Source organism: Metabacillus sp. 84 (assembly GCF_050107715.1).
GTDB lineage: Bacteria > Bacillota > Bacilli > Bacillales > Bacillaceae > Metabacillus_B.
In genome coordinates this window covers 1-114,037 of the sequence record NZ_JBNILN010000001.1, presented here as the reverse complement: position 1 = coordinate 114,037, position 114,037 = coordinate 1, and the positions used below count along the sequence as shown (strand labels likewise).

At 43.8% G+C, this 114,037-nt stretch carries 114 protein-coding genes, 1 tRNA gene, 3 pseudogenes and 2 riboswitches (1 of these 120 cut by a window edge); of the genes and pseudogenes, 80 read left to right on the top strand and 38 right to left on the bottom strand.

Annotated features, from left to right (window positions below; all coding sequences use genetic code 11):
* Window positions 1–1,929 carry the 5' portion of a Na+/H+ antiporter subunit A gene (locus tag ACQCV8_RS00590; RefSeq protein WP_426842601.1) on the bottom strand. The gene continues 477 nt to the left of window position 1, outside the view, so 1,929 of the gene's 2,406 nt are visible here — the first part of the coding sequence; its start codon is at window positions 1,927–1,929; its stop codon lies off the left edge, out of view.
* A gap of 206 nt (window positions 1,930–2,135) precedes the next feature.
* Here ACQCV8_RS00590 and ACQCV8_RS00585 point away from each other — a divergent pair, with 206 nt between their 5' ends.
* Together ACQCV8_RS00585 and ACQCV8_RS00580 are read left to right on the top strand one after the other, a co-directional pair.
* On the top strand, window positions 2,136–2,378 hold the full coding sequence (locus ACQCV8_RS00585) for a hypothetical protein (protein ID WP_426842600.1): 243 nt from the start codon (window positions 2,136–2,138) through the stop codon (window positions 2,376–2,378).
* Window positions 2,379–2,448: 70 nt separating this feature from the next.
* Window positions 2,449–3,006 carry a DUF5366 family protein gene (locus tag ACQCV8_RS00580; protein WP_426842599.1) on the top strand — a complete coding sequence of 186 codons (558 nt, stop codon included), beginning with the start codon at window positions 2,449–2,451 and terminating at the stop codon, window positions 3,004–3,006.
* 52 nt (window positions 3,007–3,058) lie between these two features.
* On the opposite strand, the gene ACQCV8_RS00575 is transcribed toward ACQCV8_RS00580, so the two are convergent.
* Window positions 3,059–3,472: a thiol-disulfide oxidoreductase DCC family protein gene (locus ACQCV8_RS00575; protein WP_426842598.1), complete on the bottom strand. Its 414-nt coding sequence runs from the start codon at window positions 3,470–3,472 to the stop codon at window positions 3,059–3,061.
* Window positions 3,453–5,303 carry a transglycosylase domain-containing protein gene (locus ACQCV8_RS00570; protein ID WP_426842597.1) on the bottom strand — a complete coding sequence of 617 codons (1,851 nt, stop codon included), beginning with the start codon at window positions 5,301–5,303 and terminating at the stop codon, window positions 3,453–3,455. Before ACQCV8_RS00570 ends, ACQCV8_RS00575 begins: the two co-directional genes overlap by 20 nt.
* Before the next feature lie 203 nt (window positions 5,304–5,506).
* Here ACQCV8_RS00570 and kapD point away from each other — a divergent pair, with 203 nt between their 5' ends.
* Window positions 5,507–6,127, top strand: a complete 621-nt coding sequence (gene kapD / locus ACQCV8_RS00565; RefSeq protein WP_426842596.1) for a 3'-5' exonuclease KapD — start codon at window positions 5,507–5,509, stop codon at window positions 6,125–6,127.
* Between the two features lie 103 nt (window positions 6,128–6,230).
* Here the strand turns inward: kapD and ACQCV8_RS00560 are convergent, their stop codons facing one another.
* On the bottom strand, window positions 6,231–6,608 hold the full coding sequence (locus tag ACQCV8_RS00560; RefSeq protein ID WP_426842595.1) for a kinase-associated lipoprotein B: 378 nt from the start codon (window positions 6,606–6,608) through the stop codon (window positions 6,231–6,233).
* A gap of 137 nt (window positions 6,609–6,745) precedes the next feature.
* Between ACQCV8_RS00560 and ACQCV8_RS00555 the strand changes: the two genes are divergently transcribed.
* Window positions 6,746–6,940 (top strand): hypothetical protein, encoded by a 195-nt coding sequence (locus ACQCV8_RS00555; RefSeq protein WP_426842594.1) that lies wholly within the window; start codon window positions 6,746–6,748, stop codon window positions 6,938–6,940.
* A gap of 138 nt (window positions 6,941–7,078) precedes the next feature.
* Entirely contained in the window at window positions 7,079–7,648 is a 570-nt protein-coding gene (locus tag ACQCV8_RS00550; RefSeq protein ID WP_426842593.1) for a superoxide dismutase family protein, read from the top strand.
* Between the two features lie 127 nt (window positions 7,649–7,775).
* On the opposite strand, the gene ACQCV8_RS00545 is transcribed toward ACQCV8_RS00550, so the two are convergent.
* Together ACQCV8_RS00545 and ACQCV8_RS00540 are read right to left on the bottom strand one after the other, a co-directional pair.
* Entirely contained in the window at window positions 7,776–9,077 is a 1,302-nt protein-coding gene (locus tag ACQCV8_RS00545; RefSeq protein ID WP_426842592.1) for an ATP-binding protein, read from the bottom strand.
* A 1,486-nt stretch (window positions 9,078–10,563) separates the two neighbouring features.
* Window positions 10,564–11,733: a MalY/PatB family protein gene (locus ACQCV8_RS00540; protein WP_426842591.1), complete on the bottom strand. Its 1,170-nt coding sequence runs from the start codon at window positions 11,731–11,733 to the stop codon at window positions 10,564–10,566.
* Window positions 11,734–11,814: 81 nt separating this feature from the next.
* On the opposite strand from ACQCV8_RS00540, the gene ACQCV8_RS00535 reads away from it, so the two are divergent.
* Window positions 11,815–12,069 (top strand): DUF1871 family protein, encoded by a 255-nt coding sequence (locus tag ACQCV8_RS00535; protein WP_426842590.1) that lies wholly within the window; start codon window positions 11,815–11,817, stop codon window positions 12,067–12,069.
* Window positions 12,070–12,118: 49 nt separating this feature from the next.
* Here ACQCV8_RS00535 and ACQCV8_RS00530 read toward each other — a convergent pair whose 3' ends face one another.
* The gene (locus ACQCV8_RS00530) at window positions 12,119–12,946 is read right to left on the bottom strand and encodes an alpha/beta fold hydrolase (RefSeq protein ID WP_426842589.1); all 828 of its coding nucleotides are present in this window, start codon (window positions 12,944–12,946) and stop codon (window positions 12,119–12,121) included.
* Between the two features lie 272 nt (window positions 12,947–13,218).
* Between ACQCV8_RS00530 and ACQCV8_RS00525 the strand changes: the two genes are divergently transcribed.
* Both ACQCV8_RS00525 and ACQCV8_RS00520 read left to right on the top strand, forming a co-directional pair.
* Window positions 13,219–13,719, top strand: coding sequence for an Lrp/AsnC family transcriptional regulator (locus tag ACQCV8_RS00525; protein WP_426842588.1), 501 nt, complete (start codon window positions 13,219–13,221; stop codon window positions 13,717–13,719).
* Window positions 13,719–14,921, top strand: coding sequence for an aminotransferase (locus tag ACQCV8_RS00520; RefSeq protein WP_426842587.1), 1,203 nt, complete (start codon window positions 13,719–13,721; stop codon window positions 14,919–14,921). The genes ACQCV8_RS00525 and ACQCV8_RS00520 overlap by 1 nt, the downstream gene beginning before the upstream one ends.
* A 203-nt stretch (window positions 14,922–15,124) precedes the next feature.
* Here ACQCV8_RS00520 and ACQCV8_RS00515 read toward each other — a convergent pair whose 3' ends face one another.
* A complete protein-coding gene (locus ACQCV8_RS00515) occupies window positions 15,125–15,487 on the bottom strand; it encodes a helix-turn-helix domain-containing protein (RefSeq protein WP_426842586.1) in 363 nt (120 codons plus the stop codon).
* A 150-nt stretch (window positions 15,488–15,637) separates the two neighbouring features.
* Between ACQCV8_RS00515 and ACQCV8_RS00510 the strand changes: the two genes are divergently transcribed.
* From ACQCV8_RS00510 to yugI, 3 genes are all read left to right on the top strand, one after another.
* On the top strand, window positions 15,638–16,195 hold the full coding sequence (locus tag ACQCV8_RS00510; RefSeq protein ID WP_426842585.1) for an RNA polymerase sigma factor: 558 nt from the start codon (window positions 15,638–15,640) through the stop codon (window positions 16,193–16,195).
* On the top strand, window positions 16,188–17,837 hold the full coding sequence (locus ACQCV8_RS00505; protein ID WP_426842584.1) for a hypothetical protein: 1,650 nt from the start codon (window positions 16,188–16,190) through the stop codon (window positions 17,835–17,837). The genes ACQCV8_RS00510 and ACQCV8_RS00505 overlap by 8 nt, the downstream gene beginning before the upstream one ends.
* 122 nt (window positions 17,838–17,959) lie before the next feature.
* Window positions 17,960–18,355 (top strand): S1 domain-containing post-transcriptional regulator GSP13, encoded by a 396-nt coding sequence (gene yugI, locus ACQCV8_RS00500; RefSeq protein WP_426843334.1) that lies wholly within the window; start codon window positions 17,960–17,962, stop codon window positions 18,353–18,355.
* Between the two features lie 106 nt (window positions 18,356–18,461).
* Here yugI and ACQCV8_RS00495 read toward each other — a convergent pair.
* The 5 genes and pseudogenes from ACQCV8_RS00495 to ACQCV8_RS00475 form a co-directional block, all read right to left on the bottom strand.
* Window positions 18,462–18,752 (bottom strand): annotated as a pseudogene (locus ACQCV8_RS00495) (transposase); the annotation flags it as partial.
* A 430-nt stretch (window positions 18,753–19,182) separates the two neighbouring features.
* A complete protein-coding gene (locus ACQCV8_RS00490; protein WP_426842583.1) occupies window positions 19,183–19,536 on the bottom strand; it encodes a DUF3221 domain-containing protein in 354 nt (117 codons plus the stop codon).
* An 8-nt stretch (window positions 19,537–19,544) separates the two neighbouring features.
* The gene (locus tag ACQCV8_RS00485) at window positions 19,545–19,919 is read right to left on the bottom strand and encodes a hypothetical protein (protein ID WP_426842582.1); all 375 of its coding nucleotides are present in this window, start codon (window positions 19,917–19,919) and stop codon (window positions 19,545–19,547) included.
* A gap of 120 nt (window positions 19,920–20,039) precedes the next feature.
* Window positions 20,040–21,449, bottom strand: a complete 1,410-nt coding sequence (locus ACQCV8_RS00480; protein WP_426842581.1) for an MDR family MFS transporter — start codon at window positions 21,447–21,449, stop codon at window positions 20,040–20,042.
* A 157-nt stretch (window positions 21,450–21,606) separates the two neighbouring features.
* Window positions 21,607–21,840: a DUF378 domain-containing protein gene (locus ACQCV8_RS00475; protein WP_426842580.1), complete on the bottom strand. Its 234-nt coding sequence runs from the start codon at window positions 21,838–21,840 to the stop codon at window positions 21,607–21,609.
* Window positions 21,841–22,032: 192 nt separating this feature from the next.
* On the opposite strand from ACQCV8_RS00475, the gene ACQCV8_RS00470 reads away from it, so the two are divergent.
* Window positions 22,033–23,196: an iron-containing alcohol dehydrogenase gene (locus ACQCV8_RS00470; protein WP_426842579.1), complete on the top strand. Its 1,164-nt coding sequence runs from the start codon at window positions 22,033–22,035 to the stop codon at window positions 23,194–23,196.
* 112 nt (window positions 23,197–23,308) lie between these two features.
* Here ACQCV8_RS00470 and ACQCV8_RS00465 read toward each other — a convergent pair whose 3' ends face one another.
* Window positions 23,309–23,815, bottom strand: coding sequence for an N-acetyltransferase family protein (locus ACQCV8_RS00465; RefSeq protein ID WP_426842578.1), 507 nt, complete (start codon window positions 23,813–23,815; stop codon window positions 23,309–23,311).
* 188 nt (window positions 23,816–24,003) lie between these two features.
* Between ACQCV8_RS00465 and ACQCV8_RS00460 the strand changes: the two genes are divergently transcribed.
* Both ACQCV8_RS00460 and ACQCV8_RS00455 read left to right on the top strand, forming a co-directional pair.
* Complete coding sequence (locus ACQCV8_RS00460; RefSeq protein WP_426842577.1) at window positions 24,004–25,353, top strand: glucose-6-phosphate isomerase; 1,350 nt, start codon at window positions 24,004–24,006, stop codon at window positions 25,351–25,353.
* A 158-nt stretch (window positions 25,354–25,511) separates the two neighbouring features.
* Complete coding sequence (locus ACQCV8_RS00455; protein WP_426842576.1) at window positions 25,512–25,916, top strand: YugN-like family protein; 405 nt, start codon at window positions 25,512–25,514, stop codon at window positions 25,914–25,916.
* 566 nt (window positions 25,917–26,482) lie between these two features.
* Here ACQCV8_RS00455 and ACQCV8_RS00450 read toward each other — a convergent pair.
* Both ACQCV8_RS00450 and ACQCV8_RS00445 read right to left on the bottom strand, forming a co-directional pair.
* Entirely contained in the window at window positions 26,483–27,469 is a 987-nt protein-coding gene (locus ACQCV8_RS00450; protein ID WP_426842575.1) for a potassium channel family protein, read from the bottom strand.
* Window positions 27,466–27,723, bottom strand: coding sequence for a protein mistic (locus ACQCV8_RS00445; RefSeq protein WP_426842574.1), 258 nt, complete (start codon window positions 27,721–27,723; stop codon window positions 27,466–27,468). Before ACQCV8_RS00445 ends, ACQCV8_RS00450 begins: the two co-directional genes overlap by 4 nt.
* Window positions 27,724–27,862: 139 nt before the next feature.
* Between ACQCV8_RS00445 and ACQCV8_RS00440 the strand changes: the two genes are divergently transcribed.
* From ACQCV8_RS00440 to ACQCV8_RS00400, 9 genes are all read left to right on the top strand, one after another.
* The gene (locus tag ACQCV8_RS00440; protein ID WP_426842573.1) at window positions 27,863–28,549 is read left to right on the top strand and encodes a zinc metallopeptidase; all 687 of its coding nucleotides are present in this window, start codon (window positions 27,863–27,865) and stop codon (window positions 28,547–28,549) included.
* 17 nt (window positions 28,550–28,566) lie between these two features.
* Window positions 28,567–29,895 (top strand): hemolysin family protein, encoded by a 1,329-nt coding sequence (locus ACQCV8_RS00435; RefSeq protein WP_426842572.1) that lies wholly within the window; start codon window positions 28,567–28,569, stop codon window positions 29,893–29,895.
* 92 nt (window positions 29,896–29,987) lie between these two features.
* Window positions 29,988–31,223: a dicarboxylate/amino acid:cation symporter gene (locus tag ACQCV8_RS00430; protein WP_426842571.1), complete on the top strand. Its 1,236-nt coding sequence runs from the start codon at window positions 29,988–29,990 to the stop codon at window positions 31,221–31,223.
* Between the two features lie 233 nt (window positions 31,224–31,456).
* Window positions 31,457–33,124: a glycoside hydrolase family 13 protein gene (locus ACQCV8_RS00425; protein WP_426842570.1), complete on the top strand. Its 1,668-nt coding sequence runs from the start codon at window positions 31,457–31,459 to the stop codon at window positions 33,122–33,124.
* Between the two features lie 175 nt (window positions 33,125–33,299).
* Window positions 33,300–34,922, top strand: a complete 1,623-nt coding sequence (locus tag ACQCV8_RS00420) for a response regulator (RefSeq protein WP_426842569.1) — start codon at window positions 33,300–33,302, stop codon at window positions 34,920–34,922.
* A gap of 74 nt (window positions 34,923–34,996) precedes the next feature.
* Window positions 34,997–35,371 (top strand): response regulator transcription factor, encoded by a 375-nt coding sequence (locus tag ACQCV8_RS00415; RefSeq protein WP_426842568.1) that lies wholly within the window; start codon window positions 34,997–34,999, stop codon window positions 35,369–35,371.
* Entirely contained in the window at window positions 35,361–38,240 is a 2,880-nt protein-coding gene (locus tag ACQCV8_RS00410; protein ID WP_426842567.1) for an ATP-binding protein, read from the top strand. The genes ACQCV8_RS00415 and ACQCV8_RS00410 overlap by 11 nt, the downstream gene beginning before the upstream one ends.
* 194 nt (window positions 38,241–38,434) lie before the next feature.
* Window positions 38,435–38,836, top strand: a complete 402-nt coding sequence (locus ACQCV8_RS00405) for a secondary thiamine-phosphate synthase enzyme YjbQ (protein WP_426842566.1) — start codon at window positions 38,435–38,437, stop codon at window positions 38,834–38,836.
* A gap of 66 nt (window positions 38,837–38,902) precedes the next feature.
* Window positions 38,903–39,157: a hypothetical protein gene (locus ACQCV8_RS00400; RefSeq protein WP_426842565.1), complete on the top strand. Its 255-nt coding sequence runs from the start codon at window positions 38,903–38,905 to the stop codon at window positions 39,155–39,157.
* A gap of 2 nt (window positions 39,158–39,159) precedes the next feature.
* On the opposite strand, the gene ACQCV8_RS00395 is transcribed toward ACQCV8_RS00400, so the two are convergent.
* Entirely contained in the window at window positions 39,160–39,975 is an 816-nt protein-coding gene (locus ACQCV8_RS00395; RefSeq protein WP_426842564.1) for a protein-glutamine gamma-glutamyltransferase, read from the bottom strand.
* 212 nt (window positions 39,976–40,187) lie between these two features.
* Between ACQCV8_RS00395 and ACQCV8_RS00390 the strand changes: the two genes are divergently transcribed.
* The gene (locus ACQCV8_RS00390; protein ID WP_426843333.1) at window positions 40,188–41,579 is read left to right on the top strand and encodes an L-cystine transporter; all 1,392 of its coding nucleotides are present in this window, start codon (window positions 40,188–40,190) and stop codon (window positions 41,577–41,579) included.
* Between the two features lie 199 nt (window positions 41,580–41,778).
* Window positions 41,779–42,120, top strand: coding sequence for a DUF3243 domain-containing protein (locus ACQCV8_RS00385; protein WP_426842563.1), 342 nt, complete (start codon window positions 41,779–41,781; stop codon window positions 42,118–42,120).
* A gap of 1,018 nt (window positions 42,121–43,138) precedes the next feature.
* On the opposite strand, the gene ACQCV8_RS00380 is transcribed toward ACQCV8_RS00385, so the two are convergent.
* Complete coding sequence (locus tag ACQCV8_RS00380; RefSeq protein ID WP_426842562.1) at window positions 43,139–43,798, bottom strand: type 1 glutamine amidotransferase domain-containing protein; 660 nt, start codon at window positions 43,796–43,798, stop codon at window positions 43,139–43,141.
* A 138-nt stretch (window positions 43,799–43,936) separates the two neighbouring features.
* Here ACQCV8_RS00380 and ACQCV8_RS00375 point away from each other — a divergent pair, with 138 nt between their 5' ends.
* Both ACQCV8_RS00375 and sspJ read left to right on the top strand, forming a co-directional pair.
* Window positions 43,937–44,686: an alpha/beta hydrolase gene (locus ACQCV8_RS00375; protein WP_426842561.1), complete on the top strand. Its 750-nt coding sequence runs from the start codon at window positions 43,937–43,939 to the stop codon at window positions 44,684–44,686.
* 321 nt (window positions 44,687–45,007) lie between these two features.
* Complete coding sequence (gene sspJ, locus ACQCV8_RS00370) at window positions 45,008–45,166, top strand: small acid-soluble spore protein SspJ (protein WP_426842560.1); 159 nt, start codon at window positions 45,008–45,010, stop codon at window positions 45,164–45,166.
* A gap of 43 nt (window positions 45,167–45,209) precedes the next feature.
* Here the strand turns inward: sspJ and ACQCV8_RS00365 are convergent, their stop codons facing one another.
* The 3 genes from ACQCV8_RS00365 to ACQCV8_RS00355 form a co-directional block, all read right to left on the bottom strand.
* Window positions 45,210–45,497: a DUF3817 domain-containing protein gene (locus tag ACQCV8_RS00365; RefSeq protein WP_426842559.1), complete on the bottom strand. Its 288-nt coding sequence runs from the start codon at window positions 45,495–45,497 to the stop codon at window positions 45,210–45,212.
* A gap of 435 nt (window positions 45,498–45,932) precedes the next feature.
* On the bottom strand, window positions 45,933–46,481 hold the full coding sequence (locus ACQCV8_RS00360) for a DUF3231 family protein (protein ID WP_426842558.1): 549 nt from the start codon (window positions 46,479–46,481) through the stop codon (window positions 45,933–45,935).
* 14 nt (window positions 46,482–46,495) lie between these two features.
* A complete protein-coding gene (locus ACQCV8_RS00355) occupies window positions 46,496–47,686 on the bottom strand; it encodes a glycosyl hydrolase family 18 protein (protein ID WP_426842557.1) in 1,191 nt (396 codons plus the stop codon).
* Window positions 47,687–47,920: 234 nt separating this feature from the next.
* Here ACQCV8_RS00355 and gnd point away from each other — a divergent pair, with 234 nt between their 5' ends.
* From gnd to ACQCV8_RS00285, 14 genes and pseudogenes are all read left to right on the top strand, one after another.
* On the top strand, window positions 47,921–48,823 hold the full coding sequence (gene gnd, locus ACQCV8_RS00350; protein ID WP_426842556.1) for a phosphogluconate dehydrogenase (NAD(+)-dependent, decarboxylating): 903 nt from the start codon (window positions 47,921–47,923) through the stop codon (window positions 48,821–48,823).
* Between the two features lie 207 nt (window positions 48,824–49,030).
* Window positions 49,031–49,321 (top strand): hypothetical protein, encoded by a 291-nt coding sequence (locus tag ACQCV8_RS00345; RefSeq protein WP_426842555.1) that lies wholly within the window; start codon window positions 49,031–49,033, stop codon window positions 49,319–49,321.
* Between the two features lie 296 nt (window positions 49,322–49,617).
* Window positions 49,618–49,950, top strand: a pseudogene (locus tag ACQCV8_RS00340) (CHY zinc finger protein).
* A gap of 49 nt (window positions 49,951–49,999) precedes the next feature.
* Window positions 50,000–50,108, top strand: a riboswitch (TPP riboswitch).
* A gap of 155 nt (window positions 50,109–50,263) precedes the next feature.
* Window positions 50,264–50,860, top strand: a complete 597-nt coding sequence (locus tag ACQCV8_RS00335) for a thiamine phosphate synthase (protein WP_426842554.1) — start codon at window positions 50,264–50,266, stop codon at window positions 50,858–50,860.
* A 14-nt stretch (window positions 50,861–50,874) separates the two neighbouring features.
* The gene (gene thiO / locus ACQCV8_RS00330; protein WP_426842553.1) at window positions 50,875–51,960 is read left to right on the top strand and encodes a glycine oxidase ThiO; all 1,086 of its coding nucleotides are present in this window, start codon (window positions 50,875–50,877) and stop codon (window positions 51,958–51,960) included.
* Between the two features lie 4 nt (window positions 51,961–51,964).
* Window positions 51,965–52,168, top strand: coding sequence for a sulfur carrier protein ThiS (gene thiS, locus ACQCV8_RS00325; protein WP_426842552.1), 204 nt, complete (start codon window positions 51,965–51,967; stop codon window positions 52,166–52,168).
* 1 nt (window position 52,169) lies between these two features.
* Window positions 52,170–52,940, top strand: coding sequence for a thiazole synthase (locus ACQCV8_RS00320; protein WP_426842551.1), 771 nt, complete (start codon window positions 52,170–52,172; stop codon window positions 52,938–52,940).
* Complete coding sequence (locus ACQCV8_RS00315; protein WP_426842550.1) at window positions 52,933–53,952, top strand: ThiF family adenylyltransferase; 1,020 nt, start codon at window positions 52,933–52,935, stop codon at window positions 53,950–53,952. The genes ACQCV8_RS00320 and ACQCV8_RS00315 overlap by 8 nt, the downstream gene beginning before the upstream one ends.
* A gap of 347 nt (window positions 53,953–54,299) precedes the next feature.
* Window positions 54,300–55,265, top strand: coding sequence for an ABC transporter ATP-binding protein (locus tag ACQCV8_RS00310; RefSeq protein ID WP_426842549.1), 966 nt, complete (start codon window positions 54,300–54,302; stop codon window positions 55,263–55,265).
* Window positions 55,262–56,782: an osmoprotectant update ABC transporter permease/substrate-binding subunit OpuFB gene (gene opuFB, locus ACQCV8_RS00305; RefSeq protein ID WP_426842548.1), complete on the top strand. Its 1,521-nt coding sequence runs from the start codon at window positions 55,262–55,264 to the stop codon at window positions 56,780–56,782. Before ACQCV8_RS00310 ends, opuFB begins: the two co-directional genes overlap by 4 nt.
* Window positions 56,783–57,000: 218 nt before the next feature.
* Window positions 57,001–57,518, top strand: a pseudogene (locus ACQCV8_RS00300) (alpha-amylase domain-containing protein); the annotation flags it as partial.
* 264 nt (window positions 57,519–57,782) lie between these two features.
* A complete protein-coding gene (locus ACQCV8_RS00295) occupies window positions 57,783–58,259 on the top strand; it encodes a hypothetical protein (RefSeq protein WP_426842547.1) in 477 nt (158 codons plus the stop codon).
* Between the two features lie 87 nt (window positions 58,260–58,346).
* Window positions 58,347–59,516 (top strand): AI-2E family transporter, encoded by a 1,170-nt coding sequence (locus ACQCV8_RS00290; protein ID WP_426842546.1) that lies wholly within the window; start codon window positions 58,347–58,349, stop codon window positions 59,514–59,516.
* Window positions 59,509–60,093, top strand: a complete 585-nt coding sequence (locus ACQCV8_RS00285) for a nucleotidyltransferase family protein (RefSeq protein WP_426842545.1) — start codon at window positions 59,509–59,511, stop codon at window positions 60,091–60,093. The genes ACQCV8_RS00290 and ACQCV8_RS00285 overlap by 8 nt, the downstream gene beginning before the upstream one ends.
* Window positions 60,094–60,187: 94 nt before the next feature.
* Here the strand turns inward: ACQCV8_RS00285 and ACQCV8_RS00280 are convergent, their stop codons facing one another.
* From ACQCV8_RS00280 to ACQCV8_RS00270, 3 genes are all read right to left on the bottom strand, one after another.
* Window positions 60,188–61,018, bottom strand: a complete 831-nt coding sequence (locus tag ACQCV8_RS00280; RefSeq protein WP_426842544.1) for an undecaprenyl-diphosphate phosphatase — start codon at window positions 61,016–61,018, stop codon at window positions 60,188–60,190.
* Between the two features lie 402 nt (window positions 61,019–61,420).
* Window positions 61,421–61,951 carry a DUF420 domain-containing protein gene (locus tag ACQCV8_RS00275; RefSeq protein WP_426842543.1) on the bottom strand — a complete coding sequence of 177 codons (531 nt, stop codon included), beginning with the start codon at window positions 61,949–61,951 and terminating at the stop codon, window positions 61,421–61,423.
* Window positions 61,952–62,596: 645 nt separating this feature from the next.
* On the bottom strand, window positions 62,597–63,574 hold the full coding sequence (locus tag ACQCV8_RS00270; protein WP_426842542.1) for a zinc-binding dehydrogenase: 978 nt from the start codon (window positions 63,572–63,574) through the stop codon (window positions 62,597–62,599).
* A 129-nt stretch (window positions 63,575–63,703) separates the two neighbouring features.
* Here ACQCV8_RS00270 and ACQCV8_RS00265 point away from each other — a divergent pair, with 129 nt between their 5' ends.
* The 14 genes from ACQCV8_RS00265 (at window position 63,704) to gvpU (ending at window position 71,370) form a co-directional block, all read left to right on the top strand.
* Window positions 63,704–64,075, top strand: a complete 372-nt coding sequence (locus ACQCV8_RS00265; protein ID WP_426842541.1) for a winged helix-turn-helix transcriptional regulator — start codon at window positions 63,704–63,706, stop codon at window positions 64,073–64,075.
* Window positions 64,042–64,929, top strand: a complete 888-nt coding sequence (locus ACQCV8_RS00260; RefSeq protein ID WP_426842540.1) for a LysR family transcriptional regulator — start codon at window positions 64,042–64,044, stop codon at window positions 64,927–64,929. Before ACQCV8_RS00265 ends, ACQCV8_RS00260 begins: the two co-directional genes overlap by 34 nt.
* 311 nt (window positions 64,930–65,240) lie before the next feature.
* The gene (gvpQ, locus tag ACQCV8_RS00255) at window positions 65,241–65,819 is read left to right on the top strand and encodes a gas vesicle protein GvpQ (RefSeq protein WP_426842539.1); all 579 of its coding nucleotides are present in this window, start codon (window positions 65,241–65,243) and stop codon (window positions 65,817–65,819) included.
* A 22-nt stretch (window positions 65,820–65,841) separates the two neighbouring features.
* Complete coding sequence (gene gvpA / locus ACQCV8_RS00250) at window positions 65,842–66,105, top strand: gas vesicle structural protein GvpA (RefSeq protein ID WP_426842538.1); 264 nt, start codon at window positions 65,842–65,844, stop codon at window positions 66,103–66,105.
* Between the two features lie 75 nt (window positions 66,106–66,180).
* The gene (gene gvpO, locus ACQCV8_RS00245; protein ID WP_426842537.1) at window positions 66,181–66,447 is read left to right on the top strand and encodes a gas vesicle protein GvpO; all 267 of its coding nucleotides are present in this window, start codon (window positions 66,181–66,183) and stop codon (window positions 66,445–66,447) included.
* Between the two features lie 27 nt (window positions 66,448–66,474).
* Window positions 66,475–67,389: a gas vesicle protein GvpN gene (gvpN, locus tag ACQCV8_RS00240; protein WP_426842536.1), complete on the top strand. Its 915-nt coding sequence runs from the start codon at window positions 66,475–66,477 to the stop codon at window positions 67,387–67,389.
* 11 nt (window positions 67,390–67,400) lie between these two features.
* Window positions 67,401–68,165, top strand: a complete 765-nt coding sequence (locus ACQCV8_RS00235; protein WP_426842535.1) for a GvpL/GvpF family gas vesicle protein — start codon at window positions 67,401–67,403, stop codon at window positions 68,163–68,165.
* Window positions 68,162–68,419, top strand: a complete 258-nt coding sequence (locus ACQCV8_RS00230) for a gas vesicle protein GvpG (protein WP_426842534.1) — start codon at window positions 68,162–68,164, stop codon at window positions 68,417–68,419. Before ACQCV8_RS00235 ends, ACQCV8_RS00230 begins: the two co-directional genes overlap by 4 nt.
* 9 nt (window positions 68,420–68,428) lie before the next feature.
* Window positions 68,429–69,271 (top strand): GvpL/GvpF family gas vesicle protein, encoded by an 843-nt coding sequence (locus ACQCV8_RS00225; RefSeq protein ID WP_426842533.1) that lies wholly within the window; start codon window positions 68,429–68,431, stop codon window positions 69,269–69,271.
* Window positions 69,249–69,509, top strand: a complete 261-nt coding sequence (locus ACQCV8_RS00220) for a gas vesicle protein (RefSeq protein ID WP_426842532.1) — start codon at window positions 69,249–69,251, stop codon at window positions 69,507–69,509. The genes ACQCV8_RS00225 and ACQCV8_RS00220 overlap by 23 nt, the downstream gene beginning before the upstream one ends.
* Window positions 69,484–69,792, top strand: a complete 309-nt coding sequence (locus tag ACQCV8_RS00215) for a gas vesicle protein K (protein ID WP_426842531.1) — start codon at window positions 69,484–69,486, stop codon at window positions 69,790–69,792. The genes ACQCV8_RS00220 and ACQCV8_RS00215 overlap by 26 nt, the downstream gene beginning before the upstream one ends.
* A 41-nt stretch (window positions 69,793–69,833) precedes the next feature.
* A complete protein-coding gene (gvpJ, locus tag ACQCV8_RS00210) occupies window positions 69,834–70,142 on the top strand; it encodes a gas vesicle protein GvpJ (protein WP_426843332.1) in 309 nt (102 codons plus the stop codon).
* A 37-nt stretch (window positions 70,143–70,179) separates the two neighbouring features.
* Window positions 70,180–70,962 (top strand): YtxH domain-containing protein, encoded by a 783-nt coding sequence (locus ACQCV8_RS00205; protein WP_426842530.1) that lies wholly within the window; start codon window positions 70,180–70,182, stop codon window positions 70,960–70,962.
* A gap of 27 nt (window positions 70,963–70,989) precedes the next feature.
* Window positions 70,990–71,370 (top strand): gas vesicle accessory protein GvpU, encoded by a 381-nt coding sequence (gene gvpU / locus ACQCV8_RS00200; RefSeq protein WP_426842529.1) that lies wholly within the window; start codon window positions 70,990–70,992, stop codon window positions 71,368–71,370.
* A gap of 59 nt (window positions 71,371–71,429) precedes the next feature.
* Here gvpU and ACQCV8_RS00195 read toward each other — a convergent pair whose 3' ends face one another.
* From ACQCV8_RS00195 to ACQCV8_RS00185, 3 genes are all read right to left on the bottom strand, one after another.
* The gene (locus ACQCV8_RS00195; RefSeq protein ID WP_426842528.1) at window positions 71,430–71,792 is read right to left on the bottom strand and encodes a P-II family nitrogen regulator; all 363 of its coding nucleotides are present in this window, start codon (window positions 71,790–71,792) and stop codon (window positions 71,430–71,432) included.
* 20 nt (window positions 71,793–71,812) lie between these two features.
* The gene (locus ACQCV8_RS00190) at window positions 71,813–73,039 is read right to left on the bottom strand and encodes an ammonium transporter (RefSeq protein ID WP_426842527.1); all 1,227 of its coding nucleotides are present in this window, start codon (window positions 73,037–73,039) and stop codon (window positions 71,813–71,815) included.
* A 213-nt stretch (window positions 73,040–73,252) separates the two neighbouring features.
* On the bottom strand, window positions 73,253–74,620 hold the full coding sequence (locus tag ACQCV8_RS00185) for a L,D-transpeptidase family protein (protein ID WP_426842526.1): 1,368 nt from the start codon (window positions 74,618–74,620) through the stop codon (window positions 73,253–73,255).
* A 544-nt stretch (window positions 74,621–75,164) separates the two neighbouring features.
* On the opposite strand from ACQCV8_RS00185, the gene ACQCV8_RS00180 reads away from it, so the two are divergent.
* Window positions 75,165–77,819, top strand: a complete 2,655-nt coding sequence (locus ACQCV8_RS00180) for an ATP-binding protein (RefSeq protein ID WP_426842525.1) — start codon at window positions 75,165–75,167, stop codon at window positions 77,817–77,819.
* Window positions 77,820–77,834: 15 nt separating this feature from the next.
* Window positions 77,835–78,692 (top strand): CheR family methyltransferase, encoded by an 858-nt coding sequence (locus tag ACQCV8_RS00175; protein WP_426842524.1) that lies wholly within the window; start codon window positions 77,835–77,837, stop codon window positions 78,690–78,692.
* 75 nt (window positions 78,693–78,767) lie between these two features.
* Here ACQCV8_RS00175 and ACQCV8_RS00170 read toward each other — a convergent pair whose 3' ends face one another.
* Window positions 78,768–79,967 carry a PP2C family protein-serine/threonine phosphatase gene (locus ACQCV8_RS00170; protein WP_426842523.1) on the bottom strand — a complete coding sequence of 400 codons (1,200 nt, stop codon included), beginning with the start codon at window positions 79,965–79,967 and terminating at the stop codon, window positions 78,768–78,770.
* A 157-nt stretch (window positions 79,968–80,124) separates the two neighbouring features.
* On the opposite strand from ACQCV8_RS00170, the gene ACQCV8_RS00165 reads away from it, so the two are divergent.
* Both ACQCV8_RS00165 and ACQCV8_RS00160 read left to right on the top strand, forming a co-directional pair.
* Entirely contained in the window at window positions 80,125–81,000 is an 876-nt protein-coding gene (locus ACQCV8_RS00165) for an SMP-30/gluconolactonase/LRE family protein (RefSeq protein WP_426842522.1), read from the top strand.
* Window positions 81,001–81,160: 160 nt separating this feature from the next.
* A complete protein-coding gene (locus ACQCV8_RS00160; RefSeq protein WP_426842521.1) occupies window positions 81,161–81,922 on the top strand; it encodes a sugar phosphate isomerase/epimerase family protein in 762 nt (253 codons plus the stop codon).
* A 1,132-nt stretch (window positions 81,923–83,054) separates the two neighbouring features.
* Here the strand turns inward: ACQCV8_RS00160 and ACQCV8_RS00155 are convergent.
* A complete protein-coding gene (locus ACQCV8_RS00155; RefSeq protein ID WP_426842520.1) occupies window positions 83,055–83,477 on the bottom strand; it encodes a DUF1801 domain-containing protein in 423 nt (140 codons plus the stop codon).
* A 620-nt stretch (window positions 83,478–84,097) separates the two neighbouring features.
* On the opposite strand from ACQCV8_RS00155, the gene ACQCV8_RS00150 reads away from it, so the two are divergent.
* Genes ACQCV8_RS00150 through ACQCV8_RS00135 form a run of 4 tightly spaced genes read left to right on the top strand, consistent with a single transcriptional unit; the run spans window position 84,098 to window position 87,163 of the window.
* On the top strand, window positions 84,098–84,475 hold the full coding sequence (locus ACQCV8_RS00150; protein ID WP_426842519.1) for a GntR family transcriptional regulator: 378 nt from the start codon (window positions 84,098–84,100) through the stop codon (window positions 84,473–84,475).
* 2 nt (window positions 84,476–84,477) lie between these two features.
* A complete protein-coding gene (locus ACQCV8_RS00145) occupies window positions 84,478–85,164 on the top strand; it encodes an ATP-binding cassette domain-containing protein (protein ID WP_426842518.1) in 687 nt (228 codons plus the stop codon).
* Window positions 85,164–85,991: a hypothetical protein gene (locus ACQCV8_RS00140; protein ID WP_426842517.1), complete on the top strand. Its 828-nt coding sequence runs from the start codon at window positions 85,164–85,166 to the stop codon at window positions 85,989–85,991. The genes ACQCV8_RS00145 and ACQCV8_RS00140 overlap by 1 nt, the downstream gene beginning before the upstream one ends.
* 14 nt (window positions 85,992–86,005) lie before the next feature.
* On the top strand, window positions 86,006–87,163 hold the full coding sequence (locus tag ACQCV8_RS00135; protein ID WP_426842516.1) for a hypothetical protein: 1,158 nt from the start codon (window positions 86,006–86,008) through the stop codon (window positions 87,161–87,163).
* 97 nt (window positions 87,164–87,260) lie between these two features.
* Here ACQCV8_RS00135 and ACQCV8_RS00130 read toward each other — a convergent pair whose 3' ends face one another.
* Window positions 87,261–88,097, bottom strand: a complete 837-nt coding sequence (locus ACQCV8_RS00130; RefSeq protein WP_426842515.1) for an STAS domain-containing protein — start codon at window positions 88,095–88,097, stop codon at window positions 87,261–87,263.
* A gap of 443 nt (window positions 88,098–88,540) precedes the next feature.
* On the opposite strand from ACQCV8_RS00130, the gene ACQCV8_RS00125 reads away from it, so the two are divergent.
* The 7 genes from ACQCV8_RS00125 (at window position 88,541) to ACQCV8_RS00095 (ending at window position 96,404) form a co-directional block, all read left to right on the top strand.
* Window positions 88,541–89,308 (top strand): SDR family NAD(P)-dependent oxidoreductase, encoded by a 768-nt coding sequence (locus ACQCV8_RS00125; RefSeq protein ID WP_426842514.1) that lies wholly within the window; start codon window positions 88,541–88,543, stop codon window positions 89,306–89,308.
* Window positions 89,309–89,376: 68 nt separating this feature from the next.
* Window positions 89,377–90,861 (top strand): methyl-accepting chemotaxis protein, encoded by a 1,485-nt coding sequence (locus ACQCV8_RS00120; RefSeq protein WP_426842513.1) that lies wholly within the window; start codon window positions 89,377–89,379, stop codon window positions 90,859–90,861.
* 94 nt (window positions 90,862–90,955) lie between these two features.
* Window positions 90,956–91,447 (top strand): STAS domain-containing protein, encoded by a 492-nt coding sequence (locus ACQCV8_RS00115; protein ID WP_426842512.1) that lies wholly within the window; start codon window positions 90,956–90,958, stop codon window positions 91,445–91,447.
* An 80-nt stretch (window positions 91,448–91,527) separates the two neighbouring features.
* Complete coding sequence (locus ACQCV8_RS00110) at window positions 91,528–92,340, top strand: uroporphyrinogen-III synthase (RefSeq protein WP_426842511.1); 813 nt, start codon at window positions 91,528–91,530, stop codon at window positions 92,338–92,340.
* A gap of 244 nt (window positions 92,341–92,584) precedes the next feature.
* Window positions 92,585–95,566 carry a formate dehydrogenase subunit alpha gene (fdhF, locus tag ACQCV8_RS00105; RefSeq protein WP_426842510.1) on the top strand — a complete coding sequence of 994 codons (2,982 nt, stop codon included), beginning with the start codon at window positions 92,585–92,587 and terminating at the stop codon, window positions 95,564–95,566.
* Window positions 95,559–96,092 carry a DUF1641 domain-containing protein gene (locus ACQCV8_RS00100; RefSeq protein ID WP_426842509.1) on the top strand — a complete coding sequence of 178 codons (534 nt, stop codon included), beginning with the start codon at window positions 95,559–95,561 and terminating at the stop codon, window positions 96,090–96,092. Before fdhF ends, ACQCV8_RS00100 begins: the two co-directional genes overlap by 8 nt.
* A 135-nt stretch (window positions 96,093–96,227) precedes the next feature.
* Window positions 96,228–96,404 carry a hypothetical protein gene (locus ACQCV8_RS00095; RefSeq protein WP_426842508.1) on the top strand — a complete coding sequence of 59 codons (177 nt, stop codon included), beginning with the start codon at window positions 96,228–96,230 and terminating at the stop codon, window positions 96,402–96,404.
* A 125-nt stretch (window positions 96,405–96,529) separates the two neighbouring features.
* Here ACQCV8_RS00095 and ACQCV8_RS00090 read toward each other — a convergent pair whose 3' ends face one another.
* The gene (locus ACQCV8_RS00090) at window positions 96,530–98,581 is read right to left on the bottom strand and encodes a molybdopterin-dependent oxidoreductase (RefSeq protein ID WP_426842507.1); all 2,052 of its coding nucleotides are present in this window, start codon (window positions 98,579–98,581) and stop codon (window positions 96,530–96,532) included.
* A 156-nt stretch (window positions 98,582–98,737) separates the two neighbouring features.
* Between ACQCV8_RS00090 and ACQCV8_RS00085 the strand changes: the two genes are divergently transcribed.
* Window positions 98,738–99,595 carry a DUF3298 and DUF4163 domain-containing protein gene (locus ACQCV8_RS00085; protein WP_426842506.1) on the top strand — a complete coding sequence of 286 codons (858 nt, stop codon included), beginning with the start codon at window positions 98,738–98,740 and terminating at the stop codon, window positions 99,593–99,595.
* A gap of 62 nt (window positions 99,596–99,657) precedes the next feature.
* A complete protein-coding gene (locus ACQCV8_RS00080) occupies window positions 99,658–100,053 on the top strand; it encodes a VOC family protein (protein WP_426842505.1) in 396 nt (131 codons plus the stop codon).
* 312 nt (window positions 100,054–100,365) lie between these two features.
* Here the strand turns inward: ACQCV8_RS00080 and ACQCV8_RS00075 are convergent, their stop codons facing one another.
* Together ACQCV8_RS00075 and ACQCV8_RS00070 are read right to left on the bottom strand one after the other, a co-directional pair.
* Window positions 100,366–102,759, bottom strand: coding sequence for a penicillin acylase family protein (locus ACQCV8_RS00075; protein ID WP_426842504.1), 2,394 nt, complete (start codon window positions 102,757–102,759; stop codon window positions 100,366–100,368).
* A 237-nt stretch (window positions 102,760–102,996) separates the two neighbouring features.
* Window positions 102,997–103,923, bottom strand: a complete 927-nt coding sequence (locus ACQCV8_RS00070) for an NAD(P)/FAD-dependent oxidoreductase (RefSeq protein ID WP_426842503.1) — start codon at window positions 103,921–103,923, stop codon at window positions 102,997–102,999.
* Between the two features lie 234 nt (window positions 103,924–104,157).
* Between ACQCV8_RS00070 and ACQCV8_RS00065 the strand changes: the two genes are divergently transcribed.
* Window positions 104,158–104,571, top strand: a complete 414-nt coding sequence (locus ACQCV8_RS00065; protein WP_426842502.1) for a hypothetical protein — start codon at window positions 104,158–104,160, stop codon at window positions 104,569–104,571.
* A gap of 317 nt (window positions 104,572–104,888) precedes the next feature.
* Window positions 104,889–105,569: a hypothetical protein gene (locus ACQCV8_RS00060; RefSeq protein WP_426842501.1), complete on the top strand. Its 681-nt coding sequence runs from the start codon at window positions 104,889–104,891 to the stop codon at window positions 105,567–105,569.
* Window positions 105,570–105,676: 107 nt separating this feature from the next.
* Here the strand turns inward: ACQCV8_RS00060 and ACQCV8_RS00055 are convergent.
* Window positions 105,677–105,749, bottom strand: a tRNA-Ala gene (locus ACQCV8_RS00055).
* 263 nt (window positions 105,750–106,012) lie between these two features.
* Between ACQCV8_RS00055 and ACQCV8_RS00050 the strand changes: the two genes are divergently transcribed.
* Window positions 106,013–106,354, top strand: coding sequence for a hypothetical protein (locus ACQCV8_RS00050; protein WP_426842500.1), 342 nt, complete (start codon window positions 106,013–106,015; stop codon window positions 106,352–106,354).
* Between the two features lie 38 nt (window positions 106,355–106,392).
* On the opposite strand, the gene ACQCV8_RS00045 is transcribed toward ACQCV8_RS00050, so the two are convergent.
* Both ACQCV8_RS00045 and ACQCV8_RS00040 read right to left on the bottom strand, forming a co-directional pair.
* Entirely contained in the window at window positions 106,393–106,887 is a 495-nt protein-coding gene (locus ACQCV8_RS00045) for a DinB family protein (protein ID WP_426842499.1), read from the bottom strand.
* A gap of 70 nt (window positions 106,888–106,957) precedes the next feature.
* A complete protein-coding gene (locus tag ACQCV8_RS00040) occupies window positions 106,958–108,577 on the bottom strand; it encodes an AMP-binding protein (RefSeq protein ID WP_426842498.1) in 1,620 nt (539 codons plus the stop codon).
* Window positions 108,578–108,698: 121 nt separating this feature from the next.
* Here ACQCV8_RS00040 and ACQCV8_RS00035 point away from each other — a divergent pair, with 121 nt between their 5' ends.
* Entirely contained in the window at window positions 108,699–109,631 is a 933-nt protein-coding gene (locus tag ACQCV8_RS00035) for a DMT family transporter (RefSeq protein WP_426842497.1), read from the top strand.
* Between the two features lie 28 nt (window positions 109,632–109,659).
* Window positions 109,660–110,193, top strand: a complete 534-nt coding sequence (locus ACQCV8_RS00030) for an N-acetyltransferase family protein (RefSeq protein WP_426842496.1) — start codon at window positions 109,660–109,662, stop codon at window positions 110,191–110,193.
* Window positions 110,194–110,261: 68 nt separating this feature from the next.
* Here ACQCV8_RS00030 and ACQCV8_RS00025 read toward each other — a convergent pair whose 3' ends face one another.
* Window positions 110,262–110,453 (bottom strand): hypothetical protein, encoded by a 192-nt coding sequence (locus tag ACQCV8_RS00025; protein ID WP_426842495.1) that lies wholly within the window; start codon window positions 110,451–110,453, stop codon window positions 110,262–110,264.
* Window positions 110,454–110,612: 159 nt separating this feature from the next.
* Between ACQCV8_RS00025 and ACQCV8_RS00020 the strand changes: the two genes are divergently transcribed.
* Complete coding sequence (locus ACQCV8_RS00020) at window positions 110,613–111,794, top strand: processed acidic surface protein (protein ID WP_426842494.1); 1,182 nt, start codon at window positions 110,613–110,615, stop codon at window positions 111,792–111,794.
* 11 nt (window positions 111,795–111,805) lie between these two features.
* The gene (locus ACQCV8_RS00015; protein WP_426842493.1) at window positions 111,806–112,435 is read left to right on the top strand and encodes a class D sortase; all 630 of its coding nucleotides are present in this window, start codon (window positions 111,806–111,808) and stop codon (window positions 112,433–112,435) included.
* Here the strand turns inward: ACQCV8_RS00015 and thiT are convergent.
* Window positions 112,430–113,017 (bottom strand): energy-coupled thiamine transporter ThiT, encoded by a 588-nt coding sequence (gene thiT / locus ACQCV8_RS00010; protein ID WP_426842492.1) that lies wholly within the window; start codon window positions 113,015–113,017, stop codon window positions 112,430–112,432. The genes ACQCV8_RS00015 and thiT overlap by 6 nt on opposite strands.
* Window positions 113,018–113,116: 99 nt before the next feature.
* Window positions 113,117–113,217, bottom strand: a riboswitch (TPP riboswitch).
* A gap of 219 nt (window positions 113,218–113,436) precedes the next feature.
* Between thiT and ACQCV8_RS00005 the strand changes: the two genes are divergently transcribed.
* On the top strand, window positions 113,437–113,748 hold the full coding sequence (locus tag ACQCV8_RS00005) for an MGMT family protein (RefSeq protein ID WP_426842491.1): 312 nt from the start codon (window positions 113,437–113,439) through the stop codon (window positions 113,746–113,748).
* The last annotated feature ends 289 nt before the right edge of the window (window positions 113,749–114,037 follow it).

Genomic DNA, 114,037 nt, shown 5'->3' with positions numbered 1-114,037 from the left:
ACCGGCGATCAGCAAGACGGCGAGTACCAGCTCATAGACCCCAACCGGGGCATTGGCGGCAGATTGAAAAGAGAAAGCTGAGTTGGCGTACATGGCCCATCCTGTCATGAGAATGATAAAGACGAAGATGTACCCGAGATAGTCTCTTAAAAACCCGGTCATATATAGCTCCTGAACCTTTAGTGAGCCTTTGTCCAGACCGTTTATTGACTTGTCGTATGCCCGGTTAAGGGTGAGCTTTTCAGGAAACAGTCCGAATATCTTTTTCCATTTTGGAAGTGTCAGGTATAGGACAGCACCAATGGCGATAACCCCAATGGTCATAAACAGCTCTGGCTTAAAGCCGTGCCAATGGGAAATGTGAACATGGAATTTTTCTCCATCTTCAAGCAGCATTGGAGCTATAGAAGCTGCTGCCGGTTCAATGATGCTATAAGACAGCACATTCGGGAATATCCCGAACAATACAACAAGCGATGCCAGAATAACAGGGGAGACCAGCATGCCAAGTGGAGCTTCATGCGGTTTTTTCTCAAGCTTTTCAGGATTGTGCCTGCCCGTAAACGGCTTGAATACAATAATCATGCTGTAAATGAACGTAAAGACGCTTGCGACCCAAGCCAATACAGGGAATAAGACTGCCCAAGTTTCTGCTTGAAACAAATCAAACTTCAGCAAATTAATCATCGCTGTGAAAAACATTTCCTTGCTCAGGAAGCCATTGAAAGGCGGGAGTCCGGCCATGGAAAAGGCTCCGATTGCAGAGATCGTAAAGGTAATCGGCATAAAACTCATCAGACCGCCCAGCCGGCGGATATCCCTTGTTCCCGTCTCATGATCAATGATTCCTGCAGCCATAAACAGACTGCCTTTAAATGTAGCATGATTAATGAGATGAAAAATCGCTGCAATAATTGAAGCGGTAAAAAGATTGTCATCCAAGGATTCAAAATGCAGGGATGCAGAACCCGCACCGAGAAGCGTCATGATTAATCCGAGCTGGCTGACTGTTGAAAAAGCCAGAATCGCCTTTAAATCGGTTTGTTTAACTGCATTAAATGAGGCCCATGTCAGGGTAATCAAACCAACTCCTGAAACGAGCCAGAACCATTCCGGGGCCATCCCGAATACCGGTGTGAATCGTGCGGTTAAATAAAGCCCTGCTTTAACCATGGTTGCGGAATGGAGGTAAGCACTGACAGGAGTCGGTGCTTCCATTGCATCCGGCAGCCAGATGTAAAATGGAAACTGAGCCGATTTCGTAAATGCGCCAAGCAAAATAAGCAGCATGGCCGGAAGAAAGTATGAATGCTCCATAATGACTGGAGCCTGGGTCACCATTTCCCTGATGCTGAATGTATTGCTGATGAGATAGAGGAGAATAAAGCCCCCGAGCATACTCAGACCGCCAAAGACGGTAATCATCATGGATTTCATCGCCCCGTAACGGGATTTTTCACGCTTATGCCAATATCCAATCAGCAGGAACGAGGAAAGACTGGTCAGTTCCCAGAAGGTATACATGACAATCATGTTATCCGAGAGGACAATTCCGAGCATCGCTCCCATAAAAAGGAGAAGATACACATAGAATTGGTTAAGCTGTTCTTTTTCCCTGGAAAGATAATAAATGGAGTAAAGAACCACAAGAGAGCCGATACCGGTAATTAAAAGAGCGAATAAAAGTCCGAGTCCGTCCACATAAGCTGTAAATTGTATGCCTAGTGAAGGAATCCAGTCAGCAGTGGAATACGTATTATCGCCGCTGCTTACAGGGGGTATGTACTGAAAAAAATAAACAAACAATGCCAGCGGAAGGATGAGGACAAACCATCCAGTGTGAATATGTTTGTTGAACCACTTATAGATAAATGGCACGAAAAGAGCCGCGATAAATGGCAGAAGTATGGCTAAGTGCAAAAAAGACATGTTTTGCCTCCAATCTAATGGTAAACCTTCCGTTTGGCATTTGCGGTATTCCATCCTCCGCATACATGAATAGTATGAGCTTTTTGGGAAAATTTATCATTTAATTTCAAGTTCATATGAACTTATAAAATCATCATATCAAATAATAAAGGTGTTGTATAACGAGAAGTTTTTTTTGGCATCATAATGAAGAAGGAGGGGATTGCATGCTTAAAATAAAAGCTGCAGCCGCATTCGCTATTTTCTTCGCTCTGTTTCTAACCATGCTTGCCATTCAGCTTCGGCTTATAGAGGATTACAGCAACCCGCTGGTAATCAAACCAGTGAGGCAGATCAGTGAAATGGAAGTTGCCGGATCCGAGGAAACCTGGCACATACGCGAACCGGTCATTTTTAAAACCTTTGAACCGAGGGAATATGTAAAAATCATTTCAAGGCCTCAGAAATAAAAATGTTTGCTTTACAAATTTTTCCCCTCTAAGCATAATGAAGAAGAATGCTTACGGAAGGGAAGTTCTCATGAGAAACACTTATTTTACCAGCTATTTTCCTTTAATCTCTTTGCTGCTCTTCAGCACATCCCTATCCATCTCAACCGTCATGGATGTAACAGCCCTCCTGAAAAACCTGGGCATCTACACCAGCATGCTGGATTTCTTTTCGGAAAGCGAGATGAAAATTGCATTATTCGCGTTATTTGCCCTGCTGTACTTTATGGTTTTTTCGGCTCTTAAGCTGATTGCCAATACGGTAACTGAGTTATCCTTTCTTTTTTTCTCCCAGGATGCTGAAGGGGTTACGCTGAACAAAATCAGGGCAGGCTCTGCTTTTTACCTTGCCGGGGGTGCTGTTTCCCTTTTTCTTGTACAGGCTATATGGGTGATTGCAGCTGTTTTTCTGGTTTCTACCCTTTGCTACTTTATCTTTATCATCTACCAGGCAAGCTCTATGGTTACTTCCTGGTCCCTGATCGGGATGGTGCTGTTTAATTTATTGTTCTGGTTTGTATTTACCCTTGGACTATTTTATTTATTCCTCCGTCTATACAATGGGTTTGTTAACAGCTTGCCCATATAAAAAGGCTATCCGCCGCACAATCTGTTTACAGATTAGCGTGGATAGCCTTTTTTTAATCGAGAAATCGTTCTTTAAGCGATGGGCTGGGAATCATACAGCTTTCTTTCCGGCCGAACCATCTGTACCGGTTTCTGGCGATCAGGGTGTAAATAGCGTCTCTGACCGGTCTCGGTACAGCAGTAAATAGTCGGAGGAGCCTCCACGGAAGCGGGAGATAGCCGGCAGTTTTCAGCGCTGCCTTCGACTTCAAGTAAAGCTGACCGCCCTCAGCCAGAATAAAAGAGTCGAAGTGATCCTTGTCCAAGCCATGCTGAGATAAAAGCATTTGACCGGTATGGGACTGGAGGGAGGCGAATTTTAGTACGGCAGCTTTATCCCGTTTAATAAGAAAGATAACAGCCCCTTCACAAAGGTTGCACACCCCGTCAAACAGAACAATAGGATGCTTATTTTCGATTGGCGCCAACGGATTCACCGCCCATAATCATTTTCCAGTATTCAAGCAAGGTCCCTTTTTCATAAACGTTTTCGATTGACCCATTCTGATCTTTTCCGAACCAGACGGCTGCGGTATGGCGATTTGTTAAGCCTGAAAACCAAAGATCGTTGTAATTGTTTGTCGTTCCCGTTTTCCCGCCAAGGTAGGCTGATTCAAATGCTGCTTTTTTTCCGGTTCCTTGATCAATCACAGATTCCAGCAGGCCCAGCAGGATGGAATTCGTTCCGGAACTCCATGCCCGAACGGGGGTATCCTTCCATTCAAATAGGACCGAGCCGTCCTGAGCGAGAATCCTCTTAATGGCCCTGCTTGGCTGATACATTCCGTCATTCCCGAATGCAGTATAGGCGCCTGCAAGCTCCAGAGGGGAAACCTCTAATGTTCCTCCGCCAAGAGCGGCTGAATAGTCATGAACGGGGGCAGCTTTTTTGAATTTGAAGGGTTTCAGGTAATGATACGCTTTTTCATATCCTACTGTTTTAAACATTCGCAATGCCGGAGTGTTGTAGGATTGGCTGAATGCCTTCTCAAGTGTAACCATTCCATATTCTTTTTTCGTATAATTTTCCGGACAGTTATTTTTAGATATGCAAAAGCGGTCTGCACTGATCTTGCTGGCTGGATCAGCCTTCGTCTCTTCTATATAAGGAACATAGTCAATAAGAGGTTTAATAGCCGAACCGGGCTGTCTGGTAGCTTGAAAAGCACGGTTGTAATCATGCTGCTTGTAACGGTATCCTCCGCTGATTGCTTCTATATGATGGTTCTCATGATCGAGAATAACGGCAGCGGATTCATGTGATCCGTCGAAAAATTTTTCATTTGCTTTATAAATGCGATCCTGCAAAAAAGGATCCAGATGCGTTTCGATGACAATTCCTGAGCGGAGCCAATCCTCTTTGGCCTGTTGGATTTGATCAGGATCTGTCAGCTTTTCTTTCTGCGCAACTGCCTCTGATAATTCATTTTCCACATAGCCTGTATAATCGGGATAAGGTTCTTTGTTCTCACGAATGGATAGCGTAATCCTTCTGTTCTTCTCTTCTGTTAGCTGCTGTTCGCTCAGTATTCCGCTCTCCTTCAGCATTTGAAGCAGGCGTTCCTGTCTTTTCTTTGTCTTTTTTGGATTAGTCAGCGGATCATAGAGGGTAGGATTATTCGGTATGGAAGCCAGATACGCCATTTCAGCTGTTGTTAAGGCCTGCAGCGGTTTGCTGAAATAAAAGTCTGCCGCCGCACCGACTCCGTACACCCCGTTTTGAAAATAAATTGTATTCAAATAGCTTTCAAGTATTTTATCCTTGGACCATTTTCTTTCGAGCTGAATCGAGAGCAGCAGTTCGCTGAGCTTACGGTTATACGTTCGTTCATGATTCAGATACAGGTTTCTGGCAAGCTGCTGGGTTATTGTACTCCCGCCTTGATCAAGAGACTGATTTTTAACGTTCACAAGAAGGGCTCTGGCTGTTCCTTCAAAATCAAACCCTGCATGTTCATAAAAGCGCTGATCTTCTGATTTCAGAAACAGCTCTTTCATTTGAGAGGGGATATCCGAGCTTTGAACGAAAAGGCGCTTTTGCCCGTCGGTTGCCAGTTCGGAAACAACACTGCCTTCAGCATCTTTTATATAGCTTGCCGCAATAGCCGGTACTTCTTCAATGGGAAGCTTCTCATCAAGGGTTTCGGGGATCGATTTAAGCTTTTCGACAGCTTGTCCGGAGCCGAGCAGGAGGAACAAAAACAAAGGAATCAGACAAAGGATGAAACTCCATCCAAACCATTTTCTCAAATCTGTCACACTCTTTCTGTTGAAATCCTATTCTTTCTATATCCTAGCATTGATTCCCAAATCAGAGAAGCAAATTTTCAGTACGCGGGCTCTTCGAAAATGTGATAAAAAAATGTGTGCTTTTCCAATGAAAATTTTTCTAAAAATACAGTTAAATTCAAGTGGGCGGTGATATAATGGTAATAAAATGATAAAGAGAAAGGAGGGGGACTATGGAATCTGCAAAACCCTTGCTGTTTATTGATTTTGAATTCAGCATGCCGGATGGAAATTCAGGCTATAAAGGATTTTACGCAGAAATTATCGAAGCGGGACTTGTTTTTTTCAAAAATGGAAAAACCGATAAGGAATTCTCGCAATTTGTCACACCTGTTAAGGGAAAAAGGCTGACAGAACGCTGCAAAAATTTTCTTGGAATCACACAGGCACAGGTTGATCAGGGCATCTCATTCCATGAATTGATCCGTGTTCTAAGCGAGCTTGATACGCCCAAAAAAGTCGTTACCTGGGGCAATATGGACATGAAGGTGCTGCGGATGAACTGTGAAAAAAATCAATGCCCTTTTCCATTTCATCGGGATGAATTTCTGGATTTATCCATGGAATACAAAAAGTTCTTCGGAGACAGAAATCAGACAGGGCTATGGAAAGCGGTAGAGGAATATGGAAAGAAAGGGACGGGGCAGCATCACCGGGCTCTTGATGACGCACTGACAACCATGAAGATTTACAAATTAATTGAAAAGGACAAGGAATACCTGGAAAAACCAAGTCCGACTACGATCGGGGACCGGGTGGACTTTTCAAAGCTCCTTAACAAATTCGCAACATAAAGCCAAATCACCCACCCATGTGATTTGGCTTTTGTTTTTGAAGATTATTTGCGGGAAAGTTTCAGCCGCAGGAAGCTTTGTCCAGAACCAGCCCAGTTATTTGTTAAAGTTTATACTCATTTTCGAGCTGGGCAAGCTGATCCAGTGATTTTTTTGCCCAAAGTGTTTCTTCTTCTGATAGTGAGGCTTTCTGCTGCTCAAGGGCCTTCTTGAGAGAATCCTTATATTCAGGGAATTCGCCGTCGAAAGACTTTAGCATGCTGGCCGGTATGTTGGTCTGCTCATTGAAGCTCAATGCTCTTCTTTCATGAAACAGAGGGACTTCCGCCTGTTTAGGCATATGAAGGTCCCCCTGCTGCGGATGCTTCAATACAGCTTTTACCTGGACAAGCACATGCATAGGCCGCAAGCCTGTGACGACTCCTGCATACTTTCCGGTCTTATAAATGCCGGTTACATGATCTCCAACGTTCCATTCCATATCCACATGCTCCTATCCCTTACGTTTCATCCATTCTACCATACTTTTAAAAGTGCAAAAAAAAAGGAGTTGGTACGAACAGACATAACCATGTATAGTGGAGAAAAGAAGATATATTGGGAGGTGTGTCCGCTTACATGGCAGAAATGGTCCTTTCGTTATTTCTCTATTTTCCAGAAGACAAATCAGAGTACATCCCGGCAGCTTTTCACATGGCGATTTTCCTGCTGCTGGCCATTATGGCTTTCCGCTTTATTGTGAAGCAGTCCAGAAAAGAAGAGCGGGAAGTGCACGAAAAATATAAGCATCTGGATAAGAAGGATATACACTAAACGCTGGTGCCACCCGGCGTTTTTTGTTTTAACCAAAACGGAATGACTGTGCTCCATGGCAGTCTTACTCCGTATATTTTCCCCCGAACGGAGAACACTATACAAAAGTGTCCAATCGGTTAGGGAGGGGAAGTTCAGTTGAGAAGAATCATATCGGCTTCAGCAGCGGCTTTACTGCTTTTAGGAGGATGCTCGAAGGATACGCTTACGAGCATGGGGGTCGAGATGTTTAACCAGGACGGCGATTCGCTCGGAACGGTTAAGCTATCGGAGCAGCCGGAAGGGGTTAAATTTGAAATTAATCTGGAAGGTCTGCAAACGGGGGAACACGGCATCCATATCCATCAGAAACCAGAATGCGAGGGGCCTGACTTTATTACTGCAGGAGAGCATTATAACCCTGACAATAAAAAGCATGGGCTCATGAATTCGGAAGGAGCCCACCTCGGAGACCTCCCCAATATTTCAGCAGACAGTGACGGGAAAGTACAGGCTGAACTGTTGGGCCCAAAGCTTACGTTGAAAAAGGGGGCTAAAAACTCACTTCTATTCAAAGGCGGGACCTCTCTGATCATCACGGAAGCAAAAGATGACGGAATGACCCAGCCTGCCGGAGAATCCGGAGCCCGAATTGCTTGCGGGAAAATTACAGAAAGTGAAGCAGAGCGTCCGGACAAAAGAGAAATCGATATTGAAGCAAAGCCCTGAAGAAGCGGTCAGTGCTTTTAAGGCTGGATTTCTTACATTTTCAGAAACTGCGAAGGCATGCCGGCGTTCCTTTTAAGGCTGCATTTCTTATACATGAAGTTATGGGTGCCCAGAATACAAGGCCCGGTCAGGATGGCTTGCTCTGCTGTTCAGGCAGACAAATAGGCAAGGAAACGGTAGCAGACGTGCCGGCACCGGGTTCACTTTGGTAACGAAGCGTTCCTTCATGCTGTTCCACAATTGAAAAAGTTACCGTCAATCCGAGTCCTGTCCCTCTCTCTTTCAGAGTAAAGTATGGCTCGCCAAGTCTTGCTAGCTGCTCGGAGGTCATTCCCACTCCATTATCCTTTATTTTGATTCTGATAAATTCATGGGAGGCATAAGCGGTTATTTTAACTTCCCCATCACTTTCTGCCACAGCTTCTATCGCGTTTTTGAGTAGATTCAGAAAGACCTGCTTGAGTCGTGAGGCATCACCGTATACATAAAGATTTGGCGCAATGCTGTTTTTAAAATGAACGTTTTTAAAATTGGCATAGGAGGTCATAATCTTTACAACCTCACTCAGCAGAAGGCTCAGAGAAACTTCATTTTTTTCATAATACTGCTGTTTGGCGAGGTTTAAATAATCGGTTATGATGTCCTGAGCCCGGTCCAGCTCTGAGAGGATCAGGGTAATATACTCATCCTTCTGAGTCCCGGTGCTTCTCCGGTCTGTACCGATTAGCTGGATAAACCCCCGGACAACAGTAAGCGGATTGCGTACCTCATGGGCAACACTTGCTGCCAGCTCACTCACAATGGCAAGTTTTTCAGATTTAATAACCCTGGCCCTTAAAAAGGCATTTTCTTTTGTTGAATTCACGCAGTAAATGGTAAGCAAAAGCACAATCGTAAATAAAACAAAGCCAACTAACATCTCAATAAGGCTTTCGGTTAGCTTAAAGTTAATCATTCCTGAAAAATAAAGAACGGAGCTTGCTCCATAAGTTAAGGCAAGCTTCAGGATACTGAAAAGAAGCCCAAACCCAAGCTTTGACTGTATTTTAATAGTACTCCACTTAGAGTAGAGAATAATGGGCAGAATTAAAAACAGGGGGGTGATGATTACAGTCATCCATACAATGTCGCCTCCGGAGTATAGACGGTACAGAAAGCCGGTGGCTGCCGCACATATACCTGTCAGCGGTCCTCCGTACAGCGTTGCAGCAAGATAGGGAATATAATGGAGCCCGTAAGGCATCCCATCAGCCACGGTAATCGGGAAGGTCATACAAAGAATGGCCGAGAGGCTGCAAAGAATGTAGATAAGTATTTGATTAGGCTTAGGGATATTCGGCGTCGGCCTATTTAGCCAGATTGCCTGATAGAGATAGATGGGGAACAGGATAAACGTTACTTGCAAAATTAAATCCTTTATATTCTCCATAAACGTCTCCTATGCAATTGATAGGTTGATTATACCATTAATAGTAAAAAAATGTTTACAATGTTTTTATTAATTCAGTATATTCGATAATTCGAGGAGGCAGCTCAGAACAGAAAAAAACGCGGGCTGGAATCCTTCATCATATAGATGAAGCGCAGAAATCTGCGGATAGACTTTAGAGAATGGGTACAAGGAATGGTGCATAGACGGTCCTTTCGTACCGGAACTGGAGGTTCAACGCCACAGGGACAATAAATTTGGAATACGGACCATATAATAAACTCCTTACCGGAACTGAGCCGAAATTCGGACCGGCTCACCCCGTAGTGCAGCTTTCAGACTCAAAAACCGGCGGACCGGATAAAATGCCTATGCATGGTGTAACGGATTTTGTCGAAAAGTAATTATATTGGGAGTACGGACAATAAAATGGAGAGTACGGACAATAAAACGAAAGTACGGACAATAAATCTGGAATACGGACAATAAAATAAATTCTGTACCGAAACTGAGCCGAAATTCGGACCGGCTCACCCCGTGGTGCAGCTTTCAGACTAAAAAACCGGCAAATCGGATAAAATGCTTCTGCACGTTGTAGCGGATTATGTCGAAAAGTAATTATATTGGAGGTACGGACAATAAAATGGAGAGTACGGACAATAAATCTGGAATACGGACAATAAAGCAAAACTACGGACAATAAATTTGGAATACGGACAATAAAGCAAAAGTACGGACAATAAATCTGGAATACAGACAATAAAACAAATTCTGTACCGGAACTGGACCAAGATCTGTGAGGTTCAACCGCAGTTTACAGACTAAAAAACCGGAAGACCAAATGCTTCTGCACGTTGTAGCGGATTATGTCGAAAAGTAATTATATTGGAAATACGGACAATAAAATGGAGAGTACGGACAATAAAACGAAAGTACGGACAATAAAACAAAAGTACGGACAATAAATCTTGAATACGGACAATAAAACATTCCCGTCCCCCCAACGGACACCAAAATCCGGACCGATTCAACGCCTAACTGCGATTTTCAGCCTAAAAAAGGCAGTCCAGTGTACAATGTGCCTGTCCAACTTAGCTGATTTTGCCAAAAAGCCGGTAGATAATCCATGCTAGAACCAAAAAGGACCATAAATAAAAATGCCAACCAGCATCCTGATTATTCTTGACCGCCGCCAAACAGAAAAAGGCGCCTATTAGGAATCAGCAGCGCCGACGCTTGTTCATCTGCTGAAAACCGAGAAAAAGATCAAAACCGAACACATACACATTTAGGCGCGTCCCAAATCGCCCACCACCCCACAGTGGAAAGTGCTGGACCATCCATGATCAGCTTTTCCTGAAAACGTTTAGTCATTAAAAAACCCCCAGAGTTCGAGCCTCCGGGGTTATGCCTGGACCAGAAAACCATGCCTTCCGAAGAAGGGCTTGATCCTTACCACACATATGGCTGCATCCACAGCGGTTTGCTATTCAGCAAACGCGGCTTTCACTCTTGAAAGGCCATCTTTAAGTGTTTCGAATGGGCAGCCTGCATTCAGTCTTACAAAGCCCTTCCCGCCCGGGCCATATTTAGAACCTTCTTCAAGAGCTATTTTTCCTTTATGAAGCAGCAGCCTCTTGATCTCTTTATCGTCCAGGCCAAGCTCTCTGCAATCGATCCAGAGCAGGTAGGAGGCATCAGGTTTAATCGCTTTTACCCCCTTTACTTCGCTGTTCAAATAATTGATGGCATACTCCATGTTTTTTTCCAGATAGAGTGTCAGTTCATTCAGCCAATGGCTTCCATGACGATACGCGGCTTCCATTGCGGAAATACCGAAGGCGTTTAGTGTAAAAAAACCTTGTTTATGTAGCGTTTCATCCATTTTCCTGCGCAATGATTCGTTTTCGATTACCATGACTGAGGCTTGGAGACCTGCCAGATTAAAGGTCTTGCTCGGTGCGAGACAGGTAATTGTAAGGCTCGCTGCTTCTTCGCTGATGGAAGCGAAAGGGACATGCTGGTTTCCAAATAGCATAAGGTCTGAATGAATTTCATCTGAAACCATCAGAACGTCATGCCCGACACACAAATCTGCTATTTTAGCCAGTTCATCTGCTTTCCATGAACGACCTCCAGGATTATGCGGATTGCACAGCAGCATCAATTTCACTTCAGGATCGGCCATTTTCTTCTCTAAATCATCAAAGTCAATGCTGTAGAGCCCTTCATTGAGCAGGAGCTCACTGTTTACCACGGTTCTGTCATTTCTTTTGACCATATCAAAGAACGGGGTATAGACGGGTGACTGCAGCAAAACCTTTTCGCCGGGCTTTGTATAGGTTTGGATAGCCAGACTTAGGGCGGTTACAATGCCGGGGCTGAACAAAATGGATTCAGAGGCGATGGTCCAGCTGTTTCTTTCCTCAAGCCAGCTGATGATTGCATGTTTCGTGCTGTCGCCAATCGAGGAATAACCGAATACTCCATGGTCCACTCTGTCTTTTAAAGCTTCAAGCACCGGCTCTGGTGCTTTAAAATCCATATCCGCCACCCACATAGGGAGCACATCGGATGTTCCAAATATTTCTTTTGTTAAATCCCATTTAACGGAATTGGTTTTCCGGCGCTGAATGACTTCATCGAACAAATTCATGAGCTCACCTCTTATATCTTTTCTTTCATCGTATATGTGTTAAAATAAATTTGCAAAAATAAGGTGCGGGTGATGATAAAAATGGAGACACAGCAAGCCAATGAATGGATGATGGACGTTTTATATAAATGGGATCCGCTCGGCTACGGAGAAGGATTTTATGAGACTGAAGCCGTGGACGTTGTTCAGGCCGTTCATGAACTGGACAGCGATGAGAAGCTTGCCCGGAAAATTCAGGCTATTTATGAGCATTCCTTTGAAAAGTGGATAGCGATGGACGAATGCTTAAAAAAATCCAAAGAACTGCTTCATATAAAAAGTCAGTCCGGCTGCTGAAGCTTCCCAAAATACGAAGGCGGCCGTATCGTACGGCCGCCTCACCTGGTTAAGCATGTGAAAAGTTCATAATTCTGTCCATTACGTGAAAAGGCCTTTCTTCAGGAACAAGGTGTCCGGTTTGCGCGAGTTCAAACAGGGAGGCATTCGGCAAATCCCTGCTCATTCTTCTGCCAACCTCTACCGGTACGATCTTATCCTCCTGCCCCCATATTAAAAGGCTCGGCACTTCAATTTTCATTAAGTCCTCTTTAGAAAGGTCCCCTTCCCGATCCCGGATCATACGGGCAAGGGCCATGAAAATCCGGTCATCCACAAAAGGCTGCATGTAGCCATCCATCATCTCCTGATCAATCAGGGAATGATCATAAACGACGTTGCAGAGATTTTTAAATACTCCCTGGCTTGAGAGCCAATGCTTGATGCATAAATAAAAGTATGGAACATAGGATCCGCAGATCATATAATGCTTCATTCGCTTCATATAGCCTGAGCTGCAGAGCAGCACCACTTTTTTGAACATTTCAGGTTTTTCTTTCACGGCATAGAGGGACACCTGTCCGCCCATTGAATGTCCTACGAGAACGGCGTTTTTTACTTGAAGCTTTTCAAGCAGCTCAATAACAATTTTGGCCATATTCCGGTAGGAGTGAACAAATCGAATGGATTTTTCCGTCTTGCCAAAGGGAGGAAGGTCGATGGCAATGATGCGGAATTCCTCCATCAGGAGCGGGATCATCCTTCTGAAACTAAAGGTAGAGGATAAAAATCCATGAAGTAAAACCATCGTTGGTTTTCCGAGATTTTTCTCGTACAGCTCATAATGAATATTGATGCCCTGAAGGCTCATTGTAGAATGACAAAAGGTTTGGTTCATGTTCAACACTCCAGCAATGATAGTTAGTGGCAGTTATTCGTTTCATTCGGCAAAACCTGTCCGAAAAAGAAAAATTTTGCCTCTTCATTTAATGTTAAGCTCAGGCACGGAATGCTGGCGCCTTCTGCTTTTGTTCTTATTGTGTCCCGACGATGCCTGTCCACTCATGTAAAAAATACCCCGTATGGGCGTAATGAAAACAGAATTTTCAGTCATCATAATGGTTTATTCATGTTATAATGTTCTGAAGATTTTATACTGGGGGGATATACATGAAACTGAGTAAAATGGAAACTGAGGTATTGGAGATACTTGAAGAAAACAGCAGGCTCCCGGTTGACTCCATCTCAAAAATGGCAGGACTTTCGATGGAAGAAACCGAGCAGATTATAAATAAATTGGAAAGAGAAAAAATCATTATTGACTACGCTGCAACCGTCGACTGGAGGAAAGTGGACGGTCATGAAGGTGTAACAGCCATGATTGATGTCAAAGTGGCTCCAAAGCGGGGAGTCGGCTTTGATGAAATCGCCGAAAGGGTATACAGGTTTAAAGAGGTTCGGTCGGTTTACCTTATGTCCGGGGCATATGACCTTAGCGTTGTCATTGAAGGGCGGTCGATGTCCGAGGTTGCCCGATTTGTGTCTGAGAAGCTTTCTGCTCTTGATTCGGTTCTCTCTACAACCACGCATTTTATTTTAAAAAAATACAAGCACGATGGAAGAATTTTTGATACAGGCGAAGAGGATAAACGGATGGTGGTTACTCCGTAATGGATAGTTCCCGTTTTTTATCAGCAGCTGTATCTGACCTAAAGCCCTCGGGCATTCGTAAATTCTTTGATCTCGCAGCAAGTATGGAGGGCGTTATTTCACTGGGGGTCGGAGAACCGGATTTTGTAACGTCCTGGAGTGTTAGGGAGGCGTGCATTCTTTCCCTTGAAAATGGCCATACCTCCTATTCCGCAAACGCCGGCTTACTGGAATTACGGGAAGAGATCAGCCATTACCTTGAGCGGAAATTTCATGTCAGCTTTGATGCGGAACAGGAAATTTTGGTTACGGTTGGAGCAAGTCAGGCATTGGATCTGGCACTGAGAGCGGTACTTAATCCGGGAGATGAAGTCATTATCCCAGAACCTTGTTTTGTCGCTTATGGCCCGCTTGTAAAGCTGGCTGGAGGAGTTCCGGTATATGTTTCCGCCAATTCCAACAATGGCTTTAAAACCATGTCTCATCAGATAGAAAAATCGATTACCTCCAAAACAAAAGCCGTTCTTTTATGCTCGCCAAACAATCCGACAGGTGCGATGCTTAGCAGGAAGGACTTGGAGAAACTGTCAACCATCCTGACAAAGCATGATCTTCTGGCCATTTCGGATGAAATCTATGCTGAGCTTGCATACGATGAAGAATTTACAAGTCTTGCTTCCCTTGAAGGATTAAAGGAAAGAACCATCACCATTTCCGGATTTTCTAAAGGATTTGCGATGACGGGCTGGAGATTGGGCTATGCTGCAGCCTCCGCTCCGTTGCTGCAGGCCATGCTGAAAATCCATCAATATTCGATGATGTGTGCACCAACTATGTCCCAGTATGCGGCCATTGAAGCTCTCAAAAACGGGGAAGAAGATGTGCAGCGAATGAAGACGGATTATCGAAGAAGGCGAAATTATTTTGTCAGGTCTTTAAATGAAGCGGGATATCCTTGCCAAACTCCCGGAGGAGCGTTTTATGCCTTTCCGTCAATTGAGTATTCCGGCCTTTCCTCGGCAGAATTCGCAGAGCAGCTGCTGCTCGAAGAAAAAGTAGCTGTCGTTCCGGGAGACGTATTCGGTCCATCTGGTGAAGGGTTCATCCGCTGTTCCTACGCCTCATCGCTTTCTCAGCTTGAAGAAGCTTTAAAGAGAATGTCGGCATTTATGAAAAGAAGACAGGGCTCAGTCTCAAAGTGGAAAACATTGCAGGACTTTTAATTCGGGGATATTTCCGGCATGGAGTCCCGGGGTTTGAACAACTCCGGGTGCTTCTGACCGTTATGTATAACCCCTCAAATAGAGGAATATAAAAGCAAAAAAAAGGACAAAGCGATTTCGCTTTGTCAAAAATAAAAGGGGGGAATACTAGAAAGCCTTTGATGGTTTTAGTATTCCCCCCTCCTTATACGTATAAACCTTTTTTATTCACTTTTTTTATTTTTTTTTTCGAAAAGCATTTGCATGACTTTCAAAAAGTCTTCTTCGGAGATTTCGTTTATTTTTCTGAGTACAAGCTTTGCCTTTTTAACCCCGGCTTTTTTGATGAGGAGATCCAGCTCCTGGTCATAACCGGGGGCTGCCGGGGAACTGTGTTCAAGCAGCTCAGATGCCGGAACATCTAAAACTGTAGAGAGTTTTAAGATACTTGCGGTATCGGGAATGATTTCCCCCGTTTCGTACTTTTCTATGGAGGCTTTCCCAAGTCTCGCTTTAGCAGCGAGTTCCTGCTGGGTCATCCCTCTTATTTCACGATAATACTTAATGGTTTCTCCGGTTTTTTTCATTTTTAATCCCCCATTTATCAGTGTGTTTTCTTACTTCTATCTTACCTCTTAATATCCTTTATTTTCCTTATTGAAATTGAATTTTCTGTGAGCATTACTTGAAACTTTTGTGCGGAAAGGTCCGTTATACAGGCGAAAGGGGGGGACTTCATGGAGGAGGAAGAACTGGTAGCTAAGGCTAAACAGGGCAATAGGGCAGCATTTCAGCAGCTGGTGGAAGTAAACCGGCCGGTTGTGGAACGGTTTGCCTACCAGCTCGGAAACCGGCGGGACGATATTGATGATATTACCCAGGAGGTTTTCATCAGGGTATACCGGTTTCTTGATCAATTTTCAAGAGCGAAGTTTTCAACTTGGCTTTATAAGATAACCTTAAATGTAACGAGAGATGCGGCGAGAAAGAAGGCGTCCGCTGTTAAAAAAATCTTTAAGCTGCAAAATGAACAAACTAACGAATATCCGGCAGTAGAAGCTGCTATTTTAAAAAATGAAACCGACCGGGCATTGCATCTATGCCTTCAGAAGCTTGATGAGAAATATAAGGTGCCCATTATTCTTTTTTACTTTCATGAAAAAAAATACGAGGAAATTGCTGAAATTCTTTCATTAAGTCTTTCTGCTGTGAAGACAAGAATTTTAAGAGGAAAAGGAATGCTGAAAAAAGCACTGGAAGACGTGGAGAAGAAAGAAGGTGAAACACATGGATGAAAAAGCTTTTGAAGAAAGGCTCAGCAAGCTCAGCGTGGCATATAAAGAACTGCCGGCCCAAACAGCTGCAGAGGATATCACCCGGAACGTTTTTCAGGCAGAAGGGAAAAAACAGCGGTTTCGTTTCTTCAGCCTGCCTGTTGCGGCGAGCTTTGCCGGGGTCATGCTCATAGGAGGCCTGTTATCCTTTCAAATCCTGACGAATGAAGCCGGACCATCTCCAGGCGGAACTAACCCGGGAATGACGGCTCAGAGCCCTCCATCAAAAGAAGAGGTTAAAAAGCAAACCGAAGAAGCCAGGACTGACTATAATGAGCGTTTAAAGCCTCTTAAAAATAAACTGGGCACAGAAGATGCAGACTTGTATCCTTTTGTGCAAGAAGTCAGCCTGGATATTGAGGAATTTGCAGCAAAACCATTTAAAAGCGAGAAGGAGCTTGCAAATCAGAGTAGCCGATTGATGAATAAAATCACCTCTCATGTCTCAAGCTTTGAAGATCAAATGGCAGCCTTAGAGAAAAAAGCCAAGAATGGTGAAGAAATACCAGACGAAGAACTGCTCCTCCTTCTCTCCAAACAGGATCAGCTCCAGGAAAGGTACATGGAGAAATGGGATGAAATTCGGGACAGCATAAAGTTTAATTCTGAAAGCTTTGAACGTGATATTCAATCATTGAATGACAAAACCTATAAAGGGTATGAAGCGGAAACAGAAGAAATAAGGAACCAAGGATTCCGCTTTGTCCATGAAGGGGAGGGGCAGGTCGGCATTGTGCCGGACTACCTGCTTATTGAGGAAAAACTCGGAGAAAGCTTGTCCTCCCAGGGGTCGGAGTGGCTCAGCTTATTTATAAATAAGCGATACGTATTTGATGGAGAAGTGAAGGATTTCGGGGCGCTTGGCAAAAGATTGATTGAGCTTGAAGAGTTTGTTTTAACCTATCCAAACTTTGGAAAAATCGAAAAGGTGAAAGAGGAATATTCGTTTCTTTTGAAAATGTATATTGCCAGCGGCTTTTATACTCAAGGCGGTGAAGGAGAACTGAACGAACAGTTCGAAGAGAGCATGACGAAAATAAAGGAAGAGAACCCGACATCAGCTACACATAAAGCCATTTTAGAGTATCATGCCCTTTTTGAAACTGGTGAGCTTGCAAAGGGCCAGGGGGAAGAAGGAATTCAGCCGGAAATACCGCCCTTCTTAGAGGAGCACAAGCCGAAGGGCACAATGCCATTCTCCATCTTTCCATTAACGGATGAGTTAAAAGGAATGTACGAAAAACTGAAGGACACGAAGGATATCCGTTCACTAGGAACGGTCCCTGCCTATAAAGGGATGTTCATGAACGAACCAAAAGCATTCCTGAGAATATATTTATATGCGATGCAGGAGAAAGATTACGAAACGGCTTATCTCCTGACAGATCAGCAGCTCTCAATCGGTGAGTTTAAACAAAAAGCAGAACAGTCCTCAGACGATTACTTGGATTTGTCAAATAAGGTCCGGAATGTAAAAGAAGACTATCAAGATTCCCAAGACCCATCCGTAATAATAGAGCTTTACTCTGAACGCGAGAACGTGTCCTCATTTACAGTCCAAAATGACGGCACCCCTTTAAGCAGCAGGGTTTTAGTGAAGTAAAAGGATTAGACTGCAGAGACATCTGCAGTCTTTTATTTATTTTTGAAAAATAACACAAGTTATGATATAATCTTTACTTGCGTATGTAGACCGAAATATAAATTTTTTAGGAGTGTTTAATGATGACAGCCACTTATGAAGTTGGAAACGTATATACAGGGAAAATTACAGGCATTCAGCCATACGGAGCGTTTGTAGCGCTTGATGGCGATACTCAGGGCCTTGTTCATATTTCTGAAGTGACACACAGCTTTGTTAAAGATATTAACGAGCATTTGAAAACCGGTGAAGAAGTTCAGGTTAAAGTCCTTTCTATTGATGAAAAAGCAGGGAAGATGAGCCTTTCTATCCGCGCAACTCAAGAGGCTCCTGAGCGTCCGGAACCAAAAAAGCAGCCTAGAAAGAAACAAGCAGCTGCTGCATCAGCATCATCGTCTTATTCTTCCGGTGATTCTGCTCAAGGCTTCAATACGCTAAAAGAAAAGCTTGAAGAATGGATTGAACAATCTAAAAAGTAATAAGCAAAAAAGGCATCCGTGATCCGGGGCTATTGACAAAAGGGAAAGGAGCGCAGTCTCCTTTCCCTTTTGTCTTCTTTTTGCTTTTTTAGGGTGTGTTTTTTCTCTATTTCCTCTCCTTTGGAACTAATCTTTTTACCATTCTTTTTAGATTTATTGCCATCGCTGAAAAGAGGCATTGTTCAAGAATTTTTTTCATGCCCCTTTTATACGTCTTATATAGATTGTGTTTTGTTTTCAGCGTACCAAAGGTTCCCTCACACCAAATTCCTCTTAGTTTTTGGACCCTCTTGTACTCACATGTTTTGGTTCTCTCGGCATTCGCTTCCAGCCATTCATGCGCAATTGGATGGCAGATTGTTCGTTTACTGGCTGTCTGTCCGAAACACTGATCTCGTAAGGGGGCACCCCTTGCAGTCTTTTACTTTGGCGGCATAGGTTTTGACAAAGTTTCCATTTTTACTTCTACCCAAATGCGGAAAAGGGAGGAGTTTTGATTGAAACATAAATAGTGATCCTGGGCATTTAAAAGCTGTATTGGATTCCGTTGAACTGATATAACCATTGATCCCTAAAGTTGAAAGCCCGTGATGAATCTGCGTGGTTTTAGTATCGTAAAATTGAATTTTTCTTTCGTCACATTTAACCGTTCAACAATCGTTGACGTTTCCTGCCGTTGGATGAATATCAATGATTATGCCATTGGCTGCACCAATGGTGGTATGCGCTAAATAGTGGGGGCCATGGGGTTTTCCGGGGCGAATTAATACACCGGGCATCCTGTTCCCTCGTAACAACCGAAGCCGTTTCTTTTTTTGCCCCTTTGTCTAATAGATTTGATACTTCAATACGTTGGTTTTTGGGGGGGTGGATTCTCGGATAAAATCATACCAGATCTTTATCTTATCTCCCGATTGAACCCCTTTGCTCCCATTATTGATACCAATTACTTTCGGGAACACTTTTCTTACTTTTTCTAAATCGTAACCCTCCAAATTAACTTCTTTTGCATCTTCAATTAACCAGGTGCCCTCCTTTCCTTTATAAGCAACCCCTGCCAGTGTCCGATCGTCACTAGGATTTTGAAGTTTTTTAGAAATGTCTTGTGAATCATTGCTATTGCATCCAAATAGCAGAAAAAATAATGATGAGATTATAAAAAAATATTTCAGTCTTCTCACCCGCTTTTTTAAAGATTTTCATTTAAAACTGTCAGCGTAATTATATCTTGAGTAAATGGTATTATAAACCTCAATTTACTTATTTTAGAATATACCATAAAGAAACACCAGACCGGGTGTTGGTTACCTATTTTTTTGCAGTAATTGATTGTGACTGTTTGGTTCTCTTCTACATAGTCGATGCTCTTTTTTTCATAAAGGGGTTCAGCCGCATCCTTATTCATCGTTGCGACATACGCTCTGATCTCTTTCAGGTGTTCGATACCGCTAGTACGCTCAATCGCGAGGCGGACGTTTTTTTCGTTACCGGTCTTCCCGTAACCGACGATGTTTTCCTTTTGCTGTGACTGGCAGCCGGACAATAACGCGCTGATGGGCAGCACAAACGCTGCAGCTGTTCTTTTTTTCTCATTGGGTTCGTCCTCGTTCCATGCCGTAGACCGTTCGGAGCGCCGACCCGGACAAAAACACGTACGCCCTATCCGAATGCTTTTTAAATTGAACTAATCGGCGTGATCCTTTCTTTCCTCTTTAATAAAAAGGGCAAAGATGACTCCGGCTGCACATATACACCCTGTAACGAGAAACGAGACATTGACACCGTGGATCATTTTTTCCGGACCCTGCCCGGGTGCATTCATTTGTGCAGCGGCAATGACAGTAAAAAGGATTGCTGTTCCAATTGATCCCGCAATTTGCCGCATCGTATTATTCATCGCCGTACCATGCGAGATTAAATGTTTTGGCAGCTGGTTCAAACCTGCTGTCGTTACAGGCATCATGACCATTCCTACACCTAAAAGCCTCACAGCATTGACCGATGTTAAATAGAGGAAAGAGGTGGAAACGGACAGGCTGCTCATCATAAACGTCGTGATGGTGGCAATGACGAGCCCTGGAACCGCAAGCTTTTTTGCCCCGATCCGGTCATACAGTTTCCCGGAAACAGGGGAAAGAGCTCCCATCAAGATTGCGCCAGGCAAGAGCATAAGACCGGACTTAAGAGCGGAGTAGCCGAGCATATTCTGCATGAAGATCGGAAGAATGGTTGCGCTTGAAATCATGACGAGAAACACAATAGAAGCTATCCCGGTGGTGATGGTAAAGATCCGGTTCTGAAATACTTTAAATTCCAGGATAGGCTCTTTCAGCTTTGATTGTCTCGTAATAAAGACAACCAGCGCAATCACTCCGATTATAAGAGTAATGAGGACAGCAGGATTAGACCATCCTGTATTGCCTGCACTGCTGAATCCGAATAGCAGCCCGCCAAAACCAAGAGTAGATAACACAATGGAAGGGAAATCCAACTGCGGATAGGTCTGTTTTGTTACGTTCTTGATGATAAAGAATGCAATGATGATATCAACTATAGCAATTGGAAGCACGACATAGAAAAGGGTTCTCCAGGAGTATTCATCCACAAGCCATCCGGACAGCACTGGTCCGATTGCCGGTGCAAAAGCGATGACAAGTCCAAAGAAACCCATTGCCTGACCGCGTTTTTCAACCGGGAAAATAACAAACAGAACCGTTTGAATAAGCGGAATGATAATTCCTGCCCCTGCCCCCTGTAAAATCCGGCCCATAATCAGCATCGTAAATCCCCCGGAAACAGCACATATCAGCGTACCTGCCGCAAATAGACCCATTGCACTTAAATACAAGGCTCTAGTTGTAAACTTTCCAGTTAAAAATGCTGTTATCGGGATCATTATCCCATTTACTAAAAGGAACACGGTTTGCAGCCACTGGGCAGTAACTGAAGATAAACTCAGTTCTTCCATAATGTGCGGCAAGGCAGTCGCAAGCAGGGTCTGATTCAAAATCGCTATAAATGCGCCTGACATCAGGACGGCCACAATAGGTATTACGTTTTTCCTCTGCTGTTGGTTTGCATCGTTTTTCTGCATCTTCCAGCCCTCGTATCATTTCGTCATAATACTTTATAACCTGCTCTGTGCTTTCTAAAACAGTGGAAGGTGCTAAAGGACTGGGGAAGCATGTTAATGTCCTGCCAATAATAAAAAGAGGGCACCCGTTTGAGTGCCCTGCTTCCGGAAAATGCTGTTATCTTGTCTCGGGTTTTGGCTCTGTGCGCCCGAGTTCTGCAGCCGGCTTGAATAGAAGGCCGATGTTAATTAATCCCGCAATTCCAACTAAGCCATAGATGATGCGGGATAGAGCTGCACTCTGTCCGCCGAAGATGGCTGCTACGAGATCAAATTGAAAAAATCCGATCAATCCCCAGTTAACAGCTCCAATAATGGTAAGTACAAGTGCTGCGCGCTGAATTCCACTCATATTTTATTCCCTCCTGATGTTTAATGGATTCAATGTTAATGTGCGGAAAGGGCTGAAAAATATACATCCGGAAATTAGTAAAAAGCCCTATAGAAAGAAGCAATATAGCAGATACTACCGAGGCGCATTTCTTTACAAGTGAATGGTCCGAGGTCCATAATACAGGTGTAAATTTGAGGAGGCGATTTTAACATGGAAAACTTTACATATTACAATCCGACTAAGCTTATTTTTGGAAAAGGCCAGCTCGGCCAATTGAAAACCGAGCTGCCTCAATACGGGAAAAAAGTATTGCTTGTATATGGAGGAGGAAGCATTAAACGAAGCGGGCTGTATGATCAGGTTCTGTCTGTCCTGAATGAAATAGGTGCTGAGGTTTCCGAGCTTGCAGGAGTAGAGCCAAACCCACGTCTGACTACTGTCAGAAAGGGAGTGGACATCTGTAAGAGTGAAGGGGTCGAGGTTATTCTTGCAGTTGGTGGAGGAAGTGTCATTGACTGTACAAAAGCCATTGCCGCCGGAGCGAAATATGATGGAGATGCCTGGGACATTGTCACGAAGAAACATACTCCGGAGGATGCTCTTCCATTCGGTACTGTATTGACATTAGCAGCAACCGGTTCAGAAATGAACGCCGGTTCGGTCATTACAAACTGGGAAACCCAAGAGAAATATGGATGGGGCAGCCCCCTTACATTCCCTAAATTCTCGATTCTTGACCCGGTTAATACTTTCACTGTTCCGAAGGATCATACAGTATATGGCATAGTGGACATGATGTCCCACGTGTTTGAGCAGTATTTCAACCGTGCTTCCAACACGCCGCTTCAAGACCGTATGTGCGAGGCCGTATTGAAAACGGTGATGGAAGCTGCTCCAAATTTGCTTGAAGATCTGGAAAACTACGAGCTTCGTGAAACGATCCTTTATAACGGCACGATTGCTCTGAACGGAACCCTTCAAATGGGGGCTCCCGGAGACTGGGCATCCCATAACATAGAGCATGCCGTATCAGCTGTTTATGATATTCCTCATGCAGGCGGGCTGGCGATCATCTTCCCTAACTGGATGAAGCATAACCTCCATGTAGACACAGCGCGCTTTAAACAGCTTGCTGTCCGCGTATTCGACGTGGATCCGGAAGGTAAGACGGATGAAGAAACGGCTCTAGAAGGAATCAGCAGACTTCAGGAGTTCTGGAGCAGTCTCGGAGCGCCTTCCCGTTTGGCTGACTACAATATCAATGAGGAAAACATTGATTTAATGGCCGATAAAGCGATGATCAACGGTGAATTCGGCCGTTTCAATCCGCTTCAAAAGAAAGACGTAGTCGACATCCTGCAAGCTTCCCTGTAAGAGAGTCATCAGGCTGCACTATTGAACGAAGACCCAAGACCGCTCCCATGAGGATCTTTCTTGGGTCTTTTCTTATAATAGGGCAGAGGAGCCAAAAATGGATCGGCAGGCTTTAAAGGAATAGAGCCATTGTAATCATATCCGCGTATTCACCCGTTTCATACCGAATTTCTTTTTGCATTCTGCCTTCTTCAATAAATCCGAGTTTTTCATACAATTGTATAGCTATATCATTATTTGAGAAAACCTCAAGTGTGATTTTTTCAAGACCCCGTTCATTTTTGCACCAGTCAATCATTCTCCGCATCAGCTCTTTGCCGATCCCGCTTCCCTGATGATTTTTAGTTACTGATATGCCAAAGGAGCAGACATGGTTCCTGCGGTTTCGTTTTTGCCGGTTAACATTAAGCATTCCAACCAGGCTTCGTCCGGAAAAGGCAAGCAGAATCATACCCCCATCCTGATACGTTTGTTTGATCCAATATTCTTCATCTTCTATGGAAGGTTCATATTCAGAAGCCTCGCTGATCATATAGGGGGTTTCACCAAGGATTTTTTTTATGTAACGTGTCATTTTATAGGCGTCCGCTTGTGTGGCTAATCGTATTGTCGTTTTCATGGGTCCCTCCGATAAAACTGGAAATCAGGAAAATTTTCCATCTTACTATCTAATGTAACAGCTTTTTAGAATGAGTCAAAAGGAAAATTTATATATGGCATCGCTTTCAACTAAGGGCATGCTTGATTTAAAGAACTAGTTTGGGTAAAGTGAAAGAGGCAAATAATTTAGTATCGGAGGATGAAACCATGACACATGTTCGTTTTGATTATTCCAAAGCGCTGTCCTTTTTCAATGAGCATGAAGTTACATACCTGCGCGATTTCGTGAAAGTAGCGCATCATTCCATACACGAAAAAACAGGTGCAGGCAGCGATTACTTAGGCTGGGTCGATCTTCCTGTCAATTATGATAAAGAAGAGTTCGGACGCATTCAAAAAAGCGCCGCTAAAATTAAAGAGGATTCGGATGTTCTTATCGTTATCGGTATCGGAGGATCTTACCTTGGTGCCCGTGCAGCTATTGAGATGCTGAACCATTCGTTCTATAATGCACTATCCAAAGAAGACCGAAAAACACCACAGGTTATTTTTGCAGGAAACAACATCAGCTCTTCTTATATGAGGGATTTGATGGATCTGCTGAAAGGCAAAGATTTCTCGATCAATGTCATTTCCAAATCTGGGACGACAACCGAGCCTGCACTGGCATTCCGTATTTTCCGTAAGCTCCTGGAAGAAAAATACGGAAAAGAAGAGGCGCGTACACGCATCTATGCAACCACTGATAAAGCTCGCGGAGCTCTCAAAACGCTTGCTGACGAAGAAGGGTACGAAAGCTTCGTTATACCTGATGATGTGGGCGGCCGTTATTCTGTACTAACAGCGGTAGGCCTTCTTCCAATCGCGGTTGCAGGAAACGACATTGAGTCGATGATGAAAGGTGCAGCAGATGCAATGAACGATTTCTCAAGCTCAGAGCTTGAAGAAAATGCTGCATACCAATATGCCGCTGTCAGAAATGTTTTGTATTCAAAAGGCAAAACCATTGAAATGCTCATCAACTATGAGCCGGGTCTCCAATACTTCTCTGAATGGTGGAAGCAGCTATTCGGCGAAAGTGAAGGAAAAGACCAAAAAGGCATTTTCCCTTCTTCTGCTAACTTCTCAACCGATTTGCATTCTCTTGGACAATATGTCCAAGAAGGGCGCAGAGATCTCTTTGAGACGGTTTTGAACGTGGAACAATCCAGGCACGAGCTTCTTATTGAAGAAGAGGATAACGATTTGGACGGCTTAAATTATCTTGCCGGAAAAAATGTGGATTTTGTTAATAAAAAAGCATTTGAAGGAACCATGCTTGCCCACACTGACGGCGATGTACCCAACCTGATTGTAAACGTGCCGGCAATGGATGCGTACACTTTCGGTTACCTTGCTTATTTCTTTGAAATTGCCTGTGCGATGAGCGGGTACCTGCTCGGTGTGAATCCGTTTGACCAGCCGGGAGTCGAAGCCTATAAAGTCAACATGTTTGCTCTTTTAGGCAAGCCGGGATTCGAAGAAAAGAAAGCAGAGCTTGAAAAGCGTTTGAAATAATTCAGGGAAAAAAAGCTGATTCTTGCGGGAATCAGCTTTTTTTATTGGAACCGAAAGGATCAGCGGGCGAAGCGGTAGTTACAGCCGCAATATGCTGACCCGCCAGCTGCATGAAACCCCGTTAAAAGGAGAACCTAATCCTAAAAAGAGGTGATCCGATGATTGAAATCCCTTCAGCTCTCGAAGGGGAGCAGTATAGTCTCTTTGATCTGGAAACGGAGCTTAAACCGCTTGGGTATTCGATTGGCGGAGGCTGGGATTATGAAAAAGGCTCGTTTGATTATAAAATTGACGATGAAGTCGGTTATCAGTTTTTAAGGCTCCCTTTTACAGCAGCAGCCGGTGCACTGGATTCGAAAAATACTTCAGTAAAGCTTGGGCGTCCATACCTTTTATCTCATAAATATCAGATTGGGCTGGATGACCACGCAAGAGTCGGGAACTTCCAGGCATCATTTAACCAGTTTTCTGAGCCGCAGGATAAAGACGCATCCTTTCCGAAAGAATATGTGGATTTAGGGAAGTCGCTTGTAAAAGAGCTGGAAAGTATCCTATTGCCATAGCAGAAGGCTGCCGAAAAGATCCGGCAGCCTTTTTTTCTTAGTACACGTTGTCAGACAACGGGGGCTAATTCATGCGATGTCAGACATTCTTGTCAGACATCGGGAGCTTTTCCCCGCGATGTCAGACATTCTTGTCAGACACGGGGGCTAATTCATGCGATGTCAGACATTCTTGTCAGACAACGGGAGCTTTTCCCCGCGATGTCAGACATTCTTGTCAGACAACGGGGGCTAATTCATGCGATGTCAGACATTCTTGTCAGACAACGGGGGCTAGTTCATGCGATGTCAGACATTCTTGTCAGACAACGGGCGGAATTCACGCGATGTCAGACATTCTTGTCAGACACGGGCGCTAGTTCATGCGATGTCAGACATTCTTGTCAGACAACAGAAGCATTCCCCGCGATGTCAGACATTCTTGTCAGACAACGGGCGCTAATTTATGCGATGTCAGACATTCTTGTCAGACACGGGGGCTAATTCATGCGATGTCAGACATTCTTGTCAGACAACGGGGGCTAGTTCATGCGATGTCAGACATTCTTGCCAGACAACGCACGCTTTCAGCAAACAAATAAAATCGCCTGGTCCCCGGTAATCAATTTAAATCCAAGGTCCGGGTTATATACTAGCCGCTCACCTCTTTTTACGCCCAATAAAATGCTTCTATGTCCCAGGAAATACTGACTTGCTTCTTTAAAGGTCTGCTGAAGGAGTTCAGGCGGGATATCCTTAACCTCGATGTGCTTTCCTTCAGCGGGGTTCACTATTTCGGTGCTCTCTTTAATGGAATGATGGTGAAGTACACCGTTGACCATAATATGGCTTGAAAGCTCGTAGGCCTTTACAATTTCGTCGGCTCCTGCTCTCTCTGCATTGAGGGCTTGATGAGCCGTTTGTAACTCTGCAATCGTGTACGTTTCCGGTGCCAGTCCTTTAACGGCCAGGATAACAAGAATCGTCTGCATATCGGCTTCCGTTTCATTTTTATGCTGATCTGATGTGATGACGATACTTTTCGCAGAAGATATGTTTGCTTTCTTGAGGGTCTGATCCTGAATAGGAGGGCCTTTTATAAAATGGATTATGTCCAGTGGGGATTCTTCTAATGTTTGATCAATCAGGACGATTTCCTGTGATGGATCTGCCTTTTTCATAGAACGGATGATTTCGCTTGCCTTGGCATTCCAGCCGACAATGATGACATGGCCATTTTTTTTATACATTAGTCTCCCCCTTTTGAATGCATGCTGCAGTTCCACGGCAGCAGCTGCAAAGGTAGCAAAAAAAGCTGTAGCAAAGGCCGCTCCGAGCAGAATGATGAGCATCCCCGCTGCCTTGCCTGCGATTGTTTTAGGTACGAGGTCACCAAATCCGACGGTTGAAATCGTCACGACCGTCCACCATAAGCCGTCGAAAAGATGAGGGAAAGTTTGGGGTTCAATCACCGTCATTATGTACCCGAATATAAAAATCAGCAGGAAAACAAAAAGCGAGATTCTCAGATATACCGGCAATTTTTGCCATACTGAGATGAACACGTGCTTCATTTTTGTCCAGCCTTCTTTTCATGTTGAGGAAATGAAAGAAATTCCTTAATCAGCAAATTGATTTTGCTTTCGATCTGCTGCTCCCCGTACAGCTCAATAGCTCTTTTAATGGCTTGTTCCGTTTCCTGTGAATATGTGATCAGCGGCTTATCTTCCTCTGAATGGTTGTACGTTTGAATAAATATATCCAAAGCTTCGTTCATTTGATCGATTGCGTCACTAAGCTGCTGTCTTTCTTTTCCGGATATTTTCATGGGGTTCACCTTCCCGCGGAGCCTTTACCGGATAGTATGCACTTCTTCCGTCCGCTTCTTTCTGGATAGAAGAGAAAAAAATGCAAAAACTAGCAGCAGGACACCCAAATGGAATGAACATGATAAGCAGGAGGTCATTATGCTTTTTCATCCGCTCGACTTTTTGATTTTTGCCGCTTTTGGTGCAGCAATGTGGGCTCAATATAGAGTGAAGAGTACCTTTACCAAGTATTCAGAAGTCCCGGTTTCATCGGGTTTGAATGGGATGGAAGCGGCGCGGAAATTTTTAGACAGGGAAGATTTACATCAGATAAAGATTGAGCAGGCACGGGGGGTATTGACAGATCATTATGATCCTGTTCACAAGGTCATCCGTTTATCGGAGCCTGTTTACGGCAGACGGTCTATTTCTGCTGCAGCGGTTGCCTGCCATGAAGCAGGGCATGCCTTGCAGCATAAGGAAGCCTACCGGTTTCTTATGATCCGCCATAAAATGTTTCCTATGGTCAGCTTTGCCTCAGGAACAGCTCCTTTTCTCCTGCTTGCCGGTTTTTTTCTGCAGAGCTTTAACTTGATGGGGCTTGGCATTATATTATTCAGTGCCGCGGTCGCCTTCCAGCTGATTACACTTCCGGTTGAATTTAATGCAAGCAGCAGAGCCAGGGACTTCATGGTTGTGGAAGGAATCGTGGCCAGTTCAGAGGAAAAGCAGGCGAGCCGTGTACTGAATGCGGCTGCGCTGACCTATGTTGCGGCTGCGTTGATTTCGCTTTTGCAGCTTCTGAAATTTATCCTTGTATTTTCTCAGGGAAGCAGCCGGGAATAAGGGATAGGAGGGAAAAAATGATTGCGCTTAATCTTTTATTAGTTTTTCTGCTAATTGCAGCCACTGCTTTTTTTGTTGCGACTGAGTTTGCAGTGGTCAAGGTTAGAAAATCAAGGATCGATCAGCTGATCGCAGAAGGCAGCAAAAAGGCTGTATATGCTGAAAAGGCATTAACCAATCTTGATGAAGCCCTATCAGCCTGCCAGCTGGGCATTACAATTACGGCTCTCGGATTGGGGTGGCTTGGAGAGCCTACGGTTGAAAAGCTTCTCCATCCGCTTTTTGACAGGCTTGCCGTACAGGAACCCGTTTCATCTATTTTATCCTTTGCCGTTGCCTTTGCCGTTGTCACGTTTCTTCATGTAGTCATAGGGGAGCTCGCGCCTAAGACCATTGCCATTCAGAAAGCTGAAGCTGTTACCCTGCTGTTTGCACGGCCTCTTTTGATCTTTTACAAAATAATGTTTCCATTTATAAAAACGCTGAATGGCTCCGCAAGGCTCATTGTCCGGTTCTTCGGTTTTGAACAAGCCTCAGAGCATGAAGTCGCCCATAGTGAAGAAGAGCTGAGGATTATTTTGTCAGAGAGCTTTGAAAAAGGGGAAATCAACCAATCAGAATTTAAGTACGTTAACAAAATCTTTGAATTTGATAACCGGCTGGCGAGGGAAATAATGGTGCCCCGCACCGAAATGGTAACAGTGGAGCAGGGGGCAAGTGTCAGGGAAAACATGGAAATCATGAGAAACGAGCGGTTCACGAGATACCCTGTCCAGGCAGAGGATAAAGATAATATCGTTGGCATCATTAATATTAAAGAAGCTTTTCATGCCCTTTATGTAAGCAAAGAAGTTAGGATGGAGGACATGATCCGCCCCGTAATCAAAGTGATTGAAACCATACCGATTCAGGATTTGCTGATCCGGATGCAAAAGGACCGCATTCATTTGGCCATTCTTGTGGATGAGTATGGAGGAACGGCCGGTCTAGTTACGGTAGAAGATATTGTAGAGGAAATTGTAGGAGACATCAGAGATGAGTTTGATGCGGAGGAGCAGCCTTATATCCGTAAAGTGGAGGCAGGGCATTACATTGCAGATGGGAAAATTTTGCTTGAAGAAATGAATGATCTGCTTGGAACAGAATTGGAGGAAGAAGAGGTAGATACGCTCGGAGGCTGGATTTTGACGAGAAAAATTGACGTTCAGCAGGGAGATTCCATCTCTCAGGACTCCTTAACTTTCCTGGTCATGGAGATGGATGGTCATCATATTAAGCTAATTGAAATAAAGCAATCGCCAAATCCGGATGCAGCACTCTTTACAGAGAAAACAGAGGATTGCTGATTGGCAAAAATCCGATTGTATTTTGTCTGAATTTCTGATAGCATTATCCTGTTATTTTGCACGTATCAGAGACAGCAGATGGAGGTACAGCTATGAAAGCCTATCGCTTTCCAATCATCCTATTATCTTCCATACTCATTGGAGGATTGATCGGGTTTATTTTTGAAGAAAAAGCAGCCGTTCTTAAACCGTTCGGAGATGTTTTTTTAAATGCCATGTTTACGGTTGTTGTCCCGCTTGTGTTTTTTACCATTGCCTCTTCCATCGCCAAAATGGGCGGAACAAAGCGCCTTGGCAAAATCATGGGGAGCATGCTTGGGGTGTTTTTGTTCACAGGGTTGATCGCGGCTCTTTATATGCTTCTTATTGTACAGATCATCCCGCCTGCAGAAGGGGTGAACATGAAGCTCGAAAAACCGGAGGCAGTGGAGGAAGTCAGCCTTGCTGATCAAATCGTAAGTACGTTCACCGTCCCGGATTTCGCTGACTTGTTTTCAAGAAGCAACATGCTTTCTTTGATTGTTTTTTCCGTATTGCTTGGAATTGCCGTTTCAGCCATAGGGGAAAAAGGGAAGCCTTTTTCTGCTTTTCTCGCTTCTGGATCGGAAGTGATGATGAAAATTGTATCCTACATTATGTATTACGCTCCAATCGGTTTAGGCGCATATTTTGCAGCGCTCGTTGGTGAATACGGCCCCATGCTGCTGGGGACGTATTTCAAGTCAGGAATTTTATATTATGTTTCTGCCTTTGTTTACTTTTTCGCTGCGTTCACACTTTATGCGTTTATGGCAGGGAAAAAGAAAGGTGTCAAGGTATTCTGGGGCAATATGCTTTCCCCGACCGTTACGTCCCTTGCTACCTGCTCGAGCGCGGCTTCCATTCCGGTCAATCTGGAAGCATCGAGGAAAATGGGGGTAGCCCCGGATATCAGCGAAACGACCATTCCGCTTGGTGCCGCCCTTCATAAAGACGGATCTGTTTTAGGCGGGGTTCTTAAAATCGTATTTCTCTTCGGGATTTTTGGAAAAGAGTTTTCCGGATTCGGAACGATGGCGAGTGTCGTTCTTGTAGCCATTCTGGTAGGCACGGTAATGGGAGCCATTCCGAGCGGAGGCATGATCGGTGAAATGCTCATCCTGACTCTTTACGGATTTCCTCCTGAAGCGCTTCCAATTGTGGCGGCGATATCAACAATCATTGATCCGCCTGCAACCATGCTTAATGTGACGGGTGACAATGCAGCCGGCATGATGGTCTCCAGGCTGGTGGAAGGAAAGGACTGGCTTAAGAAGCAAGCCGGGGAGATGATGTCTAAATCCGCTTAATCAAGATTGGGAGGAAAGGAGTCATGGAAAGGCTCTAATGCGATAACCAGTTCTATATTCAGAAAAAAGCCCGGGAGACAGCCGGGCTTTTTTTACTGGTGGAAAAGAAAATTATGTTCAATCTTTAACATTTTTAGAGTATAATATGGGTTAGAAATTTATCTTTATCTTTTAAAAAATGTAAGCGAATACTTTATAGGGCCTTCGCCCTTGCGATAAAAGGAGTGGCACATATGAAACGTATCTGGTGGAAAGAAGCGGTAGCGTATCAGATTTATCCGCGCAGCTTCATGGATTCAAACGGAGATGGAATCGGCGATATTAGAGGAGTCATCTCTAAGCTGGATTATTTAAAGGATCTTGGAATCGATGTCATATGGATCTGTCCGATATTTAAATCTCCAAATGCAGATAACGGATACGATATTAGCGATTATCAGGATATTATGGAAGACTTCGGATCAATGGAGGATTTCGATTTGCTGCTGGAGGAAGTGCATGCGAGGGGCATGAAGCTGATTATGGATCTGGTTGTTAACCACTCCAGCGATGAGCACCCATGGTTTATCGAATCCCGTTCATCTAAAGATAACCCGAAGCGGGACTGGTATATTTGGAGAGATGGCAAGGACGGAAAAGAGCCGAATAACTGGGAGAGCATCTTCAGCGGATCCGCGTGGGAATTAGATGAAGCCAGCGGTCAATATTATTTGCATGTCTTTGCTGCCAAGCAGCCGGATTTAAACTGGAAGAACAAAGAGATGCGCCAGGCTGTCTATGAAATGATCAACTGGTGGCTCGATAAGGGAATCGACGGCTTCCGCGTAGATGCCATTTCTCATATCAATAAAAAAGAAAACTTTCCTGACCTTCCGAATCCACACGGCTTGGATTATGTTTCATCCTTCGATTATCACATGAATGTTGAGGGAATTATGGAGTATTTAACAGAGCTGAAAGCGCAAACGTTTGCGCGTTACGATATTATGACGGTTGGAGAAGCAAATGGTGTGAAGCTTGAACAGGCAGAGGAGTGGGTTGGAGATGAGAATGGGATCTTCAACATGATTTTTCAGTTTGAGCATCTTAGTCTTTGGGATAATGGCACCGAAGGGCATGTTGATTTAGTTGAGCTGAAAAAGACGCTCACAAAGTGGCAAAAGGGCCTTCAGAATAATGGATGGAATGCATTATTCCTTGAAAATCACGATCAGCCCCGATCTGTTTCAACCTGGGGGAATGACCGCGAATATTTAACGGAAAGCGCGAAGGCTCTTGCTGCCATGTATTTCTTTATGCAGGGAACGCCTTTCATTTATCAGGGACAGGAGCTTGGGATGACAAATGTCCGCTTCCCGTCCATTGACGATTATGATGATGTGGCGATGAAAAATCTATACCGGTTTGAAACAGAGAAAGGACGTCCCCATCAGGAAATCATGGAAATTATCTGGCTCAAGGGCCGTGATAATTCAAGGACGCCGATGCAATGGAACAATGAGAAGAATGCAGGCTTCACAACCGGTACTCCATGGTTTGGTGTGAATGAAAACTATGAAACCATTAATGTCGAGAAGCAGATGGCGGACCCTGATTCCGTCTACCACTTCTTCAAAAGCCTGATTAAAATCCGGAAAGAGAACGATCTGTTTATTTACGGAGATTATGATTTGATTTTGCCGGAAGACAAACAAATCTATGCCTACACTAGAACACTTGGCAGCCAAAAAGGTCTGGTCATCAGCAATATCAGCTCAAAGCCTGCGTACTATCAGTACAGCAAGCTTCCATTGTCCAGTGAATCCTTATTAATTTCCAACTATGAATGCGGCCAGCACAAGCACACAACTTCTGAAACACTGAAACCTTATGAAACCCGCGTCTATCTTTTTGGGGAATGAAATGGTATATTTGACCTAGTTTAGTGCCGTTTTACTAGATTTAGGTCAATACGGCTCATTGAGCAAACAGTCTGCTGTTTGCTTTGTGGGCCTTTTTTTATTCAACATTTTGCTCACGACTCTTAATGGAAAAATCGATAAGATGAAGAGGATCTAAAAAGTAGGGGAAATGATAATGGAAAAATATAAAGCAAAATTGCTCGAGAATATCCGGACACAGCTTAAATTATGGAATACAGGAAAAGATGAGATAAAACCTCTGGAACTGTATAAATTTTTGCATTCACTGGCTGGCACAGCTCCGACCATTGGCTTGCAAAAAATCGGCGATGCAGCCACAGGGCTAACGAAAAAATTGGAGGACAAGGGGAAAGAAAGCTGGACCGCTTCTGAGGTCAAGTCCTTCCTTTTTCCTCTGCTATCCATTGCGTATGATGAAGATTATGCAGATGTCACCGAAAATACCCATTCCCAAAAGCCCTTCGCAGAAGAAAAAGATTTGATTATGCTGATCGATGACGATCCTGCTCTGCTTATGTATTTAAAAGATGAGCTGGAGAAGGAAATGTTTACTGTGATGGCTTTTACGGAACCAAATAAAGCACTGAAAGCATTTTTTGACCTCGATCCGTCCTGCGTGATTATCGATGTTCATATGCAGGAGAGCAGCGGGCTGGAAATTTTAGAGGAATTCAAGCGCTATACGAACTTTCGTTTTATTCCGGCCGTCATGATCAGTGTAGATCATTCTAAAGAAACGAGAATGAAAAGCTATGAATTGGACGCAGATGATTTCATCCTAAAGCCATTTGATATGGATGAATTTATTTTGAGAGTGCGGAGGCTGGTGAATAAGAAAAATAATATGAAAGAGCTTATCATGCTGGACGAGCTGACGAGAGTCTATACGAGAAAGCATTTGGCTCCTTCCTTTAAGCGGATGACCGATCAAATGAATCGTGAAGGCCAGCCTTTCACCGCCGCGTTGATCGATTTGGATCATTTTAAATCCGTGAACGATACTTACGGTCATTTGACTGGAGACAAAGTTCTTATAGGGTTTGCTGAAATGGTGAAACAGAATCTTCGGAGCGGGGATTTGCCTTTCCGCTATGGAGGAGAGGAGTTCCTTGTCCTATTCCCAAGAACAGATGTAGAAACGGCAGACCAAGTGCTTCAGCGCATATTAAAACAATTTATGGAACAGTCTTTTAAAACGGAAAAGGAATCCTTTAATGTGTCTTTTTCTGCAGGAATCGCTTCTGCAAGCAGTTCTGAAGGCTTGGAAAAAGTTATCGCAGCAGCAGATCTTGCATTGTATCAGTCAAAAAGCGCCGGAAGGGCAAGGATTACCCGTTCAGCGGCCGCCTTGGCTGAGCTTCCTGCCAAGAGACACCTCCGGTTCGCGATTGTAGATGATGATCCTATCATTCGAACGATTTTAACGGATCTGTTTAAAAAAAGCCGCTTAAATCGTAAGTTTCAGCTTGACATTGATACGTTTGCAGATGGATTGGACTTTCTTGATTCGCAATGGCATAAAAAACAAAGGGATTCCTCATCCATAGTCATTCTGGACGGAATAATGCCCGGCATGGACGGGGTCGAAGTCCTTAAGGAAATAAAAAACCTGAACAATCATGATCGGTTTACAGTCGTTATGCTGACAAACCGGACCAGTGAAGAGGACGTAGCGCAAGCATTGAAATATGGAGCCGATGATTATTTAACCAAGCCTTTTAAACTGGCAGAGCTGGAATTGAGAATCCGCCATCTTATTAAAAAGGTAAGCAGCTGAGCCTGACAGTTAATAAACGGCTCCATCCAGCCGATAAATAGAGGGAGAATGAGAGCGTTTTAGGAGGAATCAAAGTGGCTCGTATTTTACTTGCAGAAGATGAAGAGGTTTTAAGGATGCTTGTTTGCGATACCCTTGAAGATGATGGATATGAACTGGATGAAGCATGCGATGGGGAAGAAGCGCTGAATAAGATCAGCAGCACGGATTACGACCTCGTGTTAATTGATTATATGATGCCGGTTTTTACGGGTCTTGAGGTGATTGCCAAGGTAAGGGCAAATCCAGATAATAATCACGTTAAAATCATGATGCTCAGCGCGAAAAGCCAGTATTCCGATCAGGAGGCAGCTTTGGCAGCGGGAGCAGATTATTTTATGGCCAAGCCGTTCAGTCCGATTCAGCTCTCAGAAAAAGTTGAGGAGATACTTGAGCAGAATGGCATCTAATATGAAGAACAGCATTACAAGAAAATTTAGTGCCCTGACGATTTCGATTGTCATCATTTTTGCCGCAGCATTCGCGGTTTTCCTTATGATTCAAAACAATGCATCCAGTTCATTCAGCGCAAAGAACAAAGCTTTGAACGTAAGAGAGAACATGGCTATTGAACTGGATTACGGATTTAATCTGGCAATCTCAGAATTTCGGGCATACTTTGCATTTGGCAATTTTGGAGAAGAGGCCTCTTACAAAAACAATGCATTAAAGCAGCAGGATCAAATCAATTCAAAGCTGAAAGAATTTGAAAAGCTCGCAACGGAGAAGGAGGACCTCGAATTTTATGAAGCCGCCCGATCCTTTTATGATTACTATTTTAATGAAACTGCTCCAAAGGCCATTTCTTTATATGAATCGGGAGATACCAGTGCAGTTGCCGGTCTTGCAGCAGGCGGAGGAACGGAGAGTGTAAGGGGATTTCAGAGCAGTATGAAAAATTACCGCCTAAATCTTGACCGAAAACTCGAAGAGAATGAAAAGAGCTATACCGACGGAATGAGAGCAAGACAAACAGGCTTTTCAATCCTGCTCGTCATTTTGCTCGGAGGCATGTCGGCGTTGATCCGTTCGCTTACCCGAAAAATCAGCAGGCCGCTTGTTGAGCTGACAGATGCAGCAAGCAGCATAGCTTCCGGGAAGGAAGTGCTCTTTGAGAACCGGACAAGCCGGAATGATGAGCTGGGGATCCTTCATCAGGCATTTGAGAGGATGAGCTACAGCATCCATGAAAAAGAACAGGATTTAAGCGCTCAAAACGAGGAGCTAATCGCACAGCAGGATGAACTGCAAGCCCAGCAGGCAGAGCTTGAGGAAGTACTCGAGCAAATGAAGGACAGGGAAAATCAGCTCAAATTAAGAAATGAGCTAATCAATGGCATTTCAAACACATTGGATAAGAGGGATCTGTTAAAAAGCATTATATCCTCACTCGCTCCTATTGTGGGGGCAGACAAGGCATTAATCGTCCTGACAAGCCATCATAAAGAGCATGCCTCCATCGGCGTTTCAGATGAAGAGGCCAATCAATTCCTTCGAAATCTACAATCTGGATTTATTCAAAGCCTGGAGGAAAGCCGCCAGCCGTTATCCATAAAAAGAGAGATGCTTCAGTCGGAAAAAGGCTTCCACCATCAGGCAGCCATGTGCTATGACCTGTTCCTTCCTGTTTTTTCTTCACAGGAACAGCTGGATGCTATTCTTCTTTTCACAAGATACAGCGGAGATTTCACAGCAGAAGAAACAAAAAACTATATGGCTTTGGCAAAAAACATTTCGATTTCCCTTGAAAAGATTAAACTGTATGAACAGACTGAGGAAGAACGGCAGCTTAACCGCGATATTATGAACACGGTGCATGAGGGCATTCAGCTTGTGGATACGAGAGGAACAATCCGGTTGATGAACGAAACGATGCACGAAATCATCCGCGGGTGGGAGAACCAGCCTGCAGAAAATTCTTCGTTTACCGAATGGATGGCTATGTTTGAGCCTCATATTGAAAAGGAAGCCGACTTCAGGGAGTTTTTTCAGCAGGCTGTCTTTACGGAAGCAAACGTACTTAATCAGGAACCTTTTCTCTATCAGCTTCATGGAAAAAGCGGGGTAAAGGTTATCAAGGTGTATATGGAGCCCCTTTACCGGATGGACCATCGAGTGGGAACGGTGATTGTTCACCGTGATATTACCCGCGAATATGAAGTGGACAAAATGAAATCCGAGTTTGTCAGTACCGTCAGCCATGAGCTTAGAACACCGCTTGCAAGTGTTCTTGGATTCACCGAGCTGATGCTTCATAAAGAGCTGAAGCCCGAAAGGCAAAAAAAATATTTAACAACGATTTTCCAGGAAGCAAAAAGGCTGACCTCCCTTATAAACGATTTTCTGGACGTCCAGCGCATGGAAGTGGGCAAGCAGTCCTATGAAAAGAAATATGACGATCTTTATCCGCTCCTGCAGCAGATCGTGGAGCTGCAGCAAATTCAGTCTCCGAAGCACACTTTCACCATCGAAAGACTGACGGAGCAGACTCTCGTACTTGGGGATAAAGACAAGCTCTCTCAAGTATTCGGAAACCTGATCAGCAATGCAGTTAAATATTCTCCTAATGGCGGTGCTGTAGAAATCCTGTTGTTTGAGGAGGAAAAGCATTTAAACGTCTCTGTTCGGGATAAAGGCCTCGGAATCCCTCAGGAAGCAATGGAGAAGCTGTTCAATAAATTTTACAGAGTCGATAACACAGACCGCAGAAGAATCGGCGGGACAGGACTTGGCCTCGCGATTGTAAAAGAAATCGTCAAGGCTCATGAGGGGACGGTAAAGGTCAGCTCTGAACTGGGGCAAGGCAGCGTCTTTTCAGTGAAACTTCCCCTTGTTATACAGGCCGGTTCCGATCATGAAGAGATAACAGCAAAACGCACAGGTACGCATGTGATGATTATTGAGGATGACATGAATTTAGCCCATTTGCTTAAAGCAGAGCTTGAGGAAAGCCATTTTCGTGTAGTAATATCCACAAACGGGAAAGAAGCCCTTAAACAGATGGCTGAGGTTCAGCCCGAAGCGGTTGTCCTTGATATCATGCTGGACGATCCTGCCTATACGGGATGGGACCTGCTCAAAGAAATGAAATCACGCGAAAAATTAAAGCAGATCCCAATTTTTATTTCCTCCGCTCTAGAGGAAAAAGAAAAAGGCTTTGAGCTTGGAGCCAATGACTACCTGATCAAGCCGTACCAGCCGAGCCTCCTCTCCAAGCTTATCCTGCAAACCCTGTGGCAGCGGGATTTAAACGGCCAGATTTTGGTGCCGGCTGAATAACAGTCAGCCGCGGCCATGCTATCCTATCTGTAACTGATCAGGGACCCCTAAAAGCTGCAGGGGTCCTTATTTTTATCTAAATGGCACTGATAAGTTTAGCCGCTTCAAATCGGTGCTATGTAATTAAAAAGCTATTAAAAGCTTTAGGTTCACATTAAGGAGCAAGCAGTTCTTATGTAAAGGAGGAGACACACATGATTAAGCATTCTATTCAAACGGACGGACAGGATGAGCTAAAGGACATCACGGAGCTTGTTCAGGAGGAGGTAACGAAATCTGGAGCACAATCGGGCTTTGTATTTGTATACTGCCCGCATACGACAGCTGGAATTACAATCAATGAAAATGCAGATCCGGACGTAAAAAGGGACATGATCGAAAGGTGGAAGAACGTGTATCCGTGGGAAACCGAATCAGACCGTCATATGGAAGGCAATACGGCAGCTCATATGAAAGCAAGTACGGTTGGAGCTTCCGAGCAAATCATGATTGAAAATGGCCGGCTTGTTCTGGGAAGATGGCAGGGAATCTATTTTTGCGAGTTTGATGGACCGCGCAGCCGTGAACTGATGATTAAAATAACACCGGACCGATAAACATTTCCAGCACATTCACACTTGAATCCATAGTATGGTGTTTTACACTGAAGAGGGTGATGTTTTTTGGAAATTGTGGACTATTCATATAAAAAAAGAGGAAATGTAGAATTTGTTTTTTCTCCGTTTCCGCATTCAAGAGTCCTTCTCTCGCCGATTAAAAATTATTTTTTTGTCCGCTATGTAAAATGGGATGATCGGGATCCCATTGTGGAACGGGCAGATTTAGAGTACATGGAATGGCTCGTAAATAAGCATTTCGGGCTCGAAGCCTGGTACAGGAGACGAAGAGCATTTAAGCTTCCTGCGGAACCGGAATAAGGCTACAATCCGGCAGTTGAGCTGCCGATTCTGCTGACGATTGTGCGGTTTTGGTAATAAACAGGCAGGCCGCTGTTTGCCGGACTGAAAAAGTACAAGTATTTGAAGTCCGGCCTTGTGGTTTGGGATAGAAGATAGGCGGAACGTGTCGAACCGGGATATCGGTATTGATTAAGGCTTTTAATAACACCGTCTGCATCCTTGATTCCCATTCCATGACCGAAATATTGTTTATCCCCCATCATAATTGTATTTTCTCCCCGCCACTGAGGAAACTGGTCATCAAAATCCGGATTATTAAAATAGAGGCAATCCCCTGGTATGAAGTCATTTCCTCTGGCCGTCCGAATGTTTAAATCCTCGTCATGACGCCAATCCCGCAAAGTAATGCTTCTAAAAATCCTGTCAAAGGCCCTCGCTCCTATGCTGTCCAGTGCCGCTTTGTAAAAGAGAATGACTATGGCGGTGGCACATTCAAAGGCGTAAAGCCTTCCATTAGTAAATATGTCCTGAATTCCCGCTGACGCAGGAATCCCTTGCCGCTGTATAAAGGCTCCCCTTTCCGTTAAAATCCAAAAGGCCGGATTGCAATACGAGGTTTCAAACGTTGCAAACTGGGCTCCTCCGTAGGCAAGAGATTTTGCCGCTTCGATTATGAGGTTCCTCATGTCCAGTTCAAATTTAAACTGTTCTCTGCTTACAAACACATATCTTTCCTTATATTTGTCCATATTCATAATCATTTCTTTTTGCGCACTGTTTTTAGCCTCTTTTTTCAAATCGCTGTAAGACTGTTCTTTGTTCTGAATAATAATCAAGAGATTTCCCCCCTGCAGGCAGATATCCCAGTTTATGCAGGTTGTGCTGAAATTGCATCATGTACGGGTACGCTGAATATTATTTAAACTTTCTGCATGACAAAAATAAGAAATTCGTATAAGATAATGAAGACTGATTATAATACCAACTTAACTGATGGGAATTATGTAGTTATAGATCAGGTTTGTTTGACCTGAAGAAAGAGGAGGAAATCAATGTGGGTCTTATTATTCTAAATATTTCATTACTGCTGCTGTTAATAGCAGGGCTTTTTTACATGCAAAAAAAGCATATTTCTTTTTCAAAAAGAGTCTTTAGCGCACTTGGAGTCGGGATTGTGTTCGGATATGCCCTGCAGTTTGCATACGGCGCTGAATCCGCCGTTCTCGTTTCATCAATCGACTGGTTTGGAATAGTTGGAGACGGATATGTAAAACTGCTGCAAATGATTGTTATGCCGCTTGTGTTTATTTCAATCGTGGCTGCATTTACACGGCTGAAACTGTCCTCTAATATCGGTAAAATCAGCGGACTGATTTTAGCTGTGCTACTTGGCACGACCGCTATTTCTGCTGCAGTTGGAATCGCTTCTGCAAGCGGTTTTGGCTTAGAGGCGATTCAAATTGAACAAGGGCAGGCAGAAACTGAAAGAGCAGTGCAGCTTGAAGAGAAGTTTACAGAAATTGAAGGACAGACATTTCCGCAAAAGGTTGTCGAGCTTCTTCCTGGTAACCCGTTTATGGATTTGACGGGAGAGCGTCCAACTTCAACGATTGCTGTCGTAATTTTTGCCGCGTTTATCGGGATGGCGTTCCTTGGAGTGAAAAGAAAGCAGCCGGAACAGGCAGAGATGTTTGCTAAGATTATCGATTCACTTTACGCAATCGTAATGCGGATTGTCACTCTGATCCTGCGGCTAACCCCATATGGAGTATTGGCCATCATGACGTCAACTGTAGCGTTGAGTAACTTCGACTCCATCTTAAAACTGGGTAAATTCGTTCTTGCTTCTTATGCAGCCCTTGCTGTTATGTTTATCATCCATCTGATCATTATTACGATTTCAGGACTCAACCCTATCCTGTATATTAAAAAAATCATTCCGGTCCTTACCTTTGCATTTACATCGAGATCGAGTGCAGGAACCCTGCCGCTTAATGTGAATACACAAACGAAAAAACTGGGCGTCCCGGAAGGCATTGCAAATTTTGCCGGTTCATTTGGTCTTACTATTGGCCAAAATGGATGCGCAGGAATATACCCTGCCATGCTGGCTGTCATGATTGCGCCGACACAGGGGATCAATCCTCTGGATCCAACCTTCATTCTTACATTGATTGCTGTTGTTGTCATCAGTTCATTTGGTGTGGCAGGTGTTGGAGGAGGAGCGACGTTTGCTGCCATCCTGGTTCTTTCTACAATGAACCTTCCAGTTGCTCTTGCCGGACTTTTAATCTCGGTCGAGCCGCTGATTGATATGGGAAGAACCGCATTGAATGTCAGCGGGAGCATGACCGCAGGTATCGTCACGAGCCGCGTTACAAAGGATTTGGATACAGACACATACAATGACGTTCATGCAAAAGGATCAGAAGTTTACTGATTCATAGAACTGCAGACGGAGATGACCGATCAGGATTACAATTCCTATCGGTCATCTTTTTTTGCGGAAACGGAAAGCAGCAGTGGATATTAAGCAGGATACGCTAAGGCACCCGGGCCGTCAAAGTGTTTAAATAGGTGTTTCAACCGTCTATCTAAGGGAAATGATATATAGCATATCAAAGGAGGAATGATTCATTATGTCTGAAAAAAATCATATGATTGATCGAACAGGGGAAGTAAATCCAGGTGAAATCGAAGATGTCGTCAGCCGGATCGGAGAAGATAAGCAGGAAGAAATTTTAAAGAGCTTTGAAGGCTTTAAAACATACTTGCGTGAAAAGGTCGAGGTAGGGAAGAAAATCGGTCTTAGCGAAGAACAGCTGGCCAAAACAACAGAACGGGTCGCAGGATATCTGGCAGAACACGTGCAACCGAAAAACAGAGAAGAATATCTTCTTAAAGAACTATGGAAATCCGGAGACAAAGACCAGCAGCATGCACTGGCCCACATGCTTTTGACTATGGTGGAAGAAGAATAGAGTATTCCAGCTGACCGTAAAAATGAGTACGGTCAGCCGTTTTTTTTGAGGAGACAATTCTGCTGAAAGCGTGTGGATGGTGACCTCCCCACAGGAAATGGGGGGTTTTTACACCTGGAGCAAGCTGCTGCGGAAAATGAAGGCGGATTACAGGTTTTCCTGCATCAGATGTGACGGCAGGCTCATTCCAGGGAGAAATTAGGTAGATAACGGGGTCTTGTTTCGCCTCTTTTTATATTTTTGAGCAGCACCGGGCCGCAGATATTCCCTAATTTTTGCTTTTATTGTCCGAACTTGGATTTTACTGTCCGTACTCAAAATTTATTGTCCGTATTTGGAGTATATTGTCTCAACTTTCATTTTATTGTCCGTACTTTCAATATAAAGACTTTTCGACAAAATGCGATAGATTCCGCTTCTGTCAGGCCGGTCAGCTCATATGCTGACCTGGATCTGCCTTCTTTAACGTACGGATGACCTCCCCTTCACAAAAAAACTGAAGACCGAATGTTCGGCTCTCAGTTAACAGGTGGATGATCAGGGATTCAGTGCTTCTAGAAAAGCTTGAGAGGTTCTTATCGAATAGTTGCATTTTTATCATTGCTTCAGATGAGTGCGCAGACTCACTCCAAGGAGAGCTATGTTCCCATATTCCGCCTCTGTTTATGTATATAAGCAGCACCGGGCCGCAGATATTCCGTAATTTTTGCTTTTATTGTCCGAACTTGGATTTTATTGTCCGAACTCAAAATTTATTGTCCGTACTTTGGTTTTATTGTCTCAACTTTCATTTTATTGTCCGTACTTTCAATATAAAGACTTTTCGACAAAATCCGACAGACTCCGTTCATGTTAGGCCGGTCAGCTCAAATGGTAACCTGGATCTGCCTTCTTTACGATAAAATTCACCAAAACCCGCTTCTGTCCGAACACACTGAATAGTCAGGACCCATGCTAATCCCGCCATCATAAAAAAACTGAGAGCCGAACGTTCGGCTCTCAGTCAAGATATAAAGAATCAAGTATTCAGTGCTTCTACAAAAGCTTTGGCTGCTGATTTGCTGCTTTGAGGATTTTGGCCGGTTACGAATCGTGTATCTGTGACAACATGATCGGAATAGGCTGCAGCCCCTTCAAACTGGGCACCCTGCTCCCTCAGTTTCGACTCAAGTAGGAACGGCATAAGTGAATCTAAACCGGTCTGCTGTTCTTCCTCGTTTGTAAACCCCGTCAGGCTGACACCGTCTACCAGGAATTTTCCATTGGAAAGCTTAGTTCCGACAAATCCAGCCGGGCCATGGCATACTGCACCAATCACTTTATTGTTTTCAGCAAAGTGTGCAAGGGCTTTTTGAAGGGAAGGATCATCGGGAAGATCAAACATCGTCCCATGTCCGCCAGGCAGGAAGATTCCATTAAAGTCCTGCGGGTTTAGTGCAGAGAGTACTTCCGTATTTTGCAGCATCGAGATGGCTTCCTCCCACTCATCCGGAGGAGTTTCCTGAACACTGTTCGGGTCGATCGGAATTCTTCCCCCATTTGGACTTGCGGCGCTAACCTGGAATCCGCTGTTTACAAATTCAATATATGGCTCTGCAAATTCACCGAGCCATAGGCCTGTTTCATGTTCTTCATCAATTTTGCTTGAGTTTGTTAAAACCATTAATATCTTTTTCATCTCAAAATCCCTCCTAGGGTTTTGGTTACATAGTATATTTAACCTCAAAGCTCTCTTTTTAACCGTACTTTTTGCATTTCAATTCCTGAATGCCTGAAACTTGGTTAGAATAAGAAGAAAAAGCCGGAAATGAGATGCATGATGAAAAAATATGCAAAGGTTTTCCTTATCCTATTGCTGTCTGCTGGTGTAATGCTGGCAGCAGGATTTTATATCTGGTCGAGATTTACCTACACCCCTTCAGATGAACTGTTGAAAGCAGTAGATGAGAACCGGATTCAAGAGCAAAATCAAATCTTGTTCGCTGACCCTTTCGATTCAAAACCTTCTGCTGGAGTGATTCTATACCCGGGAGCAAAAGTAGAGCCTGAAGCTTACGCGTACATAGCTCAGGAGCTTGCTGATAGAGGCATAGCCGCTGCTGTCCCAGAAATGCCTTTTCATTTTTCCATTTTCGGAACCGGAAAAGCAGATGATGTTCGAAGGGCCCGTCCGAACGTGCAAAATTGGTATGTTGGCGGACATTCTCTTGGGGGAGTGGCAGCAGCAAATTACGCTAAAGAAAACGAAGAAAGTGTAAAAGGGGTATTTTTCCTTGCCTCCTACCCTGCCGAGTCTGCCAATTTAAAAAAGACCGGGCTTGACGTCTTGTCCATTTACGGAACGAATGATGGTCTTACCTCCCCGCAGGACATTGAAAACTCAAAAGCATATACTCCTAAGGATGCAATTTTTAAGGAAATCAGGGGAGGGAACCATGCTCAATTTGGTCTTTATGGACCGCAAAAAGGGGATATGGAAGCGAATATACCAGCTATTGAACAGCAGAATCAAATTGTCCGGTATTTAGAGGAATGGATCAGTAAAGACAGCATCGGGGAGAAATAGAACTGGTTATGAGGGGCCCTCTGAAATAATTGACAGAGTGCCTGACAGGATGGGCAGGGTTCAATGCACACCCTGGTGAGACGAATGGTAAATCACACCCCGGGCTCTCGAAGCTCTTAAAACGAAACAGAGAGGAATCCATTTCCAGCTAAGCCATTCTTATAAACCCGATCCTTTCCTTGCAATATGGTTGAACCTTTGATTAAGGCTCCTCCCTTATACTTCTTCCTGCCGAAAATTGCCTTTCCCGCGCTGCCCTGTATAATTACAGCCTCATTTCCTCATATTAATAAAGATTCAACAGACAGGGAGGTGAGCGATATGGGTTTATTCGGCAAAGAGAACAAATCAGAAAAACAAGCACACCAAAGCCACAATGACAGCCAGGCTCTTCAGTCTGCTCTTTCAGATGCAGAACAGGCATTGCAGGGAGATCCGTTGAAAGAGGCGGTTGAAAAGAAAAAGAATAACCATCGCTAAAGGATGGCGTAAAAAAGAACGGGCTTCCACAGACCCGTTCTTCTTATTTTTCAGGAAGTTTTTTGTTCAAGAAGAACGTTCCAAAAGGGATGATGGAAGCAATCAGTGCTCCTCCAATTTTGATAAGTCCCCACCGGTGGCTCCATGCGGCATTGGCAACAGCCAGTATGAATAAAACGAAAAACAGTCCGTGGAGGGATCCAACGATGGTAACAGCCATAGCGATATCAGCCATATACTTTAGAGGCATGGCGATCGCTAACAGGATGATAAAGGATAATCCTTCTATTGTACCGATTACACGAAGTCTTTTAATAGGGGTGGATATCATTTGACAGGCTCCTTTCATTATCAGCTAGCTACATTATATACAATCATGAGGACAAATTATGTTCAATTTGTCCATTTGTCACAATACGTACACAGAAAACACTGTCGTTAAAACTCAGTTGAATTATCGTAATTGTTTGAATAAACTAATCTTATCCCAATGATCAATCCTCAAAGGTTCCGGTATGGTTAGTATTGTTTTATAAAAACTTTTAAGACTGACCGGTCAGCCGAAGGTCCTGAATGCACACCCCGTTCAGGACCTTTTTTTTATTTTGTGAGTCTTTTCGCCCAATTGATTGATGGTGCTTTAGAGAAGGTATATGGAGTAACCTCTGCTACGCTGCTGCTCACGTATATGTTATTAAACCAAAAGCAGCCGGGAGAAGTCAGCGATAGAAAAAAACTGGAAGGCGTAAGCTTTCCAGTTTATCAGCTATTTAGGCAGGCCGGGAGGTTCAAAATAGGGAGGAACTCTGAGCCACCCTTTTTGAATCATCATCGACTTTAAAGCGGCATCGTATTTAATAACCGCCATTAAATGCGCAGCAAAAATCATTGCCGCATCCGTCCGGATCGATTGTGCGAGAGAGGTGGCCATAAATGAGACGTAAGCTGCAGTTTTGACACTGATAAAATTAGCCATTTCACTGTCTGTAAACCGGACACCTGCAGGAACAGCTGAAGTCTCCGAATTTGGTTTATCCTCCTGTCCTGCCTGAGGAAGGGGGACCCCTTCCTTCTTCAAAAACTCCTTAATCTGCTCCAAGCCGTTCAGCGTATCCTTCTTAGCAGTCTCGATGGAATGGATGAGCTGTTTATCCGTCGTAATATTCAGGAAAACGCCATAAAAGGATTTTGCCTCTTCGTACATCGTATAAAGGGTCCACAAAGTCATAACCTCGCCAACGTGCAAAGGTGGTTTTGGCTCTCCATCCAATTCAGGTTTAAGAATACTGCTGATAAATTCAAAGATTCCTGCCATATGTTTATATCCCCTTATTTAGGTGTCTTAATAGTAAATAACTCGGTTAGTAATTCCCAATTCTCGGGGAAGGGTTCTCCGAGCACCCAATAAGCAACTCCTCGGAGTTTATAGTCGTGGACCAGCTTGAATTTTGCCCGTGCACTTTGCTCATTTTCAAACCATACTACATGTTTTTTTCCGTCATCGCCTTTGTAATGAAAATAAGGAGATTGGCTTTTGTTATCAAACTGAACCTGCGCGCCCTTCGCTACAGCCAGATCCGCTGCTTCCTGAGGAGCTACCCGCTTTGCATAGGGATTTCCTTTTTTATAAGGCAAAACCCAGTCATAGCCGTAAAGAGGAGCGCCCATTACAATTTTTTCCTTCGGTATTTCGGTCAAAGCATAATCGATGACTTTTTTCACTTGATGAATGGGAGATACCGCCATTGGAGGGCCGCCTGACCATCCCCATTCATACGTCATTAATATCACAAAATCCGCAAGCTCCCCGTGCCGTTTATAGTCATGGGCTCCGTGCCACGGACCTGCCTGATCATCGCTAGTTTTAGGAGCGAGTGCAGTAGAAACAAGATAGCCCTCTTTTTGCACACGGGGAATGATCGTTTCAAGAAAACCGTTATAAAGCTCCCTGTCCTTTTCACGAATGTGTTCAAAATCAATATTCAATGCTTTGTATCCTTTAGCTTTCATCGTGGCAATAAGGCTGGACATTAATTTTTCAGAGGCCTTTTTATTTGTGAAAATCTTATGGGCGATATCCGGTGAAAAGTTTCCGTCCATGAAATTTGTCAGGACGAGCATCGGAACAGTTTTAGAATTTTTAACGGCAGTAAGCGGCTTTTTATCGTTTAAGGGGATTAAGCTGCCGTCTTCCTTTACGCGATAGCTGAAAAAGGCGGTATATGATAGAAGATTTCCTGTATTTCGAACTTCTTGCGCCGCAGCATTTGCATCGACCGGTTCCAGAAACCCGATGGTCTCAATTTGCCGTTTCTTAAATTCCGTTTCAGACTGGTTGATGTCTTTTGTTTTTTTGTTGGCTGTACTGATTTGATCCACACGCGGCTTTTCATTCACTTCATTTCCTGAACGCATCATTTTATTTTGAGCTTGATTGTTATCGCCGGCATTTTCGCCATTGCCCGTGCACCCGGATAAAACCATAATCAGTGCAAGAAGGAAAAAGGCTATCTTTTTCATTCGAATCCCTCCAGTTTTCTTTGTGGTGAAAGCTTTAAAACGCTCCGGACCAACCCTTTGCTTCATCTGAAGATCCTTTTTATTAGATTGTCTTTCACATGTTTATTTATACATTTTTGGGAAAGAGCATTAGATTTCTTTTCCATAAGTTTCCCGTTCATAATTGAGGAAAAATGGTATAGTAGTAAAGGAGCTTTACATATTAGTGGTTTACAGATTGAAGGAGGCAGCATCATGAAAATTGGTTTAATCGGACTTGGAAAAATGGGCTATAATCTCGCTCTAAATATGAAGGAACACGGGTATGGAGTTGTTGCGAACGACGTTAGCTCAGAAGCGCTTCAAAGTATCCGGGCCGAAGGGGTAGAAACGGCGGACAGCATTCAAATGCTTGCAGAAAAACTTCCATCTCCTAGAATTATCTGGATGATGGTTCCGGCAGGCGAGATTACAGAACAGGTTTTGGCTGAGGTATCCGGTTACTTAGGGGACGGAGATATTGTAATCGATGGCGGAAACTCAAATTACAAAGATACAATCAGACGGGGGACGGAACTGAAGGAAAAAGGTGTCTATTTCGTGGATTGTGGAACGAGCGGCGGAACCGAAGGAGCCAGAAACGGAATTTGTACGATGATTGGCGCCGAAACGAAAGCGTTTGCTCAAGTGGAAGGTCTGTTCCGCGACCTTTCTGTTGAAAACGGCTATCTTCATGCGGGCAAGCCGGGGAGCGGCCATTTCCTTAAAATGGTGCACAACGGCGTGGAATACGGCATGATGCAATCAATAGCGGAAGGCTTTGAAATTCTTGATAAAAGTGATTTTGATTATGACTATAAAGAAGTTTCCCGAGTTTGGAACAACGGATCTGTCATTCGTTCATGGCTGATGGAACTCATGGAAAATGCATTTTCAAAAGATCCAGAGCTTTCGGGTATCAGGGGCGTCATGAATTCTTCAGGCGAAGGGAAATGGACTGTGGAAGCCGCACTCGACTTTCAGGCCTCTGCACCGGTGATAGCCATGTCCCTCTTCATGAGATACCGCTCTCAGGAGAACGATACATTCCACGGTAAAGTCGTATCTGCTTTAAGGAATGAATTTGGAGGACATGCCGTAGTAAAAGCGGAAGAATAAAAAAGAAGCTGGCCCTAATCCGGGTCAGCTTTTTTTGACCGCCGATCTGCTGATGGCAGCTTTAGGACTGTCTGCAGCCATGAATGGTACAGGCAGACTCTTAAAAAATACGTGAATTATACTAAAACCGGATGTTTAACTAAATGGAAGCGGGGTACTTTAATTACTAATTACCATATAAAAAATGCCTTGAAAGGAGAATCACCCATGAATAAACGCAATGGATTAATCATTTCAGGAGTTGCCCTATCAACAGCAGGAGTTGCAGCTACCGTCTATCTTAAGGATAAATCTAGACGTGCGAAGCTTTCTTACGGAGTGAAGCAAGCTCAAGGCAAGGTTGTGTCTATGTTCTCAAAGGATAAAAATAAAGAAGATGAAAAATTTCCGGTTGATAAAGCGGGAAACCCGGATCCTCAGGATGTAGAAGACAACAAAATGGTTTCTGAAGGTGCGCAATACAGTGTGCAGTATTACAATGACTCTAAACAGCAGTAGTTCGAACCGTCTTATAAGAACTGCTTGCAGTAGATAGCGGGAAGCCCCCGATAAGCTCTAGAGCTTATCGGGGGTTTTCTGTGCGGGGAAATTTACGCTATAAAGAGTCGGTGGGGAAGCTGCTCAGGTGAGACCGCCCTGTCATGAAAAGAGGAGGAGTTTACACCGTCCGCACCGCTGCTCCCCTTATCCTTGGAGTGAAGGCAGCCACGGGAAACTCATTTTAAAAAGGAGATTACCGGACTGCCCCTTGCTGTATGGTAAAATACATGTCAAGGAGCGGAGGGATCACAGGAATGCAGGATGAACATGTTCAGGTTAAAGGTTCAATAATAGACGGGGAGACTCGCTGCACGCATTACAATAGCGAGCTCGATGTTATAGCCATCAAGTTTTACTGCTGCAAGGAGTATTACCCTTGCCACTTGTGCCATTCAGAGCATGCGGACCATTCACCGGAAGTTTGGCCTGCAGAAAAGTTTGATTAGCACGCGGTATTGTGCGGAAAATGCGGATTGGAGCTGACGGTGGACGAATACATGAATTGCGGCTCACACTGCCCATCCTGCAAAGCAGGATTTAATCCGGGCTGCAGTCTTCATGCACATTTGTATTTCGGCACGGTTTGATATTTTTCCCTGTAATGGTATAATAATAGAATATTACCAATATTAAATGAAAGTTTGCTAGGGGAGCCGGTGAGCCGGCTGAGAGAAAAACGCAGAAGTTTTTGACCCTTATACCTGATCTAGTTCGTACTAGCGGAGGGAAGCGGCTCTGTACATATTGCTGTATGTTTCAGTCCATTTCCCTGCGCGGAATGGGCTTTTCTTATTTTACGGGACGAGCGAGCTTTACGTCTGAGAGAAGCGGTGTGCGTGAACCCTTAAGCTGATCTGGCGAAGCAAGCCGCAGTTTGTATTGGGAGAAGGAGGGGAGCACATGGAATTTCATGCAGTAACGAATGGAAGGATGCCTTTTCCGGCTATTGCTCAATTCATGAAGGAAGCGGGTTCCGTCATCGATTTTCTTCATATAAGGGAGAAGGAAAAAACGGAAATGGAAATCTATGAAGGAACAGCGGAGCTTATCCGGAATGGTGTGCCCTCTGAAAAATTAATAGTAAACGGCCGCCCGGATATCGCCGCGGCTGCAGGGGTAAGAAGAGTGCAGCTCGGATACAGGAATCTGTCCCCTTCCATTGTAAAGAGAACATTTCCTTCTATACATGCCGGACGGTCTGTTCATTCTCTTGATGAAGCCTTAGAGGCGCAAAATGAAGGAGCGGACTCGGTTTTGTTTGGGCATTTGTTTCCTACAGACAGCAAGAAAGGCCTGCCTCCTCAAGGAATCGGGAAAGCGAGGGAGCTTTCAGAGCTCCTCAGCATAGACGTTCTGGTTATTGGAGGGATTGAGCCTGCCCACCTTCCATTGCTGTCCGATGCAAAGGTGAAAGGGTTTTTGGTGATGTCTGGAATCTGGGACCGTGATGATCCAGTTCAGGCCGCCTGCGAATACAGAGAGGCGAACAACCTTTGAAAGGAGGCGCTGGCATGAAACATTATGATGTATGCATCATCGGCGGAGGGGTGATTGGCTGTTCCATTGCTTATGAGCTATCCAAAAAAGGCCTTTTACCCTTGATTTTGGAAAAGGGGAAAGCTGGGCAGGAAAGTTCGCGGGCAGCCGCAGGACTGCTTGGTGTTCAAGCTGAGTGGGATGAATATGATCCTCTATTTGATATGGCGCGGCAGAGCAGAGCGATGTTTCCTGAGCTGGCCGAGGAATTAAGATCAGCAACAGGTATTGATATTGGCTATGAGGAAAAGGGAATCTGCAAGGTTGCGGAAACGGAGCAGGAACTCGACCAGCTTAAAAAAACAGCCATTTGGCAAACGGAAACAGGGGAGCCATGTGAGCTGCTGTCAAAAGAAGAAATGAAAAAGAGGGAGCCGCTTCTATCTGATTCTGTCGAAGGCGGTGTCTATTACCCTAAGGACGGCCATGTGATCGCGCCTTCGCTTGCGAAAGCATTTGAACAGGGTGCTTTGCAGAATGGCACGGATATCTATGAACATACACAAGCTGATGAGATTCTGATTGAAAACGGGAGGGTCGCGGGTGTAAAAGCTAATGGACGCACTTTTCATGCTGAACAGGTTGTGATTGCTGCAGGCGCGTGGAGTGCTCCATTTCTTACCCTCTTTCCTTCATTAGAAGGAACATATCCGGTAAAGGGAGAAATGATCAGTGTTTTAAGCAAGAAAAAGCTTCTTCAGACCCCTTTGTATAAAAATGGATTTTATATTGTTCCCAAACGGGGCGGGCGTTATTTAATTGGAGCGACTGTCTTGGAAAGGGATTACTCAAAGGAAGTATCTGCATCCGGCATCCTGCATCTCCTGAAGACAGCGGAAAGGCTGCTGCCGGCGATTGTCCATGCGAGCTTTGAACAGGCATGGAGCGGACTGCGGCCACAAAGTGCGAAAGGGGCTCCCTGCATGGAAGAACATCCCGAAATCAAAGGGCTTTTCGCCTGTACAGGCCATTACCGGAACGGAATTTTACTCAGTCCTGCAGCTGGAAAAAGAATGGCGGAGCTTATCCGCACAAAAACGGCTTCAACAACCGGGAGGTAAGTAAATGAAGGTCAAAGTAAATGGAAGCTGGACAGAAGTACCGGAATCAATCAGAAATGTTGAGGATTTAACAAAGCATCTTGGCATCGATCAAAAAACCATTGTGATTGAAAAAAACACCGAAATCCTTCAGCGCAGCGGGTATAAAAAAGAAGCAGTTGCACATGAAGACCATTATGAAATCGTTACATTTGTAGGAGGCGGATAATATGCTGAAAATCGGACCGTTGTCATTCTCATCCAGACTGCTGCTCGGGACTGGGAAATACCCTGATTTCGATATGCAGAGAAAAGCCATTGAAGTGTCAGAATCTGAAATCCTGACCTTTGCGGTTAGAAGAATGGATATCTTTGAAAGCTCCCAGCCAAATCTTTTGGAAAAGTTGGACCTTAGCCGTTTTTCCCTTCTCCCAAATACGGCCGGAGCAAAAACGGCTGAAGAAGCCGTTAGAATTGCCCGGCTCGCAAAAGCATCAGGGCTGTGTACGATGATCAAGGTCGAGGTCATTGGGGACTTTAAGACGCTGCTTCCGGATCCGTTTGAAACGATGAAGGCATGTGAGACTTTGCTGGAAGAAGGGTTTATCGTTCTGCCCTATATTTCGGATGATGTCATTTTAGCTAAACGGCTTCAGGAGATCGGAGTGCACGCGGTTATGCCGGGAGCATCACCGATCGGATCCGGAATGGGAATCGTCAATCCTCTAAACCTAAGTCTAATCATTGAACAAGCCGTCGTTCCGGTCATTGTAGACGCCGGAGTAGGCAGCCCTGCTGATGCGGCACTTGCTATGGAAATGGGTGCAGATGGAGTTCTGCTGAATACAGCAGTCTCTGGCGCTGAGGATCCTGTTAAAATGGCTGAGGCTATGAAGCTCGGCATTGAAGCAGGGCGTCTGGGCTATGAAGCCGGAAGAATCCCTAAAAAAAGGTATGCATCCGCAAGCAGTCCGAGTGAAGGAATGAGCCCTGTTGACTGACCGGTATTCAAGACAAACTTTATTCTTCCCCAATGGAGAGGAAGATCAGAAAAAGCTTTCATCCAAACATGCCGTTTTAATTGGCTGCGGAGCCTTAGGAAGCGGGATTGCTGAAACTTTAGTAAGGGCAGGAATAGGCAAGCTTACAATAATAGACAGGGATTATGTGGATGAAAGCAATTTACAGCGCCAGCAGCTTTTTACCGAAGAGGATGTGCGAAAACAGCTCCCTAAGGCGGAAGCGGCAAAGTCCAGGCTGCAGCAGATCAACCATCTTCCTGAAATTTCAGCCCATGTCATGCACGCAAGTCCTGCTTCTGTTGAGCAGCTGATGTCAGATGCTCATCTCATTATGGATGGTACCGACAACTTTGAAACAAGATGGGTGATAAATGATCTTTCCCATTTGCATAGAATCCCCTGGATTTACGGAGCATGTGTAGGCAGCTACGGTCTGTCCTGTACGTTTATCCCGGGGAATGGCCCATGTCTTGCCTGTTTAATGGGCGCAATGCCGATGGGCGGAGAAACGTGTGATACTTCCGGTATCATTGCCCCGGCCGTAGGGATGACCGTTTCTCATCAAACAGCCCAGGCACTCAAAATTCTAACTGGAAACAGCAGGGCCGTAAAAACTGAGCTCTATTCCTTTGATGTATGGAATAACAGTTATTCAGCTCTGAAGATAGAAAAAATGAAAAAAGCAGATTGTCCTACATGCGGCAGGTCTCCTCACTTCCCCTATCTTAAAGATGAGAACATGGCTCGCACAGCTGTACTCTGCGGAAGGGATACCGTCCAGATAAGGCCTCCAAAAGATATGAAGCTTAGTTTAAATCAGACGGCAGACAGGCTGGCCGGCAAAGTTGAAAACCTTTCATCCAATGAGTTTCTGCTATCCTTTTCAAAAGGACCAGTCAGGCTGGTGGCTTTTAAAGATGGGAGAGTTCTCGTTCACGGAACAAAAAATCCAGATGAGGCGAGATCATTATACAGCCAGTATTTCGGATAGGTTAAGGAACCAGCTTATTGCTGGTTCCTTTTTTGCCTGTAATGATACAATGTGCTTAAAGACATAATGAAATTGGCTATGCTAAAGCATGGTGTTGATTATTAACACCTGTTGATTGGAGCGGAAGGCGTGAGACTCCTGCGGGAGCAGCGGGACAAGTAAGATCCCGCATGCATGTTCAAAGCGGCGGGGAAGCTTACCGCCCGCCCTTGGATAAGCGAACGCCTGCAGCGGGAATCAACTGCCAAATGTAACAAAGCCGTTAAATTAAATTGCAGCTTAGCGGATCAAGGAAACGGGTAATAAGTAAGGTGTTTTAGAAATTATACATAGAAACAGGTGAGAAAATGATCAGGTTTGAAAAAGCTGCTAAAGTATATCCGGACGGAACTAGAGCGGTACAATCAATGGATTTAGAAATTAAAAAGGGAGAATTCTTTGTTTTTATCGGTCCGAGCGGGTGTGGAAAAACGACAACGATGAAAATGATTAACCGTCTGATTGACCCATCGGACGGAAAGGTTTTTATTCAGGATAAAAATGTACAGGAATACGAAATACACGAGCTCCGCTGGAACATTGGATATGTCCTTCAGCAAATTGCGTTATTTCCGCATATGACCATTGAAGAGAACATCGCTATTGTCCCGGAGTTGAAAAAATGGACACCTGACCAAATTAATAAACGTGTGGATGAACTGCTTGATATGGTTGGCTTAGAGCCTGAAACATACAGAAGCCGCAAGCCGAGTGAGCTCTCCGGAGGCCAGCAGCAAAGAATTGGGGTTGTACGGGCTCTGGCGGCAGACCCTGATATTATTTTAATGGATGAACCGTTTAGCGCTCTTGATCCCATCAGCAGGGAAAAGCTGCAAACAGATATTGCAGACTTGCAAAAACGCATTAAAAAGACCATTGTCTTTGTCACCCATGATATGCAGGAGGCCCTTGCGCTTGGGGACAGAATCGCCATCATGAAAGATGGACAAGTCATTCAAGCCGACACACCTCAAAAGCTGATTGAACAGCCAGCAAATGACTTTGTAAGGGAATTTATCGGCTCTCGTGCCGTCCCTGAACAGAAGGTCCGCCAAGCAAAAGTCGGCGATTTGCATGCTTCCTTCCAGCCTGCTCCAGAAGAATTTCCACATCCCCCTATATCCTACTACGCTCCTGTAATAGAAGCAGTAGAACAGCTTAGGGGAAAACAAGCGCTGTCGGTTGAAAAAGACGGTACCATTATCGGAATTGTGACTCCTGAAATCGTGATGGAATACCTGGCTGAGAAGCTGGGAATGGAGGGTGTCCGATGAACGCATTGATCACCACCTTCCTGGAAAGACAGGATCAGCTTTGGACTGCTCTGCTTGAACACATTCAAATTTCTTTTATTGCCCTTCTTATTGCGGTTGTCATCACCATTCCGCTTGGCATTTTTCTAACCCGCAGAACAAAGCTTGCTGAAGGAGTTATTGGTGTTACAGCTGTATTGCAGACCATTCCTTCACTTGCATTGCTTGGTTTATTGATACCATTAGTAGGAATTGGGGTGGTTCCGGCTGTAATTGCTCTTGTTATTTACGCCCTGCTTCCAATTCTCAGGAACACCTATACAGGAATCAAAGAAGTAGATCCTTCACTTGTGGAAGCAGCAAGAGGGATGGGAATGAACAACCGTAAACGGTTATTTAAGGTCGAGCTTCCCCTTGCACTCCCTGTGATTATGGCTGGAATCCGGACAGCGATGGTGCTTATCGTAGGAACCACTACCCTCGCAGCCCTTATAGGAGCCGGAGGACTGGGGAAACTGATTTTGCTTGGAATAGACAGAAATGACAATATGCTGATTATCCTCGGTGCTATACCGGCAGCTTTGCTGGCCATCCTTTTTGATGTCCTGCTTCGCGTTGCTGAAAAAGCTTCAACAAAAGGCATGGCCAAAAAAGGCGGCATCATCGCTCTTATTGTTGTCTTGATTATTGCTGTTCCCTTAGCATTTGGATCAGGGAAAAAAGATCTCGTCATTGCCGGAAAGCTTGGATCGGAACCGGAAATTCTTATTAATATGTATAAGCTGCTCATTGAGCAGGATACAGATCTGGAAGTCGGGCTGAAGCCAAGCCTTGGAAAAACATCCTTCCTTTTTAACGCGCTTGAAACGGGTGAAATTGATATTTATCCTGAGTTCACAGGCACAGCCCTCTCCACTTTTCTAAAGGAACAACCTGAAGGCGGAGATGAAAAATCCGTATACGAGCAGGCTAAAAATGGTATGGAGCAGCAATACGGTATGGCTTATCTAGAGCCTATGGCATTCAATAATACGTATACACTGGCTGTACCTAAAGATACAGCTGAACAATATGATTTGAAAGCCATTTCTGACCTTAAACAAGTGGAACAAAATATGAAAGTAGGCTTTACGCTCGAATTCTCGGACCGCCAGGACGGATACAAAGGGATTCAGGAGCTGTACGAAATTAAATTTCCTTCCGTCACGACGATGGAACCTAAGCTTCGCTATGCGGCGATTGAATCCGGGGAAGTCAACCTGATTGATGCGTATTCCACAGACAGCGAACTCGAACAATATGATCTGCTGACACTTGAAGATGACAAAGGCCTGTTTCCTCCGTACCAGGGAGCTCCGCTGATGAAGCAGGAAACATTGGATGAATATCCGGAGCTTGAAGAAACACTAAACAAGCTGGCAGGAAAAATTACAGACGATGAAATGAGAAATATGAACTACCTCGTGAATGTTGAAGGTGAATCACCGGAAAAAACAGCGAAAGACTTTCTTGTTAAAGAAAATCTAATTGAAGAATAAGACAAAACCGCGCAAGTGCGCGGTTTTGTTTTTGGTGCGGACCGCCCGCAAAGGAGTTGGACCCAGGAAAATATATGGAAATGGCTCACAAACTGGATTTCCCTTCCAATTAACCAGTTCTGTCTAATGCAAATCCCTGTTATCCTCCTATAGTACGATCAAAACCATACCTAAACAAATCGTTTCAGGATTTATTTAATGGTATTTTTCCTCATGTTCTGTCAAACTATGATACTCAGCCAGGCCAGCGCTGGAATCCACTGTTCAAAGCTGGTTTAAGCCTCTGGCGTATGCTTTTATCCTTACAATAGGATCAGGATACCCTAACGTTTTTTACGGGGACCTATACGGAACGAAGGGTTCGACTGGGAGGGAAATTCCCGCTTTAAAGACAAAAATTGAACCCTTGCTAAAAGCCTGAAAAGACTTTGCGTATGGGACACAGCGCGATTATATCGATAACCAGGATGTAATTGGCTGGACAAGAGAAGGGAATTCAACAAAAATAAATTCCCGCTTGGCTACACTTATTACAGATGGTCCAGGAGGAACGAAAAGAATGTTCGTTGGAAGCCGAAATGCGGTTGAAAATGACATCACCGGCAACCGAACAGAAAAAGTAACAATTGAAACAGATGGCTGGGCGAATTTTAGCGTGAATGGAGGATCTGTTTCCGTCTATGTTCAGCAGTATAAGAATGAATGGCTACATTTGATTATCCGATGTATAAAGTAGGAGGCTGGCTTTAAAAGCTGCTATATTTTAAACAGGGAGACTCATTCAGCGTTTCCCTGTTTAAGTATAAGGCCCTGCGGAAAACAGAGTAAATCGGCGGTCAAAGGCAGATATAGGACGTCCCTTTCATGATGAAAACACCCTTTGCCTTTGCACTGGCCTTCCTCTTTTCCTCTTAACTGAAAATTCATGCCATTTACAGGTGTTCAAAGTTCGATTATCCTTAATATGACATGCAGCTTTAAGAATTGGAGGGATCCAGCGATGAATTCCAGATATGAAACGCGTCTATCTAACAGTAAATCTAAAAATCGTCCTAAATGGCTTAAGCGCATTACAGGGACTGTGATTATTCTGACACTCCTGGGAGGTGCAGCCTGGTATCTTCTTCCGAAGATTGCCGCGGATCAGCTTTCCGGATATTTGGATAATGAAATTGAAAAAAATGGCGGTTACGAGAATGTAAGATCAGCAGCTAATTCCAATCCCGAAGTGAGGGATTTTTTAGAAGAAGGGGCCAATGCAGATCCTGATTCTCTTCCTTTTACAACAAAAGAAGAGGCTACCCGAGTCGTGATGACGAAAGTAGGTCCGGGGAATTTGCAGAAAATCCAGTCGATGTCCGAGGACGGCGTTGATGCTGCCGAGCAGCAGGCGATTTTGAAAATGGCTGAGGAGAACCTCTCAGATGATGAATTACTGGCGTTAAAATATGTAGCCAATAGAGAAATTAACCAATAACCAGAGGATTGACGGGAATTGGTATAGGGTAAAGGCTATCATCACTCTTTAAAGTGAATTTTTAATCAGAGAAGGAGCTCATGGACCTTGGATAAGAGAAAGAACCCAATTATTGATTTCCTTGGGGGCAGAAAAACAGTATATGTGTTAGGTATATTGCTGTTACTTGGATTAAACATTTTCCTTTTTTCAAATGTATCATTTATTTTTGAACCTGCTGCTGTTTTTGTGGGAACAGTTGCTCTTCCAGTGATTCTTGCAACAGTAGCCTATTATCTGCTCCGGCCGCTTATGCGGCTGTTAATGAAAGCGGGAATAGACAGAACGGTGTCTATCTTCCTGCTGCTATTGCTTATTATCGGATTACTCGTTTTGCTGATTATGTCCGTTGTGCCATTCTTGATTGATCAAACGAAAAGTCTCTTTGTATCATTCCCGGAATACTGGAATGAGTTTATAACCGGATTTGAAGCATATGTAGAGAGCCAGTCCTATTTGGCTCCGGTATATGAGGATCTGAAAGAGAGAAGCTCGGGGATTCTAAGCTCTTTCGGAAGCAACGCTTCAAATGTAGCGTCTGAAACCTTGAACGGGTTTACAAAAGTATTGAGTGCGCTGACCAATGTGACGATTGGATTGGTTACAGCCCCCTTTATTTTATTCTACTTGCTTAAAGAAGGAGAAAAACTGCCTAAAGCTTTTATTGGCATTCTTCCTCCCAGAATGCGCGGCGGGACAAGAAAGGTGTTCCGCGAAATTGACGAGCAAGTAAGAGCATACATTCAAGGCCAGCTGCTCGTTAGTTTATGCATCGGGATTATGCTGTACATTGGATTTTTAATTATCGGAATGGAGTATGCCCTTGTGCTCGCAGCGATTGCAAGTGTCACAAGCGTTGTCCCTTACTTAGGACCTGTGATTGCGATTACGCCTGCAATTATTATCGCGATTGTAACGTCTCCATTTATGCTCATAAAATTGGCATTTGTATGGACGGTTGTGCAGCTTTTGGAGGGAAAGCTCATTTCCCCACAAATTATGGGGAAATCCCTGCGTGTTCACCCGATCACGATCATCTTTGTCTTGCTTACAGCCGGCCATCTTTTTGGAGTAGTTGGGGTTATTCTCGGAATTCCGGCATACGCCATCCTACGCACATTTGTGTTTCAGCTCTTCAAGCTTTACAAGAAAAGGTATAACCGTTACTATGCAGCTTCACCTGCAGATGAACGGTATAAAGAGGACCGGATTGAGTAGGCTGGAAAGCAGCCGTCAATATGAAAACCGCTTAGCAGGCATCTTAGAAAAACACCCGATTTTTGAAGAAATTTTCAGTGCTGCCGGCAAAGTATGGGAAAATTATTACTTAGGAGCGGGCTTTGTAACCCAAACCGTATGGAACGAACTTGCAGAAAATGAATTCGCATATGGGATTGGGGACGCAGACATCATATATTATGAACAGAATGATCTGAGTCCGGAGTCCGAGAAGGAGATAGAGAATCAGCTTAGAAGAGAGCTTTCAGCCATCCCTTTTAAATTGGATATTAAAAATCAGGCCAGGGTTCATCTATGGTACGAGGAGAAATTTGGCTTCCCGACTAAACCGTATTCTTCACTTGAAGAGGCCATCGATACCTGGCCAACAACAGCTTCTGCGATAGGGGTCAAAAAAAACAAATCGAATTATGAAATATATGCTCCATACGGGCTGGAAGATTTGTTTACGATGACTGTAAGACCGAACAAGCTGCTTGTTTCAAAAGAAGTATATGAAGCAAAGGCATATAAATGGAAAAGTAAGTGGCCGGGGCTGAAAATCATAGACTGGTAAAAAAAACCTTCATAGGCTGCCCCTATGAAGGTTTTTTATGTATACCTGGATTCAAAAAAGGGGACTGCCGTTAGCCAGTCCTCCTGCATCAAACCTACATAATCATAAAAATGATGATAATCGCAATTACAATCCGGTAGATTGCAAATGGAATCAGCTTCACCCGGTTAATCATTTTCAAAAAGAATTGAATTGAAATCAGGGCAAAGATGAAAGCTGTAATAAATCCGACGATGAAAAACGGGAGAGCATCCATCGTAAAATATTCCCAGTTTTTAAGCAGGGACAGTCCGCTTGCTCCGGCCATCACAGGAACAGCCATAATGAAAGTAAAATCCGATGCTGCCCGGTGGCTAATACCAAGCAGAACTCCACCGGAAATGGTAGATCCTGAACGTGAAAATCCCGGCCACAAACCGATGCACTGGAAAAGCCCCATCAAAAGTGCCTGCCGGTACGTCATTTTGTCAACAGAATCAGTTTTGACCTTCGGTTGCATGAGATCCGCAGCTATCATCAGAAAGGCTCCACCAATCAATCCGATAACTACAGTATTTACCGAGAACAGGTATTCATCAATATAGTCTTCAAAGGCCAGACCGAGCACAGCAGCCGGAAGAACGCCGATGATAACGGTTATTAATGAAAGCTTAGGAGTACCCGGTGCTTTTTCGGATGAGCTCTTTGTCTTCATTCCAAGCATGTCCATAAACTTCTGTCTGAAGATGACGACAACGGCTAGGATGGACCCAAGCTGGATTACCACTTTAAATGTATTGGCCACTTGCTGTCCATAGAGCTCAGATGACCGGAGCCATAAATCATCCACCGCAATCATGTGTCCGGTTGAAGATACAGGTGCAAACTCAGTTAAACCTTCGACTATGCCGAGTATAACGGCAGCAAATAAATCCCAGAAATTCATATAATGTCTCAACCTCTACTTTTCAATCTTTTCATCAAACTGTGTTTGCGGGCACTGCTGTATTGAGAGGCTGTGAGCTCAACAATTCAGGCTGAGCATTGAAGAGCCTGCGAACCAGCAATGACTTAAAAACAGCGTCTTTACAAAAATACCACAGATCGTTTCATTTGAGGAGCCCAATTATTAGGGAGATTTCAACAGCCGGGAATTCTAAAAGGAAGGGCAGATAACATGGGATGACGGATGCCAAGCAGCTCCCAATATATGAAAAGCTCAGAGCAGTTTGCCCTGAGCCTGTTTCCATGCTTTTTATCCAATACGTGGACTTCTGGATCTAAGCAAAGTATAAATTGAAGGAGATTGCCAGATTGTAATGAATGCTCCCTGATCGGAGACTTTCACTCAGTAGTACGGAGAAATCATCAGATAAACAACAACGCCGGTCAGACTGACATAAAGCCAGAGAGGCATCGTCCACCGGGCGATTTTTCGATGCTTTTCCACCTTCATATTTAACCCCCTTGCAAGTGTTAAAAGTGCAAGCGGAACAATGACAACTGAAAGCAGAATGTGGGAAATCAGGATGAAATAATAAATTGGACGGATGATCCCCTCGCCTCCAAACGGAGTATTCGGTGCCAGGGCGTGATAGGTTACATAGGATATCAGGAATAAGGCAGTCGTTGAAAACGCGCCGAAAATATAATTCCTGTGCCGTTTCACATTTTTCTGCTTAATGATCGAATACAAAGCGGCCAGCAGGAAAACAAAGGTAAAGCTATTCATGACGGCATTAAAAAATGGAAGAAAGGTTAAGTCAATGTGACTCAGGTCATTTCCCTTTGGCATAAAGTACAAAACAGCGACAAGGGCGTTTATAGCAATGGTCAATGTTACAATAATGGGTGTATAATTCCGTTCTTTTATATTCATAGTCTAACTCCTTTTAAGTGGCTCTCAATAAGCTATTATAGATTTTTTCAACACCAGAGTAAAATACAGAGTGCAAAAAACGGCAATTTTCTTTCATATTATTACAAAAGATTGAACAGCCGGTCTGAAAATTGGTTGGTTGGTGGTGAAATGCGGCAGCTTGAAATAGTGAATAGTAGGAGATGAGGATGAATGGAAGGGGGCGCATCACAGTGGACCCTCTAAAATTCTTTTTGATTCAAGTTTTTATGACTGGAACAGTCGTTCAGCAGAACATTTGGACCTGAGGTGCAAGGTTCGGCCTGATTTTTTGTGTTTCTCCTGCTTCTTTAACGCATAGTATCAGGATATCGACCGAAAACGAACACAAATCGACCGAAATTTAATTATATCAACCATTTTTACCTACATATCGACTTTTCGACAAAATTCGATCAATCTCTTATCACCTGTAGAACCACCGGAGGCAAGAAGAGATTGATCCCAGCAAAATGAGACAGCCAAAGGGTCTTCAGTACCTACCTGCGAACGTACGAACTCCTCATAAATCTGCCAACTAAAAATGGGAGCAGGGTGCCGTTCAGCACACTGCTCCCATCTAGGCAAAGCCGGTTTCCTCCCCGGGCTATCTCCCGGTTTCCTTTATTAAGAAACGATCGCAGCAATTTTTCCTTTCACATGACGTTCAGATAGCCGGACCAGTGCATCGGGAATTTCTTCAAGCGTAATTTTTTCTGCGAGGAGAGAATTGATTTTCCCATCCTTCAGCAGGGCAAGCATTTCATCGCCCATTGCAGCTAAATCCTTTTGGGATTCAAAATCTGCTTTATGGATGGCGCCCAGAGCAATCTCATGGAAGGATAGGACTTTGGTGAAAGGTTTTAATCCGGACGTGTCAGGTGCTCCTGCTATGTGGGCAAGCTGTCCCCGATAGGCAAGGTATTCCAAAGCTTCTGTAGCAGTTTGGCGGCTAACTGTATCAAGAACGGCGTCTACTCCTCTGCCGTTTGTAAGTTCAAGCACTCTTTTTGTTACATTTTCCGAGCGGTAATCAATGACATGATCCGCTCCTAATGACTTCACGTAGTCATGGTTGGCAGCGGACGCAGTTGTAATTACTTCTAAGCCAGCCTGTTTTGCAAGCTGAATGCCAAAGCCTCCTACTCCTCCTGCTCCGCCTTGAATAAGGATGTTATTAAATGTGTACAGCGGAAGCTTTCGGAATAAAGCCTCGTATGCTGTATAACCGGCAGTAGGAAGAGCTGCAGCATCTTCAAATGATATGTCATCCGGAATTCGGGAAACCGTGTGTGCGGTTGTTACAGCGAATTCTGCAAAACCGCCGCCTTTTGTCATATCCCCGTGATACACGACCCGGTCGCCTTTTGACCACCCGGAAACTCCGTCTCCAAGTGCCTCTACAGTACCTGCGACATCTAAGCCGAGTATGTGAGGGTAGCTCCAATCAGGGTTTCCGTTCGATGCGGTTTTATAATCTACAGGATTAAGACTGACTGCGCGGACCCTGATAAGGATTTCTCCTTTTTGCGGTACCGGGGTTTCGGCTTCTCCGACTCTCATTTGATCCCATTTTCCTTTTTCTTCAAGAAGTAATGCTTTCAATGATTTCCACTCCTTCATTTTCGTATTAGTAATGGCTATGTATATAATAGATCTATAAAAAGAATTTGTACAAGAAGGCACTTTTATGTACGGTAGTTACCGAATGGAAACTGCTTCAGGAGGGACAGTATGAAACAGCTTGAAAATGAATATCCATGTGCGATCAACCTGGTCATTGATTTGATCGGAGGAAAATGGAAAGTCCTGATTCTCTGGAATTTGAATAGAAGCACGAAACGATTCTCAGAGCTGCAAAGAGCGATTCCTGGAATCACCCAAAAGGTTTTGGCACAGCAGCTAAAGGAGCTTGAGGAGCAAGGCCTGATTATCGGGAAAGCCTATCCAATTGCTCCGGCCAGGGTAGAGTATTCAACAGCAGAATTGGGAAAGAAGCTGCAGCGAACCCTTAATGAGATGTGCAATAGGGGAGATCAGTACGCAGATGCCCATCAAATTGAGAGAAAAGAATGCTGGATCGGAAGCGGGGCCGCTGTCAGGTGATTGATTTTGAATGGTACCGGAGTTTTATCAGCATCTATAAGCATCAATCCGTATCGGAAGCTGCAAAATCGCGGATTCTCACTCAGCCTGCCATGAGTCAGCATCTTGCAGCCCTTGAAGCCGAAGTGGGAGAACCGCTGTTTACAAGGACGACTAGAAAAATCATCCCTACTGACCGCGGAAAGGAATTATACACTAGGCTTGCTCCGTTAATTGAGACACTTGAAAAGACGACACTTGAAATTCGCCATACGGTAAAGACCTCTCCTTCCATCATAATAGGCTCGCCGATTGACTATTTCTCTTCAAGGATTCTGGAACGCCTCAAGGCTTGTGACTTAAAGGTTATCCATTATCAGGGTGATTCGCAGGGCCTCTTCGATATGCTGGACCAAAACCGGACAGATCTGATTGTCACAACACAGCGTCTCAGCAAACCGGGTATTGAGTACAAACTGGCTGAAAGAGAGGAATTCTTTATTACCGTTCCATTCAGCATGGAAGTTCCTCCTGCTGACTCCGCAATAGAGGAATGGCTGCTTGAGCAAAATTGGATCAGCTATGGTATGGAGCTCCCGATTATAAGAAGAATGTGGAGAGAGCATTTTAAAAATCGGCCTGAAATGGACCCTTATTACGTTATTTCAGACTTAAGAGCCATCCTTACTGCAGTGGAGAAAAAGATCGGCATCAGCCTGCTGCCCGATTATCTGATTCAAGAATCGGTAAAACAGAATAAAAGTAAGATCGTCTATCGCCACCTGTCCGTATCAAATGACATTTACATAGGCTATAAAAGCAAAAATAAACAGGATCCGTTCTTTCAGCAAATCATTAACCAGCTTGTAAGGTGATGTAAAACCTCTTGGAGACCACTCGTTCTCAAGGGGTTTTTTTAGGTTGAGCAGACGGAGAAGACAAGCAAATACCTGAAAATCTTAAATGTAATAAAATTGAAACATTTTTAATGAACCCTCGATAAACCCGTTTGTTACGGCAAACATTCATTACAGATATATCTTTTTTTTTGAATGCTGGGCTTTTAGGCCCGCCTTCAGAAAGAATACCCAGTTTGATAGACATTCAACAGCGGGTAACACCGACAATAGAACGGAATTGAAAGCGGCAAAACCCGCCTTTCAGTTTAGAAAGGAGGACGCAATCAATGAGCTCTGATCAGAATGACCGCTATAAGAAAATCGGATACGGCAGTTTAGCTGCGGCGGGAATGAGCCTATTGTTTATTCCTGGTATCCGAAAGAAAGTTATTCCTGATGCTGCAAGGCACAAAACGGAAGATAAAAAGAATGATGTGAAAGAAGAAGTAAAAGAAGAAGCAGATGAGCTAGAGGGTGACGTCAAGCAAAGGCTGGCGGATGAGTTAAAGGACCATGCCCAGAAAAAAATGCAATCCAAAGTAAAAGAGGCTGCGGGTAAGCTTGAAACAGCGAAAGAAGAAAACGCAGAAAATGTTCACTCCAAAGCTGAAGAAATGAGAGATAAAGTTCAGGAAGCACTTCTGAAGGTTCGTTCCAAGCTGAAAAATTTCAAGGAAGCCGGAGAAGATTTTCAGGAGAAAATCAAGCCGGATGACAATGGAAAAATGAGAAGCGCCAGGCATTTAAAAGGTGTCAATCAGCTTAAAAGCGTCTCTCAGGTCAAAAGTGCAGCGAATGTAAAGAAGCCCAGTGAAATCAAGTCAGCGAGTAATATAAAAACGATTAGCTCCATCTCAAACTCTTAAACAATGAAAGGAGAAAGATAACATGGCTGTTCAAAAAAGTACGGATAGTTCCAGTCTGGCAGAAGTAGTTGACCGTATTCTTGACAAAGGGGTCGTAATTGATGTGTTCGCCCGCGTTTCATTAGTCGGGATTGAACTGATTACAATTGAAGCGAGAGTCGTAATCGCAAGTGTGGATACATGGTTAAGATATGCAAACGCAGTAGGTCTTCTCCGAGATGACGCTGAAGAGGATAATGCACTTCCTCAGCAGACAAACGAACGAGATAAGCAATTCAGCATTTAATAAAGCCTGAAGGAAGCCAGCCGGGTGCATAAGCCCCGGCGGTTCCTTTTAAATAGAAGAGCGGCGGTGAATCTTATGAAGATTAAAGAAATTATTCAATCATTAAATGAATTCTTCTCAGAGCATATAGCTCCCCCTCATAAAATAACTTCCATTGAACCTGTTGAAGAAGGATGCAAAGCTGTTGTGGAAGTCGTGGAAGAACGCGAGTATATGAGAAAGTATGCAAAAGATGAAATGCTCGGGGTGTATGATGTGACATTGGATTCAGAATATGATGTGACCTCATATACCCGTAAAAGTTTAAGGCCGAGAAGCGCCATGATGGATGAAGCGGAATAGGAAACAGCAGGATTGGGGGCAGAATGAATGACCGTATTAAAAGAATCAAAACCAGCACCGGGTAAGAGACAGGACTCATTTTATGAAGAGGCCTTCCATGAAATTCTGCAGCGGTCTGCTTCCTATATGAAAGCCGGTTATCCAGTTCATTTCACAGGGCCATCAGGAGTCGGGAAAACAACCCTTGCCCTTAATCTGGCTAAGAGCAGGAAGCGGCCTGTGATGCTGATGCATGGAAATCACGAGCTTTCCAACGCGGACTTAATTGGCTCCTTCACAGGGTATACGAGCTCAAAGGTAGTGGATAATTATATCCGCACGGTCTACAAAAAAGAAGAAAACGTAACAGAAATGTGGAAAAACGGGAGGCTCCTGGAAGCCGTCCAAAATGGCTATACCCTTGTCTACGACGAGTTTACGCGTTCGAAGCCGTCAACGAATAATTTATTTTTATCGATATTGGAAGAAAAGGTTCTTCCGCTGTATGGAACGAAGCATACAGAGCCTTTCGTTAAGGTCCACCCGGAATTTACAGTGATTTTCACAAGCAATCCAGATGAATATGCAGGGGTCTATCAAACTCAGGAAGCGCTCCTGGACCGGCTGATCACGATGCCGCTCTCGTTTATTGAACCAGAGGCGGAAGCGAACATTATTGCAAGAAAATCAGGGGTCTCGTCTGATGAAGCGAAAAGCATTTCCCGTTTTATCAATAACCTGCGGGATTTATCCAGAAAAGAAGGCAAAGAAGGTCCGAGTCTTCGGGCATCCATTATGATTGCCCAGTTATCAAATGATCAGAAGATTAAAATAGACGGTAAAAACGAGACATTCCGGCAGCTTTGCCAGGATATTGTCTGGTACCAATTAAGAAAATCGCTTGAAAACGAGAGTGATTCTAAAATTCTCCAAATCATTCAGGCGGAATGCAAGAAAATATAGGGGTGACCATTATGAGTGAAACTGGAATCTATATCTTTTGCGGAATTCAAACAGCTGAAACAGAGCCTGCATTTGGAACTGTAGTACTGGAAGGCCAGGATTATCCGATTTTTACAATCCATTATGAAGATTCCGCTATTGCAGCGGCGGAAGTGCCAATGAAAATTTATCATCCAAACAAAGAGAACGTGATGGCACATCAGCAGGTCGTCTCCTCAGTAATGAAGCAGAATGACACGGTTATTCCAATTAGCTTTGGAAACATTTTCAAAACAAAAGAGGACGTGCAAATGCTGCTGAAAAATCTTTATCCACAGTTTGCTAAGCTTTTTCCAGAGATAAAAGGAAAAATGGAGCTTGGTTTAAAAGTAGTAGCAAAGGAAGAATGGATTAACAAAGAACTTTCCGGGCGAAGTGATATTCTGAAAATGAAAGAATCCGTCAAAGGAAAGTCTGAAGAGGCAGGCTACTACGACCGGATCAAGCTTGGAGGAATGGCTCAGGAGTTTTTTGGAAAACTGCAAAGGCAAGTTAACAAAGAAGTATTCGAGCCGCTACAGCAGGTTTCTGAAGCAGCCAATCAAAATAAACCAATCGGCGAAAAAATGCTGTTAAATGGGGCTTTTCTTGTAGACCGTAAATATGAGGAGTTATTTGACAGCAAAGTTAATGAAATCCACGAAAGTTGGGGAAACAAGGTTGATTTCCATTATTCAGGACCATGGCCTGCTTACAATTTCATCAACATCCAGCTGAAGGTTGAAGAAACGTCATGATTCATAAGCTCTTTACCGCACCATTGAATCTCGTGGTAAAGGTCGGAGAGAAGATCAAAGAAGAGGCGGATAAGGAATTGTTTGATATTCCGACGATTCAGCAAAAGCTGATCCAGCTTCAAATGATGTATGAACTGGATGAAATTGAAGAGCAGGCATATAAGGAACAGGAAGAGCAGCTTCTGCTTCGGTACGAAACGGCAAAGCGCCTTGAAATGAAAGAGTACGAAGAGATGCTGAACCAGGAGAAGTGAGGGATTTAAATGAGGAACCTGATTTATCTTTACGGGCTCATACCTGCAGAAGAAGCGGCTGAAAGGACTTTGCCCTCCTTTAAAGGGTTTGATCAAACCAGCGACAGCTTCTCTGCACAGTTCGGTAAAGTTAACGCTGTTGTATGTGAACTTGATCCGGCTGAATATTCGGAGGATCAAATTAAAGAAAAAGTGAATGAAGTGGAATGGCTTCATGAAAAAGCCTTTCATCACCATGAAATCCTGATGATGCTTGAGAAGGAATATACACTGATTCCGACTAAATTCTGTACGATCTATTCTTCCATGGAAAGCCTGGAAGAAACTGTTGTGCAATATCAGGACCGAATGGCTGACTTATTCAGCTACCTGGAAGGCAAAGAAGAGTGGAATGTTAAGATATACAGCAATGATAAGGAAATGAGAGAAACATTTGGAGATAGCAATCCGACTGTTCTTGCTAAGAAAGAGGAAATGGCCCAGCTTCCTCCAGGCAGACAATACTTTGAAAAAAGAAAACTGGAACAGCTTGTTGACCGGGAAATGGAACTTGAAAAAAATAGAATCTGCGAACAAATTCACGAAGAACTGATTCCATTTTCTGCTGACAGCACCGTCAAGAAGACTTGGAGCCAGGACGTCACCGGGAGAGATGAACAGATGTGCTGGAACAGTGTTTATCTGCTTCCAAAAGATCAAATCGCTCTTTTCAGAGAGAAAATCCAGGAGGCAGCAGAATCGAATCTCGAAGCGGGATGGAAATTCGAACCCACTGGTCCCTGGCCTCCGTACCATTTCGCAAGTCTGACAGCAGATGAGGAGATAAAAAATGGATCAGCCCCGGCAAATTGAAAATAGCGATGTATCCCTTCTGGATATTCTGGATGTCATTCTGGATAAAGGGGTTGTGCTGAGAGGGGATCTCATTATCTCAATAGCAGGAATTGATTTAATATATCTAGATCTTAGGGTCTTGATTTCAGCAGTAGAGACCCTTGTTGAAGCAAGTGGAAACCAAACCCTTTCATCAACCGAGATGGATCGGGAAAGAGAGGAGCTTGTACATGTCACAGAATCCCGCAGACGCTAAAACAGGGCTGCAAAGCAGCAATGGCAGGATTAATCTTGATCCGGATTCTGCCGAGCAGGGGCTTGCCCAGCTGGTCTTAACAGTCATTGAACTTCTAAGGCAGCTAGTTGAACGGCACGCCATCCGACGTGTAGACGGCGGCACTCTAACGGATCAGCAAATCGAGGATCTCGGAGTAGCGCTTGCAAATCTGGAAATCAAGATGGAAGAGATGAAAGACATCTTTGATTTAAAGGATGAAGACTTGAATATTGACCTTGGCCCTCTCGGGAATCTGATCTAAAGGGACCGCCAAAGAATCGAGGAGGAATAAAGGTGAATGAAATCCAGCATAACAGCCAGTCCAGTTCTATTGTAGATGTCCTTGAAAAGGTTTTGGATAAAGGAGTCGTGATAGCCGGTGATATTAAAATCGGGTTAGCGGATGTTGAACTCCTGACCATCAAAATCAGGCTGATTGTTGCATCAGTAGATAAGGCAAAAGAAATTGGCATGGACTGGTGGGAAAACGACCCTTATTTAAGCTCAAAAGCGGCAGCCGGAAACAGCGAGGCGCTCGAGGAAGAAAACAAACGTCTCAATGACCGGATCAAGCTGCTTGAAGAAAAAATGGAGAATCAAAGACTCGTATAACAAAAACTGTACGATTAGAATCTTAGGAGGAATGAAAATGGAAAAAAATAATCAGAACCAATCAGGTACGAATGCCAGCGGGAACAATGAGGAAAAGAAGCAGTCCAGAATGAAACGGCCATCCATTGACAAAAACTTTCTAACAGGCTCTATTGCAGGCGTGCTGGCAGGAGTTGGAGCAACCTTGCTTTTAGCTCCAAAATCCGGAAAGGAAGTTAGAGACTCCATCGGAAAGCAATCTGCTTCTGTTATGGACAGCTGCAAGCAATTTGGAGGAAGTACTAAGGAAAAACTGAACTCCCTTAAAGATAAAGGAACTTCCAAAACTCAGGAAGCTGCTGAAAAAATCAAAAAATCCACTCTGTACATTGTAAAAAGAGATGAGAAGCCTAAATCTGATAATCAAAAGAACCAAGAAAATAACCAGGAACAAGCAAAGGCAGAAACAGAAAGCCAGGAAACAGGCAGTGGAAATTCCTCTGATCAGCAAGCAAACAGTATAGCTCAGGAAGAGTCCTCTTCCGGCAAAAATGAAGCGGGTCTGGAAGAATCCAAAAGCGCTGCACCATCTTCTCAATCTCAGCAAGCAGATGATGAAGGGACAGAAAATGAGCCGTCTTCTAATAGCCCGGCAGAAAATGAAGCAGCAGCTTCCGTACAATTGGATACCGAAAAGCCCAAACCGGCTCCAGCCCAGACTGCTGCACGAACCAGGACAGCAAAGGCGAGAAAAACAGCGTCTGCGGCTAAAAAAGAAGCAGACAATGGCAGCGGAACTGTTATCAAGAGTGAAGATGATACGATGCAATCTTCAAAATAACAATCTGGAAGCCAAGGAGGGCCTGATATGAGTGCCAGTTCAAAGGACAGCATATTAGAAATGTTTGTACATGCAGCAAACAAACATAATTTTTCACTGGATATTACGCTAAACATGAAAGGATCTCTCATTACCGGGACCCTCATCTCAGCAAAAGAGTACTTCGGAAACATGAGTGAAAAGTTTGAGGGAGGCAGTGAGCTTTCAAAAGCCATCAGCGGCAAGCTGATGGACGCGAGCAGCCAAGATGTTGAAAGCGCAGAGGATGTCCTGTACATCCATTTAAAGGATACGAAAATTTACTGTGGAGACAGCAAGCCTACTCCTTCAAAAAGTGAATTTTTATGGAGAGGAAAACTGGATCAGACCGATGGGTTTTTCCTCGGCAAGATTTCAGAAGATGCATGATACAGTAAAAGAAGACCAATCGGGAGTCCCGGTTGGTCTTCTTTTACTTATCGGTATTATTAATCTTTGTTTTGCAGCGCCTCGCAGCCTTCATCACCTGTTCTGATTTTGTAGGCATTGGATAATTCATAGGTGAAAATTTTCCCGTCTCCCGGTTTGCCGGTCTTAAGAATCCTGCAGGCCAGATCCACTACATCCTGGACTGGAACTTTGCAGACAACAATTTCGATCTTCAATCGTTCGTACATATTGATTTCTCTTTTAGCCCCCCGGTAAAACTCCGTAAAGCCCTTTTGAAGCCCGCATCCTCTCACAGTTGAAACAGTTATCCCGCTGACGCCTATTTTACCCATTTCCTGCTTGAACTCTTCAAATCGGTCCGGACGGGATATGATTTCTATTTTCGTTAATTTTTCACTCATTTATGCTGCCCCCCTGCTTTTTAAAGGTTAGACTCCTGGTATGCTTTTTCACCGTGCAATGTAAGGTCGAGTCCCATGGATTCCTCTTCATCGCTTGCTCGGATGCTGACAATAAAACTTACCGCTTTTATAAGAATGAAGGTTGCGGCTCCTACGAACACGTAAGTGGCACCAATGGCTATCAGCTGCTTTAGCAATAGCACAGCGTTTCCATAGAAGAGTCCGTCAGCCCCGGCAGTGTTTACGGAAGTTGTCGCGAACAAACCGGTTGCAATTCCTCCCCATGTACCGCCGATTCCGTGCAATCCGAATGCATCCAATGCATCATCATAGCCAAGCTTTTCTTTTAGAAAGAATACTCCCCAGAAGCAAACGGCTCCTCCGATGAGTCCAATGACGATCGATGCTGCCGGTGTAACAAATCCGCAAGCAGGGGTAATGGCAACAAGTCCGGCTATTGCCCCGGAAATAGCCCCGAGCATAGTTGGTTTTTTATTAATAAGCCATTCAACGAGGATCCACCCAATAATACCTGTAGCAGCAGCTGTATTGGTGTTAATGAAAGCGGTCATTGCGACATCATTCAAAGTAAGGGCACTCCCGACATTGAACCCGAACCACCCAAACCAAATCAGCATGCCTCCAAGCAGAGTTAGCGGGAGATTATGCGGGGAAACAGAATTTTTGCTTTTTCTCGTACCGATGACAACCGCCAGCACCAGTCCGGCTACACCGGATGAAATATGAACAACATTCCCTCCCGCAAAGTCCAAAGCACCAAGTTCCCGGAGCCATCCCCCTACTCCCCAAACCCAGTGGGCTACGGGAGCATATACGAGAAAAGTCCATAAAACACTGAACAGCACAAAAGCTGAAAACCTCATTCGCTCTGCGAAAGCTCCTGATATAATCGCACATGTTAGAACGGCGAACGTCAGCTGAAACATCATATATAAGCTGTGGGGAATTGTGGCGCTGTAATCAGGATTAGGCTCAAAGGTGACCCCCTGAAGGCCAATCCAGTCAAGCCCTCCAATAAACGCGTTTCCTGTTGTTGAAAAAGCCAGTGAATAGCCTGCAATAATCCAAAGGACTGAAATGATGGCAATGGAACTTAAACTGTACATCGCAGTACTGAGAACATTTTTGCTCCGGACCATTCCTCCGTAAAATAAGGCAATACCCGGAGTCATAATCCACACCAGCAAGGTTGCTACGAACATAAGTAACGAGTCGCCCATCTGCATTGCTAATTCCTCCTTCAATATTCATTGTTTTTCTTCATGTTAGCTTATATGACATTGGTTGTTATATAAAGTATCATATGTGAAAGAACAAATAATATCAATAAGAATTTTCAAATAAATCAATATTTTTATATGTAAGCAGATACATTTTGTTAGAAAATCTAACATAAAAAATGCTGATCTTCTGAGAAGACCAGCATCGGATAAAATCTCTTAGAGTTTCGTTTTTAAATCTGCAAATCGCTTGTTCAATCCATCTTCAAGATTTTGAAGGAATGGGTAGCCATGTGCTTTTTGAATGGCGGCTGATTGTGTTCTTAGCTGTTCGTATGCCGCGATCTTCTGTCTTGCTCTTGAAGTGGCTCCGGATTTTATGCTCCGATCCATATAATTGAGCAGACGGTGCATAGATACCTGGTTCATCGTTCGTTCACGGGATATTTTAGCAGGTTTGATATACTGTGTTAGCTTAGCCTGGCGAATAGAGGCTCCAGGCACCTGGCCGATTTCTCTTTCCGTTGCGGAAATCGCTGAAACCAATGTTCCGTATTGCCTGTCAAGAGAAGTGATGCTTGATCCAGCTATGGCTTTATTGTAATCTCTAGTTCTGATTTGAAGAATCATCCCGTATAAATCAGCTTCCTGGCCTTCGAGGCTTGCAGAGATCGAGGCAGGCAGGCGCGGGTAGCTTCCGGATTTTTTGAACTGAATGGTTTTAGCTTGAAGCCTGTCCAGTGCGGCAAGCTGTGACTGAGCCTTTGAAATCTGCCCGGAAGAGATGCTTTGTTTTATTGAAAGCATCAATCTATGCTGGGACATTTCGTACATACTGCCTGCAATCGTGATTTTGGCAGGTGTCACATATTTTTTCAAAAGATCGTTTCTTTTGCTTTTGCCCGGAACTTTTCCGATGGCTTTTTCTGTTGCCCTCAGCTCTGAGGTTACCCCATCATATAGAGTATGCATTCTCGTTATGCTTCCGCTGCTGATAATGCTTTTGTATTTAGCGGTGGCCTGCATCAATTTTTTTCCTTGATTGCCGGCTGCTGAATAGGCGGAGTACTGGGATTTTAATGAATACCCTTTTTTCCGGGCAATCGTTTCGAAGGAATCTCCGGATTTCAAAATGATCACCTTTGTCATTTTCTCCACTTGCGGGTATAGCCACCTTACATCGCTGTTGTGCATCCTTACACAGCCGGAGCTTACGTATTTTCCGATTGAGCTTTCATTGTTATTGCCGTGGATGGCATAGGTAGTCCCGTATGTACCTCTTGCGTCAAGCCCAAGCCATCTGTCACCGAGTGGGTTGCGGGGATCGCCTCCGGGGATGCTATTTGTATAATAAGGCCGGTTCACAATCTTTGAAACAATTTTAAACGTCCCTTCCGGTGTCAGGCTGTCGTTCCGTCCTGTAGCAATGCGGAATGTCCGTATGAGTTTGCCGTGATCAAAGAAGGCAAGCTTGTTAATCGATTTGTTTATAATAATCAATTGATCCCCTGCAGCAGAAGCAGCAGGAACATTCCCTGCCAATACCAGACTGAACGCCAGCACAATCAGACACATGAGCTTTTTCATATTTCTCCCCCTTGGATTATCTGAAACTACCAATATATTGTAATTCAGGAAAAAATAGAAAATTGTAGAACCTTGTAAGGAAATTAAGCTTACTATAAATTTTGCAAACGCTGTGTTTAATTGAAGGGGATAAAAAGGTGCCGAGTTCATTAAAGAGACGGCAAGGGGGATTTAATGGGGCATTGCGACTGTCGTGAAAAGTGGAAATAAAAAAGGCACCTGAATAATCAGGTGCCTCTGCGTATTGCGGCGGGGGACCAAACGCCACATCGTTTGTACCTTAAAGGTGCGTCCCCCGTCTTATGCAACTCAGCTCATCGCCCTAGTACTATATCACGATTTAAAGAGGGATGCAAGGGGGGCAGGATGATTAACAGGCGTATGACAAGCCGGGAAGGACTGCGTGAAAGGGAACCCTCAGGCTTCAGGAGCAGGTGGAATTTCCCCTGTTTTTTAAAATTGGGAAGTGTGCTTTCAGGATAGGCAGTTTGACGGAATTGGTATATAATTTTAAAGAGATTATCGAAGGGGACGAATGAAAATCATGAAAATCGGAATTAGGAATAAAATCCTATTCGGCTATGCAGTCATTCTTATTTGTTTAATTGGGTCGATTTTGCTGATAAACAGCCAGATATCCCAAATGCAGAAACAGAGAAATTTTATTATAAATCACGATTTGCAGATTTTTAACCTGACGGGTCAGGCAGAAACAAATTTGCTTGAAATGCAGACCGGCCAAAGAGGTTTTGTCTTAACAGGGGATGAGGACTATGCAAATTCCTTTGAGACTGCCAATGATGAATTAGAAGAAAACTTCAAGGATCTTGGCGTGCTTTTGAGCGATAACCCTTCCCAGCAGGAAAAGCTGGAAACGATAAAAGGGAATATCAATGAATGGATTTCAGAAAGAGGTGAACTCCTCATAACTTTAAAAAAACAAGGAAAGGAAGAGGAAATCACCTCAATTTATGAACAAAGTCCCGATTCCGGTGAGATTCAGGCGGTCCGCGGTCAATTTGAATCATTTCGGAGCACGGAACTCAGCTTAACGAAACAAAGGGCAGAGCAATTGGATGCCCAGAACCAGGGACTCCGGCTGACGATGTACGGCCTTATGCTAGTGACAATTATTATTTCAATTGTTACTGGATTGGCCATTTCCAGATCCGTTGTTTCCACCGTGCAGCAGGTAATCAACAATATTAAAGCAATGACAGTCGGAGGCAGCCTATCCACTCGTCTGAAGGTAAAGACAAACGATGAGATCAAGGATTTAGCGGTAGCTACAAACGGTCTTCTGGATGTTATGGAAGAACGAAGCTGGATTCAGACAGGCATTAATAAAGTGAATACAGACAATCAAGGGATCTCTTCTCTCGAGCCTTTGGGAGAAACATTCCTTAAAAATATTGCAGAAATGACAGGTTCGGCAATGGGTGTCTTTTACGTGAAAGATCGCAAAGTGTTTGTTAAAAAGGCTGGATATGCATTTGACGAAGAGCTGGGAAAGACTTCATTCGGTCTTGGAGAAGGTCTTGCCGGACAGGCAGCACTGGATAGAAAAGTAATGGCTGTCAATGAAATCGGCAAAGACTATCAGCCAATTTCATCCTCTTTGGGGCAGATCAAGCCAAACAGTCTGTTAATTGCTCCAGTATTATACAAAGGGGATGCAGTAGCGGTCATTGAACTTGCAAGTGTTTCTGAATACTTGCCGAAGCACATTCAGCTGCTCGAAGCACTCGTCGAGTCAATGGGGCTGACGGTCAACAGTGTACTCGGCCAAATGGAAATCAAACGTCTTCTCGCTGAATCCCAGGCCATGACTGAAGAGCTTCAAACTCAATCGGAAGAATTGCAGACTCAATCAGAGGAACTTCAAATGCAGTCAGAGGAGCTGCAGATGATCAACGAACAGCTTGAATCGAGAAGCGAAGATGCTGAGGATAAATCCAAAGAGCTTGAACAGGCAAAAGAAGAGCTCGAAGCACAGGCGAAGCAGCTGATCGCTGGCTCTAAATACAAATCCGAGTTCCTGGCCAATATGTCCCACGAGCTTAGAACACCGCTCAACAGTATCCTGATCCTCTCTGAGATGCTTGCTGAGAATACAGGGAAAAAACTTGCTTCTGAAGAGCAGGAATTTGCAGAGATCATTCACTCTTCAGGCCAGGACCTGCTTAACCTGATTGATGAAATTCTGGATTTATCCAAAGTTGAGTCTGGCAAGCTGGAAATTCATTTCAGTGAAGTGAATGCGGCAGGAATTCCAGAGTATATCGAACGGAACTTTGATCACATAGCAGCCCAAAAAGGACTGTATTTGAATATTGAGTATTCCACCGACGTGCCGGACTTGGTTTATACGGACGAAAAGCGCTTGAATCAAATTATTAAAAATCTTCTGTCCAACGCGTTTAAATTTACAACCGAAGGCGGTATTACGGTTTCGATCAATCAAAATGGAGAAGGTCAGATCCTGATTGCCGTAAAAGACACAGGAATTGGAATCCCCCCTGAGAAGCAGGACGTAATTTTTGAGGCATTCCAGCAGGGCGATGGTGCGACTGTCAGAAAGTATGGAGGCACGGGGCTCGGTCTTTCCATCTGCCGTGAACTCGCCAAGCTTCTTGGCGGAGGGATTACCCTGGAAAGTGAAGAAGGAAAAGGCAGTATATTTACTCTGACGTTTCCTGCCCATCCGGATCTGGCAGAAATATCTGAGGAACAGCGGTCTCAATATGAAGCGGCTGTCGGAGCCGAAACCATTGCAGTCCAGGAAATGCCGGCACCGAATACTCCAGAAAATGAAGATGTATTTGCAGGAAAGAACGTTTTGATTGTGGATGATGATTATCGGAATATTTATGTTCTTGAAGCAGCCCTAAAGAGTGAGGGCATGAACGTCATCACAGCTGAAAACGGCCTGAAGTGCCTGGAGCTTCTCGAAACCGGGCAAGAATCGGTCGATTTAATCTTGATGGATATCATGATGCCGGTAATGGATGGCTATGAGACAATGAAAATGATTCGCCAGGAGTATAGCATGACGGATGTGCCGATTATTGCCCTTACAGCAAAGGCGATGAAAAACGACAGGGAAAAATGTCTTGAAGCAGGAGCCTCGGATTATATCAGCAAACCGCTTAAAATTGAGCAGCTTCTTTCTGCTATGAGGGTCTGGCTAACAAAGTAAAAGAGGTTGAAGCAAATGGAAGAGAAAGATCTAAATTATCTGGAAGAGTCCTCATCGGGTTTGCGTGAAGAAATAGAAATGGACTTGCTGCTCGAAGGCATCTACAGGCTTTCAGGATATGACTTTAGAGGCTATATGAGATCCTCGATTGGAAGAAGAATTCAAAACCGGATGAGAATGGAACAAATCAACCGCATTTCGAGCCTGTTGGACAGGGCGATCCATGAACCTGAAATGCTAAATACCCTGTTAAACGATTTTTCCATCAATGTGACGGAGATGTTCCGGAATCCTAGCTTCTTCCGTTCTTTCAGGGAAAAAGTCGTTCCGCGGCTGCGTGAACTGCCTGCAGTCAGAATCTGGCATGCCGGCTGTTCGACAGGAGAAGAAGTGTATTCTATGGCCATCCTCCTTGAAGAAGAAGGCCTTTCTGAACGAACCCATATTTATGCGACAGATATGAATGAACGGGTATTGGATCAGGCGAAAAAAGGAAAGTTCGCGTTAACCAAAATGCAAAATTATACTAAGAACTACCTCTTATCAGGGGGAACCCGCTCATTTTCAGAATTCTACTCTGCGGACGAGCGATTTGCCTATTTTCGCCCCGAGCTGATGAAGAATATCAGTTTTGCCCAGCACAATCTGGTGACGGATCAATCGTTTAACGAGTTTCATGTCATCATTTGCCGGAACGTACTGATATACTTTACAGGAACCCTGCAAAATCAGGTCCACCGACTCTTCCATGAAAGCTTGTGCGAGGGTGGATTCATAGGGCTCGGTGATAAAGAATCACTTAAATTTACAGAAGTAGCTTACGATTATCAGGAATTTGATCCTGCTGAAAAAATCTACCGGAAAATAAAATAACAGGCTTCTGGCAGCTAAGCATACAAATGAAAAACCCAGGAACGCTCTCTGCAGAGCATTCCTGGGTTTTTGTTTTTAGATGAAGGACATTTCCCCTTTATTAACATTGGGCAATGAAGGCCCGGGTGTACGATCGCTGCTCCCTTGAATCATTAACAGGCACATGTCATCCTTCTGAGGGCGTTCCTGATCCTGGAAACCAAGCATGTGGATAGGGGAATGGCCAGTTCCAGACCATTTCTGACTGGCCATGAATTTCAGTTTTTCAAGCACGGCCGCTTCATCTTTGCCGGAATTCTCATAAACCCCATCTGTGAACAGCAGAAGCTGGATATCCTCATCATAGGATAAAACTGTACTTGTAATTTGAATTTCTTCAAAAAAACCGACCGCGCAGCATCCTTTATCCAAAGAGATCACTTCAGAGCTGTCAACTAAGGCATAGCCGGGCGGATGACCGGCATTCACGTATTCCACAGTCTTTGATTCTGTATCAATCACAAGGTAGATGGCTGTAAAATAATAATTATGTTCCTTTGTCTGATTGGCCAGAAGTGCCATGTACCGGTTTAGTTCCTCAATCACCAGGACAGGATCGGCCAGCTGCTTGATGGAATCCCTCAGTACAGACGAAATGTACATGCAGATTAGAGACGAAGAGATACCATGTCCCATCATGTCAAGCAGGATTACACCATATTTGTGGTCGCTGAAACGATGCCAATAATACATATCTCCTGCCAATTTATTTGAAGGCAGGTGAGAAACATGGATTTGGATGTTTTTTTCATTAAGCGGTGGATTTAAGAGGCTTTTTTGAATCTGCATGGCTAAATCCAGTTCGTGCGAGAGCTTTTGCTCCTGTTCCGCATGCCAGTCCTTCTCCTGTTTTAACCTTAAAGCCACCCGGATTCTGGCAAGAAGCTCCACCTTATTAATCGGCTTCGTAATGTAGTCATGTCCCCCTACATCAAGAGCTTCTGCCAGCTTGTTCGAGTCTTCCAGGGCGGTGACAAATATAATGGGGATTTCTTTCAACTGCTCAACCTGCTGGATTCTTCTGCATGTTTCGATGCCGTCCATATCCGGCATCATAATGTCGAGCAGGATCAGATCAGCTTTCGGAGGAGCAGAACCGGGTGAGTCTATTTTCAAATAGTCAAATAATGCCCGGGCAGATGGAAGAGATACATTGTCTTCGTACCCTGCATTTTTCAGGATTTTCTCTACTACAAAAAGATTAACTGGGTGATCATCTACAATTAGTATTTTCATTTCCGGCTCCATACTTAGATTTAATACTAATAGTATACTAAAAGATGATCAAAAGCGGGAGTCAAGGTGTTTATGGAATGACTGAAATTTCACCAGCAAGCATATTTTCACAGCTTATAGGGAATGAAAAAATATAAGAGGAAAGGGAGGGTTTAGAATGGGGCAGGCTGAACTGGTGTATGATGCAAAAGCAATTCTGGCTGAAGGACCTGTATGGGATGACCGTGAGAATCTCTTATACTGGGTGGATATTCACGGTGAAGCAATACATATATTTAACCCGGAAACCAAAAACGATCAATTAGTGAAAATCGGACAGAAAATTGGAGCTATTTCCATTGCTGAAAAAGGCGGTTTTATTGCCGCATTAGAAGAAGGCCTCTATTTTATTGATCCGAACTCGGGAGAAAAAACCTTTATTATCAACCCGGAGGAAGACAAGCCGGATAACCGTTTTAACGATGGAAAGTGCGACCCGAGAGGAAGATTTGTTGCCGGCACCATGCAAAAAGAAGGACAGGGTAATAAAGGTGCCCTATACAGCATTGGCGAGGACCATCAGGTGCAAAAGCTGATAGAAGAAGCAGGAATATCAAACGGGCTTGCCTGGAGCAAAAGCGGTGAAACGTTCTATTATATTGATACACCTACACAGAAGGTTGTGTCCTATGACTACAATCTGGAAACTGGAACTCTTTCTAACAAAAGGGTGGTTATTGAAGTTCCGGAAGAAGAAGGGCATCCTGATGGGATGACAATTGATGAAGAGAATATGCTTTGGATCGCTCATTATAATGGGTCGAGAGTATCGAGATGGAATCCCGAAACAGGGAATAAGCTTGAAGAAGTTCATTTGCCGGTGACACAGGTTACATGCTGCACATTCGGCGGGACAGATCTTGATGAATTGTATATAACAACCGGCCGCGAGAACCTGGAGGATGAAGAGCTCGCAAAGCAGCCGCTGGCCGGCTCGATCTTTAAAGTGAAAACCAATACAAAGGGAAGAAAAACCTTCAGATATAAGGGGTAAACCATTTCTTTTCTGCCTGCAAAAGACACTCAATTCAGGGAAGGCGGGAATTCCGCCCTCCTTTTGCTGAGTGGCTTTTTTAGGTCTTTCCAAGGTAAAGGGTGAAGCTTCCAGAATTATGCTAGAATGAGAGAGTAAATTGATAGAGGGGGCTCGTGGAATGAATCAAATTCCTGTTTCTGTACAACTGTACACCTTAAGAGATGAATGCTCAAATGATTTTTTGAAAACGCTTAAAAGAACAGCTGAGATTGGTTTTAATGGAGTGGAATTCGCCGGGTACCATGGCGTGAACCCAGTAGAACTCCGTAAATACCTTGATGAAATCAATCTTCGCGCCTCAGGCAGCCATTTCGTTTTAAAAGAAATGGAGGCAAACCTGGAAAAACACATCGAGACACAGCAGATTCTGGGAAGCAAGCATCTGATCATTGCATATCCGTACGAACGGATGGAAAAAGAAGCCGAATACCACGAACTGGCAAAAAAACTGAATACAATCGGGGAAAAAGTCCATAATGCCGGTCTGACCTTAAGCTACCATCACCATGAATTTGAGCTGATGGATTACGAAGACGGCAAAACAGGTCTTGGGATAGTATTAGAAGAGACCAATCCCGAATGGGTTCAGACCGAGCTGGATGTGTACTGGCTGACACATGCCGGGAAGAATCCTTTGGAATGGATGGAGCGCTACAAAAACCGCTTGCCGCTCGTTCATATGAAAGACATGGAAAAGAGTGCGGACAAGGCTTTTGCAGAGCTTGGGACTGGCGTCATCGATATCAAGTCCATTACGGAAAAAGCGCTGCAGACAAAAGCAGAATGGCTTGTAGTAGAGCAGGATGTCTGCAAGAGGCCGCCTCTGGAAAGTATTGAGATCAGCTATAACTACTTAAAGGATCTGCTGGTAGAAGCATAATAAGAGCACCTATTTGACAGGGGGCGCTGACCACTCCTGGCTTTAGGAGTTCGAAGAAGGTGAAGAGGCGGAAAATCTTAGGGTCGGGGCGATGCTCCGACCCTTTTAATCATCTACTTAAAGAGCCGAGTACCGTAAATTTTTTGTCGAAAAGTCTTTATATCAAAAGTACGGACAATAAAACTGAAGTACGGACAATAAAATAAAAGTACGGACAATAAAACCAGAATACGGACAATAAAATAAAAGCACGGACAATAAAACAGAAAAACCAGTCGGTAAAAGCATAACCCGGCCTCCTGCCAGGGCCGAGTACCGTAAATTTTTTGTCGAAAAGTCTTTATATTAAAAGTACGGACAATAAAACTAGAATACGGACAATAAAACTAGAATACGGACAATAAAACTAGAATACGGACAATAAAATAAAAGCACGGACAATAAAACAGAAAAACCAGTCGGTAAAAGCATAACCCGGCCTCCTGCCAGAGCCGAGTACCGTAAATTTTTTGTCGAAAAGTCTTTATATTAAAAGTACGGACAATAAAACTAGAATACGGACAATAAAATAAAAGTACGGACAATAAAACCAGAATACGGACAATAAAATAAAAGTACGGACAATAAAACAGAAAAACCAGTCGGTAAAAGCATAACCCGGCCTCCTGCCAGGGCCGAGTCTGCGGACTTATCACTAATTCAGGGAGAATTCCTAGTGATTCGCTTAAAAAAATCTATAAATACCTCTGTTTTCTCAAGAGAGATTATTCCAGCTTTTTTTTAGAATTTTGAGGCTGCCCGTTCCTGCCACTACGCGACTAAACGTCTATATAACGTGTAATCCCAGCAGGGCAACAGAAGCAAACACTCTGTTTCTTTAAACAAAGAAAGCTCTCTCTCCAAATAAGATAAAAGGGCCCCGACTCCATTTATGTTCTCCAAGCCCCCATAAGAAACTGGAGCAGCAGTTCCAGCATCATCACAACAGAATGTCTCCAGCTCTTAATTAAACTGCCAGTTAACAAAAATTGAAGCGCTATGGGAAAGAATAATGGCAATAAAAAACAAAGGGAACTCCATCATTGTTGGAGTTCCCTTCCTCAATTTACTGAAAGAAAGGGCATCGTCCATCTTAAATAACTTCAAGCCAGTTAGATATTATTTCTCTGATTTTTTCTTCATTAGCTTTAACCTGATATTTGTCAGAAAATTTAAGTATAGCTCTGTCAGCTGCTTTCCATTCTAATAATCCACTTGGATCGGCAATCAGAGGTTCATAAGTCTTTCGTTCTTTTATCTTAGCACCGCAATGAAATATGAGTCGGAAAAATCCTTTTCCTTGAAGATTTAAGGTAATTCGGTCTTCGCCCTCATAACAGAAACTGGGTGCATTCCATTTTATGTGTTCAGTAATATTACGATCAGTGCTTAAGATGATAACTCGAACCTTTTCTATTTCTTCTTTAAGGGGATGTTCTAGGTTTTTCATAAATTCCTGCACCTGTTCAGGGCCAGATAACATCCCTCTTTCAACTGATTTTTTATTTTTTGTCATTATTGCTTACTACCCCCATAGATTTTTTGAAAATTCCGATAAAACAAGTTTACCATAGGGCGTATTGGCAGAGACCACGAATCTTTCAACCATTCTCTTGCTAACCGCTCCCCCGTCCTTTCAGGATTCTTCTGTCACACCACTAAACCGATTGATCCAGCCCTTTAAACGAATGTGATTACTAATGACATTCTAAATGGAGCAGTCTCCCCACCTTTTACCATCCGATTTATGCCCAGGTCCTTTTTTCCTTGCATATTGTCAAAAGTACCAGCCAAGCATAAGTGCCAAGATCATTGGAAGCAGAAAGCTCAGAACCGCAACTCCATCTAATCAGGTTTTTGGATGGTTGATTGCAGGTAGCAGGCATTCGCTTATCCAAGGGCGGGCGGTAAGCCTTCCCGGCACTTTGCGCCAGCAGGGCATCACCTGTCCCGCTGCTCTTAGCACGGAGTCTCTTGCCTTCCACTCCAGTCAACAGATGTTAATAAATCAACATCATACATGAACAAAGCCTTAAATAGTAAAAAAAAGGTTGCTATAAAAGTGTCTTACACATATAATACACTTATAAGTGTATGAACTAAGTGGTACACACAGTTGGAACACGGAGGTGCATAATGAATCAGATTTTCAACAGCCGAGACCCTGTTTATTTGCAGGTCGTACGCTATTTTAAAGAGAAGATTGCAACCGGAGAGCTGCAATCAGGACAGGAAATACCTTCAAGGAGGGAAATAGCAGCCATGCTAAATATTAACCCTAACACCGCTCAAAAGGCTTATAAGGAGATGGAGGAACAGAAGTTAATTTTTACAGAAAGAAATGTGCCAAGCAAAGTGACAAACGATGCTGCTGTTTTAAACAGTGTTCGTGACGAGCTGATTATGGAGGCGGTGGATACGTTTATTGAATCAATTAAGCCCATCCGTGTACCTGTAGAAGAATTAATGCAAATTATCCATGCTAAATATAATCAGGAATCATCGGGGGAATGAAAATGATTGAGGTTAAAAATGTCTCAAAGAAATACGGCCGGAGAACAGTACTGGACGGAGCAGCTTTTGAGGCGGAAAAGGGCGAGATTACATGTTTAATAGGGATGAACGGCGCAGGGAAAACAACCCTGCTAAAGACCATTATGGGCATAACGCCATTTCAGTCAGGGAGCATTCTGATCGACGGGGAAACTATGAGCCCGGCTATGCTTGAGAAGATTACCTACATACCGGATGCTCCGATCATGCAGCCCCGCATGACTATCCAGGAATTCATGGAATTTATGGAAGATTTCTACCCAAACTGGAACCGGGAGCGCGCTTTTGAGCTTCTTCATTTCTTTAAGCTCAGCAAAGGGGAGAAAATCTCAAACCTTTCAAAAGGGAACGCAGCAAAAGCGAGCCTTCTGATGGGTCTGGCTTTGGATACAGAATATCTGCTGATGGATGAGCCTTTTTCGGGGATTGACCTGTTCAGCAGGGAACAGATTGCGAGAGTGTTTACGAGCCATTTAATTGACGGACGCGGAGTCATCATTACTACACATGAGATTCAGGATATCCAGCACTTGCTCGATAAGGTCGTTATGCTTGAGAGCGGAAGAGTGGTTAAGCAGTTTAATGCGGAAGAAATGAGAATCAGTGAAGGAAAATCAGTCATTGATGTGATGAGAGAGGTGTATCGCTGATGAAGCCCTTTGTTAAGCTTTTGAACTTCGAAATAAACCGGTTTTCCAGGATTTATCTGGTCTTGATTCTTTTGACGGTAATCTGTCAGTTTACGAGTGTAGCATGGGAATCCAGCAATATGATGGATCGGGCTGAGACGGTTATGCGTGAAAAGGGACTGCAAGCAGATGATTTTCTTAAACAAAGCCAGCCCTTCTATTTTTCAGATATCCACAACAGCCTGTTATTTATGGCGCCTATCGTAATCGGTATTTGCGCTTTGCTGTTTTATAATTTCTTTATTTGGTACAGGGATTGGTTTACCGGCAGCCCCTTCATATACAGACTGCTAATGATCCCGGTATCCAGAATGAAAATCTTTTATGCAAAAACAGCCGCTTTGCTGTTAATGGTTTTCGGTCTGATCGCTTTCCAAATGATTTTGTTTCCAATTGAAGACGGTTTGTTTCATATACTCGTTCCAAGTGATTTTAGGACTTCAGTTCCATACTCTGAAACACTAAAATCAAGTCTTCTATTGTCCTTATTAGTACCTGAAACTTTTTTGGAATTTATCCTTTACTATGGGATAGGAATCATGCTTGTCCTTTTGCTCAACACGTTTATTTTATTTGAACGAAGCTTTAGATGGCTGGGGATTTGCATGGCTTTCGTTTTTGGTCTTGCTGCAGCTTTGATCCTCATGATTCCTTTTTTGCTGAATCAGACGGGAGCTAGACTCTATCCAAGTGAAATTATTTACCTGCAAATTGCAGCCGCAGCGTGTGTAGCCCTGATATCCTTTATGGCAAGCAGATATTTGCTTCAGAAAAAGATTACAGTATAGGGAGCTTAAACTATATGAAAAAATATTGGAAAACAGCGATACTGGCTATTTTGGCAATTGCCGGAATCAGTTCTTTTTACGCACAGTCGGCTTACACGATAAGCCTCCTTCCTGATTTTAAGATAATTCCGGAGAGCGGCAGCACAGATGAGGAGATGGTTGTCTTAGCCGGCTATACAAATGTAATCAGTGGAGAGCCTGATTACGAAACACAAGAAAACCTGAAAATTACGAATGAGGGTACTATATACGTAAAAGAACTGAATATTTTTGAACGGCAGGACGTAAGGTGGATACCTGAATTTGAAAGGATTCAGCAGAATTATAAAGATTTTATGCGAGGCTATTCCGATGATAACATTTATGAGGATAATCAATGGCTGGCTAAAGCAGCGATTCTTTCAAATGGAGAGGATCGCACACACCGGTTTGAGATAGGAGTTTTAGATAAAAAAACGAAAAAAGAAATGGCCTTTAAGGCTGATGTACCGAATGATGAAAAGGAGTGGATGACGATTGAAGATGTTCAAAGAGTAAACAATGAGATCAAAATACTCGCTCAAAGCATGAATAAGAGTCAGGATCTTATACTTTACACGTTCAGCATTAAAAGCCGTGAACTCGTAAATAAAAAAAGGGTTTCAGGCACTCCTGATCAATCGATGAGAATGAGGACTTTAGGGCAGGTGAACGTTACCCAGCCCAATTCCGGAGTAGTTTATCAAAAAATAAGTACGAAAGAAATTGAAAACAGCGGAGAAGGCATTGGAGAAGAAATTATTTCTGAAGATTACTATTTTTCTGACTATCAGACAGGAAAGGAAGTGAAAATCAAGCTCCCCGTGCCAGCAGGTGATATCCAATTTTCATTGTTCGGGGGATCTTATCTTTATATGATGTCATCTGCAGGAGAGAATTTTTCGGTGCTTCGCTATAACATGAATACTCAAAAAACAGACCGTGAAACGGAAATCCCTGTAAACAGCAAAAATGCTGTCCAGGCCATTCAATTTAAACAGAACACCGTATACTTTTCTTTAAATAAAGTAGTACCCGCTATTAAAGGATACGACTTAAAAACAGGGAAAGAAGTTTATTCCTCAAAAATTTCAAGTGACCGTCATGAATCAAATAAAAAGCTGGAGATTCATAGCATTCAGTTTTTAAAATAGAAAACAAGCACCTCGAGCCGGAGGTGCTTGTTCCTGTTTAACTCTATAAACCAAGTAACTGGAAAGCGCTGGCTAACCGGTTTGTAAATGGCTTACCTTATTTTTTAGAATCGGCAATTGCCTGGGAAAGGGTCGACTTAATATTCGTTTTATCAAACGACAGGCCCAGCTGCATCGCTGTCATTGCAATTTCAGGCCGTATGCCTGAAATCGTTGTTTTTACACCGATTAGATTCAGCGTATCAATCAGCTGGAAAATCTGCTGAGCTACCATTGTATCTACCATAACCACGCCTGAAAGGTCGATATATAAGTGTTCTACTCCTTTTTCGGAGCATTGGGTCAGTGTATTTTCCAGGATGATTTTCGCTCTCGAAGTATCGATATCCCCTACTAACGGAAGGAGGGCATTTTTATTTTCAAGGCTGATAACAGGAGAGCTAAGCTCATAAATCATCTCCTGCTGCGCTTTGAGCTGTCTTTTAGAATTATTTTCAGCTTCTTCCACAAACATCAGGACAGCCGTATCAAATACATCCAGAATCTTGCTCGTCCATCCATCTGCAAGCTCCCAAGACACCTCTGCTTTATGCTGGAGGATGAATTCTTTAATCAGCTTCATATATTGTTTTCTTACACGTTTAAATTCTTTAATCACAATATGATTCGGTGTTTTAATGTGAGCGGAATCTATTGCAATCTTCTGCACCCACTCATAAAAGTCAACGAGAAAAGTTTCCCGCTCCTCGATCAGTATATTAGGTGCTTTCTGGTGGAATTCAAAATTCTGCTCCTTCAGCCCGGCAATTGTCTCGGGGTCTTTCGATCCGTAAACAGTAGAGGGATCGTAATTATCCAATGTATTATACCAGTCCTCAGTCAAATTGCGGGCGTGCTGACTAAAATAATCCCGAAGTGCCTGATTCATATTCATAAGCTTCCCCCTAAATAGATGAACTCTTCTTTATTATTTTACCAGAAAAAAGCAAGAGTTACTTCAAGAAGTTTCTGTGGAGTGAGCTGCCCGCCGTGAAAGGAAAAAGCCTTGCACGTATCCCCGCAAAAATTCGTCCCTCTCCTGAGGGGCTGAGCTCTTTCCGTGCTTGAAGGGGAAGACTTCTTTCGGAGTTCAATTATAAAGGAATCATGGTGAATGTTCTATCAGAATAAGGATTTTTATCCGCACCCTCCTGCTTGGAAGTCTCACCGTCTTTTCCGTTTCAGGAAACTCCCGCTTTTTAAATGAATAAGCAAAGCTGGCAATGTTTTAGGAAAAAAGTTAATACTTTAAAATACTAATTTTCTTAATCTATGTTCAGAATTCTGAATTACAGCCGATTTAATAGGTGTAGCAATTATATTAGGGGGCAAACCAGTATGAGATTAAAAGGTAAAGTGAGCATCGTTACAGGCGGTGCTGAAGGAATTGGAAAAGAAACGGCTATCCGTTTAGCCAGCGAAGGCTCTAAGGTGGTTGTCTCAGACTTAAACACAGATCTTGGTGAGGCGGTTGTGAAGGAAATCACAGCAAATGGCGGAGAGGCTCGCTTCACCAAAACAGATGTAACAAAATTTGAAGAAGTGGAAGCACTCGTCAGCTTTGCCGTTGAGACATACGGCTCTGTTGATGTGATGTTCAATAACGCCGGCATTGGAATGAACAAACCGTTTCTGGATCACTCACCGGAGGATTATCATAAAGTTGTGGATGTGAATCAGCATGGTGTCTTTTACGGGATGCTTGCTGCAGCGAGGAAAATGAAAGAATTGGGAACAGGCGGAGTCATTATCAATAATGCGTCCGTGTTTGGTTTCGTCGGCACTCTTGGCATTGCGGGATATCAGGCTGCAAAGGGAGCCGTTGTGATGCTGACTAAGCATGGCGCTCTGGAGCTTGCACCTTACGGAATCCGGGTCGTCGGAGTGGGACCTGCTGCCGTTAATACAAAAATTGTACAAGGATACCGGGATGCAGGACTTCTTGAATACATGGAAAAGCAGCAGCTGACGAGAAAGCTGATTGAACCGGAAGAAATAGCCGCTATCGTCGCGTTCCTTGCAACAGATGAAGCGCGGTCATTAAATGGGTCGGTTGTCATGGCGGATGATGGATTTTCAAGCTTTAAATCAGATATCAGACCATAGCAGAATCGGGGACAAGCAGCATGAAAGCTGCTTGTCTCTTGCAAATTAAATTAAAAGGAGTCTTCACCATGTTAACTGTACAGCAAATGATTGAAGCCGATTTTAAAAAGAAAAATACACTGATGTACATTGCTTTCGCTATCTCGCTAGTTCTTGCTTTAGTAAAATCAATTGGGGCGAATGAAACAGAAACCATCATCCTCTTTGCAGCAGAATTGATTTCCTTTACAGCTGTTTACATCGTATGCCAGAAAACCCTCAAAAAATTCATCCTGTTTCCTTTCATTAGTGTTATTTTAGTCAATGTGTTTACGATGGCAGGTATCTACTTTACGGGCGGGGGCTGGACTGTCATTGTTGTCACCTTCTTTCTTGCCATTTTTGCCGTCGTTCATTTCCACCGGCTTATTTTTGCCATTGGATACTCTCTTGGATTCACAACGATTATTCTGACTGCCCTGTTCGGGGTGAAGGAAGCAGAATCCATTCAGGCTAACCTTATTACGATCCTATTAGCTTACGTCCTCTCCGGTCTGCTGCTCGGAGTTTTAATTCACTTGAATAAAAAACAAGCCGGGATGATCAGTCAGCTTGTTCTCGATACAGAAGCTCGGGCAGCTGAAGAAAAGAATAAAAGCGACAGGCTAAAAGAGAATATGCAGCAAATTTTAATCAGTGTTTCTGAAGCCAGTGAAAGAATCCAGAGCAACCTGAATGCTCAAAGCGATATGAAGGCTGGGCTGAATGAGATTGCATCAGGCAGCTATCAGCAGACTGAGCAAATCACAAATATCTCACAAAACACATCAGTCTCCCACGAAATGATCAACAAGCTAAGTGCTCAAATGGAAGAGTTGCGAAAAGAAGCGGGAAAAACAGAAACGGTCACGGTAGAGGGTGAAGATACTGTCGCTTATTTCACTAAAGATGTAAAAGAAATTCAGGAAACGATCTCGGATTTAAATCGTTCCTTCCATGTACTCAGTGAAAAGGTTAAAGAAACCAACACCTTCTCTAACAGCATAAAGCAGATTTCCGAGCAGACAAATCTGCTGGCGCTGAATGCCTCCATTGAAGCAGCACGTGCCGGTGAGGCTGGAAAAGGATTTTCAGTCGTGGCAGAAGAGATACGAAAGCTCGCAGAAATGACGAACCATACAGCAGAAAACATAACGGACAACCTGCTGCAGGTAAATGAGGACAATGTCCAGACCTTGAATAAAATGGAAGAAAGCGAAAAGAAAATCGCCGGTGTACTCGGGTCTTCAGATAAAGTGGTCCAGTATTTTTCCACAATGAAAGATATGATCATCAAAATGAATGAGAATTTTCTTCATACAGGCGCAGTTTACAGCCAGGTAGTGGGTAATAGTTCTGAGGTGGAAAAATCAACTGCAGAGCTTGCTGCAATCATTGAAGAAGCAAGTGCCGGGCTGGAAGAGATGAACGCAGCTGTAGAAACCTTGACGGATGACAATAAGAAAATATCAAACTTAATGAAAGAAACGTCCCTGAAAGCGCAGGAAATCATGAATTCAAATAAAAACCATTAAAAAAAGGAGTCCATCTGGGCTCCTTTTTGCCTGGTATGAAAAAGATGATAGAATAGACAATAACAATCATACTCAGAGAAGTGCGGGGATCATTATGAGCGACAATGTGAAAATAGAAATGCTTAATGAAGAGATCAAGATGCTGAATCAAAAAGTCGATGAATGCGAGCAGCTGATAAAGGATTTGTCTGCCCCGATCATACCGTCAATCGTCCCTGAAACAATTTTAATCCCCTTCAACGGTATTCTATATGCAGAACGGTTTGAGGCCATGATTGTAAAAATCATGGATTATACATTCGGCCATAATGTGAATACGGCCGTTATTGATTTTACGGCCATATCAAAAAAAGAGATTCCGGATCTCGTCCAATTTCAAAAGTGTATGGAAAACTTAACAGCTGCTCTAAAGCTAATGGGGGTGCAGGTTCTTTATGTAGGATTTACCCCTGCTGTTACTAAAATTTTAGTAGAATCAAGATTGGATATTCTAAAGGAAATGAAAACATTCTCAAGCTTCAGAACGGCTCTCCAATTTTTAATGAAGGAAAAAGGAATGATTTTTCAAAAAGCCGACCATACATAAGCTTTGAGTCATATACTTTGCTGCGAGGGCAGCAGGTCCGGCTGAAAAATCCTCAGAGAATAAAACGTAAGGGGTTTGATATGAAAAAACTTCAAGATAAACGAATTGTATTCGCAGGACAAAGAAAAGCAGAGGAAATCAGGAAATTAATTGAAAACCATGGGGGAACATTTCTTCACCGTCCGGCTCAAGGCACTGTGTTTTTGAACGATGAACAGCTGGAACGTGATGTGAGGAAAATCATGAGCGGTCATTTTGACTGGATTATTTTCACGACAGGAATGGGAGCGGACGCAATATTAAAGAAGGCGGATGAAATAGGCGAAAAAGATGGGTATCTATCTGCTTTAAAAAGAATGTCCATAGGAATCAGAGGGTACAAAACAGCCCAGTTTCTAAAAAAACTGGACCTCGAGGCTGCGGTCAGAGATGATGATGGCAGCAATGCAGGGTTATTGAGAGAACTAAAAAAACATCATTTCGAGGGGAAGAAAGCAGCTCTGCAGCTTCATGGTGAACAGGCACCGGAATTGACCGGTTTCTTTCATTCAAATAAAGCAGAGTGCTGCGAAATCCAGCCATACCTTCATACATCTCCAGACGAAAAAATAATGGAAAAACTCATTCATGAAATACTCGAGAGAAAAGTAGAAGCTGTTTTCTTTACAAGCAAGCCGCAGGGTAAATTTCTTATGGAATTTGCCCGTGTAAAAGGCGTTGAAGAAAAGGTGATCCATGCTTTTTCAACAGATGTCGTGGCTTTGGCTGTCGGGAAAGTAACAGCACAGACTTTACAAGAAACAGGCATTACCCGCCTTGTAGTGCCGGAGCTTGAAAGAATGGGAAGCGCGATTGTGGAGCTGGGAAACTATTATGAAGAGAGCCTTTTATGATTCTTTAATGATCAAGTCATGCGTTTACTAGAGTAAATTATCTAAACAGTCTTAGGACTGTTTTTTTAGTTTCGGGAAGGAACGTCACTGCAGAAGGTTTAATAGTTGATGGAACTGGCCTGGGCAATCAGTTCAAGTCAGCTATCTGCAGGCAGCTGAATATAAAAGACCTATACCAATTTTCTTATTCCTGTTTATCTTCACAAAACTGGGGAAAGGAAAAAGATAGCAAGTTTTATAGTATATGTATAGAGAGGAAGAGGAAAAATTGACCGATACCTTCACAGTAAAGATTAATGGAAAAGAAGCAAAAGCTGCCAAAAACCAATCCGTACTTACCCTCTTGTCCGAATCCTCAGTCGAAGTGCCAAATGTATGCTACCACCCGAGTTTAGGTGCCATCGAAACTTGCGATACGTGCATTGTAAAAGTAAACGGTGAGTTTGTGCGTTCCTGTTCAACGGTTATTAAAGAAGGAGATCAGGTGGACACCGAATTAAAAGAAGTGAAAGAAGCACAAGTGATCGCAATGGATAAAATTTTAACCAACCACGAATTGTACTGTACCGTATGCGACTACAACAACGGCGGATGCGAGGTACATAACACAGTTAAAGAAATGAAAATTAATCATCAAAGCACCCCCTTTGGCCAAAAACCCTATCCAGTAGACAATTCCCACCCTTTTTACCGGTATGATCCAGACCAGTGCATCCTATGCGGTCGCTGCGTGGAGGCATGTCAGAATGTTCAGGTTACAGAAACGCTTACCATTGACTGGGAGAGAGAAAAGCCCCGTGTCATTTGGGACAATGATGTGCCCATCAATGAATCCTCCTGTGTTTCCTGCGGCCACTGTTCCACTGTATGCCCGTGTAATGCAATGATGGAAAATGGGATGGAAGGCGAAGCCGGATATATGACCGGCATTGATAAAGAGACACTCCGTCCAATGATTGAAATCACTAAAAATGTGGAAACCGGATACGGATCAATCTTAACCATTTCTGATATGGAGGCCTCCATGAGGGAGGAAAGAATCAAAAAGACCAAAACGGTTTGTACATATTGCGGAGTCGGATGCAGTTTCGACGTATGGACAAAGGGACGGGATATTCTGAAGGTAGAACCTCAGGCTGAAGCCCCTGCCAACGGGATCTCTACATGTGTGAAAGGGAAATTCGGCTGGGATTTCGTAAACAGCGAAGAGCGGCTGACTAAACCGCTGATCAGGGAAGGCGACAGCTTCCGCGAAGCAGAATGGGGAGAGGCACTAAACCTGATCGCAGAAAAATTCACATCCATTAAAAATGATCATGGTCCGGATGCACTAAGCTTTATCAGCTCCTCCAAGTGTACAAATGAAGAGTCCTATTTAATGCAAAAGCTTGGAAGAGGGGTTATTGGAACGAATAACATCGATAATTGCTCAAGATATTGCCAGACCCCTGCAACGATGGGCCTGTTTAGAACAGTCGGGCATGGAGGAGACGCAGGGGGCATCAAAGATATTGAAAGATCTGAGCTTGTGCTAGTTATTGGATCCAATACATCAGAATCCCACCCTGTACTTGCTACACGGGTAAAGCGGTCTCACAAGTTGAACGAGCAGAAATTAATCGTAGCGGACTTAAGGAAGCACGAAATGGCAGAAAGATCGGATTTATTCATAAAACCGAATCCGGGTACAGATATTGTCTGGCTATCAGCGGTTACAAAATACATCGTAGACCATGGCTGGGCTGACAACACATTCCTTGAAGATAAAGTGAACGGTCTGGAGGATTATGTAAAAACGCTGGAGCCTTATACAATGGAGTATGCTTCAGAAGTAACCGGTATTGAAAAAGAAGATTTAATTACAACAGCGACAATGATTCATGAAGCTAAAACAGTTTGTGCTTTATGGGCAATGGGGGTAACGCAGCATCTTGGAGGAAGCGATACAAGTACCGCTATTTCCAATCTCCTTCTCGTTACGGGGAATTACGGAAAGCCAGGTGCAGGAGCCTATCCGCTGCGCGGACATAATAATGTCCAGGGAGCCAGTGACTTCGGAAGCATGCCTGATCGTTTTCCAAGCTATGAAAAGGTAACAGATCCTGCGGTACGTAAAAAATATGCACAAGCCTGGGGAGCGGAAATTCCAGCTGAACCAGGATTGAATAACCATGAAATGATCGCGGCCATTCATGATCAAAAATTAAAAGCTATGTATTTAAAAGGCGAAGATATGGGCGTCGTGGACTCTAATATCAATTATGTGCATGAGGCGTATAACAAGCTGGAATTCTTTGTTGTTCAGGATGTCTTTTTCACCCGCACGGCGCAGTTTGCGGATGTTGTTCTTCCGGCAAGCCCCAGCCTTGAAAAAGAGGGTACATTTACAAATACGGAGCGCAGAATTCAGCGGCTTTATCAAGTACTTGAACCTCTTGGTGATTCTAAGCCGGACTGGCAAATCATCACGGAAATTGCAAACAGGCTTGGAGCAGATTGGAGCTACAGCCATCCAAGTGAAATTATGGCAGAGGCTGCGCAGCTTGCTCCGCTCTTCGCGGGTGTAACCTATGAACGCCTTGAAGGTTACAAAAGTCTTCAGTGGCCTGTTGAGCCTGATGGGAAAGATACTCCGCTGCTGTTCACAGATGGGTTTCCGTTTCCGGATGGAAAAGCGAGACTGGTTCCGGTCGAGTGGACTCAGCCGCTCACCTATGATCCGGAATATGACGTCCATGTAAACAATGGCCGTTTGCTTGAACACTTCCATGAAGGGAATATGACCTATAAATCTAAAGGCATTTCAAGCAAAACACCTAGAACATTCTTAGAGGTATCCGCAGCATTAGCTGAAGAAAAAGGGTTTGGAACAGGCGCGGTTGTCAGACTGGTATCACCATACGGCCATGTTAAGGTACAAGCTCATGTAACGGACCGGGTACGCGGCAAGGAGGTTTATCTTCCGATGAATGACAACGGAGAAGCAGCCATCAATTTCCTGACAAGCAGCCATGCGGATAAGGACACCGATACTCCTGCTTATAAAGAAGTGAAGGCAAGACTAGAGGTACTGAATGCGGATGGAGTCGATCCGCTGCCTAAAGTCAATCACCGAAATGGGAATCCTCAGCCAAGAACCGGGGTAGAAGTTCATAAAAAGTGGGCAAGAAAAGATTATGTTTTCCCTGGAGACGCAGTAAGAAAGGGGCGCAAATCCAATGGCTAATGCAATCAATAAGATTAAAAAACTTGAACTGAGCGAAGAGGAGAAACGGAAAAAGGAATTGATGGAGATGCAGGAAGCTTTAGTCGATAACAAGTCTGCCATTCTTGAATCGCTAAAGTTAATGCGCCACATGGAGGATAAGGGAATTCTACCGCTTCTGAACGGATTGGTCGGACAGGGCGACAAAGTTTTGAACGTCTTCGTAAAGGCAACAGACAAAGAAGAAAACACGAATGCCCTGCGTAATCTTCTGTTAATGGTGGGCATGCTGGGCACAATCAATGTTAAAGAGCTCGAACCAATTCTGCTGAAAATGAACCGCGGGATAGAGAGAGTAGCCGAACAAAAAGATACAGACAAGAAAACCGGCCTGTTCGAACTTCTTAAATCGTTAAGAGACCCTGAAGTCAATCGGGCGATAACGCTCATGCTGACTTTGTTAAAAGGTGTAGGAGAAGAAACCGGGCCCAAAGAAAAAAATACCGGCCAAGAGTCTGATGAACGCGCTGAGATCAAGAACAGGTAGTCTGCGCATGAAAGACAGGCACTCTTAAAGTGTCTGTCTTTTTACAGCTGCGTATTCTGGTAAAATCCTCCCGCCTGCGTATAGAATGGCAGCGCATTTTATATGATATAATGAAATTAGAGAGGGAGTGTCCTTTTGAAAAACTCGAACAGCCAGTTTCACACCGGAGAAAAGGCAATCATAAAAAAAACAAGAGAGACCGTTACAATTGCGAAATCCCAATATGTTAAACATATGAAGAAGTATTCGTATATTGTGAATGAGAAACCAAGTACATTCTTTTTCGAGGAAGAACTTCAGAAACCTGAATAAGGGTGTTTCAAAACAGACAGCTCAGAAGTCGGCTGCCTGTTTTTGTTTTTTAGATGCCATTCTACCTGCCCGGGTTTTAGAGAAGCGCTTTGATTTCATGCTTTTCAAGGTCAAAAAGCATTCGATTATTCCGACGCCTTGATTTTTTCGGCATTGACTCTTCCAGAGAAAAATACGGCGCCACCGCCCATATCCGCAAGCCGGTCAGGCGTTAACGAATTAACGAGATGCTTCGTACCGGGAACGTCCGCCCATAATCCCTGGCTCACTAATACACCCGGAAGCACACTTTGTCCAATCGAAGCAGTGAGCTCACACTCACCCCTGTGATTCCATATACGGACAGAATCACCTTCAGAAATGCCCATTCTTTCTGCATCCTGTTCATTCATGTGAAGACGCGGCTCCTTTTCTAAAGCCATATGCTTAACCGAATGGCTGAACGTTGAGTTCAAGAAGTTATGATTCGGCCCCGGGACAAATAAAAACGGCCAATCACCCTCTGGTACAAGAGGAGTATAGTCTGGCAAAGCTGGAAACCCATCATTCTTCATCTGTTTGGAGTACAGCTCGATTTTTCCGCTCGGTGTTTCAAGTCTGCCGGGAAAAAGCGGTTTTACATCCGCTTTAACAAAATGATGCTGCTCAAGCTGTTCATAGCTGATTCCCTTCAAGCAGGGGTTTTCTGAATGGTCCACTGCCTGCTGAATCAGTTCTTTTTCTGTGATCTGGAATAAAGAAGGATCCATATTAAATGCATCAGCGAGCAGCCGGAAGACCTCAGCGTTAGACTTTGATTCCCCGTACTTATCAATCACCGGATGCTGAATTTGCATATAGTGGTGCCAATAAGAAGTATAGAAATCGGTATTTTCAAAGGATGAGGATGCGGGTAAAACCAAGTCCGCATACTTGGCGGTTTCCGTCATAAACAGCTCGTGCACAACAGTAAACAAATTCTCCCGGGCCAGCCCTTTTCTTACCTTGTTGCTTTCAGGCGCGACAAGTGCCGGATTGCTGTTATAAACAAAAAGAGAGCGAATGGGCGGGTCCAGTTCCAATAAGGCAGATCCAATCTCATTCATGTTAATCGTCCTCGTATTTTTCTTCTCGAGCAAATCCGTTCGGATTAACGCTGCGCTGTTGTGCTGCAAATAACCGGAATTTCCTTTAATCGCACCCCCGCCTTTATGCAGCCATTGGCCCGTTAAAGCGGGAAGACAGGCAATCGTCCGGACATTCATTCCGCCATTATCATGGTGCTGAATGCCATTTCCGATCCGAATAAAGGAAGGTGTTGTTTTTCCATACATTCTAGCAAGTCTTTGAATATCGTCTGCAGGGATACCGGTTATGCGGGCGACGGTAACAGGATCGTATGAGAGCACGTGTTTTTTCAGTTCTTCACTTCCAGCTGTATACTTGGCGAGAAAATCATGGTCTGTTAAATTCTCCTTAAACAGCACATGCATGATAGCCAGAGCCAGTGCGCTGTCCGTCCCGGGCTGAATAGGGATAAACCAATCTGCCATACGGCCGGTCTGATTTTTATGAACATCGATCACCACAATTTTCGCACCCTTTTTGCGTGCTTTTTGCGCCAATGTGATTTGATGCATATTGGTACTTACCGCATTGATTCCCCAGAAAATGATGAGTTTTGAATGAACAGTATTCTCAGGATCAATGCCGAAGCCGCCTCCCATTGTATAGTGATATCCGACAGCACCCGCTGCGGAACATATCGAACGGTTTAAAAGGCTTGCCCCCAGCTTGTGAAAAAAACGGCGGTCTAATGATTCCGAAGATAAAAGCCCCATGTTCCCATAAAAGCTGTAAGGTAGGATGCTCTCGGGACCATTTGCTTCAATGAGACTTGTCCAGCGGGAGTGAATGGTATCAATTGCCTCATTCCAGCTGATTCTCTCAAATCGGCCTTCTCCTTTTTCTCCCGTCCTTTTTATCGGATACATGAGCCGTTTTGGATCGTAAAGCCGCTCTGCCATATGCCTTACCTTATTGCAAATGCTGCCCTGAGTTACTGGGTGATCTCCGTCTCCCGTCACCCTTGCAATTTTCCCGTTCACCTTATGCACAAGAAGTCCGCACTGGTCCGGGCAATCCAATGAACAAACAGATTTAAAAATTCCATCAGGCTGGTGCACATATGATTTCATATTTGGTCCTCCCTGCAGCGTGCTATTCTTTTCATTGTAAAGAATTTGAATATTCTTTACAAATACAACAAAATGCATATATAAAGCAACAATACGAAAATTTCTGCCGTTAAACAATTGATGGCTAAACACAACCCAAAAAAAGGAGATGGAATCATGAATAAAGCAGCATCGCTAATCATGGCCGCAGGCTTAGCTTTTAGCGCAGCAGGCTGTCAGGCCGCTGCATCTTCATCAGAGGCAGATGCAGCATTTAAGCAGAAAGAAAGCATACCAAAAGCTGCTTCAGCAGCAAAAACAGAAAACGAGCCGCCAGCCGCCAATCCGTCAGCCGAAACTCCAGCCGCCTCTCATCCAGCTGGAAAGGGACAGGTATCCTCCAACTCTTCAGATGAAACGGCTAATGGTGTGAAAATAGTCAAGCACACATATAAGGATACGCCAGTAGAGTATGCACAGGTAAGCGGTTTGAGCAGCCGGGAAGCGGAGAAAGCCATTAACGGACAGCTGCTTGCGGAGGCAAAGGAAAACAGCCTGCAGTATCTAAAATTGATGCAGAAAGAAGAGAAGCATAAAGAAGACTGGGAAAAAGATGGGAAACCATATGAATGGACCCCATATGAATTTAAAACCACATACAAGGTATCCTTTAACAAAAATCATTTGCTCAGCATCATCTCCTATGACTACCAGTACGAAGGCGGGGCGCACGGAAGCACCATAGCCAAAACGATGAATTTTAATGTAAAAGATGGATCCGCGTTTAAGCTTCTGGATGTTATTCAAAACAAAAAGGAAGCAGTTAAAAACTACGCGGTGGAAGAGTTAACCGCTCAATCTGAGGAAGAAAATTCAATGATTTTCAAGGATACATTAAAAGACATCGAGATCAGCAATGACAGAGCCTGGACATTTGAGGAGAACGGTTTAACACTTATTTTTCAGCAATATGAGATCGCTGCCTATGCAGGGGGAATGCCGGAAGTGTCTGTACCTCTATCCGTCTATCAATAAGAATGGCTGAAATCCCCTGCTCAGCAGGGGATTATGACTTGCCTGTGGAATAGGAGATAGAGATGAGAGGAGCTGTGAAAAATGAATCACACGAAACCTGTCCACAACCAGATGAACGGAGTATTTGTCCAGCGAATCTGAAAAAATCAGTTCAATGGTACGCTGAGCTGCTTGGACTAAAAATTGATTTAGAAACAGTACGATCCCCTGTATACAATATTCCTGTTGCCGGAACCACGTCTCTGACTTTGGATGATCACAGCTTTGACCCGCACTTCGTACATAATCCAGGCACAAACTCAATCTTCAACTTCTACGCCCCCGATATAGAAGCTGCGCTTACCTTTATTCAGGGGCTTGGAATAGAAAAAGTGAGAGATCTAGAATGGGCTGGAGGAACAGCCTGGTTTCATATAAAGGATCCAGATGGGAATGTAATGATGATTTGTAATTGTTAAAGCGGCTGCGATGCATTGGACGGGTGTCTGTGCAGTCACTGCTCCTGCTCTATTGGCAGAGCGAGACTCCGGAGACGCATGAAAATATACGGAACAATTAATGCTCAGAGCACTGCTCTGAGCATAATTTACATCTTCTTCGGGCGGGATATGGGCAATACCTATACTAAGCCTTATCAGGGCAGGACTTGTGCAAATGAGTGCCGGAGCTTCAGTGCTTTAGCAGAGCCAGCGCCTGGGCAGATAGAGCAGGCCTGTTAATCTTTGAACCGGACTCACCACTTGCCGATACGTCAGCTTTTCAGTTAAAGCTCACTTGCCGGGCAAAAGAATAAGAACATCTCCATTCGCCGCATCAAGGTTCATCTTTGTCTCGTGATACATGCCTTCTGTCCAATTTCTCAGCTGATTGCTGTACCATTCGCTTCTAAAATGACCAGACTGGCCCGGGCTATTGCTGTGATAAGCCTTCGAGAGGTCAGACAAATCAGCCACAAAGCGCCATGGTGCTCCGTGATCGACAGTTCCATCTGCTTTATAGGCTGCTGCCTTTACCGTTACCTGGCTGCCCCCGGCTGGAATCGGCTTTTGACTGTTAAACACCCATTGCAGAACAGGTGAAGCCGATGATAGGGGGTGAGCAAAGTATACGCGGTGATAGTTTCCCCATTTCCATCCGGAGCGTTCATCCCCGTAGCGATCCCTTACATCAGCCATTACTTTTTTCAGCGTATGCTGAAGCACTTGCTCCAAACCGCCTTTATTTTCAATCCATACAGACTTTTCACCATTTAAAGCTTTCCGGAGCAGTTCATCTGTTGCTTGCTGTTTTCCACGGAATAATTCATTCATTTCTTTAGGGATTTTCTCACTGAAAAGGTGCTTGGGCAGTTCCTTCATCCACAGATGAAAAATGAGTGGAGCTGCAAAATCCTTGTTGTCCTCATAATTCCACTCTTCTAAAACAGCGAGAGCTTCTTTTTCTTCAGCAGTCAGGTTCTGCTTTTTTAGGACAGTAAGGAATTCAGGAACGAATTCTGCAGCATAGAGGTTTTTCTGATCCATTTGCAGCTCTTTCATATCCTCTGCAGAAAGCTCATCCTTGCTCGTTAAAAACTCTTCAATTCTTTTATAACGGTAGGGCTGTGCCCATTGATGGCTGATATGGTAAGGATAGCTGTCGTCAATGACCTTATTATTGGCCGTCGCTAAAAATCCTTCATCGGGATTGACACTGCGCGGAAGCTTATCCCATGGGATAAATCCAGTCCATTCATATTCATCCGTCCACCCTGGCACAGGCAGGAGACCGTCCCCTTTTTTCCGGATTGGAATTTTCCCGTTTGCTTTATAAGCGATCGTTCCGTCTTCACTGGCAAACACAAAGTTCTGAGTGGGAACATGAAAGTCTTCCAAAGCCTTTTCAAATTCGCCCCAATCTTTTGAACGGTTCATTTCAAGAACAGCCTGCAGCTCCGTGCTCGGCATTAAAGCCGTCCATTTCATCGCAAGGACGGTATCCTTTTTCTGATCGAGCGAGAATTCAGACATAACCGGACCATGTCTTGTTTCAGTCACTGTATAAAGAATGGTTTCCCCGCCTTTTACAGCGATGGGTTCATCGATAATTTCCGCTTTTTCATAGCTGCCGTTGTAAAGAAATTCCTCGGGATTATCAGGATTCCGCTTCTCGATATATAGATCCTGGACATCCGGGCCTGTATTCGTTACCCCCCAGGCTATCTTTTCGTTATGTCCGAGAATGATTCCCGGAACTCCAGCAAAAATGACGCCGCTCACATTTTGGGAAGGAGAGGTTAAGTGCATTTGATACCAAATGGACGGGGTGGCAAGACCGAGGTGGGGATCATCTGCGAGCAGCGGCTTGCCTGTTGTGGTCTTCTTTCCGCTCACTACCCAGTTGTTGCTCCCGTTAAATTCCCGGGGCAGCACCGCGTGCGCTAGACTTTCTTCTATATTGATCTCCAGATCCTTATAGGCGGCCAGGATCGTTGGAGCGTCTTTAGGATAGCTTGGATAAAGCTCCGTGGCTTCTTCTTTAGTCAGATGCTCGGCTGCCCAGTAACGGAAGGCCTGATCCTCCCAGTGTCCGCCAAGGTCAAAGGCCATATATTTTCCTATTGTCAGAGAGTCAAGCGGTGTCCACTCTTCAGGCTCATATCCTAAAAGAGTAAACTCCAAAGGCAGCTTCCCTTCTTTTTGTGCATCCTTTATATACGTGTTGACTCCATCTGCAAACCACTGCAGCACTTTTAGTGATTCAGCATCATAGGCAGAAAGCGAGGCTTCAGCAGCCCGCCTCAAACCCAGTGTCCTGAAAAATTTGTCCCGGTTCACCGTGGCTTCACCGACGACTTCGCTCAATCGGCCCGAGGCCTGTCTTCTGCTTAAATCCATCTGAAAAAGACGGTCCTGGGCCTGCACATACCCTTGAGTTATATATAAATCCTGATCACTTTCCGCTTTTATATGCGGAACTCCCTGCTCATCACGAGTGACAGACGTTTCTTTTAATAAACCGGGAATTGTAATTTCTCCCGCTACAACTGGCAGGCTTGATTTTGTGTAAACGTTTACAAAAATCCCGGCTGTGATGAGTGTGAAGACTAAAATGAAACTGGTGATAAGTAACGCTTTTTTTCTCGCCGCTCTCTTTCTAAACTCAGGCTGAATTGTTGGTTCCATCCCCTTTTCCCCCTTGATCTATAGGTCTATAGTTCATTTATATAGGAAAAGGGACTGGATAGCACGAATTATTTAACAGAAAAATCAAAAAAATAAGGATTTTGGAGGAAAAGCGACAATCACGTTCAGATTGAGCGGTTGTAAATCACATAAAAGCAGCTGGAATTCATTCTCATGGGCGTGAAACCTAATGCTTTCCTCATGGGGGATGTATGGCGGTGTTTCATCCTGCTCATTTTAGGGCTTGACTGATTTCTCCCAATCTTCCTGAATCATATCATCATTTAAAGCTACTCCCGCTTCATACCCTTCTCCTGCTGCACCTATGAGAGAGGTAAAGGCATTTTTAGCATCACCGATAACTAAAAGGCCTGCTGCTTCGGTTAAGCCGTGGCGAAGGGTTTCATAGCCTCCATTATTCTTTAAGCGGATGCCGAGCTGATCGGGGAGGCGGGCAGACTGGTGCTGGCCGGAGTTCTTTATAAAACCAAACTCACGTTGAATTTCCTCTCCATTCTTCAGAACAACGGATTTTAACATGCCTTTTTCAGACATAAGTCCGGCAATGGCTGTTTCTATTATACGGATACCGTGCTCATCCAGTTCTTTTTTTTGATTGGCAGAAAGATGGTCATCACCATTTGTAAAAACGATTAAATCCTTACTCCAATTCCAAATGACGGATGCAAACTTAACTAAATTTTCCCCCTGTCCAAATACTGCCATAGGTCTGCTTTGAAGCTCATACCCGTCACAGTAAGGACACATAAAAATGGATTTGCCGTAGGCATCGGCAAGTCCTGGAATATCAGGCAGGTCATCCTTCATCCCTGTTGCGATAATAACCTTTCTGCTATATACAGCTAGACCGCTCCTAGTGGAGGCAAGGAACAGTTTTCCCGCTTTTTCAATGGATTCCACACAATCCTGTTCAAAGTGCACATAATCATATTGAGAGATTTGCTCCCTGGCAAGCTGTCTTAGCTTCATCGGTTCGATTCCATCTCTAGTAAGAAATCCATGTGATTGCCTGACGACAGCATTTCTCGGCTTTTCGTCATCAATCAGCAAAACAGACCGCCTGGCCCGTCCAAGAACCAAAGCCGCACTAAGTCCTGAAGGGCCCCCGCCGGCTATTAAAACATCGACTTTTCTGGTTGCCATGTATTCTCCTCCAATCCAAAGCTCTTGCTAGTTTTAATCTTTTCCTTTTTATTTAAAATGAAACATTTACTGGAAATGATGGCAGCTTCCAAGCCCTTTAAACAGCAGGATTTCTTATTGCCATCAAACCGATTGATCCTATAAACTACTTTTAAGATAGTGGATCATGCGGAACTAATCGGTATATGAAATGGAATCAATTGTTTCAGCAGATATTGAAAAGAGGGACGAAGAGTGAATAAAAAACTAGAAGAAACCATCGTAAGAGCATTTTTTACGAAAAGAGTTCAAAGCAGGGTCACATTCGAATTGGCATCAGCAAAAAAACGCCAAGATGCTTTGGACCGGCTTTGCCATTCTTACAGAACCACTCTTCGTGAGGAATTTTTAATAGAAATACCGAAACCAAATTCAGACCCGGCGGATATAGCAAAATTATTGAAGCAGCATGGAGCCGGAGCCTCCTGCTATGTGATTTCCTGGGATGAAGAGATTGATGGCAAGGAGCTGCCGCTATCAACCGCACTTCATAAGGCTGTCGGGATGGGAATGCCTGCGATTGTATCCAGTATTCCCGGGAAGCTTGCTTATTTTGAAGCTGAACAAGAGTCTCTTCCTGCCCCAAGGTTCTTATTGAAGAGGCAGTAGGAACAGATTTTTGGATACGAGGACGTGAGCTAGGTAGGAAGCGGATGAAACGTTGAAAAAGGCAGCTTCGTAAAGACCATTCAGAAGAGTGTTCCTGGCTGCACCTCTCTACCATATGGCGGAACTGTCATGATATCTGAAATTCGACTACGGTAGCTGGTATTGAACCAGTCAGGAGTTAAAAAATTGTGTTAATCACACCTTCTCTTTGTCCAGTCACTTCTCATTGATGAACATACGATATATTGCATAACCGTTAAGATGTAAGAGCTGGTTATGGTTCATGCTTTTATCAGATTGATTTTCAATGACTGGGAGTGGTTAATATATCAGAAGCTAAAAAGCTTTCATATAAAGAATACAATGAGTTACAAAATGGACAAGTTAATCATGCTCCGGCGGATTCTCCGTGCGGTGCCATAAACCTAATCGCCGCTGACTGCTGCAGAAAACAAATCCCGGAAGGTTTCGCAGTAATCGGCCCAGAACGGCTGGCATACAACTTAAACCAGTTAAGAGTACTGAACGAAACTTGTGTAAGAAATGTTTTCGTTGAGGGATGCGGGAACGTTGAAGTAGAATTTAACCAATTGCGTGTGGTGGGCTGTATCCCTTACGTAATCAGTACTGTAATTCAAGGAGACTGCGGAGGGGAAGTAGACTCTTCTTCTTTGAACCAATGTGAGCCATTTTATACGAACCAGGACAATCGAAGCCATATGTGCTGCGAAGGAAAGATTTGTGTAGACAACGTTCTGCTTTGTTCAGCAGATGAAATTGGTGATTACGAAATAAATTGTGAAAATGTGCAGCTCACCGGATTTAATCGCTTTATTACTTCTGTATTTGGCGGATGTGACGTGCTGCAGCAATGTTTTACAAACAACTATTTTGTGGAATTCACTTTTGTCAACCTGCCAGAGGCCGGTACGAGTGTAAAACAAGAGAAGACAAGTCTTTTAATTGATCTGCTTACTGCCATTAAAGAAAAGAATTAATCTTTCAGCGGCAGGATGCTTTACCTTGGATAACATTAGTCTGGAGCCGAAATGGAGAATAAAAAAACAAAAACCCTTTTCTATAAAAGGGTTTTTGTTTATAAGGATGGAGCATAGCGGGCTCGAACCGCTGACCTCTACACTGCCAGTGTAGCGCTCTCCCAGCTGAGCTAATGCCCCGTAATATTTTTATGCTTTAGCGCATAATATAAATCATAACGATTTTTCAGGAAAAGTCAATAACATTTTTAAAAGTTATTTTGAATTAGCTTTGCTTCATAAAGGGGATGCCCACGGAACAATTAGAATAAGGCAAAATGCTAATAGTCCTTTACGAGTGTAAAAAGACCTGATAATTTACATTATATTTACATAAAACCCCTTTATTCGACAGCTTTGAGGACCGATAATAATAGTAGGAAGAAGAGCGGGAGGCTGAAAGGATGAAAGCGGCACAGGCAATTCTCGGATTAGGGCTTGCACTGTTTATGTTTTATGAATTTTTTGGAGAAGAATTGATCACTGCAGCAGGATTTAAGTCGCCATTGCAGGAAGAGGTCCTCGCTGACCATGAAGTAACAAAAGATGAGGCGCTCCTGCTTGTTGTGGATTCTCTTGAGCGCGGGGGAAAAGAAGAAGCGGGTGCTGAGTTTTTGCTGGAGACGGCTGAGGAGTATATTTGCCGTGCCTCTTGGATAGAAGGGGGAAATACTGCCTCCGGCGAACAGGAACTTTCTTATTCGGTAAACAGGACAACCGGTGACGTTAAACTGATTAAGCAATGAAAAGCAGCCGGATCCAAAGGGATGGCTGCTTTTACCATTTAGGCACTTATGCTTTCTTTAACTTCCTGAATTTGCAGCAGATGGCGTTTTTCGTGGTACCCTACAAATTCAATCCACTGCTTTACAGAAAGCTCACCGAGTACTGGATGCTTTAATGCTCTTTTTGTCAGATCAAAATCTTCCTTCAGAAGCTCTGTAAACTGAGTCAAATCACGTCTTGCTTCCTCGAGGGCGGTTATGGTTTCAACACGGTCAATGGGTGCAGACCTTGGAGCCACATAATCTGGAGCAGGTACTTTACGCGACCGATCGGTTACAATCTCGAGCTGCTTTTCCTCAACGACTTTTTCTTCAGCGTCAGGAATGGATTCTTTCAGGTTTTTCAATACGATATTTTCCATTTTTTGAAGATGATCAACCACTTGTCCAATGCTCCATTGATCTGATGCTGGCTTTTCATTGAATTGTTCATCTGTAACCGCATTTAAAGTGTTGAGCAATTCTTCTCGTACTTTCTGCATATGTTCAAACATGGCGGATTCCTCCTCTTTTTCCCCTTCATCATATCAAACCTGAAATAGGAAGTCGCTTTCCGAAACTCACCTAAACTTTTTCTTTAATCCAGACCAATGCCTGCTCACGCAGCTTGAACTTTTGAATTTTTCCTGAGGCTGTCATAGGGTATTCGTTCATAAAAAAACAGTACTCCGGAATTTTATAAAAAGCGATCTTGCCTTGGCAATACGTTCGGATCTCATCTGCAGATAAAGAGGCTCCGCTTCTTAAACGAATACAGGCAGCGGTCCTTTCTCCGTATTTTTTATCAGGAACCCCAATGACCTGTACATCTATAATGTCAGGGTGCTTATATAAAAATTCTTCAATCTCACGCGGGTAAATGTTCTCTCCGCCTCTGATGATCATATCTTTCAGCCTGCCGGTAATTTTGATATAACCTTCCTCATCCATCGTTGCCAGGTCGCCCGTATGAAGCCAGCCCTCTCCATCAATCGCATCATTTGTGGCATCGGGCATGTTATAGTAGCCCTTCATTACCAAATATCCTCTCGTACAAAGTTCTCCTTGCTCAAAAAGCGGCGATTCCTCCCCTGTTACCGGATTAATGATCTTCACTTCTACATGGGGATGGGGCCTGCCGACTGTTTCAACTTTGCGTTCGATTGAATCAGTAACTGTTGTTTGGGTAATCACTGGTGAAGATTCGGTTTGCCCATAGCAGATTGTAATTTCCTTCATGCCCATTTGATCTATCACTTTTTTCATCACTTCGACCGGGCAGGGGGAGCCTTCCATAATCCCGGTCCGGAGGGAGGACAAATCATAGGAAGGAAATGAATCCAGCGAAAGCTCGGAAATAAACATTGTTGGAACTCCCTGCAGGCCGGTGCAGCGTTCCCTTTCCACGGTTTCAAGGACTAAATCCGGACTGAATTCCACAATTGGAACCATCGCCGCTCCCACAGTGACGGCAGCCATTGTACTAAGCACACAACCGAAGCAATGGAAGAAGGGAACCGGTATACAAAGACGATCCTGACTGGTGAGATTCATGGCGCTTGCAACGAGGTATGCATTGTTTACTATATTGTGATGGGTAAGCATGACCCCTTTCGGAAATCCTGTCGTTCCAGAGGTATACTGCATATTAATGACGTCGTGCTGATTAAGATCCTTTTCTCTCATTTCCAGCTCTTCATCAGATACGCCGGCGGCCTGCATTAAAAATTCATTCCATCCGGACATTCCTTCAGGGCCGGGTCCGCTGCCTATGTAAATGACATGTTTAAGCTTAGTGAGTGGATGGCCGGGGGTACTCATTATAGATTGCAGCATATCGGTATAGGAGGTCCCTTTGAAGCCATCAATAAGGAAGAGGGCTTTTGAATCCGATTGCTTCATCAAGTATTCAAGTTCGTGCTCTTGGTAGCTCGTATTCACCGTGACGAGTACAGCACCCATTCTTGCAGTGGCAAATTGCAGGAGGAGCCATTCTGGGACATTTGTTGCCCATACAGCGACGTGATCTCCCTTTTTAATCCCAAGGCCCATAAGAGCTTTTGCAATTTTTGCTGTTTCCCCGTAAAATTCCTGGTAGGTATAGCGGACCTCCTCTTTTGAATACACAATCGCATCACAGTCTTTATACTCTCTAACCGTTTCAGAAAACATTTCTCCGATCGTCAGTTGCTTTAATGGTTTCATAGGACCTCCTTTTATTAAAAGATGACGCTTTCATTATACAATATTAACAGAATATTTTAAAAACTATCTTTCTACAATTCTCGCCCTTTTCAGGATAGGTAATAGGAGGAAGACGACCAGCATGAATAAGCATAAGACCTATTCATATATCGCTCTACTTATTGGAGTGGTTTCGGTATCGGCATCTGCGGTTATGGTTAAATTAACGACTACACCGCCGCCGGTTACGGCATTCTATCGGATGCTGTTTTCGGTTCTGCTTATGCTTCCGTTTTTTTTATTTACTAGAGGAGCAGGTTTGCGTACCATGACAAGAAAAGATTGGCTGTATATTTCACTTGCTGGAGTTTTTCTGGCCTTCCACTTTATTTTGTGGTTTGAGTCCTTGGCGCTGACCTCTGTTGCAAGCTCAGTTGTCCTTGTAACACTGCAGCCGCTGTTTGCTTTTGCAGGAACTTACTTCCTATTTGGGGAAAGGGTTTCGCGGCAAGCGGTTTTGAGTGCTGCTTTGGCAATTGGGGGAAGTGCGATTATAAGCTGGGGGGATTTCCAAATCAGCGGATGGGCGTTGGCCGGTGATATATTGGCTTTGGCCGCCTGCTTTATGGTGACGGCTTATTTGCTAGTTGGCCAGGATGTAAGGAAGCGCCATACACTAATTTTGTATACAACGCTTGTTTATGGAATAAGCGCCGCCGCTTTGCTCGTCTATTGCCTGCTTTTTTCCTACAATCTTAATCCGGGGAATGGGGAAAATCTGTTGATGCTTCTAATGCTTGCAGTGTTTCCGAATTTGCTTGGTCATTCCCTGTTTAATTGGGCCCTGAAGTGGACCAGTACGAATACAATTTCGATGGCTATTCTTTTTGAGCCTGCAGGAGCGATCATCCTGGCTTATTTTATTCTGAATGAAAATATTTTTTGGACTCAGGCAGCCGGGAGTATAGTGATCATCACCGGAATTATTCTTTTTATTGCCGGAGATGTAAGAATAAAAACTTCTCACTCAAGCAATATGGATGAATCAGGAAAGAAATCGGGTATAGAAAAGTAAAGAATTTGATTAATCAGGGGGAAGTCATGTGTTTAAGATCAGAAAAGCAGCCGAGGAAGATATTAAAGCGATTGCGAAAGTTCATGTTGACAGCTGGCGGTCCACTTATAGGGAAATTGTAGACTCTGACTATCTTCGTTCACTTACATATGAAGAAAAAGAGAAACAATGGGCTCAGGCTGATTTAAACCAGCTGATTCTAGCGGAGGACGAAGATGGCCGGATTGTCGGATTTTCGAGCTACGGAAAAGAGCGTTCTGAAAAACACGGGTTTGACAGTGAGATTTACGCAATATATCTTTACGAGGAGGTTCAGCGCAAAGGAATCGGCAGTGCTCTGCTGTTAAACTCAATTGACGATCTCATTCAAATGGGGCATCAGTCAGTGCTGGTGTGGGTGATTAGCGATAATCCGGCAAGGGGTTTCTATGAATCCTATTTTCCTGAATTGATTGCAGAAGAAACATTTTCAATAGGTAAGAAAGAACATGTTGAATATGCTTTTGGCTGGAAAGATATCGAACGCCTTAAATCCATGCTTCTGCAGGGAAAACGCTCATAAAAAAGGGACCTGCTCCGGCAGGGCCCTTTTCAATTGGATAGAATAAAGGGCTTCAGCTGATAGAAGGATTAATTTAACTGCTGATGAAAAAGATTTGCAAGAATCGCAAACAGGAATGCAAGCGGAACATTAAATACTAATGCCCAACCAAAAACGGGACCTTCCTCGTTGCCTAAACGAATGGCCTCTTTATAACTGTATAAAAAATGAAAAATCGATAATATAAAACTTCCAAGCATAAAATAAAAGGTTAAGCTCATCCGAACGTCCCCCCCGCTGATTTTTTCTTCTGCTCTATTAGATTCATTCCTAAGATTAAATAGAACGCAAAAAGTAATTTTAAAAATATTACACTATACATGACAAATTTTTCGGACTATAATCAATTTATTACAAATAGATTACAGGGGGATACTGCGGTGAAAAAATATTTCGCGGCATGTTTTGTTCTGCTTCAGCTTTTTGCAGCGCATACGGCAATGGCTGCAGATAAAGTTGATGCAGGAAGCGAAAGGTTTCAAGCGTATTTAGAGAGAGTGGAGTTGTCCCAGGAGGGTTTGGAGCTGTATCTGGAAGATTATGAAGGCTTAAGCCTTTCTGATTTTGAGAATGCAGAAGAATTGGAAAGCTATTTGGGTGCAAGAATAGATGTTCAAAAAAGTCTCTCTGATATATTGGCAGAGATGGGGCTTACTATAGAAAAAGCGACAAATCTTCTCGTTGAAAACGGAGACTTATTTGAAGAGGAAACGATTACTGATACGTTCCTGTTTGAAAATTTATTGATAGATTCTCTCTATATAGCTGGAGAATTTCCTGTTGAAATTAACGATGAATCATTGCAGGAACTATGGGAAAGCTACTGGTTTGAATCCCGTAAAGAATTTGATGATTATTTAATAGAACAGGATATCCGCATCGAAGATTATGCTTCTATTGAAGAACTTGATGAAGCAATCTATAACTCTATGCCAGAATTTGAAACTGGCTTTGAAGAGGCCTTTAATGAGCTTAGTCTGACTGAGGAAGAGGATGAACGCCTGGGAGCTCATTTTGAGAAATTATACGAAAACAATCCGAACCTCGACATTGAATTAGTAGAGCTTGCTGATCGCATGCTGGCAATAGGCGAATTCGAAAGCGTTGATGAAATAACGGAAGATCAGCTCCGTGAAATGATCTCAATCTATGGGGAAATGATGGACCTGCTTGAATTGCAGGCGAAGTACTATCTTGTAAAAGATGGCATCCAAAAAGAATTGGCTCTGGAAATGATGATGAACCTGGAAGATGTTGACGGGTCGGATCTATTAGTGGAACTATACGATAAAGAGAATCGCCTCATTCTTGATTTGCTGCTGACAGCAGAAATGATTGGATCTGATTTAATAGCTGAAACGGGCCAGGACATAAAAGAAACGGCTCAAACGGTAGCAGACGCCAAAAATAATCCTGCTAAAGCTGGCCCGGCGGTTTCTACAGTTAAAGGCGCTAAAATGCCGGAAACTGCCACTCCTTCAGCTAACTGGCTGATTGCCGGACTTTTAATGGCTGCTGCGGGAATCTTTGCAGTCAGAAAGCTGCGTCCAGCAAACCGATGAAATTAAGGATATTGTTAAAGAAGAAGCGGTGGCTTCTTCTTTTTACTGCCGCAGGTATTTTAATCGCCTCAGGACTGTTTATCTCGGGATCCAATGCGTTTAAACTGGCAAAAGCTTTTTTCTTTTATGAACAGCAAAAAACAGAATACAACATCGTTAGAGCGGAGCCGGCTCAAGCGGAAGAAAAAGAAAAAGTGAAGAATCAGTTATATGAAAAAAGGCCGAAAATTGGCGAAAAAATGGGTGAATTGACGATTCCCAAGCTGCATGCCGTTTTGCCAATCTATCATGGTACCGATGAAGACGAGCTCGAAAAGGGAGTAGGGCATTTTGCGCAATCTGTACTGCCGGGTGAAAAAGATAATACCGTATTATCGGGTCACCGCGATACGGTCTTCAGGGAGCTGGGCAAAGTGGGTGAAGGAGATTTGCTCATTATAGAAACAAGTGCAGGGAAATTCACTTACAAAGTGCGGAGAGTCCGGATTGTTGATGAAGATGATCGGACGGTTATTGTGCCGAAGCCCAGAGCAACGTTAACCGTTTCAACCTGCTATCCTTTCAATTTTATCGGTTCTGCCCCGGAAAGATATGTGCTGATCGCAAATCTTGTAGACAAAGAAAATCCGCGAGCCTTATAGGCTGGCGGATTTTTTATCGGAAGGTTTGATCAGACTGGGTGAATTTTGAACAATGAGCCATACAGATAGACCGCCCAAAATCCAGGAAGGGACCATCCAGGAAGCTGAATATCCGATTGAATACCACATAACTGGAACTCCTTCAGGCGCGAGGGAGCCGAAAAAGAAAACTCCTGAAATGATATGTGAGACTGCCCGAAGAACAGAACCAAACAATGCTGCAGCCATTACGGCAATTAAATTATTCCATTTGCCATTTTTGAGGGAATTGTGCACCCACCCGGCAAAAAGTCCGCTCATTCCTACCAGCATAAACGGCAGGGGATAGTCCAGAATGACCTGGACAGGGTGAACGTAATAGAGTGTGCTCAAAACAGGCTGGAGAATTCCTGTCAGCAAGCCTGTCAAAAGCCCGCCTTTTAATCCCCATCTAAAAGACATTAAAAATACCGGAATCATTCCCAGTGAGAGGGATCCCCCTTGAGGCATCTTGATAAAAAAGCCCGATAAAAGGTCAAGGATTAAAGCTGCAGCGGTTAATACCGCGGCTTCTGTCATAAATAACAATTTTTCATTTCTCATTCTTTTCTCTCCTTATAAGGGCACCGACCAAAAGGAGAATATAAAAAAAGCAATGCGGGGAATGCTCACTTGTTTCCACGCACTGCTTTAATCACTTAATAAACGATCAAGCCACATCCCTACGCAAGCATTATCCAACAGGTTCAAAGGGTCTAGAACAGAACGTTCATTCTCAGCCAAAGGCTCCCCTTGTGGTCGTATACCGAAATATTTAATTATTTTCAATATACACTAAATAAGCCTATTCGACAATACTTTACAAGAACTTTTCATTCTCTTGTTCTTATTAAAATTGAATTTGATAAGATAATGGGGAATAACAAAGGCTGGTTCCAGAACAATTGCTGTAAAAGAGGATGGAATTTAAACAGTTCCTTCGATAAATCTTGAACTGGAATCGGGACAAAAGGAGAATGATCATGGAGCCGTTTACTGAAAAAGTTATCGGGATTATTAAAAGCATTCCTGCAGGAAAGGTTATGACATATGGTCAAATTGCTTATGCTGCCGGAAGTCCGCGCGGGGCAAGACAGGTGGTTAGAATTTTGCATTCGATGAGTAAAAAATACAATCTTCCATGGCACAGGGTTGTTAACTATAAAGGAGAACTATCTATTAAGGATAAAGAAACACTTCAGCATCAAAAAACGGCATTAGTTATAGAAGGAATCCGGATAAGCAGGAACAACATCATTTCGCTTAAAGATTATCAGCATCAAACTTTCACTTAAATCCTGTGAAAAACTATTGTGCTAATCAAGATATAGTGATATATTAATATTCGTCGCTGAAGCAGGCGAAACACTTTTTACTGCTTTTAAAAAAGATGTTGACTCCAAAAGGGCGGCATGTTATATTATTTAAGCCGCTAATTGAAGCGGGGTAAAAAATGATCTTTGAAAACTAAACAAATCGAAGTGCCAACGTTAATTCTAAAGTTTTAAACAAGAGCTAGTCAAACTACTTTTTGGAGAGTTTGATCCTGGCTCAGGACGAACGCTGGCGGCGTGCCTAATACAT

Excerpts from the sequence above, each read along its gene's own strand:
- ACQCV8_RS00585 (WP_426842600.1), top strand. The coding sequence starts at position 2,136 with ATGCTTAAAATAAAAGCTGCAGCCGCATTCGCTATTTTCTTCGCTCTG.
- ACQCV8_RS00580 (WP_426842599.1), top strand. The coding sequence starts at position 2,449 with ATGAGAAACACTTATTTTACCAGCTATTTTCCTTTAATCTCTTTGCTG.
- kapD (WP_426842596.1), top strand. The coding sequence starts at position 5,507 with ATGGAATCTGCAAAACCCTTGCTGTTTATTGATTTTGAATTCAGCATG.
- ACQCV8_RS00560 (WP_426842595.1), bottom strand. The coding sequence starts at position 6,608 with ATGGAATGGAACGTTGGAGATCATGTAACCGGCATTTATAAGACCGGA.
- ACQCV8_RS00555 (WP_426842594.1), top strand. The coding sequence starts at position 6,746 with ATGGCAGAAATGGTCCTTTCGTTATTTCTCTATTTTCCAGAAGACAAA.
- ACQCV8_RS00545 (WP_426842592.1), bottom strand. The coding sequence starts at position 9,077 with ATGGAGAATATAAAGGATTTAATTTTGCAAGTAACGTTTATCCTGTTC.
- ACQCV8_RS00540 (WP_426842591.1), bottom strand. The coding sequence starts at position 11,733 with ATGAATTTGTTCGATGAAGTCATTCAGCGCCGGAAAACCAATTCCGTT.
- ACQCV8_RS00535 (WP_426842590.1), top strand. The coding sequence starts at position 11,815 with ATGGAGACACAGCAAGCCAATGAATGGATGATGGACGTTTTATATAAA.
- ACQCV8_RS00530 (WP_426842589.1), bottom strand. The coding sequence starts at position 12,946 with ATGAACCAAACCTTTTGTCATTCTACAATGAGCCTTCAGGGCATCAAT.
- ACQCV8_RS00525 (WP_426842588.1), top strand. The coding sequence starts at position 13,219 with ATGAAACTGAGTAAAATGGAAACTGAGGTATTGGAGATACTTGAAGAA.
- ACQCV8_RS00520 (WP_426842587.1), top strand. The coding sequence starts at position 13,719 with ATGGATAGTTCCCGTTTTTTATCAGCAGCTGTATCTGACCTAAAGCCC.
- ACQCV8_RS00515 (WP_426842586.1), bottom strand. The coding sequence starts at position 15,487 with ATGAAAAAAACCGGAGAAACCATTAAGTATTATCGTGAAATAAGAGGG.
- ACQCV8_RS00510 (WP_426842585.1), top strand. The coding sequence starts at position 15,638 with ATGGAGGAGGAAGAACTGGTAGCTAAGGCTAAACAGGGCAATAGGGCA.
- ACQCV8_RS00505 (WP_426842584.1), top strand. The coding sequence starts at position 16,188 with ATGGATGAAAAAGCTTTTGAAGAAAGGCTCAGCAAGCTCAGCGTGGCA.
- yugI (WP_426843334.1), top strand. The coding sequence starts at position 17,960 with ATGACAGCCACTTATGAAGTTGGAAACGTATATACAGGGAAAATTACA.
- ACQCV8_RS00480 (WP_426842581.1), bottom strand. The coding sequence starts at position 21,449 with ATGCAGAAAAACGATGCAAACCAACAGCAGAGGAAAAACGTAATACCT.
- ACQCV8_RS00475 (WP_426842580.1), bottom strand. The coding sequence starts at position 21,840 with ATGAGTGGAATTCAGCGCGCAGCACTTGTACTTACCATTATTGGAGCT.
- ACQCV8_RS00470 (WP_426842579.1), top strand. The coding sequence starts at position 22,033 with ATGGAAAACTTTACATATTACAATCCGACTAAGCTTATTTTTGGAAAA.
- ACQCV8_RS00465 (WP_426842578.1), bottom strand. The coding sequence starts at position 23,815 with ATGAAAACGACAATACGATTAGCCACACAAGCGGACGCCTATAAAATG.
- ACQCV8_RS00460 (WP_426842577.1), top strand. The coding sequence starts at position 24,004 with ATGACACATGTTCGTTTTGATTATTCCAAAGCGCTGTCCTTTTTCAAT.
- ACQCV8_RS00455 (WP_426842576.1), top strand. The coding sequence starts at position 25,512 with ATGATTGAAATCCCTTCAGCTCTCGAAGGGGAGCAGTATAGTCTCTTT.
- ACQCV8_RS00450 (WP_426842575.1), bottom strand. The coding sequence starts at position 27,469 with ATGAAGCACGTGTTCATCTCAGTATGGCAAAAATTGCCGGTATATCTG.
- ACQCV8_RS00445 (WP_426842574.1), bottom strand. The coding sequence starts at position 27,723 with ATGAAAATATCCGGAAAAGAAAGACAGCAGCTTAGTGACGCAATCGAT.
- ACQCV8_RS00440 (WP_426842573.1), top strand. The coding sequence starts at position 27,863 with ATGCTTTTTCATCCGCTCGACTTTTTGATTTTTGCCGCTTTTGGTGCA.
- ACQCV8_RS00435 (WP_426842572.1), top strand. The coding sequence starts at position 28,567 with ATGATTGCGCTTAATCTTTTATTAGTTTTTCTGCTAATTGCAGCCACT.
- ACQCV8_RS00430 (WP_426842571.1), top strand. The coding sequence starts at position 29,988 with ATGAAAGCCTATCGCTTTCCAATCATCCTATTATCTTCCATACTCATT.
- ACQCV8_RS00425 (WP_426842570.1), top strand. The coding sequence starts at position 31,457 with ATGAAACGTATCTGGTGGAAAGAAGCGGTAGCGTATCAGATTTATCCG.
- ACQCV8_RS00420 (WP_426842569.1), top strand. The coding sequence starts at position 33,300 with ATGGAAAAATATAAAGCAAAATTGCTCGAGAATATCCGGACACAGCTT.
- ACQCV8_RS00410 (WP_426842567.1), top strand. The coding sequence starts at position 35,361 with ATGGCATCTAATATGAAGAACAGCATTACAAGAAAATTTAGTGCCCTG.
- ACQCV8_RS00405 (WP_426842566.1), top strand. The coding sequence starts at position 38,435 with ATGATTAAGCATTCTATTCAAACGGACGGACAGGATGAGCTAAAGGAC.
- ACQCV8_RS00385 (WP_426842563.1), top strand. The coding sequence starts at position 41,779 with ATGTCTGAAAAAAATCATATGATTGATCGAACAGGGGAAGTAAATCCA.
- ACQCV8_RS00380 (WP_426842562.1), bottom strand. The coding sequence starts at position 43,798 with ATGAAAAAGATATTAATGGTTTTAACAAACTCAAGCAAAATTGATGAA.
- ACQCV8_RS00375 (WP_426842561.1), top strand. The coding sequence starts at position 43,937 with ATGATGAAAAAATATGCAAAGGTTTTCCTTATCCTATTGCTGTCTGCT.
- sspJ (WP_426842560.1), top strand. The coding sequence starts at position 45,008 with ATGGGTTTATTCGGCAAAGAGAACAAATCAGAAAAACAAGCACACCAA.
- ACQCV8_RS00365 (WP_426842559.1), bottom strand. The coding sequence starts at position 45,497 with ATGATATCCACCCCTATTAAAAGACTTCGTGTAATCGGTACAATAGAA.
- ACQCV8_RS00360 (WP_426842558.1), bottom strand. The coding sequence starts at position 46,481 with ATGGCAGGAATCTTTGAATTTATCAGCAGTATTCTTAAACCTGAATTG.
- ACQCV8_RS00355 (WP_426842557.1), bottom strand. The coding sequence starts at position 47,686 with ATGAAAAAGATAGCCTTTTTCCTTCTTGCACTGATTATGGTTTTATCC.
- gnd (WP_426842556.1), top strand. The coding sequence starts at position 47,921 with ATGAAAATTGGTTTAATCGGACTTGGAAAAATGGGCTATAATCTCGCT.
- ACQCV8_RS00345 (WP_426842555.1), top strand. The coding sequence starts at position 49,031 with ATGAATAAACGCAATGGATTAATCATTTCAGGAGTTGCCCTATCAACA.
- ACQCV8_RS00335 (WP_426842554.1), top strand. The coding sequence starts at position 50,264 with ATGGAATTTCATGCAGTAACGAATGGAAGGATGCCTTTTCCGGCTATT.
- thiO (WP_426842553.1), top strand. The coding sequence starts at position 50,875 with ATGAAACATTATGATGTATGCATCATCGGCGGAGGGGTGATTGGCTGT.
- thiS (WP_426842552.1), top strand. The coding sequence starts at position 51,965 with ATGAAGGTCAAAGTAAATGGAAGCTGGACAGAAGTACCGGAATCAATC.
- ACQCV8_RS00320 (WP_426842551.1), top strand. The coding sequence starts at position 52,170 with ATGCTGAAAATCGGACCGTTGTCATTCTCATCCAGACTGCTGCTCGGG.
- ACQCV8_RS00310 (WP_426842549.1), top strand. The coding sequence starts at position 54,300 with ATGATCAGGTTTGAAAAAGCTGCTAAAGTATATCCGGACGGAACTAGA.
- opuFB (WP_426842548.1), top strand. The coding sequence starts at position 55,262 with ATGAACGCATTGATCACCACCTTCCTGGAAAGACAGGATCAGCTTTGG.
- ACQCV8_RS00295 (WP_426842547.1), top strand. The coding sequence starts at position 57,783 with ATGAATTCCAGATATGAAACGCGTCTATCTAACAGTAAATCTAAAAAT.
- ACQCV8_RS00280 (WP_426842544.1), bottom strand. The coding sequence starts at position 61,018 with ATGAATTTCTGGGATTTATTTGCTGCCGTTATACTCGGCATAGTCGAA.
- ACQCV8_RS00275 (WP_426842543.1), bottom strand. The coding sequence starts at position 61,951 with ATGAATATAAAAGAACGGAATTATACACCCATTATTGTAACATTGACC.
- ACQCV8_RS00265 (WP_426842541.1), top strand. The coding sequence starts at position 63,704 with ATGAAACAGCTTGAAAATGAATATCCATGTGCGATCAACCTGGTCATT.
- ACQCV8_RS00260 (WP_426842540.1), top strand. The coding sequence starts at position 64,042 with ATGCTGGATCGGAAGCGGGGCCGCTGTCAGGTGATTGATTTTGAATGG.
- gvpQ (WP_426842539.1), top strand. The coding sequence starts at position 65,241 with ATGAGCTCTGATCAGAATGACCGCTATAAGAAAATCGGATACGGCAGT.
- gvpA (WP_426842538.1), top strand. The coding sequence starts at position 65,842 with ATGGCTGTTCAAAAAAGTACGGATAGTTCCAGTCTGGCAGAAGTAGTT.
- gvpO (WP_426842537.1), top strand. The coding sequence starts at position 66,181 with ATGAAGATTAAAGAAATTATTCAATCATTAAATGAATTCTTCTCAGAG.
- gvpN (WP_426842536.1), top strand. The coding sequence starts at position 66,475 with ATGACCGTATTAAAAGAATCAAAACCAGCACCGGGTAAGAGACAGGAC.
- ACQCV8_RS00235 (WP_426842535.1), top strand. The coding sequence starts at position 67,401 with ATGAGTGAAACTGGAATCTATATCTTTTGCGGAATTCAAACAGCTGAA.
- ACQCV8_RS00230 (WP_426842534.1), top strand. The coding sequence starts at position 68,162 with ATGATTCATAAGCTCTTTACCGCACCATTGAATCTCGTGGTAAAGGTC.
- ACQCV8_RS00225 (WP_426842533.1), top strand. The coding sequence starts at position 68,429 with ATGAGGAACCTGATTTATCTTTACGGGCTCATACCTGCAGAAGAAGCG.
- ACQCV8_RS00220 (WP_426842532.1), top strand. The coding sequence starts at position 69,249 with ATGGATCAGCCCCGGCAAATTGAAAATAGCGATGTATCCCTTCTGGAT.
- ACQCV8_RS00215 (WP_426842531.1), top strand. The coding sequence starts at position 69,484 with ATGTCACAGAATCCCGCAGACGCTAAAACAGGGCTGCAAAGCAGCAAT.
- ACQCV8_RS00205 (WP_426842530.1), top strand. The coding sequence starts at position 70,180 with ATGGAAAAAAATAATCAGAACCAATCAGGTACGAATGCCAGCGGGAAC.
- gvpU (WP_426842529.1), top strand. The coding sequence starts at position 70,990 with ATGAGTGCCAGTTCAAAGGACAGCATATTAGAAATGTTTGTACATGCA.
- ACQCV8_RS00195 (WP_426842528.1), bottom strand. The coding sequence starts at position 71,792 with ATGAGTGAAAAATTAACGAAAATAGAAATCATATCCCGTCCGGACCGA.
- ACQCV8_RS00190 (WP_426842527.1), bottom strand. The coding sequence starts at position 73,039 with ATGCAGATGGGCGACTCGTTACTTATGTTCGTAGCAACCTTGCTGGTG.
- ACQCV8_RS00185 (WP_426842526.1), bottom strand. The coding sequence starts at position 74,620 with ATGAAAAAGCTCATGTGTCTGATTGTGCTGGCGTTCAGTCTGGTATTG.
- ACQCV8_RS00180 (WP_426842525.1), top strand. The coding sequence starts at position 75,165 with ATGAAAATCGGAATTAGGAATAAAATCCTATTCGGCTATGCAGTCATT.
- ACQCV8_RS00175 (WP_426842524.1), top strand. The coding sequence starts at position 77,835 with ATGGAAGAGAAAGATCTAAATTATCTGGAAGAGTCCTCATCGGGTTTG.
- ACQCV8_RS00170 (WP_426842523.1), bottom strand. The coding sequence starts at position 79,967 with ATGAAAATACTAATTGTAGATGATCACCCAGTTAATCTTTTTGTAGTA.
- ACQCV8_RS00165 (WP_426842522.1), top strand. The coding sequence starts at position 80,125 with ATGGGGCAGGCTGAACTGGTGTATGATGCAAAAGCAATTCTGGCTGAA.
- ACQCV8_RS00160 (WP_426842521.1), top strand. The coding sequence starts at position 81,161 with ATGAATCAAATTCCTGTTTCTGTACAACTGTACACCTTAAGAGATGAA.
- ACQCV8_RS00155 (WP_426842520.1), bottom strand. The coding sequence starts at position 83,477 with ATGACAAAAAATAAAAAATCAGTTGAAAGAGGGATGTTATCTGGCCCT.
- ACQCV8_RS00150 (WP_426842519.1), top strand. The coding sequence starts at position 84,098 with ATGAATCAGATTTTCAACAGCCGAGACCCTGTTTATTTGCAGGTCGTA.
- ACQCV8_RS00145 (WP_426842518.1), top strand. The coding sequence starts at position 84,478 with ATGATTGAGGTTAAAAATGTCTCAAAGAAATACGGCCGGAGAACAGTA.
- ACQCV8_RS00140 (WP_426842517.1), top strand. The coding sequence starts at position 85,164 with ATGAAGCCCTTTGTTAAGCTTTTGAACTTCGAAATAAACCGGTTTTCC.
- ACQCV8_RS00135 (WP_426842516.1), top strand. The coding sequence starts at position 86,006 with ATGAAAAAATATTGGAAAACAGCGATACTGGCTATTTTGGCAATTGCC.
- ACQCV8_RS00130 (WP_426842515.1), bottom strand. The coding sequence starts at position 88,097 with ATGAATATGAATCAGGCACTTCGGGATTATTTTAGTCAGCACGCCCGC.
- ACQCV8_RS00125 (WP_426842514.1), top strand. The coding sequence starts at position 88,541 with ATGAGATTAAAAGGTAAAGTGAGCATCGTTACAGGCGGTGCTGAAGGA.
- ACQCV8_RS00120 (WP_426842513.1), top strand. The coding sequence starts at position 89,377 with ATGTTAACTGTACAGCAAATGATTGAAGCCGATTTTAAAAAGAAAAAT.
- ACQCV8_RS00115 (WP_426842512.1), top strand. The coding sequence starts at position 90,956 with ATGAGCGACAATGTGAAAATAGAAATGCTTAATGAAGAGATCAAGATG.
- ACQCV8_RS00110 (WP_426842511.1), top strand. The coding sequence starts at position 91,528 with ATGAAAAAACTTCAAGATAAACGAATTGTATTCGCAGGACAAAGAAAA.
- fdhF (WP_426842510.1), top strand. The coding sequence starts at position 92,585 with ATGTATAGAGAGGAAGAGGAAAAATTGACCGATACCTTCACAGTAAAG.
- ACQCV8_RS00100 (WP_426842509.1), top strand. The coding sequence starts at position 95,559 with ATGGCTAATGCAATCAATAAGATTAAAAAACTTGAACTGAGCGAAGAG.
- ACQCV8_RS00090 (WP_426842507.1), bottom strand. The coding sequence starts at position 98,581 with ATGAAATCATATGTGCACCAGCCTGATGGAATTTTTAAATCTGTTTGT.
- ACQCV8_RS00085 (WP_426842506.1), top strand. The coding sequence starts at position 98,738 with ATGAATAAAGCAGCATCGCTAATCATGGCCGCAGGCTTAGCTTTTAGC.
- ACQCV8_RS00080 (WP_426842505.1), top strand. The coding sequence starts at position 99,658 with ATGAGAGGAGCTGTGAAAAATGAATCACACGAAACCTGTCCACAACCA.
- ACQCV8_RS00075 (WP_426842504.1), bottom strand. The coding sequence starts at position 102,759 with ATGGAACCAACAATTCAGCCTGAGTTTAGAAAGAGAGCGGCGAGAAAA.
- ACQCV8_RS00070 (WP_426842503.1), bottom strand. The coding sequence starts at position 103,923 with ATGGCAACCAGAAAAGTCGATGTTTTAATAGCCGGCGGGGGCCCTTCA.
- ACQCV8_RS00050 (WP_426842500.1), top strand. The coding sequence starts at position 106,013 with ATGAAAGCGGCACAGGCAATTCTCGGATTAGGGCTTGCACTGTTTATG.
- ACQCV8_RS00045 (WP_426842499.1), bottom strand. The coding sequence starts at position 106,887 with ATGTTTGAACATATGCAGAAAGTACGAGAAGAATTGCTCAACACTTTA.
- ACQCV8_RS00040 (WP_426842498.1), bottom strand. The coding sequence starts at position 108,577 with ATGAAACCATTAAAGCAACTGACGATCGGAGAAATGTTTTCTGAAACG.
- ACQCV8_RS00035 (WP_426842497.1), top strand. The coding sequence starts at position 108,699 with ATGAATAAGCATAAGACCTATTCATATATCGCTCTACTTATTGGAGTG.
- ACQCV8_RS00025 (WP_426842495.1), bottom strand. The coding sequence starts at position 110,453 with ATGAGCTTAACCTTTTATTTTATGCTTGGAAGTTTTATATTATCGATT.
- thiT (WP_426842492.1), bottom strand. The coding sequence starts at position 113,017 with ATGAGAAATGAAAAATTGTTATTTATGACAGAAGCCGCGGTATTAACC.
- ACQCV8_RS00005 (WP_426842491.1), top strand. The coding sequence starts at position 113,437 with ATGGAGCCGTTTACTGAAAAAGTTATCGGGATTATTAAAAGCATTCCT.